Raw genomic sequence first — 115,343 nt, 5'->3', positions numbered from 1 at the left:
CAGATGCCATCACGCCATTTTTCGTCGCACCAAAAGACACAATATCCACGCCCGCTTTCCATGTCATTTCGGCTGGCGAACAACCCAAGGCGAGCAAAGCATTGGCAAAACGCGCACCATCCATATGAACAGGCAAGCCTGCCGATTTCGCCACACTCGTAATGGCGTAAATTTCTTCTAACGAATACACACTACCCACTTCTGTAACCTGAGAAAAGCTAATAATCGACGGCTGACAAGAATGCACATCACCGATTTTCTGATTGACCAATTTTTGCAACTGAACAGGATCCATCTTCGCATCCGCGCCACCAATACCGACAAAACGCGCGCCACTGGTATAAAACTCCGGCGCAGTACATTCATCATTTAATAAGTGGCTTTCTGTGTGACACAGCACACTGCCCCAAGGCGGCGTAAAGGCACTCACTCCTAACGAATTCGCAGCCGTTCCGGTAGACACCAAAAAGACATCCACATCGCACTCAAACAATTCCGACAACATACGCGTGACTTGCGCCGTGCCATCATCATTGCCATATGGCATAGCATCACCTTGCGCGGCCTCCATCATGGCCTTAAAAACAGACTCTGACGCACCGGCAATATTGTCACTAGTAAACGCAACCTTCATTGAATACTCCTTAAATCAACTTATTTCATATCAATGAGTAACATCATGACAGCGTTTAAATACGAGCGCTTGGATTTTTGTGCAACATAGAAAAAACAAAAACGGCACCCTCCTCAAAACTAAATGGAGAAAGTGCCGTGAGTTGCTTGAAGAATTAACAGAGAAGAAAAGCTATTTACTGAGTTTTAAGCACGACCGTGGCTTGCAGACGACTCTGCCCAAAGCGTGACATTTTTTCAAACTCATCTCGAGCAATCGGCACAAATTGACAATCCAGCGGGCTTGGTGGATCGTCAGGTAATTTTTTATCATCGTCCAAATCCGGATCATGCACCAGAATACAATGTTCGTCGTAGCCCGACATCACTACCCAATGAGGGGATTTTTTTCCGTCCATACGAAAAGTACTGATTAAGATAATCGCCAAAGCGCCAGAGTCGAAAGCTTCGATCAATTGCTCTAACGGCATCGCTGTATAATGTAAGGGAACATCGGCTTCTTCGCATTGCTGAGCAAAGCTTTCATGCACGCGAGTTATAACGTTTTTCTTTAACTCGTTACGCACGCTATCAACAAATAAAGGCCCCTCTTCGCTCAACCAAACATCCGCAGACAAACCTCGCTTCTTCGCCGCCAAAGCCAATCCCATAGGATGACAACCGCCATGACCAGAGGTCATGAAAATCGTCGTCGCTTCACGCCAAATTTCTAACTCATCGTTCGGCGTTGCTTGATAATCTGGATGCATCGAAGACAACACCATTTGCAACGACGCAGGCCCGCACGTAAATGGCGTACCTTGTGCTAACCAAGGAATCGCGCGCGTGGTTTGTTCGTCACCCGCATGACGCAAACGTTTCTGCATACGAATCGCATCGGTTTGGTCTTCGTAATAAGCATCGTAATGCCCAAATTCCTTGTATCCCATTTTTTGATACAAGGCGATAGCATTATGATTCACATCACTGACTTCCAAACGCAGCAACATTTTGCCTTTTTTAAGCGCTTTTTTCTCACAGGCTTGGATCAACAATTTGCCGATACCAAGACCACGCGCCTCAGGCGATACCGCAAGCGAATACAGACGTGCCAAGTGAGTACCTTGGCGAAGATGCAACAAGGCATAACCAAACAGCTCGCCGCCTTCCTTCATTGCCACAAATAATGCCGAGCCAGAACTGGTAATCGCATTACGAAAGCTACGACGACTCAAACGATCACCGGTAAAAGCTTTGCCCTCCAAAACGAGCAAGGCTTTTAAATCGTCTATACTGGCTAAACGGATATCAATATTTGGGGAAGAGCTGGTGACCGAGCTTGTGATCATTACATCGCCTCTAAAGGGCAAAAGGTCGCTAGGATCGTCAAAATTATTACTTGTTTAGACACTACAAAACAGACTAAAAAAGCCACAATTTAACGATGAAAATTTTCGCGCATTCTAGAGCGAAACTTATTTAAAAGATAGCAAAAGATAGTCTATTTTTTCATCAAAAAAACATTTTATTTTTTATGCAAAAAACTTATTCACGATGTCACGAGCGAAGTTAAGACGAGGCAAAAATAGACGAGAAAGCGGAGTTTATGTTTTATAAATGAGCATTTTCGAGTCTATTTTTAACAAAGTATTAGCAAGCGCAGTAGTCGCGAAAAGTTTTTTTAGACTATTGTTAAATTTGTAAAACAAGCGCATTATCCGCACAAATCGAGGGCTCTTTTTACCCCCCCTTTTTAAAGCAACTTTTACAAACTCATAGTGTTTTTTTAAGCAAAAGGAAAAGCATACCCAATGTCACAGACTTACATTGTTGTTGATCAGGCCAAAGATTGGTCCGCGTTTTTACCGAGTGATCGAGTGATCACTTTTACTCAATATCTAAACTTGGCCACGACAAAAAACCAAGGACGCACACGAATCATCAACCTTTGTAAAAGCAGCAAGTATCTGTCTGACGGATATTACTGTTCGCTGTTGGCAGAAAGCCGTGGTCATCACGTTATGCCTTCCGTTCGCGTGCTTAACGACCTAAGTAAAAAAGACCTTTATGAGCTAGAAATCTCTCAGTGGTTGCCTTTGCTTGCGAAAAAACTCGCTAAACCAGAAGCCCCGATGGAAATGAAATTCCATTGTGTTTTCGGCAAAACCATTCATCCAGAGATGAAGGAATTTGCACGCAAACTATTCGAAAGCTTTCCAAGCCCTGTATTGGAAGTAACCTTGAAGTTCCGTAAAGAATGGCAAGTCACCGCCCTTTTCTCTACATCACAAAGTAAGTTAAACGACGCGGAAGAAACCCTATTTGCCGAATCATTAGAAGCTTTCAGCAACAAGGTATGGAGCAAAGGTCGCATTCAGCGCGCCGCGAAATTCGACATGGCGATTCTGGTCAACCCAGAAGAAGCCATGCCGCCAAGTGATGACCAAGCGATTAAAAAGTTTATCCAAGCCGGCAAACAACTTGGTATTCACGTTGATACCATTGGTCCAAAAGACATCATGCGTCTTCCGGAATACGATGGTTTGTTCATTCGTGAAACTACCAACATCGATCACCACACCTACCGATTCGCGAAAAAAGCCGAAGGCTTAGGCTTAGTTGTGATGGACGACCCACAATCTATCATGCGCTGTACCAACAAAGTTTACTTAGCAGATTTGTTCAACACCCACAAAGTACCTTGCCCAAAAACACGCATCGTACACAAAGGTGAAAGCAACGTAGAAGATGCACTAGAAGCCGTTATCAGCTACCCAATGGTAGTAAAAATTCCAGACGGCGCGTTTTCTAAAGGCGTGATCAAAGCAGAAAACCGCGAAGCCTTAACTGAAAGCTTAAACACCTTGTTTAAAAAATCGTCTTTGCTATTGGTTCAAGAGTATCTGTACACGGAATTTGACTGGCGTATCGGCGTCCTCAACAACAAACCGATCTTTGCTTGTCGTTACTACATGGTGAAAAACCACTGGCAGATTTACCAACACACAGGTAGCAAAAGCCAAAGCGGCGGATTTGATACTTTACCAACCTTCGAAGTGCCACGACGCGTGCTACAAGCCGCCATCGCCGCCACCAAACCGATTGGTGAAGGCCTATACGGCGTCGACGTAAAAGAAATCAACGGCCGTGGTTACGTTATCGAAGTTAACGACAACCCAAGTATCGACCGTGGCGTAGAAGACAAATACCTAGGCGATGAACTCTACATGCACATCATGTCGGAGTTCTTGCGTCGCATGCAAGTGAAACGTGGTGATATTAACGCTTGATAAGCAAACCCTCTAGAAATGCGAAAGGCGACTGATGAGTCGCCTTTTTTGTTTTTCGAGTATGCGAGTACGTTTGTTTCCTCTCAATCGCTTTGTATTCCTGACCTTTATTCCGTCCTGCTGGGCGTGTAACTTTTGCCAATCGATGCAAAAGTTACCAAAAAATCTTTTATCGGGCTTTCAGCCCAAACGTCTCATTTATTCTGTTTGAACTTAGTTTAGCAAGACGAATTAAATCGTAAGGCATAGATTGTTTTTGAAGTGACTAGAAAGGGGATTTTTAACTGACTCTGAAACTCCATAAGGTCTCGTAATCGATTCCCTAAAAAAAGCACGTCGAACTGATTTCTTAGGGGGTTCAGGGATGGAAAGACAAAGACCGCAGTCTACTGAAAGGTACGCCAGCTTTTCTGTAATTAATAGCGCCTTAGAAAGCGAAGCTTTCATTCTCACGTAAGTCGCGCCTTCAGGCCTATAAGGGACTTAAGTGCAATTACAGTACTTTGAATTCATGGATTTTGGTAAATAAACCCTATCCATATCACTTTAAAAGTACGAACATTGCAAAAACAGTCACTGAAACAATAAGCATACAAAGCACTCTTAACAAAAAACGTTTAAACAAGCTTTGTACATATTTCAGGAAAAACGTATCAACTAAAAAGAATCCTAAAGCGCTCAAGATGCCTGATGGAATACCAAAGTAGGCAGCAATAACTGGCCAGCCTGTATACCAATAAGCAATCGTCATTCCCAACATAATGCTAACAACTAACCACGTGAGATGCTGACTACTGATGGACAAATTCATTTTCAAAAGTATCACCTATCATAAGGGTTTATTTTATCGCGATTACTAGGTCTTATTTAACCTTTTTGCAGCAACATAAAACAACAGAGCCATGAAGCAAGACGATACGAAAAAAGCAGGCACTGTCACCTCAAACATGGCTATCGCACTTTCTACACGCTGCTCTTCATGAAGATAAGGGGTTGCTTGTGTGACAAAGGAATAATTGTAAATTAAGAAATTCACCACAAAATTCAATATCGCCAGAGAAGAATATATAACGTATTTTTTCATTTTATAGCCTCTACAGCTTGATATTAAGCCGTCCATTCTCGGTTTTGCAACACCACTCGATAGCCGTCTATGTCTTCAAAGGTTTTGCCGACGTCATCCCAGTAGTCGTTGTAGGCTTTTACATGCACAAAACCTGCGGCCAACATCTGTTCGCAGCATTCTTTCCATATTTTCGAATCGGTGAAATAGAAGATGAGTAAGTTATCTTGCGTTGGCGCTTTGCCGACAGTGGTGCCTTTGTGATGGGTAAACTCTAGATGATAGTTATGCTGTTCGTGACCGACAATTGAGCCATCAAAGCCATTGTGACCCTCAAAGCGACCCAGCAGTTTAAAACCAAGGCCGTTAACATACATGTCGGTGATTTTAGCTAGGTTGTCTGTTGGTCTAGCGACACGCATTTTAGCTGTCTTGGGGATCATGAGAAACTCCAGATTCTTGGTTGGTTTATAGTTTAACGCCAAGAAATTTCGGAGGAATACAACTCACTGTTTAGCCTGTCTTCCTTGACGGTTTATTAAACTAACGCTAAACAGCGATGAAAGCTCATTGTGCGGATCAATCGCAGCAATAAACTTTATTTATACAGCATTTCGCTACGCATTGGCGCGAGTACTTTAAGCACTTGGTTCTGCTGAGGGTAAGTTAAACCGGCTTTTTTCATGGCGCTTACCAACAAATCGACGGTTAAATTAAAGTCAGATTCATTGATGTTTTGCCCTTGGTGAACTCTCAACATGGTGTCACCCGTGTAAGTACAAGGGCCGCCCGTATTCACACAAATATGCTCGATGAATTTTTCACGAAATCGAGTGATATTGGTTTTTTCAAAATAGCGATAAATAGTTTCATTGAAACTAATTTCATTAATGAAGTTATCTGTAATCGCTTCAACGGTGGGCGCTCCACCAATTTCATCGTATAAGCTTTGTGGTGCTTTGTTTGGTGCTGCACATGCAACCAAGAATACACTAACCGAAAGAAACGCTGCTTTTACTAGGTTTACCATAAGTACCCCGTCATGGATAAATAAATCCCTTTTTGATCTTTCTTAGTCGCAATCGTACCTAAGTCTGCATAGGCTGCGGTGAAATTAACGTTTTTGTTCGGCATGTAGCTTACAAAGATATCTTTCCAATCATCTTCTTCCACACTCGATAGATTGCTTGGCTTTTGGCGATATTCCATGCCCACCACCCAGTTAGGCGATAGCAATAAGCCCACACTGCCTTCCATCATGACTTGGTAATCCTTGTTATCAGGTCCGCCAAAACCCAACAAGCCCATCTCATTGGCCTTAGTGGCGCGAGCGGTGATATTCCATACAAGGTTATAACCAGCAACCGCACCTAAATGCACCTTGGTCGCAGCAACATAAAAATCCGTACCACTGCCATCTTTTGCGCCTAGATACGACGCCACAAAATCACTGTCTAGTTGCTTATGCTGCAAACCAACACTGATTTGAGGATAAGAAGAATACACAGCATCGCCATATAAACGCACTTTTACACCGACAACATCTTGCTGAATTTGTTCAGAGCTTAGACTTAGCCCTGTGATCAAAGAAGCAGGCAAAACAAATGTCTGTTGGGCGTAACTAAGTTCAACTCTATCGTAAAAACTGGTTGCCACACCAATGGAACTCAAGCGATAGTCAGTGACGTTTACATCGGTAATAAAAAACGAAGCAGCGGTTTCGTCACGGCTATCGTAACCCGCTAAGGTTGCCCACGGCACCAGTCCCCCGCCACCACTTCCTTCAACCTGTGAAAGCCCGGCCGTCGCCAGAATTTTGCCATCGGCTGCCATACTAGAGGAAGCCCATAAGGCAAGACTGCCGACAGCCATTAATTTCAACGTATTTTTATTCATTACATTCCTGCCCAACATTTAATCTGGATCACTTTGACCACTTCTTCTTGCCAAACCCTTGGTGCATAGAGTGGTCCATTGTCTCAATAGGAGGCAAAAGCTCCAATGAAACACTTTGTTCTACATTACTTGAGATAGTGATCTGCTTAACTGCATTCACACCTTCAATAAATCGCTCACTCCACAAAGAAACACTATCACCACTTTTAGCTGGGATTCGTACTTTACCGTCTTTGTCTGTTTTCAGTGCAAAGGTATTATCAGCAACGATAATGTAACCAATCATGTCGTCATGTATGTTACATCCGAGCACCACGAGACCGGCTTTATCAAACAAGATCGGGGCAATTTCGGTGCCTTTATAAAGCTTAATTTCAAAGGTTTTTGGCTGAGAAAAGCTATAAACGTGATGACGAATATCATCACTATTAGGAAAACTAACGTATTGCCCTTTCTGCACAACTAATACTCGCGGCACAAAAGACTCATCGATCTGATCCATTACAGCAACCGCACTTGGCGTGCTGACCGCTTTGTTGGATACAATAACAACCGCATCAGATACAGGAAGATTATCTTGATCTAGAACCGTCAATGTCATCTCTGCCCATGCACTTGGCAGGGAAAATATAAACACTAGAGCAAACAAATAACGCATATTATTTCCTTTTAATTAATTGGCTTGTGATCTGGCCGCTTACTTTTAAATATACTGACATTGAATATAATTACAGCTAATTAAAGAGAGATCATTATACTTTCTGTAACTCAAATAAAGATTAGAGTAGGAAATAAGGAATCAAGCCCATGCGAGATCTCATAGAAGTCATTACCTATAAAGACACGGCAAATGCCCATTCGCATGGTCATACTCAAATCGTACTGCCGCTTTCTGGTCGGCTTGTGTTGGATGTCGAAAACCGCCAGCAAGCGGTTCAATTTGGACAAGCCTGCCTGATTTCTACAAACCAAGCACATACCCATCTCGCAAGAGAAGACAACCACTGCTTGATACTTAATTCACTTCCCGCATGGAATCACGAGATTGAAAGCGCCAACAACTTTGTCGAGCTAAACACGCAAGCCAAAGCTTACTTACCATTTCTATCCAGCTTAATTGGTGAGTCTCATAACCTGCTTAAAACTCAACAAGCATTAAATTTACTGGAACATTTATTACCCATTCCGCAAGAGAAAATACGGCAGGCAGACACTCGCTTAGCCAAAGCCAAACACCGGCTCGATAATAACTTTCAGGAATCTTGGGGATTAGCAGAACTTGCCGCCGACGTGCATTTAAGTCCGAGTCAGTTAACCGTTTTATTCAAGCGACATCTAAAAATGACACCGAAACAATACTTACAACAGCGTCGTTTAGAAGAAGCCAAACTCTGGTTAAGGTCGACGAATAAAAGCCTAGATTACATCGCCCATAAAGTAGGAATAAGCGATGCCAGTGCTCTTGTTCGATTATTCACCAAACACTATCAGATGACACCGGGAAGCTATCGAACTAATCCTCTTCACTAATTTCCAACGCCATTTCCCAGTTACGTATAAAACGTTTCTGCTTTGCATAATCACGCCCTACCAATAACTGCTGATCCAATTCAATAATCCCCGTTGGCCCCGGCGCGTTCACCACATAAGGGTCATTTGGGTTGTTCCTATCGGGTTGTATAGGAAACAGCAAACCTTGAGTTTGCATCATTTTCTGCGCCTGATCAGACAACAAAAAATCCAAAAACATTCCGGCATCTTCTACGTTTGGCGCGCCTCTAGGAATCAAAGCAGCACGCATTAACATAAGCGTATAATCTTTCGGCAGGATCATTTTCAATCTGTCATCTTCTTGAGCTCGCTGTGATGCGTAAGAGCCTAGCAAGTTATAACCCAACACCAATTTTCCTGACGCAACATCGTCAATAATATCGTGCGTACAACAATAAGTTTGCACATCATGACTACCAAAGGCTTCTAGCAAGCGCCCCCAGGTCACATCTGCTTGACGCGCATCTTGGCTTGCCAATAAATAACCGACACCACTTTGACGAATGTCATAAGTACCAATACGCTTCGTCATGGCTTTTTCATTTTGTCGAATGGTTTGCAACAATGACTGACGGTCTTCAGGCAAATCACCGGGGAATTCTTTTTTATTTACCAACATCACAATCGGTTCAAGGGAAAACGCAAACAGCTGATTTCGCCATTTAAAGTTACTCGATAAGCGATCAGTAAAACTCGATTGATACGTTTGCGCATACCCATCGTTCACCAATTTAAGGTGCAAATCCATAGCACTACTGATGACCAAGCTGGCTTCTGGCTTTTTTTGCTCCTTAATGGTGAGGTAATACAACTCGAGCGTATTAACATCTCGATAGGCCACTCGAACATCCGGATGAAGAGTGACAAATTCTTTTAAAATCGGTTCAAACGAAGCCAAGTCCATCGCTGAATGAATAAACAAAACTCGCTGAGCATTCTCATTACCAAACCAAACAGGCTCTGTCGCCCACAACCTTGTTGCATTAAAAGTGACAAGAACTAGCCAGAAGAAAACCCGTTTCATACCGTATCCTCAAATCTAAGCTTGGCAAAATCCACTTGAAAAGTCGTGCCTTTCGGCTCCGTATCCAATATTTGAATTCTTGCTGCGTGATGATCCACAATGTCTTTCACCATGGCCAAACCAACGCCACTTCCAGCAATATCATAACGGCCTCGATAAAAACGTTCGAACACACGCTCTTTTTCTAAATCAGGAATGCCATCACCATAATCAATCACCTTAATTCGATAGAAACGTTCAAACTCTTCCACCTGCACAATCACCTCTGTGGCATGAGCAACATCTACTCTGCTATATCGCACCGCGTTTTCAATAAGGTTTTGCATCATTTGCTGAATTGAAAATGCATCACCTAAGATCATGCTCTCTTTCAACTCGCAATCTAGAGAAAGCTGAACCCTTTGATGAAGCGCAGTCACAGCCTGCTCCCGACAAGACGCCGCAATCGGAGCCAACAAATCGATCGGCTCTAATCTGTGCGTTTGCAAACGATGGGAAACGACAGCCTGATTTAGCAATAAAGTGACGGTTTGGCTCAAGGTATCACACTGCTTAACAATGTTTTCCAATGCCTGATATTGCCTTTCTGGTGATGTGTTATCTCGCGCATTTTCAGCCAACGCCCTGAGACTGGCTAATGGAGTGCGTAATTGATGAGCCGCATCCGCGGTGTAATTTTCCAATTGTTCAAGGTTAGTCTGTAGACGTTCCATAAAATGGTTAATGGCAACTTTTAAGTGATGAGTTTCCTTGGGCGTATTAATATCAATGGGTGTAAGGTCTCCCATGGCACGATCTTCTAAAGCTCGCTCGATGCGATGCAATGGCCTTAAAACAAGATGACTACCAATGATAATTAACGTGATAGCAACCAAGGCAATAAACACCACCACCTCGACGGCTTTTTGAGTCACCGCGGAAGCCATTTGCTCTCTTGATAATCGAGTTTGACCTAAAATAATACGCACAGTTTGCGCTGTTTCAGGGTCGGTAATATGGCGCTGGACCCATGCAAAGCGAACCATTTCACCAGAGTATTCCTGATTATAAAATTGTATTTTGTCTAAAACCGGAGGTTGAGGTGGTTGAGTATCTAGATCTTGATAGCCGGTAATAAAACCCTGCTCCAAGCTCTCAACCTTATAGAAAACACGATCTTCTTCCGCTTGCGCCAAAGTAGCAAACGCCGACCATGGAATATCGATGCTGACTTCATTGCGTATCAAGCCAACGTTTTCGTCCATTTGCAGCAAGGCACTGCGCAATAAACGGTCATAAGATAAATCGGCAAGCTTCTGGCTATAATCAAAAATTAAATTAATCGCCAAGCCAGCAATGATCCCGATAACCAAAACACCCGCAAGAATAAAACGAAAACGTAGCGAAGGCGCGTTTGCTAAGGCTTTTTTTTCCTCCGCTTCACTAAGAGTTTGATGGTTTGGCGATTTCTGCCACATAACCAATTCCTCTTAGGGTGCTAATGACCAAATCACCTTGCCCCATTTTCTTTCTTAGACGTCCCACATAGAGCTCAATCGCGTTAGGCCCAGGCGTTTCATTAAAGTTAAATAGATGGTCGGTCAGTTCGTCTTTGCTTAATACACGACCTAAGTGGCCAAGGAATATTTCCAATAAGCGAAACTCACGGTTAGTAATGGCGGTTAGCTCACCATCAATAAAAACCTGACGACTGTCTCGGTTAACAAGGATGTTGCCGTGTTCAGTGACATTGGCGGCATAACCTTGCTTGCGACGCAATAACGCCCGACAACGCGCTTCCAGCTCACCAAAATCAAATGGCTTAGTAAGGTAATCATCCGCTCCGGCATCGAGCAAGCGTATACGATCTTCTATCTGATCCCGAGCCGTTAAAATTAATACTGGCGTGTCATCATCACGTTGACGCAGTTTTTGCAATAATTGCAGTCCAGACAAGCCGGGCAAGTTAAGATCAAGAAGTATTAAATCGACAGGCTGATACTTTAATAACTCGTCAGCTCGCTTACCATCTCCGATTAAATCAACGCCATGTCCTAGGCTTGTTAATCGCTCACAGATCGCTTGCCCTAAGACCTGAGTATCTTCTACCACCAGAATTCGCATAACCTTTAGCCATCACGTTTTTTATTTTTCGGTATAAAAACAACAAAATTCGAGCAACCTAAGTTGCTCGAATTTTTTGTCACAATGCCTCTAGTATTGCAGGGCTTACACGTCTTTAACAGCGTCTTTTGATTTCTTCATTTTAGCGCGAACAATCGGGCCCACAACAATAGGTAGAACCAAACCAAGTATCGCAACAGTCCACAAACCAATACTCAAACCACTGTTGAAAAGTACAGACCAATCACCATCAGATAACACCAATGCATGACGAAGACTTTTCTCCATTTCAGGCCCAAGCAACATACCCAAAATGATAGGAACTAGTGGAATGTCAACCTTACGGAAAATATAACCTAAAACACCAAAACCAATCATGAAGTACAAATCAAGTGCACTATGGCTCACAGAATAAATACCCACAGATGCAATCAAGGTAACAATCGGCATCAAGTATTTAGGTGGAATGCTCAGCAACTTAACAAAGATACCAACCATTGGAATGTTTAGCAGTAGCAACACAAGGTTACCCACAAACATCGCCGCGATTACACCCCAAACAAGATCGGCGTTTTGTTGGAACAACATAGGACCAGGAGAGATGTTCAAAGAAATCAACATCGCTAACAGAACCGCTGTCGTACCACTACCCGGAACACCCAAAGTCAACATTGGAACAAGCGCACCAGATGCCGCGCCATTATTACCTGCTTCAGGAGCCGCAACACCACGCGGATCACCTTTACCAAATTCGCCTTTATCGGATACACGTTTTTCCAAAGTGTAACTAATAAAGCTACCCAAAGAAGCACCCGCGCCAGGCAATACACCCGCAACGAAACCAAGCACTGCACCGCGGAAAGAAGCAGGAAGCACCTTAATGATGTCTTTTGGCGATAATTTAAGCTTATTGATTGCCACTTGTTTTAGACCATCACCAGCGTGACGTTCTAAGAAAAACAACAACTCACTGATCGCAAACAAACCAACAATCGCAATAATGAAATCAACACCTTCAAACAACTCAAGCGTATTAAACGTAAAGCGTTGTACGCCCGTTGAGATATCAATGCCGACTGTGGCGATCATCAAACCAATCGCCGCCGCCATTAGGGTTTTGAATTGGTTTTTACCCGTAATACCGCCCAAAGTTGCAAAAGCCAGTGCAAACAAAGCAAAGTATTCAGATGGACCAAATTTCAATGCAAATTTTGCTAAAATTGGTGCAAGAATAACCAGACCAATAGTGGCAATAAAGCTACCAATAAAAGAGGCAATCGCAGAAATAGCCAAGGCTTCTGCCGCTTTGCCTTTTAGTGCCATTGGATAACCATCTAGACAAGTCATCATCGCTGGCTCGTCACCTGGAATATTCAACAGGATAGACGAAATACGACCGCCATACATGGCACCCGCATAAACAGACGTTAGCAAGATAAGAGATGAGGTTGGCGACAAACCTAAGCTGAACGCCAAAGGAATCAAAATGGCCACACCATTTGCAGGGCCAAGACCCGGCAATGCGCCAATCAAAGTACCTAAAATGGCACCGATAATGGCAAACATAATGCTTTCTGGCGTAAGCGCAACCGCAAAGCCTTGCATTAATAAGCTCATAGTATCCATATTAAAACTCCAATAGACCTAGAGGCAGTGCTAATTCAAGCACATTATTGAAAAGGAAAAAGATAACTAAAGAGCTACTCACACCGGTGATAAGACTCTTAGCAATGCTAGCTCCCATACGCCAACTTAAAAAGCTCACCACCAACGCAGCAGCAGGTATAAAACCAATTGGCTCAATGGCCCATGCAAACGCCAGCATAGAAAGAACAACAACACTAAGTTCGATCAACATGGCAACTGGCGCCCACTTCTCGTCTGGGTCAGGACGAACAATCATATAAATTGAACTAATACCTAAAATGATAGCCAGCATAATAGGAAAAGTTTCAGGACCGACACTTTCCTGTCCGCCAAAAGGAATGGGGAATTGCGTTGCTTCCCAGCCGTACGCTACGGCAAGAATAAGCATTAGCATGCCAAACACACGATCGTTAATACGCATGTCTCTGCTCCATGTTAATAAATCAAAGGGTGAAAAATAGTCGAAAACAGGAGGGGCACTGTGTCAGAACAGATGACCCCTCCAAAAAGCGGTCTGAGGTTATTTAATTAGACCGATGTCTTGCGATAAAATTTTGATATCTAAAGTTTGGTTTTTTACGAATTGAGTAAAGTCAGCACCAGACTTATGGAATGGCATCAAACCATTTTTAGTCATGATGTCTTTCCATTCTTTAGTTTCGTACAACTCGTCGATGGTTTTTACCCACCAATCGTAAGAGTCTGCACTTGCATTACCTGGTACGTAAAAACCACGCCAGTTAGGTGCAACAGAATCAATACCCTGCTCCATTGCAGTTGGGATGGAATCAAACGGTGCTGGTAAACGTTCTTCTGAAAGAACCGCTAGCACGCGTAAATCACCAGAATCCATGAAGCCTTTCACTTCAGAAATATCACCAGTGAACGCATCGATATGACCACCAACAACTTGAACTAAGGCTTCAGAACCACCGCTGAATGCTAGGTAACGAACTTTTGGTAAATTCTCAACGTTCGCTTTTTGCGCGGTCATCAAGACTTTCAAATGATCCCAACCACCAGAAGCACTACCACCAGCGAATTTCACTGCGCCTGGATCTTTCTTAAGTGCATCAAGAATTTGTGTAAGGGAAGTGTATTTTGAATCTTTACCTACCGCGATAATGCCGTAGTCTGCGCCTAATGTACCAACCCATTTAACTTGGTCAGCATTCATGCCTGGGAATTGGCCTTGAGCAAGGCGAGTTGTTGTTGCTGTACTAGCGGCAACAATTAGGTTTTCATCTGTATCACGTTTACTGATCGTATGAGCGAAAGCTACACCGCCACCAGCACCAGTCATGTTAACTGTCTGAACGTTACCTTTAAAGTAACCCTCATCAACTAATACTTTACCAACGCTACGACAAGTAAAGTCCCACCCACCACCTGGGTTCGCTGGGGCAATACACTCGCCACTACGAGCTGGTTCGAAGGCGTAAGCCTGTCCAGCCATAGTTAGTGCTACTGCACTGGAAATTAAAACAGACTTCAAAGAAATGGTATTAAGCATGGTTATCTCCTGCTTGTTATTTTTTTTGTTGTTAGCTAATCAAGCTCTTAAAATAGACTTTTCAATTAACTTGAGTAGACAGACCTTACCTCTCAAACCTGTCACCACCCTGTCATAGGTCAATATTTCTTACTTAATTGCCGTAAAACACGCATTTTCGACAAGACAAGTCACGCATTTCTGACAATGTTATTCCCCCTTAATCAAGATAACATCTTACGTAATCAGACTAGATCAGGATTCAGGAAACAACAAGATGACAACGCATTCACCACAAGCCACCCTAATTGGTAGCATCGCCATTTTACTTTGGAGTAGCCTTGCGCTTTTTACTACACAAGCCAATTTAGTACCGCCATTACTCTTGCTCACCCTCACCTTTGGAGTAGCAAGCCTATTATTTTTTATCGTTTATTTAGTGAAAGGCGAACTAAAGTCATCTTGGGAAAAAACGCCCAAAAGCGCTATTGTCATGGGTGGGCTAGGTTTTTACTTTTATCACTTTTGCTATTTTTACGCCTTCCAACATGCGCCACCGGTGGAAGCGGGCTTAATCGCGTACCTTTGGCCTTTGCTCATTGTATTAATGGCCGGCCTGACAAAAGGCAATTCCCTATCGTGGACGCATTTGGTGGGCGCTGTGATTGCCTTTATCGGCACTGGCATCATGCTGCAATCAAAAGGACAAGCATTAGAAGTGGAAAGTAACACGGCCTACCATTGGACGGGCTACGCCGCCGCATTCGCCTGCGCATTCATTTGGTCCAGCTATTCCGTGGCCAATCGACGTTTTCAAAGCGTTCCATCTAGCGCGGTACTTTGGTATTGCCTAATCACAACACTCCTAGCGGGCGCTTCACACCTTATGATCGAAGCGCAAAGTTGGCAGACCACTATAGATTTCCCTACAAGCACTTGGATTGCCGTTTTAGGATTAGGATTTGGTCCCGTTGGCATCGCTTTTTTCTGTTGGGATTTTGGCGTTAAAAAAGGCAATTTGTCGCTGCTTGGCGTGTTGTCCTATACCGCACCCGCACTATCGACAGCGTGGCTTGGACTTTTCACCGAAGCACAATTAACCACAGGTCAAATCATCGCTTGCCTCTTAATTACAGCGGGTGCCTTATTCGCCAGCTTAATGCCAAACAAAAAAATACCCTTGGCGGTTGAAACCAAGGGTATTGGGTAGATCACAAAAATTAAAACATTAAGCCACTTGGTAAAGCGTACGAGGCACACTTTGCAAGTAGGCTTCCATTTCTGCCATGCCGTTTGGTTGGTCTACTTTGACACCCAAGTCGCGCATGGTGCTGCCAAGAGCATGCAAAGTGCGGAACAAGTTATGTTCTCGGCATTGCTCACCCATCTGACCAATACGCACAATTGGCTGACCAAATGACCCAGCGATTTCAACGCGGTACATTTCTGAAATATGTCGGCAAATTTGACCTGCTGTTAAACCCTCTGGAATGTTAATCCCTACCACAGAATTCAAACGAGATTCGGAAGGAATAAACAATGACAGCCCCATTCCTTCAATACCCGATTGCAAGGCTTTTGAACAACGCAAATGACGAGCAAAACGATGTTCAAGAGTTTCCTCACATACCAACTTCAATGCTTCATGCAATGCCATAATGCCAGAAACCGGCGCGGTATAATGATAGCCATCGTTATGCCAGAAATTTTCCGCTAGCTGCGCATCAAAACACCATTGAACGGTTGGCTTGGAACGGTTCTTCACCGCCGCCCACGCTTCATCAGAAAACACCAGCAGTGAAACACCCGGAATAGAAGACAAACCTTTTTGCCCACCCGTAATTACCACATCCACCTGCCATTCATCCATTTTCAACGGCATGGTGCTGAGCGTACAAACCGCATCCACCACCACTAAACAACCGTAAGACTTAGCGATCTTAGTGATTTCTTCCAATGAATGGTTAAACACGGTATTCGATGTTTCACCTTGAACCAGTGTTAACACTTTAGGACGAGTTTCTTCGATTGCTTTACGAACTCGCTCTGGGTCTGCCGCTTCATGAACACCAACGTGCAACTCATGAACATCGGCACCAACCCGCGTCGCCAATTCCGCCATTCGATGGCTAAAAAAGCCATTATTGATGCATAAAATACGCTCGCCCGGCTCCAATAGATTAGCCACCGCCATTTCCATCGCAGCGGACGCTGGCCCTGCTACGCCAAGCACCCATTTAGACTCTGTTTGAAATACATAACGCGCCATGGCTTTAACCTGCCCAATAACCTGAGCCATGACACTGCCAAGATGATTAATCACCACAGAGTTGGCCTTGGCAACACGCTCAGGAATAGGAACAGGACCCGCGCCCATCATTAACAAAGGTTCGTGAGGAAGAATTTCGTCTAAAGATTTCACCTGGGGACGAGGAACACCCATTGGCGATGAAGCAGTCATTTTATGCAGCCCTATTTTAGTTAAAATTAAAAAAAACAGTAAGTGTTGAAAAAATATTTTTATAGTAAAAAGCCATTATTTACGTTTTTACAGTAGAAAATATCGCGTTTTGCATTTTTACAAAATAATATTTGGCAATACTACAATATCCCTAAGAATAATAAGAGACAGCAAACTGAAAAGAGTGTAATAAACTGGTTGCTTTGATTTTCGCCTTAGATCTGACTGGTTTCCATTTCAACAAGCAGTATTTTTTACTCTGCGAAATCCCCATCAACTGTGCGATAATGCGCGAAATTCCCTATTCAGGATCTCGTTATGATTACTTGTGGTATCGAAATTAAAGGCAGCGAAGTCATTCTTTGCCTTCTGTCTAAGCAAGACGGACTATTCCAAATCGCAGATTGTCGCCAAACTCGACACACACTTAGCAACCCAAACGACAGCGAAAGCGTTCGTAAATTTCAGTTCATGCTGAAAAAACTCTTTGAAGATTACAAAGTGAAAAGAGCCGTTATTCGTGAACGCCCTACAAAAGGCAAATTCGCTGGCGGCGCGGTAGGTTTTAAAATTGAAGCGGCGATCCAATTGATCGATACGGTTGAAGTCGACTTGTTCAGCGGCGCAAAAGTAAAAGACATCATCCAGCACAATCCAATGCCGATTCCATTCAAAGCAACTGGCTTACGTGCATTCCAAGAAGGCGCCTTCACCGTGGCGTATGCTGCGCTGTCAGAATACATTCCTGAAGCGTAAGTAGTAAGATTTCCAATAAAAAACGGACACCATTGGATGGGGTCCGTTTTTTTGTGTCTGAATTATTTTTCACTTTAATCGGCCTTAGTGAAAAGCACTTTAAACAACGCCTCTGATTTCGCCAGCCCTTCCTCGGTTAATGTCACCGATTTCGACTTGCCAACGGGATTATGAATATAACCTTTCTCATGCAATCTATTGGTTATACTCCAATCAACCTGCTTCCAAGCATGCCCCAAATCATCATGCAAAGTCAGGTGAAAAAGAGCGAGCGCTGCGTCATCGATTTTGTCTTCATCTATATCCACAGTGTTCTCCTTATTAAATAGAGTGCTAAAACACTATGCTAACTGAACACGTCCTTCAAGCACCTTATTTGAGCAATAACTCATCATTTAATAATACGATTAGTAGCTTCATGTTGAATGATTAGCGGTGAGTGCAAAGCAATACATTGATATAACTGATTTTCAGACGTGGGTGGATTGGTAAATGGTCATTATTGTTAATTTAGTGTTAATTTAGGGTCAGATGAAAAAATACAATTTTTCATCTGACCCTAAATTCTACAAACGCACTGCCACTCGCTTTTCGACACAGTGAGCAGTGACAATAAATAGGATCTGTAATTCCACCATGTAGCTCAAACTGGATAGAGCCACACAAACAACTGCCTTTGTACATTTCACCTCCGTGGGGAAAAATAGATATTTGCTTAATGCTTGTTGGTTGAGGAAAGGTCACGTAATTTATAATTTAGAGTCTTATGGGGTCAGGTGAAAATTAAGACTATTTTTCATCTGACCCCAATTATTATGAGGGCGCGATTTGTATGCTTTTTCATACTCGAAATATTTATCCATGCCAGTTCCTTATGCATAACAATTAAGGGTTATACGGCAGCGTAGCTGCGGCTATAACCCACTGTTGAACGGCTGGGTTGTCTATATAGGGGATTTGCTTTTTTTATGGTAGGACTTCCCTGTTATATAACTCGCTTAATACCAACGTCTGTTTGGACTATGCCGCTTCAGATCGTCTCTGATCGCCGCTATGTTGGTTCTTCATTTGCTCTTTTGTAGCGCGATTTGGCCCGCAAGGCAAGCGCTTCCCTCAGACTTTATGATCTGATCCGTTTTATTCACTGATCTCACTGTGTGCTAACGCTAACTGCCATTGTTCCATGGCAGCATGATGCGAAGCCGTTCCGTCACTTTACTCTCAGAAATATCACGGGCTTATCAGGACCCCACACCAATACTGCTTTTTTGGCTTAGCTAAAAGTGACCAGGGAGTCTCTTTTATAATAGGTGCCTTGTTAAATATTATGTTGCTGGGTGATGTGGTTTAAAACAGCTTTGCATTTACCTTACGTTTTAAACACTACTTTTGAGAATGTACGTTTGCTACAATTTGCTTGAATGATTTTAAGCTTTTAAAAGGACGAAAATGTGAATGCTCTAAACCGCTTACAACAGCAACAAGAGGAGAAAGAGTTATTTGAATCAGCTATACGCTCTTTACAGGCCGAAATAGCAAATATTGGTGTTTATATAACCATCGATGCAGAAGCTCGACGGGCCTATTCTAGGCAAATACTTGCGATGGCATCGGAGTTAAGATTCCAAGCCACATCAGGTGTCATTAGCTGGGGAGAAGCAGCTACGCAAGCCCAAGAAACTAGAAATGCTATAATGAGTGTAATTCGATCTAGAAGCACACCGGTTGGCCTAGCCTTGGCAGAGAGGTTGAAAAGAGAGGGAAAGACTCTTAATGAATTGATTGCAAGAAAAATAATGCAGCTACACGGAGAGGGAATCAGGTTTGATGATCTATCCCCGCAACAGCAGAACAACATATATGCCCAAATAGTAGAGTCAGCTGGAAAATCTAATCCTAAAGTGTCGTCTACAATGAAAAAGCTCTCTTATGCAGGGCGCTCTCTTGTTTTTATTTCTATTGCTTTATCCGTTTACACTGTCGCTACAGCGGAAAACAAAGTTGAGGCTGCAGGAAGAGAACTAGCCGTAACTGGAGCAGGTATTACAGGCGGGATGGCTGGTGGAGCCTTAGCAGGACTGGCTTGTGGACCTGGCGCCCCAGTCTGCGTAACAGTGGGGGCATTTGTTGGCGGTGCTTTGGCTGCATTCGGTGTCAGTCTAGCGTGGTAATAACACTATGAAATTAATTCCTAAATCTAAATTCGACCTAGTTCCCATCGATGATGAGAAGAGCGCTATTGTCGATCACAACCGACGTACACAGTTTAAAATAACTGGCACAGTACTTGAGCTTTGTGCACGCTATAAAGATTGGTTTTTAGTCTTCACCACCGACGATACTCCTTTTGAAGATATGCTACATGTGTATCTGCTAGATAATAGCTTCAATGTGCTGGACTCCCTAACAATTGGTGCTATGTACAGCACCGGCTCATTCTCTGAACCTCAATTAATTTCCTCCAACAAAATAATGTTCCGCTTTATAGGTGACACAGATTGGTCTATTACCATATTGGACCAAGCCAAGTTTGGGCTACCTTATTTTTCATCTATAAAAGGTGTTCGTAAAACTTGGCAATGCCGACATTATTTACACGTGGAAGGGCAACCTAATCCTGAAGTTTATGAATAGAAAGGAATATGGCTGCCTGCACTGAAAAAGGTATCGACCTTGATCGTCGTTGCGAATATTTGAAGTACCTGCAACAGAATCGAAAAATAGATCTTATTAATGCACGCACATCAATACTGTACAAATAAACAATTAACTTCTATATATAAGCATTTCCAAACTCATGGATCGACGATTATCGCATGCCTAAAGCTCGAAGCCAGCAAATCAGTTTAAAAACCACATTTTGAGCATTTGAATATTTTTTTCTTATATTGCTCATTCTAAATCTATTTCCTTAGTATGAATCAACGCTCATAGGTTATAACGCTTTGCTAAGGGGCAATTAGCAGTAGGCTATACTTGCGCGAAGCGCCAAGCCAACTGTTAATTGTCCCAGTGAGTTTACGAACGAACTTGAGCAACTTATTATGTGGGATATACATCATTGCTTAAATCGCCTTGAATATCTTCTACTGCCTCTAACTTACCACCACTACCATGGTATGTTTCAGCGTGTAGGTTGAATATTTGGTTGCAGGATGAACATGAAAAATAGTTATTTACGAAGTCACTCCAACCTTTGCCTGAAGCAATACGTTTAAAAGGATCGCCGTAACAACCAGCCCCTAGATATTTTAGAGTTCCGTCTTCGATTTTAAGTTTAGCCAGTAAGATTGCTTCTGTAAGGTCCCTAGGAACTTTAATAACCTTTTTTATACTCTGGCACTTATAGCAACTCATACCCTTCCTTGACCACATAACAATTAAGGGTTATACGGCAGCGTAGCTGCGGCTATAACCCACTGTTGAACGGCTGCGTTGTCTATATAGGGGATTTGCTTTTTTCATGGTAGGACTTCCCTGTTATATAACTCGCTAAATACCAACGTCTGTCTGGACTATGCCGCTTCAGATCGTCTTTGATCGCCGCTATGTTGGTTCTTTATTTGCCCTTTTGTAGCGCGATTTGATCCGCGAGGAAAATAACTCCCTCATACTTTATAATCTGTTCCACTTTCAAGGCAATGTATTTAAATGCTATTTTTCATCCGACCCTAAATTCGAAATGCTATTTTTCATCCGACCCTAAATTCGCGTTTGTTAGCTTTCTAAGGGCCAACCACGGGTGTCACTATAGCCCGACTCTTTTTGTAACTTAAAGATTAACTTTTCCACGTAATCAAAATCAGTTGGAAAAGTAATTTTATTCTCGCCATTGAATTGGTCAAATGCGTTTTCCGTGAGAGGTGCGCTATACCTTGCAGCCCATATTATGAAAGACGAAAAACGCGCCAACAAACGAGTCTCTTCGGGAGTAAGTGTAAACCCCAAGCGTATAGCTAGGTCAACTAAATCATGTGCTTTTTTATGGAAGTGCTTAGGGTCTAATTTATTACGGGACAAATCCGGCTTTGATAAATAAACAAAAGCCCCCTTAAAAGCATTTTCTAAAGATAGAGCTAGGCAAAGTTTTGAGGTTTGCATTAGACCATTTTGACGATGTAATTCTCTTTCTGTTGTAACAGCTTTAAGGTCTTTAAATGCCTCAAAATTCGCCATTGAAGCTTCGTACATTTGCCAAGCTTTTCTAAACCAAGCTTCAGGAGTTCCAACTACTTCTTCAAAAGTTTGCATCAACCTATCTCGAGAAAGCTAACGCCTGCCAGCAGGGGCGCAGAATGCGTCCCAACTGGCTGGCTTTGTTATGAGGTTATTCAACAAACTTGTCGTTAGCCCGCTCTTCGCAAAGATCATCCCATACTCTCTTAGGAATAAGTTTACTCGCCCATCCATAATAGCCCCATGTTTTAGCAAGGTCTTCCTGCCAACAATCATCACACATCAACGAATGAAAATGAACGCTACCGTTCATTATATCTTCGTAAACCTCATGCAAGCTTTTTGGATAATTACAATAACATTTATATTTTGGATCTCTTTTCCGCTCATATAAAGGACCGACTAAACGTTGATATATTTTAGGATGGACTTTTTTCAATCGCTGATGCACTGCATCTAAAACATCAACTCGATTTTTTTCTAAGGCATTTTTCCTTAAATTTAGAAGACTCTTTTCAGAGTCATATCGTCCTTGATGAATTCTGGAAACTATTCCAGCCATGGTTTAGTTTTCCTATGCCTCATAACATCTATGGACACCCCGATTTTTGCAAGCAAAATCAAGCTTTAACAAGAGTAGTTTTGCAGCCATCTATTCGGATTTTTAGTAAAGCTTTTTTAGCTTTTATCCCTGATGCTATTCCTGCGGAAAACAGCGCTGACTTGGTTCTAATCATTTTGGCGTTTTCAACGAAACGATGTTAGTCCCAGAATTTCCAAGTCACGGTCCTACCTATCTTGTCATCACTCTTTTTTACTAAGCAAAACTTGGTGTATCACTCTTTTAAATTTAGATCGTTTGAGCCTGATATTTTTGATCTCGTGCCAATATCAGCCAAGCAATCCATACTAATTAATCCATTACAATATCCTGACAATACAATGAAAGCCTAGGTAAAACCATAAGAGTTTTAGGGAATTGAAGGCACTCAAGACTAATAACCCCATCTTCCGTCTTCCCCTTGAAGAAAGGGGAAGAGACTTGGCAGCAGTATTAATATGTTATGCGTTTACTAACAACGGCAGATCACGCTGCGCTCATACTGCCCTACGAGTAAAAGTGTTTATGTTCAGCAGCAAGGAGCAAAGCGAACACCAAGAGCGAGGTCAAACGATAGTGTCGAGCGGTGGTGTTTGCTTTGCTCGCATCTCCAGCGGAGGTCAGGGTCAAAGCCCCGAAGTGATAACCCCTCCCTCGCCCTCCCCTTGGAAGACATAAGGGGAGGGAATAAATACAGTGTCGGGCTAAAGCCGCGACCAACCCTATATATTGGACAAAACAGCGATCAATTTTCAATCAATAAACCAGTCAATTATGGCGCATCAAGATAAAAACGCACCAAAACTAGGCGTTTTTAGGTGTTCGTTTTCTCGCGATTATGACAAGCAATACGCCACCTAGGACGCTTAACGTTGCGATAACGAGGTGTAAGGTGATGGATTCGTTGGCAAAAACTACGCCGCCGATGGTGGCAATAATAGGAACCAGTAGCTGCAACACAGCAGCAATGGAAGCACTAAGATAAGGCAGGACGGCGTACCAGATGGCGTAACCAAGTCCAGACATGATAGCGCCAGAGGTGACAGCGAGAATAAGACCTTCAAGTTGTGCGCTCTGTGCTTGTTCGCCGTTAAAAGAAATGACAATCAGCGCGACCAGTAACATGGGAATGGTTCGAACGAAGTTAGATGTTGTTGCAAATAAAGGCTTATCCGAAATTTTGCCTCGCCATGTGTACAAGCCCCATGCCACGCCTGCTAACGTCATTAAGACAAAGCCCAATAAAGAAGGCGATGACAAGGTCGGAAGTACTAAGTAAACAAAGCCGGCAAAGGCTATCGCTAGACCCAAGCATTCCAGCCAAACCAGCTTTTGCCCTGTCCACACGGCGAATAAGATCAAAGTAAGCTGTACCGCGCCAAACAGCATCAAGGCGCCTATTCCTGTTTCTAATGTGACGTAGGCATAAGAAAAGCCCAAGGCGTAAATAAACAGTGCAAAGGCCGACAACCAACTCCCTTCCAACCACACTATTTTCAGGTCATTACGCTGATTTTTTAGACATTGAAAAACACTAAGCAGCACCAAAGTCGCTGCGCCGCTGAGCAAACGCCACGTGGTGAATTGAGCGGGATCGATAAGACCATCGTTCAGCGCTAAACGACACAAAACAGAATTTGCCGCGAACGCCAATAAAGCCAAAATCACAAAAACACATAAACGTAGCAAACTTGTCATAAAGTTGTTCAACAGCCTCGTTAATCTTAGGCATGTACCGTGAAGGAAAACGCTACTTTTACGCACTGGCACCAGATTTGCAAGTCTCATACTAACGTCCATCAGCGGTATTTTGATGGACCCAAAAAGGAATCGACATGACAACACTTTTAATTTTTACCGATTTGGATGGCACATTACTCGATCATCATACCTACAGTTTCAAACCGGCACTGGCGACTTTACAGTCGTTGAAGACTTTTTCTATTCCTTGCATCATCAACACCAGCAAGACATTTGTTGAGCTTATGTCTCTTAGACAGGAGCTGAATCATCAAGATGCTTTCATCGTTGAAAATGGCTCTGCCGTTTATATCCCTAAGCATTTGCGCCTTTTTGTAGACGAAACGCTCGAAGACTGTGGCGATTATTGGCGTAAATCATTTGGCCCGAAACGAGACGAGCTGATCGAGCTAACCAATGACAAGCAAGAAGAATACACTTTTAAACGCTTCAGCGAGATGACTTGGCAGGAGCTGGTTTCCATCACTGGCTTGACTGAAGAAAACGCCAAGCAAGCCATGCAGAGAGAGTTTACTGAACCCATGGTATGGACAGATTCCAACCTTGCTCTGAATACATTGCGTGAGGATCTTGCGCCATTTGGTGTGCAAATTCAGAAAGGCGGCCGCTTCGCACATTTGATGGGAGAGCACTGTGATAAGGCAAACGCCATGCTATGGCTTAAAGAATTGTACGAACAACAAAGCGAAGAAGACATTACCACCATGGCACTGGGCGATGGCGAGAACGACGTAGGCATGTTGAGTAAAGCGGACATTCCTGTCGTCATTCGCTCACCCGTCCACGCGCCACCAGAAATCCCCAACCGTTGCGACGCTTGGCTAACCGATGCATATGGTCCAGAAGGCTGGGCTCAGGCAGTTAATTTGCAACTCACCAAACAAGGTATTTTGTAATCAACGGACAGAACAATAAACACACCATTATTACGATTTTAGGAGAATTACTATGGGCGATTTTCATCAAAACGGCATCATCACCACACTTCACAATTTGGCACACCGTCCGTTAGAAGAAATGGAGCAAGAGCTGTGTGAGTTCGCGAAAACACGCCCTATGTCTCTCATCCTACCTTGTCTGTATTCCGAGCTGGAAACAGACGCCATGCCAAATATTTTGAAGCATTTGCAGCAAGTTCCCTACTTGTCTGAAATTATCATCGGCTTAGACCGAGCAACCGAAGACCAATATCGCCACGCATTAGAATTTTTCAGTGTCTTACCGCAAAACGTTAAAGTACTTTGGAACGACGGCCCTCGACTAAGAGAAATTGATGGCGTATTAAAAGGCGAACACCTTTCGCCATCCGATCCGGGAAAAGGTCGCAATGTTTGGTTCTGTATGGGTTACAACCTCGCCGCGGGTAAAGCCGAATCCATTGCCATGCACGACTGTGATATCGTCACTTATGACCGTGAATTGTTGGCTCGTCTTATTTACCCTGTGGCGAACCCAAAATTTAACTACGAATTCTGTAAAGGCTTTTACGCCCGCGCTGCGAATGGAAAAATGAATGGTCGCGTCAGCCGTTTACTGGTGACGCCTTTATTGTGCTCGCTGAAAAAAGTCTTTGGCCATTTAGACTACGTGGAATACTTAGACAGCTACCGCTACCCGCTCGCTGGCGAGTTTTCATTCCGTCGCGATGTGATGACGGATTTGCGCATTCCAAGTGACTGGGGCTTAGAAATTGGCGTACTGAGTGAGATGTACCGCAACTACTCGACCAACCGCTTGTGTCAGGTAGATATCGCCGATATCTACGATCACAAACACCAAGACTTATCAGCGGATAATGACGATGGCGGCTTATCAAAAATGTCCATCGACATTACCAAAGCGATTTTCAGAAAGCTGGCAACAAACGGGACGATTTTCAATCAAGAAACCTTCCGAACGATTAAAGCCACCTATTACCGCGTTGCTTTAGACTTCATTGAGACGTACCGAAACGATGCAGAAATTAATGGTCTAAAATTAGACGTGCATACCGAGGAGCAAGCAGTAGAACTGTTCGCCAGCAATATTATGAAAGCGGGTAACCAGTATTTAGAAAATCCAATGGAGACGCCTTTTATTCCTAGCTGGAACCGTGTTGTGAGTGCCTTTCCGGGCGTCATGAATCAGCTTGCTCAAGCCGTCGAATTGGATATGGCCCAATATGGTCCTAAAAAATAGCTGGCCCTAAAAGTAATCTTTTTGCTAAGTTGAACGTTACTACGTTGCTTTTCAATCACTAAAAAGACAGGTAGGTAAACATGGAAAATGCTCCTTTGTCGCATCTAGAACAGCGCCTAATCGCTCATTTGCAAGTCATTTACCCAAGCTTAGACAATAAGGATTTGGCTTCAAAGTGCTTAGCCACATTTAATCTAGATCCGTCAACGGAGTCTCCTCGTCCTCATCGTAATCTATGGGACCAATCTGACATCATGCTGATTACCTATGCAGACACCTTGCGTAGAAAAGAAGAAGCGCCGTTGGAAACCTTGCATAAATTTGTCAAAAGTAAGTTGTCAGATTGCATCTCTGCCGTTCACCTACTGCCATTTTTCCCGTATAGCTCAGACGATGGCTTTAGTGTTATGGATTACACCACCGTCAATCCATCCTGCGGCCGCTGGGCTGACGTGGTGAACCTTTCCAAAGACTTTAAAGTCATGGGCGACCTAGTCATCAACCATTGCTCAAGCCGAAGCATGTGGTTCGAAAATTACAAAGCAGGAGTTGAACCTGGGGCAAGCTTCTTTTACGAAGCGGACCCAAACGCAGATCTAAGCGCGGTGGTTCGCCCTAGAACCTCGCCGCTGTTACGAGAAGTACAAACGAAAAACGGTGAGAAACACGTTTGGTGTACTTTCAGTCATGATCAGGTGGATTTGAACTTCGAGAACCCTGCCGTTCTTTTAGAATTTTTGCGCATTATTCGTTTGTACCTCGAAAAAGGCATTCGTTGGTTTCGCTTAGACGCGGTAGCGTTTCTCTGGAAGATTCCTGGCACCTCTTGCATCAACTTGCCACAGACTCATGAAATGATTCGCTTGTTGCGATTGATGATTGAACATTACGCTCCAGAATCTGTGATCATCACCGAAACCAACATACCGAATCAGGAAAACCTAACCTATTTCGGTAATGCCAACGAAGCCCACTTGATTTACAACTTTTCCTTGCCGCCTCTGCTTATTAACAGTTTGGTAACGGGAAACAGCAATCACTTAAAACAATGGTTAATGAGCATGACACCGGCTCAGCAAGGGACGACCTACCTAAACTTTATCGCCTCACATGATGGCATTGGATTACGTCCGACAGAAGGCTTGCTGTCTGAATGGGAGCTGGAAACACTGATTAACACCATGAAACGCTTTGGCGGCAAAATAAGCTCACGCACCACGCCACAAGGTGAAGCCAAACCGTATGAAATTAATATCAGTCTATGGAATGCCTTATCTGGCTCAGCACAACATGGTCCAGACAAATGGCAGTTTGCTCGCTTTTTATGTGCTGCTGGCGTCATGATGGCACTAGAAGGTGTGCCCGCTTTTTATATACATAGCTTATTTGGCACAGAAAACGATTTAGAAAGAGTGGACAACACTGGTCACTTCCGCTCAATTAACCGTCATATTTGGGACATGGAAGATTTAGAGCATGTGTTAAACACACCGACTCATCATCAAAAAGTCTTCCAAAGCGTTACTAAACTGACGCAAATTCGTCGTGCTCAACCCGCTTTCCACCCAAATGCCACGCAGTACGTTTTGCACATGGGCGAAAACCTGTTTGCCTTCTGGCGCCAAAGCTTAGACAGACGCCAAAGCCTATTTGCGGTCTACAACATGACAGATCAACCACAAAGCTTTAACTTGTCCGAACTGAACCTAATCGCCACGGATGACTGGACCGATTTAGTTTCAGAACAAGTGTACGAAGACCATTTAGGCAAGATCACCCTAATGCCCTATCAATTTGTGTGGCTGGCAAATAAAAGAGGGAAAATTAAAAACAGTTAAGGAAGGTCCGAATAAGTCTACTAGGACTCAGTCTTTCAGAGAAATCGTCAAATAAGGAGCGACTCTGAAGGAATGTAGGTACCTTTCAAAGAGTCGCAACGATATGTGGCGTTTTCTCTGAAAGACCCGCAGGGCATGCTCTAAAAGCCTGTATTCTTTGTTGAGCACCTCGAAAATAGAACCACTATTCACATTCGGCACTCGTCTCGAATAACAGGCTTTTATCCACATGCTGAGGCAAGAGGACTTGTTCGCACCTTCCTTAAAACCTGTTTCAGGTTTAGCAACGTATCGTATCTCGTTTTAGTGCCAACACTTACCGACAAAAGTGAGAGAATGGTAACCATTATCAATAATTGGTAATGGTTATTTTATTTTTAGACTCATAAATAGGTAATTGTGAAGATGACAAAGTTAAAACAAATATTAGCCATAGGAACTTTGGTGGCATTTAGCCAACTATCAACGGCTGAAACAAGGTTACCCACCGCTGCCATCTTTGACCTAGGCAGCTTAGACACCATGACAGAGCTGGGGCTAGAAAACCAAGTCGCAGGCGTTCCTAAACAAGTCATCCCTGAATATTTACAGCAGTTTAACGATGCACGCTATGCCGACATTGGTGGTTTAAAGTCACCAGACTTAACGACTCTAAATACAGTCAACCCAGACCTTATTATCATTACCGGCCGCCAAGCAGGCCAAAAAGATAAGCTGGCAGCCATTAGTGCCGTAAAACAAGTGAACATTTCTGGTGACAATTATTGGCATGATCTTAGTGACAACGTCACCTCCATTGCCACTCTATTTCATGTGCAAGACAAAGCAAAAAACGCCCTTGCTGATTTAAAAAGCAATATAGAATCCACAAAGAAAAGACTAAATAAAGATGCAACCGTTTTGGTCGTGACTCATAACAATGGCTCTTTAGGCTTAAGAGAAGACGCCATTAGCAGCCAGCTATTGGGGTTGAAAACAGCAAACATCCCAGCTCATGTAAAATCCCATACACGCGGCACCCGAACGTTCACACCGCTTACCGTTAGTGATATTGCTGAAACAAACCCAACTGCCCTATTTATCGTTGACCGCAGTGAAGCAATTGGCAATACAAACGAAGCGCTCGACATAAATACATTAAAAGCAGACCTTGCCGCTCAAGGTGCGGGGTCTATTAAAGTCACTTATTTATCACCTCAACTTTGGTACTTGTCCGGTAATGGTTTGCAAAGTGTGCGCATGCAAGTGAAAGAAATCGCTGAAGGGCTGTAATAATTAGCCTAACTGACAATTCCAAATACAAAAAAATCCCTCGCTGTGAAGTGACATCATCAACGAGGGATTTATATACTTTCCGTTTTCCGCTATTGCGTTTTTATTCAATGGCTCACGGTTTTAGAAAAAACATTAATCACCACCACACCAGCGATAATCAAAGACATACCAATACACGCCGCTAGATCGAGTTTTTCGTTAGCAAAGAGATAACCAAATACCGAGATCAACACTATCCCTAACCCAGACCAAATGGCGTATGTCACCCCTGTCGGCATAGATCGCATAACAATGGTTAACAAGTAAAAAGACACACCATAACCTATCACCAGCACAACACTTGGGACCAATTTAGTGAAAGACTCAGACGCTTTTAACGCAGTGGTTGCAATCACTTCCGCCAAAATAGCGAGAAACAGAATAAAATACGTCATAAGCCCTTCCCCAGATTGTCGCCCCAAAACGGAACCGTTTTTTACTTAGCGCCTGTCAGCTCAACATCTTCAATATCAATGTCTTCTAAGTCAATGTCCTCAGCTAAGAAGCCACCTGTCTGGTGCGCCCATAGCGAAGCGTAGATGCCTTTGTGTTGGATCAACTCTTCATGGCTGCCCTGCTCTACAATGTTACCTTTATCCAAGACAATCAGGCGATCCATTGCCGCAATGGTAGACAAGCGGTGAGCAATGGCGATAACCGTTTTACCTTGCATCAGTTTGTACAAGCTTTCCTGTATCGCTGCTTCTACTTCAGAATCCAATGCAGATGTCGCTTCGTCTAAAATCAGCAAAGGCGCATCTTTCAATAAAACTCGGGCAATCGCGATACGCTGACGCTGACCACCAGACAGTTTGATACCACGCTCACCCACCATGGCATCATAGCCAGCATTGCCGAATGGATCGGTTAGGTCTTGAATGAAATCATGGGCTTCGGCTTGTTTCGCTGCGGCAATCATTTCTTCTTCTGTCGCATCAGGTCGACCGTAAAGCAAGTTTTCACGAACCGTTCTATGCAGCAAAGACGTATCTTGTGTCACCATGCCGATTTGCCCACGTAGCGAATCTTGCTTAACACCACTGATGTCTTGACCATCAATGCGGATTTGACCCGATTCGATATCATGGAAACGCATTAGCAAATTCACAATGGTGGATTTACCCGCGCCAGAACGACCAACCAGACCCACTTTTTCGCCGGCTTTAATCGACAAGACTAGGTTTTCAATCACCTTGCTGTCTTGCTTGCCATAATGGAAATTCACTGCGTCGTATTCAATAAAGCCATTAGGAACAGAAAGCACTGGCGCATTTGGCTCGTCCTCTATTTCTATAGGACGAGAAAGGGTTTTCATGCCGTCATTCACCATGCCAATATTTTCAAATAAAGCACTGATTTCCCACATGATCCACTGAGACATACCATTAAGTCTCAGCGCTAAACTCACCGCAATTGCGATCGCACCAACACTAATAATACTGCCAGTCCATAACCAAATAGATAATGCCGCCACCGAAAATGCCAAAATGTAATTACAGGTTTGCACTCCGACGTTAAGCATAGTGACCAAGCGCATTTGCTTATAAACCGTCTGCAAGAAGCCATCCATGCCGTCTTTGGCGTAATCGGCTTCTCTTTGATGGTGAGAAAAAAGCTTCACCGTCGAAATATTACTGTAGCTGTCGACCACCCGACCAGTCATGGTTGAGCGCGCATCGGCTTGATCAGCAGAGACCTTTTTCAGCTTAGGAACAAAATACATTTGCAGTAAAACATAGCAAACCAACCAGCCAAGCATTGGAATCATTAGGCGATAATCAGCTTTGGCAATCAGTACCACCATAGAGATGAAATACACGCCGATATAAACCAACACATCAAGCAATTTCATTACAGTTTCACGCACTGCAAGAGAGGTTTGCATCACCTTAGTCGAAATACGACCGGCAAATTCATCCTGAAAGAAAGACATACTTTGGCGTAAAATATAATGGTGCGACAACCAACGAATACGCATCGGGTAATTACCCAAAAGCGTTTGATGAATAATAGCCGAATGTAAAAATGTCACTAATGGCATGAGCACTAGAATCATTAAAGACATCAATAATAAATGCTTACTTTCTTCTGCAAAAAAAGTCTCTGGATTCTTGTTAATCAGCCAATCAACCAATTGGCCCATGAAACTGAACAAGGTGACTTCCAAAATCGCAATGGCCGCGGTTAACACAGACATTATTAAAAGTGGTATCTCAACTCCTTTCGAGTAATAACGACAAAATGCATACAGCGTTTTTGGCGCTTGTGCAGCTTCTGTATCTGGGTACGCAGGCACCCATTTTTCAAAAAAACGTAACATAATTTACCTTTATTCAACCTTTTAACTGCGACGCCACTGGAAAACAAAACCACAATGGGTGCAAGACAGGACAAAAACAGAGTGTCTTTGCCGTATAGAAATGATTTTGAAATTGAACCACGTTCCATAAATGAAAACCAGAAAATATACTCCTTTCAAATTATGGGCCATTCGGTTTTACTTAGTGTTTGCACAATTAAACAAAAAGACTCTGTGTAAACCGATTATAATCTATTAAGCTTTTTTTTGGGTTTGTAACATTGATCCGATAAAACCGACTAACCGAATCGACCTAAGTTGTTATATGAAACTCACACTCCCTATTGTTATCGTCCTCGGGCTTTTAGCCGGACTCACGCCGTTAGCGATCGATGCCTATTTACCAAGTATTCCCAGTATTTCTGAAAGTCTAGATACTGACATTGGCCTTATTCAGATGACTCTGAGTATTTATTTGCTGGTATTTGCCTTTCTACAAATTCTTTTTGGCCCGATTTCAGATGCCATTGGTCGCCGCAAAGTTATCGTTGGCGGTTTGATCATTTTTGCGATTGGCAGTTTTATTTGCGCATTAACTCAAAGTTACGAGATGTTGCTGGTTGGGCGTGCAACTCAAGCCATAGGCGGTGCCGCTGTTGCTGTGTGCGTTCCAGCGTTAGTCAAAGATGGCATGTCGATTAACCAATTTGCCAAAGCCATGTCGATGATCATGTTAGTCATGGCCTTGGCACCTTTAGCAGCACCTATTATAGGTGGTGCTATCCTCACAATACTAAATTGGCACTATATTTTTGTCATGCTGGGTATTTTAGCCATTATTTCTATCGCGTTATTTCTACGCACTATTCCAGAGACATTACCAAGGGAAAAACGCACGCCCTTCTCGTTTGGTAACGCCATTCGCAACTATATTATTTTGATTAAAAACCGCTCAGTAATGGGTTATATCGTGGCTTCTGCCTTTTATTTTGCTGGCATGATGAGTTTTATTACTGGCTGCTCTTTTGTATATATTGAAATATATGGGGTTGATCCTGCTAATTTTGGTTTCTTAGTGGGCTTGAACGTTATCTCAATGATGTTGGCCTCCACTATTAATGGCCGCTATGTGGAAAAACTTGGCACTGAAGTACTCTCAAAATACGCCATTTACATTCCCCTGGCGTCTTCTGCTTTCATGATTATTCTTAGCTTTTTTGATCGCCCACCGCTTTGGATGATTATCATTGCGAGCATGTCATTTATGGGGCCAATGGGGATTTTAGGTGGTGGATTCATGGCGGGCGCATTGAAGCACGCTGGCAACAATAACGGCAGTGTCACAGCACTGGCTGGAACCTCTCGCTTTGCTTTTGGAGCCCTAGGCGGTGCTGTTATCAGTGTTCTTCACAACGGTACGTTTGTTCCAATGCTTGGCACCATTGCTGCTTGTGGCATAATTGCGTTTGTTTGCCTAAAGGTAACGGTTCGATATGCCGAATCGACCAATGAACAATAATACTTTTTTACGATTCAATATTTTCAAAAAATACATTTTATATATCAAACGGAGTCCCAATGCTAAGTACTCAAACGCTCATAGAAAAAATCAAAAGCACTCCTGAGCAAGTACAGTTTAAAGAAGTGATTGATGTGATTGAACGCGAATACGAGTTCACACCTGCCGAGTTTACTAATGGCAAACAGGCAAATGGCATTAATGAAAACAATGGCTCTTGTAAGATTTTTTCTTTCGGATCTATTCACCAATTGACAGAAGTCGAAACGCTAAATTTATTTGGTGATTTTTATCGCGTTGATGTTTTGGAGAACCCTGAAGCCACAGATCATCAAAACATTCGTCAATTCATCGAAAATGGTTGGAGTGGTATTCATTTCACCTCAACAGCTCTCGTTCAAAAGAGCTAGCCTAAAAAACGCCGCAGCCCAATATGTATTGTAAGTTGTGGCGTTTACTGACAAACCTAAAACCGCCTAATATTTGTCTTAATTGTTGAAATTCCCTCTTAGAAAATGCGATAGTGCTACACACTGCATACTATGAGGTGGTTATGGAATTAGTGGCATTTGATCTAGACGGAACCCTACTGAACAAGCATCAGCGTCTATCTGATTACACACTCGATACTCTTGAACGCTTAAAAGCCGCAGGGGTTTTCTACACGGTCGCGACAGGCCGCACACATTTTGCTGCGATGCCTTGTATTGAAGGCCATGAATTTCCCAACTGGCAAATATTCAAAAATGGCGTTGAATGGTGGGACCCTCAACAAAATCTTTATCGCCACAGAAACCTTCTGTCACAAAGTCATATATCTGAACTTCTTAGCTCCTTTGAAGAACACCAAGTGACGCCTTTTATATTCTGCCTAGAAGATGATGGTTCACACAGAGTCTATCACTCTCCCCTGACAGGGCATTTGAGCGACCACATCGCCAATGAGTTGGGGAATCATAAAAACATGAGCCTTCACCCTATAACGGAGCTATCGCATAGCGCAAAAATCACCAATATTAGTGCCATGGGACGACCTGAGTTTATTGAAAAAATCATCTTAGATAGTCAACAACATAGCCATTTAACCGCCTATTCAGGTGGTGGAATTTATAACCCTGACGCTTTCTGGTTAGACATCCACCACAGCAATGTTTGTAAAGGTTCTGCATTGATGGAACTAAAAGAAGAAATTGGTGCCGAAAGCTTGGTAGTATTTGGTGACGGGGACAATGATCTGTCTATGTTCTCTGCTTCAGATGAGGCATTTGCAACGGACAACGCATTAGTTCACATAAAAGATGCTGCTACCGATGTCATTGGTCATCATGATGAAGATGGCGTCGCTAGGTATCTAAGAAAAAGGTATAACTTGTGATCTTATGTTTAGGGGTTGATTTACAAAAATCCTCCTCCATTAACTAAAAGACAACACATTAAGCCTTTACCCAACGATCATTTTGAACCATGATTGTTAAAAGAATAATTAGTTTGGAGAAATGCCATGTTTGAATTTTTGTTATTCATCGCTGCCTGCGCAGCAATTGCTTTCTTGGTAGCCAATATCCAGAAATCTGCACAACCGAAAACAAAGCTACAACCAATTAAGATTGAACGCGAAGAAGTACGCCGTCCAGTTCCACGACATAGACGCCCATACTAAATAGCCCTTTCTCCATTCTATCTAAATGCCAGATTGATTTTTTAATCTGGCATTTATGTATTTATGCCGTATTCTTTTAGTTTATTTGCTATCGCGCTATGGCTCATATTTACTGCTTTCGCCAATTTCCTTGTACTAGGAAAGTTTGGATAGAGTCGTTTCAAAAGCGCTGCCTCCCATTGTTTTACGGTCACCTCCAACGAATCATCAATCAGCGCGATATCTGTCATAGAATCATTCTCTGGCAATAAAACATCGTTCGTTTGCCATTCTTCACCTTTCGTCGTTAGTAAAGTTTGTAGGCAGATGTTTTGTAACTCTTTCAAATTGCCAGGCCAAGCATACAAAGCCAGTTTCGTTAACGCCCCCTTTGAAACAGCAGGAACGGATAAACGGTAACGCTCAGCTTGAGCTGAAATGACTTGCTGAACCAAGCCTTCTATGTCTTCTTTTCTCTCTCGCAATGCTGGCATAGACAACACTAATGTTGCCAAAGAAAAATACAGACCTTTATTTAACGCCTCGCTATTACTCAGTGCCGCTTGATTTAACGAAGACAGACTGACTAAACGAACATTGTTATCAAGACTGGTGTTTTCACCAGGCTGACGCGCCAACCAAGCGGCCAAATCTAACTGTACTGGTTCATCAAGGCATTCAATATCTTCAATCACAAACCAACCTGACATCCTATCGAGCTGAGTAATATCATCTTTGGTCAGCTCGCGCGCATTGCGAATCAGCAACTGAGCGTCTCTGTCGCCCTGGCGTCTTTGCCAATGCTGAAACAAGGCGTCAATCAAATCTCGCTTACCAGTCCCTGCTTCCCCTTGAACCAATAAAGGCATAGGCACTTCAACGAACGCTTTGGCTTGAAGCAACGTCCGACTCATTGCCTCGCTTTTCATGACCGCTGATTGGAAATAGGTTTCTAAATAGTTTTCTGCATCAGGCGCTTGCTTTAAGCTCTCTGTTTGTCGGTCTAAGCGCGTTTTAGATTTCAAATAAATAACCGTGCCCGCAGGGTTAGCGATGCCGTCATCATCACTCACAAAAATCGGCTTCATTTCTAGCAATAATGTTTTGTTACGAATACGAATGCGCTTACTCATGCCATCACGCGGGTTCGCCCACGCATCCTTGGGGACATTAATTCCTTTAATGAACTGCTGAACGGGTTTATGCAGCAGATTCAACACTGGCACATTCAAATCTTCTGCAGCAAGCTCAGTTACCATGGTGATGTTGCCTTTCAGGTCAACCGAAATCACACCGTCCGGTAAGGCTTCTAATAGAGTATAAAGAGCGTTGTGCTCTCTTTCAGAGGGCGTAAACATCACGGTTTTGACATCTTCAACACTGTCTAAACGACGAATATCCGCCAATAAATGCTGTAACTTTGAAAAAGGAATATCGGAAAAGCCGCAATAAATACAACGTCGTTTGGTATCTACCTCCACTAAGCGCATATCGATACCATGGGGAATAAATAGATCGAGGGCTTCTCGCACCATACCTATTCTGTCTTCACATTGTATTTCTAATCTCATTACTTCTCTCTTAGCTTTCTTTTTGGTTCTCTTTTTAAGAGACGGAAACGGCGGATTTAGAACTTAGCAATAATAGATTCTTCTGCGGAGCAAAGCTTCCATAAAGCGGCAATACCGCAGCCCCTAAGACGCCCGCTGTATGACCTGTTTGAGCAATGCGTATTGCCGGCAGAGGCAGCATACTGTGGGCCGTTAACGCATTTTCAATACAAGCAATTAACGCAACCAATACTGGTGACGGCAAACGACCACCGATCAAGATGGCCTCTGGATCGTATAAAGCCACCACCGACGCCAAAGCGGGTGTCACTTCAAACGCCACTTCACTTGCCCACTGCTGGATAAGTTTAGCGTACTCGGAATCAAGCCACAGATCATCCTTAGTCGGCCACTGAGCTTGCTTATCGGCAAGAAAACGACGCAGCGAAGACAAAGACAAGGCCTCAAGAATCCATTTACCATGCTTGCCTGTTGTCGTTGGAATTAAACCAAAACTGCCTGCTTTTCCATGAGCGCCAGAGTAACACTCGCCATTGGCAACAAAGCTGCCGCCACAAGCCGTACTCACAAAGAGATAAAAAAAGTCCCGCTGAGGAGCAACCGACGCCAGCAACAATTCACTAGTCGCCGCTGCAACGGCATCATTTTCACAGAAACATGGCACGCCAGTTAAATCCGTTAACCAAGTCTCAAAAGCGTCTGACTGCCAATAAGCCAAAGCGGCTTTTAGGCTATTTAAGTCTGCCCTTTGGTCTGAATCGGTGACTAAGGTTTCTAACCAAGAATCCATATAGTCAGGCCTTGCTAAACCGATTCCTTGAACTTTATTCCAGTCTTCCCCTAACGTTGCCTTCACTTCTTCAATTAAATCGTGAGCGATTTTCTTTGCTAAGTTTTCTGTGGGGAAAGACACCGTTCGCTCTAACAACAGCACACAAGCACCACTAAAATCTAACAAAGCGGCACTGATATGATCGCGATCCACATTAATACCCAATCCATAAGCGCCTTGTTTATTGATACTAAGCTTTATAGAGGGCTGACCACGACGGCCCTTTACTTTGCCATCCACTTGCAGCAATTGCCTTTCAAGCAAAGAGGACGTGATCACAGAAATCGTCTGGGCACTCAACCCTGTTTGCTCAGCTATCTTCACTCGGGAGATTTCAGGATGCTGCCGTACCAAATGCAGAATAATACGTTCATTGTAAATGCGACTTTGTTCAGAAGTACTACCAGATGACGTCATATAGCTCCCGCTATTTAATAAATCTAATTGATTTAATAATATAACCTATTAAGATGGAATAACGTTCTAAGAGATTGCCCACTTAATGGCAAAGTATCTTTTCAAAAATAACAAGCTCGTATTATAGCGCAGAGCAAAAGCAAAGGACGATATCATGCATTCTTTTCCAGAGTTTACCTCTACCCTTTTTTTAAAAGACCACATCCAATCAACCATGCAATTCTATCACCCAAACTGCATTGATCCTGCGGGAGGCTTCTTTCAATTTTTCAAAGACAACGGCGATATTTACGACACAGATACTCGTCATCTGGTCAGCAGTACTCGTTTCGTTTTTAATTACGCAAAAGCGTATCAAGCAGAAGGAAAAGCCGAGTATTTGGACGCCACTCGCCACGGCCTAAACTATTTGAGAAATCGTCATCACCGAGAAAATGGTGGTTACGTGTGGCTGCTCAATCAACAACAAAATATTGATGAAACCAACCACTGCTATGGCTTTGCCTTTGTCATGCTCGCTTATGCAACCGCTTATAAAGCCGGTGTGGAAAATGCTAAACCATGGATTCAAGAAACCTTTGACACCATGGAGAAACATTTTTGGGACGCGGAGTTTGGCCTATACAAAGATGAAATATCCAGTGATTGGCAAACTGTGTCACCCTACCGTGGGCAGAATGCCAACATGCATAGCTGTGAAGCACTGCTTGCCGCTTACGACGCGACCAACGAAAAACGCTACCTAGAACGAGCCATCACACTGGCGAGCAATATATGCTTACGCCAAGCCGCTCTCGCTGGTGGGGAAATCTGGGAACATTACACAACCGACTGGCAAGTTGACTGGGACTATAACAAAGCAGATCCTAAACATTTATTTCGCCCTTGGGGATTTCAACCTGGCCACCAAACAGAATGGGCCAAATTGCTACTATTGATCCACCAACGTTCGCCGCTAGATTGGCTAATTCCAACGGCTCAAAAACTGTTTAATTCTGCCTGGGAAAAATCCTGGGACGCCACCAACGGCGGCCTTTGTTATGGCTACGATCCGCAAGGCAATGTTTGTGACGGTGACAAATACTTTTGGGTTCAAGCCGAATCTTTTGCCGCTGCTGCTATGTTAGCCATCATGACCAAAGAAGAACATTATTGGGATAAATATCAGCAGCTTTGGCAATACAGTTGGTCTCATATGATCGACCATGAATATGGAGCTTGGTTTCGTATTCTGACTCAAGACAATAAAGCCTTCGATGACTGCAAAAGCCCTGCAGGCAAAACCGACTACCACACCATGGGTGCTTGCTATGAAGTCATAGAACAACTCACCAAGTAATCCCGTAACTAACGTAAGGGCTATCATTCTATTCATAGCTAAAATGGAGTATGATGCAGCCCCTACGTTAGTGGACACGGGCCCCTTCCTTTATGCAGTTAGACAAAATAGATCTCAATTTACTTCGTTACTTAGATTCCTTATTACGGGAGCAAAATGTAACCCACGCCGCGAATCAGCTAGGCATTACTCAGCCAGCGATGAGCAATGGACTAAGACGTTTAAGAGATCTATTCCACGATCCGTTGTTGGTTAGAACCAGCGATGGCATGATGCCAACCGCATTAGCGATTCAGTTACAGCCGCGAGTCCAAAGCATCTTACAATCGGTTGACGAGGTTCTACACTTAGGGCAAAGCTTTGAAGCCGAATCCAGTTCACGTGTGTTCCGCATTATGGCGAGCGATTACGCCGAAGCGACATTAATTCCACCATTAATGAAAAAGCTCCAGGCCGAAGCACCAAACGTCATTCTTGATGTCATGAATCCAAGTGATGTGAGCTTTCACGATGTTGAAAAAGGCAAAGTCGATTTGGTCATCAACCGCTTCGATGTCTTACCACAATCCTTCCACCAAAAATCCGTTTGGGTCGACCATTTCTCTTGTTTGGTTCCGGCTGATTCAGAAATCGCCAGAAACTTTTCTTTGGAAACCTACCTTGCCTCACCACACGTTTGGGTAAGCAAAACAGGGTTTGGTGTGGGCGTGGGCATTCAACCAGAAGAAGTTCAAAAGCTTGGCTGGGTAGACGGCTCACTGGCAGACTTGGGATTCAAACGTAATATCCGTTTGTTCACTCGAAACTACAATGTTGCCATGCGTGCGACAGAGCAACTTGGTCTAATCGCGACCTTGCCATCATTGGCAACTCGCTTGATGCAAGATAACAGCAGCGTCGTCGTGCTTCCGCCACCCTTTGATATTCCACCAGTGGAATTGAAAATGCTTTGGAGCCCATTGCTGCAACACGATCCAGGTCATATTTGGCTACGCTCCACTATCGCAGGATGCGCTCGCACAATTGCCGAAAACAATAATCTATAAAAATTACTCAAATAAAAAAACCGCTGCTCTCATGTCTTTTAATGTGACATTAGAACTGCGGTTTTTGTATGTCTGAGCTACTTTTAAAAGCACCTCAAAGTCTGTTAAGTTGTAAAACTAAGAAGAAATGCTTAAAGAGCCAAAGTAAAGGTTCCTTCTGGCGTTACAGGAAGGTATTTTTTATAAAAGTCTAAATAAGCTTTTTCAGGATTCAAATCAGCGAACAAATCTGGATACATAGCTTTTGCATAGAATTCAATCATAGCGGCATCAAAAATAGTACGGCATGCGCCATGATAAGCCGCATACAAACGATTATTTTTAACCGCATTAATAGACGACCAACCTAAGCGATTTTTATAGCCTTCTAAACGCTTGCGGGCTTCCGCTCTATCAACACCTTGACCCATGATCATTGAATCAGAGCCTTTGCCTGTTTCATAACCTGTGATAACGATGACGTCAGGGTTTGAAGCAATCACTTGCTCAGGGTTCAACTTCCCCCACCACTCAACAAACGGCGCAGAAATATTGTCGCCACCTGCCATAGTAGAAATCGCACCCCACATGTTTTTACCAAAGGTAAAACCAAGCTCTTGTACACCAGAAGCACCGAACTCTGTATACACTTTTGGAGTTGGCAGATTAGCATCAGCAAGGCGCTTACTTATGCTTTCAACCGTTTTTTTGTAGTCAGCCGCAATAGTCGCTGCGCGTTTTTCTTGCCCTGTAATCACACCAATTAACTCGGTGCTCTTAATATGGCGTTCTAAGGTTTGTGCGTTGTAATCAACAACAATTACTTTTACACCAGCATTTTCAAGACGCTCAATGTCGGTACCTAATCCCTTGTATTGCCAGTCAGCTAACATCAAAACATCTGGTTTCAAGCTAATGACTTTTTCAATAGAGAAAGTTTGCGTATCAACTCGACCAATACCCGGAATATCATCTAATGACGGACGATGCTTAACGTACATTTCCCAGTTAGCTTGACGTGCCTGCCAAATGTATTTCGACATACCCACAACCTTGTCGTAAGCGGCTTCAGTTCCAATAGCCATATAATCTTCAGGGTAAAATCCAACAATTACACGCTGTGCTGGAGCATTAAATGTCACATTACGACCAAGAACATCTTTCACCGTAACTTGATCTGCCCAGGAAGCACTCATAAAGAGAGTGAACAAAAGCACTACAAACGATTTAATCATCTTACACCTTTATTAGTAAATTTAGACAAGTATGATAATCGTTATCACTTGTTTTTTAAAACCAAATATTGAAATTTTTAACTTTAAATTTCAACTCACTCAGTAAACATAAATGCTAATCACGGAAAAGCTCGAACCCAAAGTAAAAAGACCACTGTTAAGTGGCCTTTGTGTACTCAATACTAGCAAAAACGTCGCTTATTCGGTTCGGAATCTAACAACCATCGAATGTAGCTCTTTGCTTAACTGATCTTGCTGCTTACATAGCTCAGCAACGTCACCAGAAATACCTGAAACTCGATGCGCTGATTCACTAATAGAATTAATATTTCCATTAACATCTTCAGTGACTGCACGCTGTTCTTCAGCAGACGCGGCCGTTTGCATAGTCATATCGCGCATTTGCTTAACCACTTCTTCAATTTGCTCAAAAGATTCAAGCGCTTGGTTTGATAAACCAATTGCATTTTCCGACTCGGCTAAGCTTGTCACCATTGAATCCGACGCTTGCTTGGTTCGATTAGCAAGAAGCCCTAAAATGTTACTAATTTGCTCCGTCGATTCTTGTGTACGCCCTGCAAGCGTTCTCACCTCATCTGCAACAACAGCAAAACCTCGACCTTGCTCTCCAGCACGAGCCGCTTCAATAGCAGCATTTAGTGCTAACAAATTAGTTTGCTCGGCAATCGCTTGTATAGTCGATAAAATCTGATTGATATTGGTCGTTTCTTTTTGCAGCTCTGTAATGATTAGATTCGAATCTTTCAAACGATCGCCCAAACGGTTAACGCCTTCTGCACTATTTTTAAGAAGTTTTTTACCTGCTATCGTCGTTTCTAGGCCCTTCTCAGAAAATTGAGCAGAATTAGCGCAACTTTCTGCTGCTTCATTCGATGCTATTAGCATTTGCTGACCCGCTTCAGAAATTAACTCGATAGACTGCAACTGGCCTGCTGTCGCTTTAGCCACATCACTTGCTTTCGCCGATGTTTCAGCTGCAATCTTATCAATCTGCATACCTGATCTTTTAATACCAACTATAAGCAACCTTGTAGATTCAATGAATTGATTGAACCAATTAGACAATGTTCCTGTTTCATCTTTAGTCTTGATTTCAATCTGAGAAGTTAAATCCCCCTCACCTTCTGCCAAGATGCGCAAGTGATTAGAAACTGATTCAATAGGCGTGATTAGCTTTTTCGACATAATATACGCAACAAAGCCAAAAACAATCAGCAACAATATACATACGATAATAGTTGTTTTAATTAGTTTTGATGTACCGGAGTAGATTTCAGAGGCTGGCATAAAACCGACGAACTTCCACTTTAAATTAGGGGAGGTATAAACATTAGCGTAATACTCTTCGCCATTAAGTTGAAAACCAACAACACCCGAAGAGGTTTGAGCTATTTTTTTATAAGCTTCACCAGCAAGATCGCCAATTTTCTTGAAATTATTTTCAGGGTGTTCTGCATCAACTAAAATAGTACCTGTATTTTCGACAACCATAACACTGCCAGCATTACCAAGTTTGGATTTGTTTGCCATATCAATTAAGGTTTTTATAGACACATCGACGTTAATCACCCCACCAACAGCATTTCCTTTGTTGTAAGTACTCACGGCAGAGATATAAATGGAATCGTCTGCTTCCCAGTAATAAGCATCCCGCATCACCACTTTACCTGGATTCTCCATTGCTTTTGTATACCAAGAGCGTTGCTTAGGATGATAGTCCGCATATTCATATGTACCCGGCCACTCAAGGTAGCCGTCAGATTCGTCACCTAAATACAAATAGGCAAAGTTTGGATTGTTCTTCGCAATGGCCGCAAACATATTATACAACTGCGCTTCACGCCCACCGTTTTGTTTAGCCACTTCACGGGGAGCTTTTCCTTTTTGCTCATGGTAAGTAGTAAGAGCTTCAGCATCAGGGGAAATAACCAGATCGCTATCGGAAATATAGCCAACAATATAATTCACATCGGTTAAGAACTGATTAAATGACTTTTCAATCGCACTTAACGTCTGACCACTATTTTTAGAGAAGCTCTCAAGCGCTTGATTTGAGGCTAAATAAGCCGTTATAGAGCTAACAAACAGCACAGGTAGAACAGTCGCAATTGAAAAAGCTATTAATAACTTAGTTTTAATTCTCATAATATCTACACAACTCGTTAAATAAAGTAACCAAAATCCATTTTAAGCATCTTCCATTTCTAAAAAAATGCTAGCGTTAAATTTTTATTCCTGAATAAAATTTAGCACAAGCCAAAGACTAGCTATAGATGTATGGATTGTGAAAAATTAAAAATACAGAAAGTGAGAATTTATAGACTTTTTTATGATAAGTAAAATTTATATTTAATAAATAAATAAATAAAAAAAAAAAAGCAACCAATTAAATATTAATTAGTTGCTTTTTTTAAAAGGATAACTGAAGAATTAAACTATTAATAAGTGAGTTCTAACTGAAGGCTGCCAATACGCTCGACACTTCAGGTAAAACAGTTGTCGTATCCTTTTGCATTTCAGTACAAAGGTCTTTTACGAAGGGAGTTTGTTCAGGATACGCTTGTAGCCACGACAACACAGCCGACTGCACTTCTGCTAAGCTTTGCTCTTGAGTCACTGGCGCTCCAAGAGCGATGAGTCTTTCTTTAAAGTCGACTTCGTCGACCAAATCTACAATCATCATATTGCATACCTATAAACAAACAATCTGTTCAATCAATAACCAACGGGGACTATAGCTTATACCTAAACGCACACTTAGCGAACCACTTTCTCTTCTAATAAGAGATCAAATATCGCTTGTGCTTTTTCAGCCGCCGTTTCGTCCTTCATTACCTTACCACCACCGCCGACTGGTTTTGCTGTCGCTGCCTTCATTCGATCTGCGGCCGTTTTTGCCTTAACTACTTTAATCCGCTTAGGGCGAGGTTTCGCGGTACTAATCTGCCATTGACTGGCAGCCTCATCGGTTACAGCATTCACGTTTAAAACGTTTAGCTCCGCTCTCAACCCTGGACCAAATGCGGTTTGGCGTGCTTCTTGCGCCGCGTTATCAACACTGGCGATAAAAGGCAGTTTAACAGTCACAGCTCGACGCTGCCCACGCGGCAATGCCAAAAGCACTTCGGCTTCACCATCTTTCACGTTCAAAATCTCAGCCACACGAGGAACTAACGGCCAACCCAGTTGCTCTGCTAACAGATATGGTAACATGCCAGATGACTCTCCGCCTTCAGCACGAACACCAGTCAGCACCACATCGATATGTTTATCTTGTAAAAACGAAACAAGAATAGGCAACGCATCACAATGACGCTCTTGCTCCAATACCGTTAACGACGACAACCCCATACCTGCGTATTGTCGAAGCACTGACTCTTGCGCATTCCCAGCGTGCACTACAGTTAATGCTTTGCCTGCAAGTTTTAAACCCAGTTCTACTGCGCGTCCATCTTGTTCAGCACGACGAGCACGACCAGATTGTGGATGGCGCCCTACAGACACTAAAGAAACCACATTGATATTAGGCTGCATCGCTTTTCTCCCCTTGGTCTTTAGATGATGCATACTGTTGAGCAAGTTTAGTAAGCTCTTCTAAAATTTCTTCACTATCTGCGATAACAGCCAGATCCGCACGTTTTACCATGTCACAGCCCGCGTCTGTATTAATGGCAATTACCTTGTCACACTGACCAATACCCTGCATATGTTGAATCGCACCAGAGATACCAACAGCAAGGTAAACTCGAGCAGTAACCCAAGTACCAGAGGCACCAACTTGGCGTGCACGAGGCATAAAGCCATCGTCCACCGCAACGCGACTTGCTCCTTCTGTTGCGCGCAAAGCAGCGGCAGCACCATGGAACTGATCCCAGTTATGAATACCATTACCAGCAGACAAAATGAATTCGGCTTCTGCTAACGGCACCGCATTTGAATCGACAGCGATTAAGCCTTTATCAACAACTGCTGGAGATGCTTGTTCAACACCATCAACAGAAATTGGCAATACCTGATGACGAGTTTCGTCTATCGCATCACCACATTCTTCCAGTAAAGTTAGAATACGTGGTGTCTCACGCAAAATATCTTGGCTAGCAGACGCTCCACGGCAAACCGTTTGTTCAGCATTTACTTGCCATGCCTGAGTAGCAAGACGTTCATCCAATCGAGCAGATAAGCGACAAGCTAAATCCATTCCGCCATGAACACTATCAGGAAACAACCAATGAACAGGTTTATATTGTGTTTCTATTTGCTGCAATACAGCTAGCCTAGCTTCTGGTGCAAAACCGTCATACTGCTCACCTTCTAAGTGAATCAAACGGTCAACACCTGCTAGATCGCATTGAGTTTCTTTATTTTCGCCAAAGCACACCAGTGTCACAGCACCATTGCGTTTGGCGACCAACTGATGCGCCAAACCAAGAATATCTTTATCGTGACCTGTCAAACGACCGCCGACCATATCTGCCACAACCATGATATAAAAATCTGGGTTCTCGACAGTATGCAAAGGCAACTGTACTTCTTTTGCTTCGCCTGAGCGTTTTTTACCGCCAGCGCCAGCAGACGACACGTTTGCCCTATCGATTCGCTTAATGCCGTTTGGACCAATAAACCCAATGACATGTGGATTCTTACGCAGTAAACCAGATGGTCCGCGCACTTCTCCACTTCCAGCTTGCATCATTTCGCTATGCAAAGGATGCAAGCGGTTACGTGCAATCCATTCAGCTCTAGGATCTCGTCGAAACAGGTTATCTAAAGAGCTATCTTTTGATGATAAATCGCTCATCAGTGTGCCTCCTCAATTAGCTGCCCAGCAAGAATTTCAGCAATATCTTTTACCACTGGACGTGGCTCTACGACACCTTCAAGCATAGCAGTACATTGCTGACAACCGACCGCGACCATGTCTGCGCCAGTGCTAGTAACATCTTCCATACGCATATCAGCAATACGACGTTCACCAGGGATATCAGTAATAGGGGCACCACCACCACCGCCACAACAGCGTGAACGGAAACGAGAACGTTCCATTTCAGCGATTTCAATACCTAAGCTTGCAAGTAATTCTCGCGGCGCTTCATACTCTCCGTTGTAACGACCTAGATAACAAGGATCGTGGTAGGTCACTTTACTGCCTTGAAGAGGGTTCAAGTTAAAGCGATCTTCTTTGATCAAGCGATTCAAAAATGTCGTATGGTGCAGCACTTCCACGTCTTTCAACGCATCAGAACCAAAATCACCGTATTCATTTTTCAAACAATGAAACGCATGTGGGTCTGTCGTAACAATGGTTTTAAAGCGATATTTCGACAAAGTGGCCAAATTGCGTTTCGCCAAACTTTGGAAAGCCGCATCATCACCCAAACGACGGGCAACATCACCACTATCAAGCTCTTCATCACCTAAAATTGCTACATCAACATTCGCGGCTTTTAACAGCTTCACAAAAGAACGTAAAATTCGCTGGCTACGCATGTCAAAAGCACCATCAGATACCCAAAACAGCACATCAGCCTGTTTTACATCTTTCATTACTTTAAGGTTCTGATCGGCAGCCCAGTGAGTACGACTTGCTGGAGAGTAACCATTTGGGTTATCGGTAGCGATAATATTTTCTAATACTTGAGCGCCTTTATTAGGAGTATCGCCCTTTTCTAGTGTCAAGAAGCGACGCATATCAACAATGGCATCCACGTGCTCAATCATCATAGGACATTCTTCAACACAAGCTCGGCACGTTGTACAAGACCAAAGTGTATCTGGGTTTACCAAACCATCAGTAATAATCTGATTCGGCGCACCTTTAGCATTACCAACCTCAACACCTGGGTATGCACTACCAGCGTACTTTTCATCTGTACCACCAGCAAAACCCACCACCATATCTTGAATAAGTTTTTTGGGATTCAATGGCTGACCTGCTGCAAACGCAGGGCAAACGGCTTCACAGCGACCACATTGTACGCAAGCATCAAAACCTAACAATTGGTTCCATTTGAAGTCTGTTGGCTTCGCCACACCATGTACCGCTTTCACGGTCACGCCATCGCCAAAATCAACAGGTTTTAAGCCGGTAGAACGACCGCCACCAAAACGCTCTGAACGTCGGTGGAAAGCAAGATGCAAAGCCCCAGCAAAAGCATGCTTCATTGGCCCGCCCCATGTCATGCCAAATAGCATTTCACTCAAGCTCATTAGGATCAACGCAGACAATACTAAAGTCAGCGCCCAACCACCAAACCCCTCAGGTAATATCCCAGCAGCAGGTAAGGTCAATACGAAAAAGGTAATAGAAAACGTCAGCAAGCTTTTTGGCAAACGCATCCACGGCCCTTTAGAAAGGCGAGATGGTGGATTTAAACGACGTTTTGCTACGAACAGAGCACCACAAAACATCAACACCAAAGCACCCAATAAGGCCCAAGCGAGAATCTCACTTTTCACGCCAAACAGGTGAACAAACACGACCAACACCATCGCTAAGACAAAACCGCCGCCTGTCGCTACGTGGGTACGAGACATATATTTATCGCGTTCTACTACATGGTGAAGATCATGCAAATAGCGCTTTGGCATCGCGAACAAACCAGCCAGAAAGTCAACTTTTTCAGCTTGACCTGCACGCCATAGATTCATACGACGGATCGCACCAATCCCCGCTAGCACAAGAAGAACACCAATTAAAGTTGGAGGTAACCAATCAAGAATCATCTTAAACCCTCATTCATCGGGCATATTGAAAACAAAAAAACCATGAAAAGATGGAATGAGCGATTTAAAAGCAAAGCAAAAATGAACAAAAAATGATGACCTAAATTGGTCTTTGCTCTAAGTAATCAAAATACTAATTCGTATTTGTATTACCTAGACATGCATTTCAAGTTCATTTTTAACTTTGTTTTTACTAACTCAACTATCGCTTCTTATAGGTCTTTGCAAAGGCGAAGTGCATCATACATAGCAGCGTGAACATTACGCTGGGACACACAGTCTCCTAAACGCCACAAGATCATGCCTTCATCTGAACTACCGTCTAGTACAGGCTGCGGTTTGATATCAAATAAAGCTTCGTTATCAATTTGTCCTTTATTACGTGAGCTTTCTTTCAGCGCGTAATACAAGCCTTCATTTGGACGAATACCGTTTTCAATGACTACCTGATCAACGACACGCTCTTCTTTCTGTGCTGTATACTCATTTTCAAGCACTGCGACTAAGCTATTACCTTCACGATACACTTTATCTAGCAGCATATCGGATGTCATGATCACTTCTCGCTCGTACAAAGAACGATAGTAAGTTGGGAAAGTAGTACCACCCACCCCGACACCAGGTTTAATATCATCTGTGACCAATTCTACCAAAGAGCCTTTTGATGCAAGGTAATCCGCTGCAGACATACCAGAGAACTCACAAATAGTGTCGTATACCAAGACATTTTTACCTGGCTCAACAGCACCACTCAGAATATCCCAAGAAGAAACAACCAAGCCTTCTTCAGCGCCCCACTCTTCATTCTGATCGATAAATGGACGACCACCTGTTGCTAAAATACACACATCAGGATTCAATTCTTTAACCATTGCCTCATCCGCTGATGTATTCAAACGTACATCAACACCTAAGCGCTCTAATTCCATAACCAACCAACGAGTAATACCCGCAATTTGATCACGTTGAGGCGCTTTAGCAGCAAATACTAACTGCCCACCTAGCTCATCAGCTTTCTCAAGCAAGGTCACTTTATGGCCTCGTTCTGCTGCAACACGAGCCGCCTCTAATCCACCAGGACCACCACCTACAACTAGCACGTTACGAATAACGCCTGTGGTTTTCTCAATAATATGTGGCAAGCCCATGTATTCACGTGATGTTGCCGCATTCTGGATACACAAAACATCCAAACCTTGGTACTGACGATCGATACAATAGTTCGCGCCAACACATTGACGGATCTGATCAACCTGATCCATTTTGATTTTGGCAATGAAATGTGGATCGGCAATATGAGCACGAGTCATACCAACAAAGTCTACGTAACCCGCTTCGATAATACGCTTAGCTTGGTTCGGATCTTTGATATTTTGTGCGTGAATAACCGGCACTTTAACCACTTCTTTGATACCAGCTGCCAAGTACAAGAAAGGCTCAGGCGGGTAGCTCATGTTTGGAATAACGTTAGCTAAGGTATTGTGAGTATCACAACCAGAACCAACCACACCAAAGTAATCCACCATGCCAGTCGCATCGTAGTATTGAGCAATTTTTTTCATTTCTTCATGGCCCAAGCCATCAGGATGGAACTCATCACCCGTGATACGCATACCCACAACAAAATCTGGTCCTACTTCGGCACGAACAGCTTTTAGCACTTCCATACCAAACTTCATGCGCCCCTCAAACGTTCCGCCCCATTCGTCGGTACGTTTGTTTACGCGTGGAGACCAGAACTGGTCGATCATATGTTGATGAACAGCAGACAGTTCTACACCATCTAAGCCGCCATCTTTGGCACGACGTGCTGCTTGAGCAAAGTCACCAATGATGCGCCACATTTCTTCAACTTCAATGGTTTTACAGGTCGCACGGTGAACCGGCTCACGAATACCAGAAGGAGACATTAGGTTAGGCCAGTTTTCACCATCCCAACGAGAACGACGTCCCATGTGAGAAATCTGAATCATTATTTTCCCGCCGTGCTTATGAACTGCATCAGCAAGATTTTGAAAATGTGGAATAATTCGATCAGTGGACAAATTCACTGAACTCCACCAGCTTTGTGGGCTGTCTATAGAAACAACACTTGAACCACCACAAATACACAAGCCACAGCCACCTTTGGCTTTTTCTTCGTAATACTTCACATAGCGATCAGTTGTCATGCCGCCATCAGTGGCGTACACCTCAGCGTGTGCCGTACTGACAATACGATTGCGGATGGTTAATTTATTAATATTGAGGGGCTCGAACAACGCATCATACTGGGACATAACATCCTGCCTTCTTGGAAACGACGTTTAACTTTTACTGTGTTGGTTGCCACCTGCCCGTGGCAACCTCATACATTTAAGTTTTGATTAAAAGATCTAAAGTGGAGAAACTTGGAAATAACCTACATCACAACCTTCTTCGGCTGCGCTCTGGGTTTGAACTGCTTTAGTACGAGTGGCCAAACCTTTACTTTCTAAGATTTGATCCAACGCACCAGCAAACCAACCGGTAAACATGTAGTCTATTTTTCGGTTCACTTTTTTACCGTGAATTTTTTCGTAGTGGTAAACAAAAGCGGAGTTTTCTAAACGTACTTTTGCTGTACCTTTTTCAATGTCTAGCTCTTCTGTAATAAAGAAGCCCCAGCCACGTTGTGAAAGACGTTTTAAATAATGGTGCCAAATTTCTTCACCATAAATACCATGGCACTCAGATTCTTGTTCACACCAAAAGTAAGCAGACTTATAACCTGCTTTATAAAGAATCTCGGCATAACGCTCAGCACCGATTTCATCTTCAATACCCATGTGATTATTCACGAAGAAGTGACGAGGCACATACAACATAGGTAGTGCATCTGTCGTCCAAACACCGGTTTCATCATCAACAACAATTGGCATTTCTGGAGCATGTGTAGACATGTTTAATTCCTTAAATTCTTTTCGTTAAGATCAAATCCTGTAAAGCAGTCGCTTTACTCACCCCAAACTTCGTGTAAAAGATTTACCCAGTTTTCACCCATAATCTTCACTACTTGACGCTCGCTAAAGCCACTTTTCAATAAGGCTTCTGTCAAGTTCGGGAAATCACCCACAGTACGCATGCCTAGTGGATTAATGATTTCACCAAAGCGCGTTAAACGGCGGGCATAGCCTTTATCGTGTGTAAGGTATTCAAAGAAATCTTGTCCATGACCTTGAGTAAAGTCAGTACCAATACCGATCGCATCTTCACCAACGATGTTATAAATGTATTGAATTGCTTCTACATAATCATCAATCGTTGCGTTAATACCGGCTTTTAAGAAAGGAGCGAACATAGTCACACCAACAAAACCGCCGTTATCGGCAATAAACTTAAGCTCTTCGTCTGTACGATTACGAGGATGTTCTTTCAAACCCGATGGCAAGCAATGAGAGTATGCGACAGGTTTTTTCGATTCGATAATGACTTCTTTCGCCGTATTTGCTCCAACGTGAGACAAATCACACAACATACCGACACGGTTCATTTCCGCCACGATCTCGCGACCATAGCCTGACAAGCCACCGTCACGTTCGTAACAGCCTGTACCCACCAAGTTTTGTGTGTTGTAGCACATTTGCACAATACCAACGCCAAGGTCTTTAAATACTTGTACGTAACCAATTTGATCTTCAAACGCATGAGCATTTTGAAAGCCCATCATCACACCAGTTTTGCCTTCGGCTTTAGCACGGTGAATGTCTTTCGTCGTATAAACTTTTGTAAGCAAATCACTATTTGCTTCGATCAGCTGGTTCATTTCAACAATGTTGCGAACCGTCCCTTCAAAGTTTTCCCAAAATGACACAGTGCAATTTGCTGCGGTCAATTTACCCTTAGACATATCTTCGAATAACTCGCGATTCCACTTAGCACAAATCAAACCGTCAATAATAATGGACTTATCGTGTAGCTCTGCTGCGTTCATTGTTCTTCCTTACCTATCAAATTGGTAAAATATCAATGAACTCAGTGTAATTTTTCGGTACAGGGGGGAGGTGGCTGGAAACGACTAGAGGTAGACTAAAAGCGACTTTCTATCTTTTACTTCGTCGTAGAATGCGACAAGCTAACCGCCTTAGGCACTTAGCTAGTTATTCCTTCCTTTAATTCAGCGCAAGCTAATCGGATAACGTTTACCCGCCATAAAAAAGCACAGTACAGAATGGGCCATCCCCTTTCTCAAGGGAATGGCAGAGGATGGGGTTATTTCTTAACTATTAAATCTTCGAGTTTTAATCCAGTGGCTTTTTGGATGCTACGCCACAGGTAATAAAATATCGCCATTAGCATGATCATCGATGGAATGGCGATCATTGGGTAGCTGTATAAAGTCATTTGACCTAGTTCTTCATTAAACGCTTCCGTACCCGCTGGGCTGGTGACGATCCACTTCGCCAAGACATAATTCATCGTTGCAGAGAAGGCAAAAGAACATGCGATAAAGTATGTGGCTTTCATTAAGCGCTTTTCGAACATTGCGGTACTGTTGTTCTCTTCTAGCTTTTGCTTGATGGTATCGACATCCATGATCGCAGCATTGAAGAACATTGCTCGCACCAAGGGATAAGGCGTAAAGGTCGAGATCAAAACGGCAATACCAATGACAGCAGGAATCGCCGCTTCTTTAATTGCTAACCATTTATTGTCCAACTCAAACAAGCCAATACTGCCGGTTAGCAATACGCTCACCAAACCCAACAAAGCGATAAAGTTAAACTTGCGGTACTTAATTAACTCGTAAATCCCCCAACCTAGGGGAAACGCCAGCGCGGCAATCAAACCACCGGTCGTACCTAACTTATCTTCACCACTCAACTTCATTAAAATGACCGATGGCAAGATGACACTCACAATAAGGTCAATCATTGGACGTGGTTTGTGTTCGGGAGTGTTGCTCATAATGTCTGGTTCCAAGTTTAATTCAAATTCTAATGGCGACTATCATAAAGGAAAAATACGCTCGGTAGTGAATAGACAGTGATTTTTGAAAGAAGTGCCAGAGGTTTTGTGGATTTCATCCAGTACCTATCCACTCTTATCTTCCAAGAGAAAGATGCATCTTTGGGTAATCAAGTATATTTGTTTCTTCTCAATAGCTTTGAGCTGCAAGTCTATTCCGCCCTGCTGGGCGTGTAACTTTTGCCCAGATCCGCAAAAGTAACCAAAAGGTCTCTTTATCTGGCTTTCGCCCAAACGTCTCACTCATTTTATTTAATGACATGTTTAGCAAGACGATTTATACCGTAAGGCATAGATTGTTTTTGCTGTTTTAGGAAGGATATTTTTAACTGACTCTGAAACTCCATAAGGTCGCGCAACGCTGTTGCGTCGAACTGACTTCTTCGTAGCTAATCAATGGTGTAATGAGAACCTATTTTTGATTGGCCCCCCAACACTCCAAGTAACACCTAAAATTCGCCATCCATTTCTTTCATCAATTCATCATAGCTATACTCAACTTCACCACTATCGATGCCCTCTTGAATAAGACTTTGAAGTGTTTTCAGTTTCGTATCCTTGTCGGTATTTGGTTGCTTGCCATTGTCGGTGCTGGTTTTTGTGTTTTTATCCATTTGTATTTTTATCCATTTGTCTTTCTCTTGCGTTTACGCATGTTCATCATTTTTTAACAAAGTCTAAGCTTAGTATGTAACTACAACAAACACTGCGATATTCTTTCAACGTTTAACCAACCCAATAAGAAAAAGGCCGCCAATTGCTTGGCGGCCTATCTGGTTTCGCTGGTCATAATTTGCTCCTTTTATCTTAAATTTTGTTTGGCTTTAAGGAAGGAAATCAGTTCTTCCTTGTTGATCATTTCAATGTGTTTGCCTCTGCGGATTGTGAGTTTTCCCGCTTGGGCTTCTTGCTCTCCTATTATGATAATGTTGGGGATTTTCAGTTCGAAACTGCGTTTAATTTTACGCCCAACCGAGTGATCACCAAATTCACATGAGACATTGATGCCTTGTTGCTCTAGCTCTGCTCTTAGCTGATTGGCGTAATCTAAAACAGAATCGTTAACTGAAACTAATGCCACGGGTTGCGGGTGAATCCATTCAGGTAGTACACCTTGTGAGACTTCGAGCAATATACCAATCCAGCGTTCAATCGAGCCATAAACAGCTTGATGTAGAATAATAGGTTGCTCCGCTTTGCCCTGTTCATTGTCGAACTCTAATTCGAAACGATCTGGTAAGTTGAAGTCCAGTTGTATTGTTCCACATTGCCAAATTCGTCCCACGGCATCTTGTAATGCCAGCTCAATTTTTGGCCCGTAAAACGCGCCCTCTCCAACTTGAATGTCGAAGGGAACATTTTCTGCCTGACAGGCTTCTTTAAGTATGTCTTCCGCACGTCGCCACGATGCATCGTCACCTAATGCTTTCTCTGGTTGAGTAGAAATTTTGACTTCTAGCGCCTGATAGCCGTAGTCGTTATAAATTTGTTTTGCCCGTTGAAGAAACTGGCCAACTTCCTGCTTCACCTGTGACCAAGCACAAAAAACATGAGCATCATCTTGAGTAAACTGACGAAGCCTTAGACAACCATTTAATGAACCGGATGATTCGTTACGATGCACTAGACCAAATTCAAATAGCTTCAGTGGTAAGTCTCGATAGCTGTGTACGCCGCGTTTATACATCAATATATGAGCAGGACAAGACATAGGTTTTAAAGCGTATTCTTGCTCGCCATTTTGCTCGCTACCAAAGAACATATCTTGAGCGTACATATCCATATGACCAGATATGTGCCATAGCTCTTTTTTCATTAACTGAGGTGTACGCACTTCTTTAAAGCCATATTGACGATAACAGCGTCGCATGTGCTCTTGTATATTTTGAAACAAATGCCAGCCATTGGGATGCCAAAATAGCATTCCTGGGGCTTGTTGCTCTGAATGGAATAAATCGAGTTGTTCCGCAAGTTCGCGATGAGTTTTCATACCTTTCTCCTAACGAAAGATTTTTAGTGAAATACTCTGAGCGAACAACAAGGTATAGACATAAAAAAGCCCTCTGGCGATTCGCTCAGAGGGCTTTTTTATCAAATAGCAGCTACCCTCCAAACAACCTTGCGGTCGTGGTGGTAGAGGCGCTGTATTGAAAAAAACTTAATAAAGGATTCATGGGAATATTTTTATCATTTAAATCTCGTTCTTACAATGACTAGGTTTGGAAAAGCCCCCATTTGCTTCTTGTGAAAGCCCTTCTCTATAATGGCGGTCAAGCTCAACAGTCTAGGCAGTTTTTTTAAAGGCGGTTTTATCATGGTGTTTATGAAGGTTTCTTTTAAAGCAGTTCTGGCGGCGACGTTGGTTGTAATGGTGGGTTGTAGCTCTTCACCGACGGGCCGTAAACAGTTTGCGGTGTTGCCTGATAGCCAGATGAATGAAATGGGTGTTCAGTCTTTTACGGAAATGAAGAAAGAAACACCAGCATCATCAGATGCAAAGTTGCGTGAGCAAGTACAATGTGTGGCGGACTCATTGATTGCAGTGTTACCAGATAAATACCGCAAGCAAGACTGGGAAGTGGTGTTGTTTAACGATGATCAGGTCAATGCGTTTGCTCTGCCAGGTTACAAAGTAGGCGTTTATACTGGTTTATTAAAAGTGGCAGAAAATCAATCTCAGTTGGCCGCGGTGGTTGGTCATGAGTTAGCCCATGTAATCGCAAGGCACGGCAATGAACGAGTCTCAACTCAGTTAGCGACCAGCCAAGCCTTAGCGCTGGGTTACCAATTAAGCGGTGAAGAGTCACCAGAAAAAATCGCGATATTCCAAGCACTGGGTCTTGGAGCACAAATCGGTATTATTTTGCCTTTTAGCCGATCCCATGAGTCTGAGGCCGATTTGCTTGGTTTAGAATACATGGCAAAAGCAGGCTTTGACCCTCGCGAAAGCGTTCAGTTGTGGCGCAATATGAGTGCTGGCGGAGAAAGCAAAACGCCTGAGTTGCTATCTACCCATCCCTCAAATGCTAACCGCATTAAAAACTTACAAGCTAATTTACCTCAAAATATGCCAATTTATGAATCCTTGATTCAACAAAACAAAGGCGCTAAATGTTACTAATTCTTTAATCCGAATAGTAAAGATGGGTGATCATTAAAACTCGTCTTTACTGTTATTTATTAAAAGATAACTACAATATTTTCCCTTTATTGCAAGCACTACCCATAAGCAGAATTTATAGCTCCCTCTAAAATACCAAAAACAACACAAAACACAGTCGATAATTAGACTTAACCCCTTAGTTTTAAGGCATTATCGTCTCTCAGTAACATTTGGAAACATTTCAGTAAAACGCTTTATGATAGTATCCAGCCAATTTACTAAAGTTTGTTATTACCCATTATGAACATTCATTTCATAGTAAAACTAGCAAAGTAAAACTATGAATGCGCCCCCTATTAAAAAATATATTTCAATAATGGGCACAAGCAAACTTGATGTTACTAATTTTTATAAGTATGAGGGAAAAATGACGCTTATCCATTCGTCAAAAGTGATAATGGGAATTCTGATGATCTGCGCGGTTCATTTAGCTCATGCTAACTCTTCTATTCCACTTTCTGATTATTTCAAAGATGTTTGGTCAACCCACGAAGGACTTCCGCACAATAGTATCAATGCCATAGCGCAAACATCCGACGGTTATTTATGGTTTGCAACTTGGGAAGGCGTTGCACGCTATAACGGCCGTGATTTTCGTTTTTATGAACGCTCAAAAGAAAAAGGTATTCTTGATTCCGGAACTCGTGCCTTGGTTTCTGATACCAATAATGGCTTGTGGGTTGCTGGCGTCAAAGGCGGAATTACCTATCGAAAAGACAATACTTGGCAGCCACATTTTGCCGCTCCGAGTATGATCAACCATTTAATAAAAGACCGCTCAGGTGACCTTTGGGTAGCCGTTGAAGGCTTGGGAGTATTTCATCGAGCCAAGCCGAGTACTGAAAATGCTGTGAGCGAGGAAGCTTGGATATTACAAAACATTAGTGCTAATAAATTATTGGAAGACAGTAAAGGCCGAATTTGGGCAGCCACAAACAAAGGTTTATTTCAGGTAAATGGGCAAAGTAAATTAGAAGTGTTAGCGCAATATAATTTACCAACCCTACACGTTTATTCCATGCTGGAAACACATAATGGTCAACTATTAGTGGCCACAGAAAGAGGTGCCTACTTCATTAGCGATAAAAGCGCCACGCTATTGCACCCAAGTCTAGCTGGAGAAGCTATTACTACTTTAGTGGAAGACGATGAAAACAACCTCTGGTTAGGTACGATAAAAAACGGCTTAATCAGACTAACGAATAATCATTTAGAAAGGCTCAATACGCGATCTGGCTTACCAAATAATCGTGTCCTATCAATCTTGCAGGATTTTGAAGGCAGCATTTGGATTGGTACTAATAACGGCTTGATGCGTTTACGTAAAGCGCCTTTTAGCACTTGGACCAAGAAACATAGACTCATAGGCGATTATGTCCGTAGCGTTATCGACATTGATGATAAGTCCGTTTTGGTGGGTTCAAGTGAAGGACTGAGTATTATCAGTAATAATATAGCCCGGAATGCCTTACCTAATAACAGCAACCCTATTTCAGTTCTTAGTTTTGCCAAGCGCCGCGACGGCGGAATTTGGGTTGGCACCTATCTCAATGGTCTCATGCTTTGGAAAGACCACGGGCTATTACCTCAGTTGGATCATAAAAATGGCTTACCCAGTGATGAAGTCAGATCTATTTTAGAAGACTCTCAGGGGAATCTATGGATCGGCACTACCAATGGACTGATTAAACAAGACGCTTCCGGACAACAACAAGTACTTACTCGATATAATGGCTTGCCTGACAATTATATTATGGCATTGGCGGAAGATGACCGTGGCCAGATCTGGGTTGGAACGGGCGTTGGTGTGGCTAAATTGACCAAAAATGGCTTTAAAAGTGTGCCAATTCATACTCTCGAGGACGCTGAATATGCGTTTGGCTTCTGGGTGGAAAAAGGCTACGTCTGGATTGCCACAGATCGCGGATTAATACGTTATAACCAACAAAATGAACAACTAGGTTTGGTAGGACGACGCTCGGGGTTGCCTATCGATAAATTATTCCAAGTCATTTACGACGGTACAAACGGTCTCTGGCTTACTAGTAATCGCGGCATTTGGAGAATCGATTACTATGCAGCACATGCCGTCGCTGAAGGAAGACAAAAAGAGATATCTTTTGAGCATTTCTCTGAAAGCGATGGGCTAGCCAGCGCACAAGCAAATGGAGGATCTAACCCTGCGGCTGTGGCGATGGAAAATGGCAAACTATGGTTTGCCACAGCTAAGGGCGTTGCCATGATAGATAGCTCAAGTGTATCGCAAAAAAATACCACTCGTTTACCCATCGCCATAGAATCCATAACAGCTGATGGCGTCGAGCTAACGGCCAATCAAGAAAACATCTTACCTGCGGGCACAAATCGGGTGTCATTTAACTATGCAGGCTTAGGATATATTCTGTCGTCCCGCATTGAATATCGAACAAAGTTAGCTGGTTTTGAAGAAAAATGGGCTTCTAGAGGCAAGAACACGATTGCCGAATACACCAATTTAGCACCAGGTAAATACCAGTTTTTTGTCAGTGCGCGTTACCCTTACAGTGATTGGAATAATGCAGATGAGGTATATGAATTCACCATTTCACCTCATTTTTGGCAGCGTTTAGAAGTACAAATAGGCTTAGTAATTTTGGTTTTAATACTGTTGGCTAGTGGCATAAAATGGCGCTTACACCGACTACAACAAAGCGAGCTAAAACTAAAAGCGCTGGTTGAGAAACAAACTTATGCTTTGCGCCAACAATCAGAAGACTTTCAACGCCAGGCCAATGAAGACCAATTAACAGGATTACCGAATCGTCGAGCTTTTGATCAATGGCTGAGCGAGAAATTCATTCGAGCAAAGTCAAAAGATATCACACTTGCCTTGATTATTATGGACATCGATCACTTCAAAAGAATAAATGACCATTACTCTCACTTGATCGGAGACAAAGCGATAAAAGCACTCGCCGAGCAACTAAAGCGTCTTGCTGATGATCAAAAAGTACACGCTGCTCGTTGGGGCGGTGAAGAATTTACGCTGATGGTCAAAGGCATGAGCTACGACGATGTGGCAGCTTATTGTGAAAATCTACGTCAGTGTATTGAAACCTACGACTATAGTGGTATAGCGGCTGATCTCACAATGACAGTCAGCATGGGCGTAGCATTTTCACATCAGGTAGAAAACTATTCAGACTTGCTTCGACTGGCAGACCAGGCGCTATATCGCGCCAAAGACAAAGGCCGCAATCGAGTGGAGATTTGGCAATAAGCCAACACAAAACATAGCTACCCAAAAAACACTTTTTTTGGGTAGCTAACATTACAAACTACAACCCTTATGAAATCACGATCACTTGGTCTCTTTCAACGCACGAGCGCCCTGCTCACTAACCACATGCAAGGTTCGCTGAGGGAACGGAATCGTCAAGCCAGCGGCTTCTATCGACTCTTTTACTCGCTTGTTTAAATCCCAGTACGTCGGCCAATAATCATCATTATTTGCCCAAGCTCTAAGCTGAATATTCACCGAGCTGTCCAACATGGAAACCACCATTGTCTGAGGAACAGGCTCCGCCAAGAGTCGCGACTCAGTTTCGATAATTTTTTGCAACACAGACAAACCGACATCAATCGAATCCGAATAAGATATACCGACAACAATATCCATTCGTCTCTTACCATTGCGCGTGAAGTTCTTAATATTGTTCCCCCACAAGACACTATTTGGAGAAGCAATGTATAAACCATCAACGGTTTCAAAAACGCAGGTGAATAAATTAATTTCTTTCACCACGCCTTGTGTCGAGCCGAATTCAATAAAATCGCCAGCTTTGAAAGGTCGTAATATAAGCAACATAATCCCGGCAGCAATATTGCTTAATGTATCCTTCAGAGCTAAACCGATAGCCAAACCAGCCGCACCAACCAAAGCAATAAGACTGGCAGTATTAACCCCAAAGATATCTAAAATAAACACACCACCAATCACATAAACCGCATAACTGACAACGGTTGAAAATATCGGCGTCAGAGTGGCATCCAGCTTATGCAGCTTAGAGTTTGTATTTAGTATTGCCTTGCGAACTGCTTTTGCAATAACTGAACTGGCGATAAATATAACAATGGCCAATACAATTCGATAACCCAGCGTAATAATAGTACTGGAATGATTTTGCCAAAATTGAGCGAATAACTCTTCCATAAAAATCTCTTCTACGTGTAATACTTAACCAATGATATTTGACAATACCTAGAACGGTCAGGGGCTTCCATGTTTAAGCCCGTTAACAAAATCTGGCCGCTAAAAATTACATTAGAAGGCCTAAATCAGTTACCTCAAACATAACGGAAAGGCCGATACAGTAAGGTTTGTAGGGATCATAGTCCTATTTATATTGCTAAACAATACATACACAACAACCAAAACAACACCTAGACTCTCTTTTCCCTTTCCCTACAAATTCAGTGTTTCAAACGGTTATTAAGGTTTTCCCCAAGCCTGTCTTCGATGCTGTTACAATCAACGGTGTTACCCTCTACCAAAAACCAGTAAAATCCCGACCTTTAGTACCTGTGTGCTGTTAAGTGACATGATATCCATAAAAGAGACTGTAGAATGACCGAACAAGTTCAAGTAATCGCGACGCACAATGGCAACTTTCACGCAGACGACGTATTTGCCGTAGCGGCGCTTAAACACCTTTTTCCGTCTGCAAAAATAATACGCACACGTAACCTAGACGTCATGGCCGAAGCCGACATAGTGCTTGACGTAGGTGGTATTTACGACGCAGAACAAGGCCGTTTTGACCACCACCAAAAAGGCGGTGCAGGCGCACGAGAAAACGGTATTCCATTCTCATCTTTTGGTTTAATTTGGCAAAAGTACGGTCTAGAAATATGCGCAGGTGACAAAGAAGTTACGAATTCATTAGATAAAAATCTTGTCTCCACCATCGACGCCATCGATTGTGGACACGTAGAAGGCGTGCAAACAGGTATTAGCCTCAGTCAAACCATTTCCATGTTTAACCCGACTTGGCAAGAAGAAGGCGATTTCGACGCCTGTTTTGATGAAGCCGTTACCTTTGCATCACGCATCTTGACTCGCTTTATAGCAGCAGCTAGCGGTGGCGTAAACGCAAAAACCATCGTCGCCAACGCCATTGAAAAAGCCGAAGACCCAAGAGTCATCGTGTTAGAAAAATACACACCTTGGAAAACCACCGTACTTAGATTATCGCAAGACGCTCTTTTCATGGTTTACCCATCGCAAACAGGGCAATGGCGCATACAAACCGTCCCTGTTGAGCTTGGTTCCTTTGAAGACCGCAAAAAACTTCCTGCGCCATGGGCCGGATTGTCCGACAAAGAACTACAAGACGTCACTGGGTTAGACGACGCCATGTTCTGTCATAACGGCTTATTTATCGCTGGCTGCGCGTCATTTGAAAACACCATGAAAATGGCTAAAATGGCGTTAGAATATTAGAGATTTGACATAAAAAGCCCCCCCGATATTGGTTGTCCAACTATTGGGGGTCACTTCAATATGGTTTTCATTTCGGTCGTTTGTTATCTTGTGAAAATTGGGGCTGATAAAAAAACAATCTATTTTTAGTCAATCCTACAGAACCTAGGCCAAATGCTTATCAACCTCTAAGCTTGTGCTGTTGGACGAACAACAATATCACCCACGTCAACATCGTCTGGTTGATCAATGGCAGTCGCTCTCGCAATAGCATCAGGCGACATTCCCATCGTATCCATAGCGGCTTTGACTTTTTCTTGCGTAGCATGATCTGTCATGGAATCCGCAAACTGTGTTTTTACAAAACCAGGGGAAACACCAGTTACTCTCAAGTTTGCTCCCGCTTCTATGCGCAATGCTTCGTTAATGGTTCTAACCGTATTTTTTGTCCCTGCATACACCCCTTGACCAGCAACAATCCGCAGCCCCGCTGTAGAAATGACACTGACAAAATGCCCGGTTTCTTGTTTTCTAAAAACTGGCAAGGCCGCCGCAACACCATAAAGATAACCTTTAAGGTTTATGTCTATCATCGCCTCCCAATCTTCGACCAGCAGTTTATCCATCGAAGAAATTGGCCCCCCTGCATTAGCAATTAACACATCCAGTCGGCCAAACGTCGAACAGGCCAAATTAACCAAACTCTCCATATCCTCTTTCTTACTCACGTCGGTCACCATGTAAGTCACTTCTGGAAAATAAGCAGAAATTTCACTAACCAGTGCTTTAAGGGGCTCTTCTCTTCTTGCTCTCAACACCAACTTTGCACCTTGCTTTGCCAACATAATTGCGGTTGCCCTACCAATACCACTGCTCGCTCCAGTAATAACAACGACTTTATTTGCAATGCTCATCAAATAGCTCCTAGATATGCTTTATGGAAGTCATTGACTATATTGGTAAACAAGAAATACCATATAACGTATAAATCCATTTATTCTTCTAAATCGTCCAAACCATGCTTGATATACTGACAGACATTTTTCAGTTGTGGATTTGAAGTCCACTCGTTGTACTCGACTTGAAGCCTTTGGTGACTGGTCTTTCCGGCTCCCCAAAGAGACATTATAAAATTAGTAACTGTTTTATCTGGGGGCTGTTGGATGGTTCAGGTTGATGAATCACCGGTTTGGATGTCGGCTGGCGACACTTTTTTACTTTGCCACTCTCCATCCTAAACACTTACAAGTGACCGAAAACTTACTCCGCTGGAGTCGGCAAGTGTGTTTGATTGGAAGCATAACAATATTGGACATTACAATGGCTGTGAGACAGTATTGCTTGCCGCCGACTTCGAACTGGATATTGAGAATGCGAGTCTCTTAATTGATGCTTTACCCGATTTTTTTCTCGTTGCCACGAGTAACCCTACCGCACAAAACTTGAAAAATACGATTGAGACTCTTGATCAAGAACTGCAAACACCTGAGTTTGGTTTTGATTTAATCCGCCAACATTTGGCTGAAATATTGCTTATACAATTTCTGAGGGCTTATTCATTGCTTAATAGACAAAATGATAACCCCGTTAATTGGCTGGGAGCATTAGGGGATTCAAAGATAGCGGCGGCATTGCATTTAATGCACAACCAAATAGACCATAAATGTACAGTAGACAGTCTTGTTCAAGCAATAGGCATGTCTCGGTCAGCATTTTCAGCACACTTTAAAACATGTGTTGGAATCCCACAACTTCAATATTTACGTAGGTGGCGTATGCAAATTGCTCGTAAAAAACTTATTGCGGGAAAGAGAGTTGCAGAGGTTGCAGAATCAGTAGGTTACGCATCCGAAAGCGCATTTGGTTATGCTTTTAAAAAGGTATTTAACCAGTCACCAACAGGAAAAATAAAAATGGCAGATCCCCATCATTGAGACAAAAGAAAGGGAACAACGCTGCTCCCAAACACGATGAAACGATAATTACCGCTGCATTAAAGGCAGCACGCTCCACTCATTCCATATGAGCTAATTATTACAAAGTGCACACAAAACGCGCCTGTCGACTAGGCTCCTGTGAAAACTGAAAGACGACACCGGTTTGGACGATGCCATGTTCAGTCAAAATGGATTGTATATCACAGGCTGCGCCTCTTTTGAAAACACAAAAAAAATAGCAGAGATGGCGTTAGATTATTAGAGATTTGATATAAAAAAGACCAATGTATTTTTCATGACATCAGTATTTTTAAACTAGATGAATTCTAAGTATCAGGTTTATGAACCTTAGCCTTTCAATATAAGTTATTTAGTCGCCCCTGAATAATGGCGTTTCAAGCAAGAAACGCCATGCTATTTTTGGGTCTTTCCAGTATAAAAGTTATTTTCAGCCATAATCGCCTTAAAAAGGCTCCAAAATATGGGGCGCAATAAAGCCACTTCAGTAGCTTACGTAAGTTCTGGCCACAGGCACTTAAGATCACGTTGATCGCATCGCCTAGTACACCTTTTAAAAAGCATCGTCTGAGTTTTCCATCCGATTTGAGATGCCCTATGATGGGCTCTACGCTGTTTCGTCTTCCCATCCATGGCTTCTCTTTCTTGGGTACACCACGTTTTTGACCTGCAACCAAGACTTTAATATCTTCCACGCCCGACCCTTTATATCCTCGGTCAACAAAACAGGTTTCCGGTTTTTTTCCTGTCAGGGTTTCAACTTGCTGAAGTTGATCTTTCAACGTATGTCCATCATACGGATTACCAGGATAGCTTCTTGCACCCACGATGAAGGACTCTTTTGCTGTCACGGTTATGCTTGCTTTCACGCCAAATTCGTAGCGTTTATGCGCTTTGCCTTTGGATATGCAGTCCACATTAGGTTCATGCAAGCTATACAGTTTGTTTTTGCTCTGGTGAGTTTGTTTTAGTAATCGATAGGCTTGGTTAAGTGTGTCTTCCTGTTTTTGGGTGAGTGTTAACCCCTGTCGTTTTACTTGTCTATCAATATCTCGCAACACTCTCCCTAAAAAGCCTTTGACTTGCTTAATCGCTTTTCTCATCCGCTTATATTGTTTGGCATGCCCATAGCGTCCAATTTTTGGCATTAGCTCATGACAGGCTTTGTCGTAGGTTTGTCTTAACGTGATGTTTTGTTCTTTGGCTACCTGAGTGAGCTGCTGTCGAGCCTTGTTGTAGAGCTTGGCATCGGTTGGGAAGGTGATGTTTTTTTCTTGTACCGTGGTGTCTACCACGACTCGTTTTAGGCTCGCTGGTTTGATGACTTTTAGTTTCAATCCTGCTTGTATCGTCTGGGTAAGCAGCCATTCACAGCCTTCTTCTCCTAACCGTTTTCGCCATTTAACAAGACTGGTTGGATGGCACGGGAAGTCGTGCTGGAAAAAGGTTTCGCCGCAAAAATATTGATAATAAGGCGATTCAAGCCATTGCTCTAGCACCAGCTCATCAGACAAATTATGCAAGTGCTGCAAATACAGCAATCCCGCCATAAGACGTGTTGGCAACGCGGCTGCACCAACCGTTGAGAAGTGTGCCCCCAATTCGTTATCCAACAGGTTCCAATCAATGATCTTAGCCAGTCAAACTAAAGGATGATTGGGGTTAATGATGTCTACGAGCTGAGGTTGGAACAAATCTTTTTGCGGGACGATCTTTGTCTGACGAGGTTTCATAAAACTCACCCATTCTGCAACTTTTTAGGTCTAAAGGCGTATTTATCGTAAGATTTAGGTATTAACTACCTTATAAAAACACATTAGATTCAATAGGTTGAGAGTTTTTCAGGGGCGACTATTTAAACTATTCACTTCTGATACGATACTTTAGCGCCCTCCTGAAGAAATGATTGTATGCTACTTTCTGATTCTCTTTTAATCGCAATAGTCATTAATCAAATCAATAAAACATCCATATTAGCGTAATTTAGCTAATATGGATGTATATATATGATCATTTAGAATCAGATAATATTTCAACTAACTCAACTCGTCGATTCAGCTCTCGGCCTAATTCGTTTTTGTTAGTTGCTGCAGGAGAATAAGGACCAACTCCTTGAGCTATTAACCTTGTTTTAGAGATGCCATAATCAGCAATTAACGCTTTAACAACTGCATCGGCTCGGCGTTTAGATAGGTCTAAATTATACTCAGCTGAACCTTTATCATCTGTGTGGCCAACCACGTACAAACTCAATGCCTTATTTTTCTCCAGAACTTGCGCAATAACATCCAGCGATTGCTTAGATTCAGGTTTTATGACCGCTTTATCATAGTCAAATAGCACACCATAGATTGAGGCTTTACCTTTTTGCTCCAATTGCTCTAACACTTTATCGCTATTTGTCTCTATCAATCCAGTTAATAATGGCTCTGTACGCATTACGACAAGCTGAATACGAGAGTCACCTTGATAGTTTCCTATAAAAAAAGCTACATAAGTAGTCTGCCCTTCAACAGTACTTTTCATAACTTGGTATCGAGGCTGACGCCAGTAATTATAAGCTTGTTGTACTGCCAGTTTATCACCTAATTTCTGAATATCCTCTCTGATTCTGTTATTGCGAGTATTATTACTGCATGAATCCCTTTGACAAGAGAATACTGTTTCAAATCCTTCTTTTACTAAAGCACTTAGATAATTATTATAAATTTTTAGCGTCGACACCCTATTTACTACATAAGTAATTTGGGTTAAATCCCCGGTAACGTCAAGCGTTGGAATCGTCTTCGTTTTTGTATCAACAATACCAACAGGAATGCTAAATTCTTCATAATCAACCTGCTTGTAATCTTCAATATAACTGCCAGGATAGCGACTAATCAACGGATGATCTGACGACCCCCCTTTATCTTTTCGTGGAGGTTTTGTTACTTTGATATCGTTGTTTTTTTTAAATGCATCAAAGTCAGCAGTGACTAGTCCTGTTTCAATGTCTTTGATATCCACTGTAGTTAGTAAAATTCTTGAGCTATTTTTATATTGTCCGACAAATAATGAAATTGCGGCTTCAAGCTGTTCACTTCCTTTTGTAGCGAAAATATAGTGCGGTTGTCGGAACTGATTGCTTGCTTCAAAATAACTCGATTTCTTAGCTATTAATCGACTTCCATCATATGAATCTCCTGAATAGCAATCACTTAAAGAGCATGTATAAATCACCTTAAAACCGGCATCACTTAACGCACTTTCATAATTTTTTGTTACTTTTAACGAAGCAACATTTTTTATCGTATAAGAGTAATGAGCTGTATCTCCAATGAATTTTTTATACTCAAATTGTTGCGACTTTTCTGCAGTAGGATCAAACTTTGTTAAAAGGCGAGTCTCTTCACCCGCTAAAGTAACTGATTTCTGAAGTTCTGCATTGGGATAAGGTGACAGTAGAGGCTCTGCATACACATCAAATGTAAATATCAGGTAGGTTATACAAGATATAAGTATCTTTATTACTTTGTTACTCATTGAAATTCCTTTTATTAACTAAGCCTGTAGGTTAATTCGATTAAAATCATCAATTCGGTATAGAGAAGACTATGAGGTAAGCACTTCTCAACTTTCTGAAATTTAATTAATTTCAAAAAGACTTCACACTGACTAATGGGAAAATATTGTACTAAGGAACATACGATCAAGTCGAGCCAACACTCTAACTCCCTTATAAATCACAGCAGACAACTCACAACATGTTTTGAGCATAGTTCGTTTCTAAATATTATCGCTGAACCATTAGAAGGTTGGACTCAGCTATCGCCTAACTGACTATTGACCGCAGAAAAAATGCGCAAACTTGGCTTAGACAGAAAGATCAAAGCCAATTTTTATTAAAACAATACACACCGTGGAAAACCACCGTACTTAGACTATCACAAGATGCATTGTTTATGGTTTACCCTTCGCAAACAGGGCAATGGCGCATACAAACCGTCCCTGTTGAGCTTAGTTCCTTTGAAGACCGCAAAAAACTTCCTGCGCCATGGGGCCGGATTGTCCGACAAAGAACTACAAGACGTCACTGGGTTAGACGACGCCATGTTCTGTCATAACGGCTTATTTATCGCTGGCTGCGCATCATTTGAAAACACCATGAAAATGGCTGAAATGGCTGAAATGGCGTTAGAATACTAAAGTTTCATTATGAAAAAGGCCGATGTTATTTTCATAACATCGGCCTTTTTTATCTGCTAAAACCTTAGAGTCAACTGAAAACCATTAGGCTTTTCGAATCGGACGTTCGCACACGTAAACAGAGTTGGTAGCGAAGCCACCCTGAAAAGGGTTTTCAAACTTCACTAAGTGAGATTCCACTGTTTCAAACACAGTCGCCAATAAAGCGATAAAATCGTCTTCCGGTGGATTCTGTGACCACATCGCAAAGACGCCTCCATCAACTAACTGCTGCGCCATTAAAGACAAGTTCGCCGTGCTATAAAACCCAGCATTAGAAGGGTTCAGATATTCGGTTGGCGAATGGTCAATGTCTAACAAAATCGCATCAAACTTCTTACCCGCATGCTGCGGATCAAAACCGGTATCAGGCGCTGTAGCCAAGTCAAAAAAGCTGCCTAATACATAACGATTACGAGCGTCAGCGTTTAACACTTTCCCCAATGGCACCATTTCTTGTTGATGCCAATGAATCACCGTCTCTAACGCATCCACCACCAATAGCTCGGCAATACGCTCATCTGCCAATGCTGCAACCGCAGTATAACCCAGACCCAAACCACCCACGACGACGTTAAGCTGCTCGCCTTGCACCTTCGCCAAGCCCAGTGTAGACAAAGCCTCTTCCGCTGCGACAAACATACTCGACATCAAAAACTCATCGCCGAGTTTTACTTCATAAATATCACGATCGCCCAAGGCTGGAATGCGGCGTTTACGAAGGGAAATCTCACCCAATGGTGATTCTTGGCTGTCCAGCTCTTCAAACAGAAGTGACATATATGATCCTAAACCGGTAAATGAGCCGCTAGTATACGCATAAAAACTTTTGAGGCAGATGAAAATGGTTATAGTTTTTGAAAAAGCGCATTAAACATAGCGTCTAATATGTGGAAAATGGCTGTAAGTGAGATAAGAAGTCACTTGTTATGTGAAGCTTTCACGCCCCGAGAAGTGGCAAATGTTTACGTTGGTGATAGGTTAAAGCCAGCTCTAAACAGTGCTTAATAGTGGCTTCTGGTAGAGGCGAAAATAACGATAACACTATGGCTCTATTGCCTTGAAACTCAAGCACGTCACCATACAACTCTCTAAAGGTATCAACCAACTTAGTTTGGCAATGAAAGAACAAATAATAATGGTCCGGTGAGTTTGACTTCCAGTCCATTCTCAGCGGGCTGCCGATTTTGACGCTATAACTTGGCTCTCCCCATTTGAGAGACTCTTGAACATCGCCCAACTCCAGCTCAGCAGCAATTCGAAAAACAAGGCTTCGCAATTCTTCAAGGCGAATACGAGCATTTTCTGGATATTCATCGAAGCGGATTTGGACAGCCTTGTTCATTAGATTCCCTTAGTTAGCATTATTAGCATCGACCTTACTGGCTGCTTTGGATTTAGATGAAAAACCACCCTATTCTTCATCTGATCCTAACCATCAAACCCGAGCGTATTTCTAGCCCTTGTTCATACTGCCTTTATTTGATCTTTCATTTCGCTTCTGTTTCTTACGATTATTTTTCTCAGTAACAATTTTGATGGCTTCATCCTTGGTTAAATGGGGATGCTTAGCGATCAACTCTTCCACTTTGGTATCAAATGCGGTCATTTATAAATCTCTTGTATTGAAGTATGAATTAGGCCGCTATTTTAGCTCAGGAAGGATATAGAAGATAATAATTCTTAGCAGTGGCTGATGTGTATTTTAGGCAGTAATTCTCGCCACACTGAAAAATCATAAATCTCGTTTGTATCGAGCAATCATATCTTCTTGTGCTTCGGGATCATCCTTTATGGATAGCTGATCATTAATCATCGTCCCCATAGTAGGAAAATCCACCCTATCTATTTGCGTCTTTAAAGACCAAAGTTCAGAACGCATTAACGCTTTAGCGCAATGCAAAAACACTTCTTTGATGGTGATCTCAATACAGGTTTTGGGTGGGTTTCTGTCGTCAGAAAACAAGCTTAAATATTCTGGCGAGGTTGAAATACGAGCAAGCCCGTTAATTCGAAGCGTTTCATCAACACCAGGAATCAAAAACAAACACCCGATTTGACCCGTTTCAATGATATTAACAAGGCTATCAAGCCGATTGTTCCCTTTCCCATCGGGCAAAATAATGCAGTTGTCATTGATGATTTTCACGAAACCCGGATTTCCTCCACGAGGAGAACAATCAACAGAACCGGATCTAGCGTAGGTAGAAATTGTCACAAACGGAGAATGCGCGAGAAAGTTACTGGAGTGACGCTCTAAGGAAGTTAATTGCTTATCTTTAGCGCGCCCTTTTGGATAACCATAGAGTTCTCTAAGCTGCTCTTCGGATTCAAGATACATAAAACCTCCTTATACTTAGCGCTTAACTTCCGGAAAGAAATCAGAGTATAACGAAAAAATGGTTCTATTCTTACTCAGTATTTTTTGCAGCGTTGTTTGGCGGTAGTGTGTTTCTTTGGTTTAATTTTATTCTGGACTTGATTATCAAATTTAGGGGCAGATAAAAATACCAAATATCTTAATTTTTCATCTGACCCTAATATCCTCTCTTATCCTCTCTTATCCTCTCTTAGTATTCTGCGCTCGGCCGTTGGCGAAACTTCTTGTACCAGACGTCAAGGCGCGGATGAGCGGAGCCGAAGGGTTGGTCGAACTTTTCCCGGCATGTTTGAAAAATTGAAAATACAGTGCAATCCGCGATCGTAGGCTTATCTCCTGCTAGGAACTCGTTATCTCCGATCGTCGCCTCCAGAACATCTAGTATTTCGGTGACGTACCCAAAGAGCTTGGTAGCAACGTCCAGTGATGGCGATAGCTCCTTGGCAGGAAAGGATGGGGTAACGTTCCACAGCCAAAGCTGAGAGCGGACCACTAGATCAGTACCCAAGCGCTCAAGCGATCGTATTTTCGCTCGAGAAATGGCATCCGTCCCCATCATTGGCGTGTCGGGATACAACTCCTCCAGATACTCGACAATGGCGGCCGAGTCTGTGATCGGCACCCCCTCATCTGTAACGAGTGTCGGGGCTCGTCCGCTGGGATTGATTTCGAGGTATTCGTGCGACCTGTGCTCTCCTCCTGTGTAATCAAGTTCGTATCGCGGAATGTCGATTCCTTTTTCGTTCAGGTAGATGATAACGCGTCGCGGGTTCGTCCCTTTTTGAAACTGGTAGAGTAACATGGCATTCAACCTTTCTATTTTGGTATTTTGGTATTTTGTTCACTAGTCATGCTCCAGATGTTACGCACAATTTATTATGTTACAATGGGGCTTTTATACTATTACTAAAGTGATGGTTTGCGAGGTGAAAAGTGGAGTCTGATCGTTTAACCCGCGTGCCGGCCAGACAGGCGCTGTCGGACTTCATCCGCCAATGTCGCGAGCGCACTTCTCCAGAATCGCTGGGCTTGCCGCAGGGGCGCCGCCGTCGAACCAGAGGCCTCCGTCGTGAGGAAGTCTCTGCGTTGGCTGGTGTCGGCTTGACGTGGTACACCTGGTTCGAGCAGGGGCGGGACATAGCGGTATCGGATGATTTCCTCCATCGATTGGCTCGAGGACTGCGGCTCGACCGAGCCGAAAGGGAGCACCTTTTTGCACTGGCTGGCCGTGAGACATTTGCGGATGGAACTGAAAGTGCCGAGCTTCCACAGTCACTCGTAAGGATGATCAATGCTCTCGATCAAGTTGCCTACATAATGAACAGCTCTTGGGATGTTCTGGCCTATAACGAGGCGGCCAGTATCCTGTTTGAAGACTTCGCATTGCCGCGACCGAATATGCTCCGCATCGTCTTCTTTTCTGACCACTACCGGCAGAAGATTCAAGATTGGCAGTTCGCCGCGAGGCTTGTCCTGCTCAAGGCACGCCATGACTATCTGACAGGCGGTAAGAGCTCGATTCTAGAGTCTGTCCTCAACGAGGTTCTCCAAACTATTCCAGAAGCTATGGAATGGTGGGATGATTCCGAAGTCCTCCGGGTCGGGGACATGGACATCACGCTTCGCGATACACAGGGCAGGTGGCGAAGCTATCGCCTTAATATCCTCTTCTCCGAAGACAGGCCCGGGCTTCGCATAGCCTTTTACGATGAGCAAGTAGCAGCTGAATGAACAGCCTTGAGGCTCAATCACAAAGCCATGAATTGCAGCTATCGGCCAAAAGCGGTCTTTAAGGTATTACTGATATAGCGCTTTAACACCTGGAATACCAGGCAATTTGAAGCGCAGCGGAAAATTGCTCCGAATGTTTGCGCTTATTAAGGATGACTTAAATAAGGCCACTCACGTTGATCTGCTTTGTATTTTCCCGCGTATTGAGGCCTGTACCATAGCGCTAAGGATGTAAAAATGACTGATGACTATCTAAAAAATTCTGGAGCACTGAATTTAGTGAATTTAGGGTCAGATGAAAATAAAGCTATTTTTCATCTGACCCTAATATCCACAAGTACCGCCCTTCTAGGTGTTTTCTAAAATGCGCGGCATTCAGTGTTTCACCTGTCGCCCTCTTCACTAATTCATCCGTGGTATGAAGTGAGGCTTGTGACCAGATGTTGTCGCTTAGCCATTGGAAGATTGGGCTTAGGTCGCCACTTTGAATAGCGGCGTCGAAGTCGACGTTTAGTGTCATGGTGGCTTTTTATTGGGCGGCGTACATAGCACCTAATATGTAGCTTGGAAAATAGCCGAAAGCACCATCTCTCTCGTGCTAAAAGTAACTTACAGGATTAACGCAATGACACTCGGTATTTGTAACCTATATCTAGCCTACTAATATTTAGTAAACCCCAAAGAGTCTAGGTCAAATGCTTATTAACTTCTAAGCTTGCGCTGTTGGACGAACAACAATATCACCCACATCAACATCATCTGGTTGATCGATAGCAAAGATAATTGCTCTAGCAATAGCATCAGGCGATATACCCATTATATCCATAGCAGCTTTGACTTTCTCTTTCATGACTGGATCTGTCATTGAATCCGTAAACTGTGTTTTCACGAACCCAGGTGAAACACCAGTCACTCTCAAGTTTGCACCTGCCTCTATGCGCAACGCTTCATTAATCGTTCGAACAGCATTTTTTGTTCCAGCATACACTGCTTGGCCAGCCACAACCCTAAGCCCTGATGTAGAAATAATACTGACAAAATGACCTGTTTCTTGTTTTCTAAAAATAGGTAAGGCGGCCGCTATTCCATAAAGGTAGCCTTTAAGATTGATATCTATCATCGCTTCCCAATCCTCAACTCGCAATTCATCTATCGGAGATATTGGACCAATACCTGCGTTAGCAATTAACACATCAAGCCGACCAAACCTCGAACAGGCCAAATTAACCAAGCACTGCATATCCTTTCTATTCCTCACATCGGTTAACACATAAGTCACATCTGAAGAGTAAGCGGAAATTTCATTAACCAGTTCCTTAAGAGGCGCTTCTCTTCTTGCTCCTAATACCAACTTAGCACCTTGTTTCGCCAGCATAATGGCGGTTGCTCTACCGATACCACTGCTTGCCCCAGTAATAACTACAACTTTATTTTCAATGCTCATTAGATAGCCTCTCAACATATTTTACGGAAGTGATTGACTATATAGACAGATAGAAAATACTATATAGTTTATAAATCCATTTATTCATCTAAATCATCCAAATTATGCTCGATATACTGACAGACATTTTTGCAGTCGTAGATTTGAAATCCACTCGCTGCACTCGACTTGAAGCCGGTGGGGATTGGTCTTTTCGGCTGCCTCAAAGAGACATTATAAAATTGGTCACGGTTTTATCTGGGGGCTGCTGGATGATTCAGGCCGATAAAGCGCCTGTCTGGATGTCGGTTGGTGATACTTTTTTACTGTGCCATTCTCCATCCTACACACTTGCAAGCGACCCTATACTTCCTCCGCTGGAGTCAGCCAGTGTATTTGATTGGCAACATACCAATGTTGGGCATTACAACGGTTCTGATACTGTATTGCTTGCTGCTAGTTTCGAACTAGATAAAGCGAATGCAGATCTCTTGATTGACGCTTTACCTCACTTTTTCTTAATCCCCACAAGCCAGACAACGGCACTGACCTTAAAAAGATCAATCGAAACTCTTGACCAAGAACTACAAACGTCGGAGTTTGGTTTTGATTTAATGCGTCAATATTTAGCCGAAATATTGCTTATACAATTTCTGAGGGCTTATTCATCACATAATTCGCATAGAGACAATCAAGTTGGTTGGCTTGGTGCGTTGGGAGATTCTAAAATAGCCGCTACATTACACTTAATGCATAACCAAATAGATCGTAAATGGACGGTCGAAAGTCTTGCTCAAGAAGTAGGAATGTCACGGTCAGCATTTTCAGAACACTTTAAAACCAGTGTTGGTATTCCACCACTTCAATATTTAATTAGGTGGCGCATGCAAGTTGCTCGTAAAAAACTTATTGCAGGAGAAAGAGTAGCAACTGTTGCAGAATCATTAGGGTACGCATCCGAAAGTGCATTTGGTTATGCCTTTAAAAAAGTTTTTGGCCAGTCGCCAACGGGGAAAGCTAAAATGACAAATCTCCCTCTTTAACCCTAATTAAGCTACAAATACCGCCCTTCTAGGTGTTTTCTAAAATGTGCGGCGTTTAGGGTTTCGCCTGTGGCGCGTTTGACGAGTTCATCTGTGGTGTGGAGCGAGGCTTGTGACCAGATGTTGTCGCTTAGCCATTGGAAGATTGGGTTTAGGTCGCCACTTTGAATAGCAGCGTCGAAGTCGACATTTTGTATCATGGTGGCTTTGTATTGGGCGGCGTACATGGCACCGAGTGTGTAGCTTGGGAAATAGCCGAAGGCGCCGTCTGTCCAGTGGATGTCTTGCATGCAGCCGTTTTTGTAGTTGTCTTTGGTGGAGATACCAAGGGCGGCTTTCATTTTCTCATCCCACAATGCCGGTACGTCTGTGTGTTCTATTACGCCGTTGATCAGGTCGCGTTCGATTTCGTAACGCAAGATGACGTGCGCTGGGTAGGTTAGCTCATCGGCGTCCACACGAATAAAGCCTTTTTCCACTTGAGTGTAGATTTTGTAGAGGTTGTCTTCGGCAAAGACTGGGTCGCTGTGTGCGTTGAAGGCTTCGGCAGAGAGTCGTGATAAGTGGGAGATAAACGGCTTGCTGCGCCCTATTTGCATTTCAAAGAAGAGCGACTGAGATTCATGAATGCCCATGGAGCGAGCTTCGCCAACTGGTAATCCAGCAAAGGCTTTGGGTAAACCTTGTTCATAACGCGCGTGCCCTGTTTCGTGTACGATGCCCATTAAGGCTTGTACAAAGTCTTTTTCATCGTAGCGTGTGGTAATGCGTACATCGCTTGGTACACCGCCACAAAATGGATGCACACTCTGGTCAAGTCGACCACGATCAAAGTCGAATTGCAGCAGCTTCATCACTTCTAAGCCAAGGGCTTTTTGCGTGGCGGTAGAGAAAGTACCTGATGGCAATAGGATGGATTCAGATTTCTGCTTTTCCAAAACCTTTTCAATCAGTTCTGGTAACCACGTTTTCACATCGGTAAATAAGGTATCAAGAGATGCGGTTGTGGTGCCCGGTTCGTATTTATCGAGCATTGCATCATAAGGTGTAAGACCAAGTGCTTCGCCACGAATTTGTGCTTCTTCACGAGACAAGGCCACAACGTCTTTCCAGTTTTTTTCGAAGCCTGTCCAATCGTTTTCTTGGCGTTGCGAGCGCCACGCATGTTCGCATTTGGAACCCGCGATAGATTGGGCTTGTACTAAGTCCTCTGGAACCATGGTCGCTTGTTGCCATTGGCGTTTCATTTCACGAAGGCTGGCTCTTTGTTCTGTGGCTATTTGTTCCGTATTGAAGGATTCTTGCTCGGCGTTAGCGAACCATTCTTCAAGCTGAGGTTGTGTCGATAAACGATGAATGTGAACCGATAATTCCGCCATGGCATTGGAACGCGCTTCGCTACCGCCAGATGGCATGTTCGCCGCAGCATCCCAGCCAAGCATGGCTTGAGCGTGGTTAAAATGGCTGAGTGTTTGGTAGTGTGACGTTAACTTGTCGTAGTTGGACATGGTCGTTTTCATCCTATGTGGTGTTGGCTAACCAGAACGGTATCCATTTTAGTCATCTTATTACATTGGTATAAATGGGAATAGACAAAAAACTATCTCATAACCCTCTTCATAAGCGAATCTAACAAGTTCAGGCTTTTAAAATATACTCTTGACAGTATATACGTTAAAGCGTATTTTTTTGATCATAAAGACAGCAAGGATTGCTTATGATTTGGGAGATATTAATAACCGACGAATACGAACAATGGTTTCTTGGCTTGACGGACAAAGAGCAAGAAGACGTGCTATCAATGGTTGATGTATTAGAGATTAAAGGTCCTCAATTAGCACGACCCTATGCAGACTCTATAAAAGGAACAAATAAGGTAAAGAATCTTAAAGAATTGAGAGTTCAGCATGCAGGAAAACCTTATCGTGTCTTTTATGCCTTTGACCCAACAAGAAAAGCCATATTGTTATGTGGTGGCCGCAAAGATGGGAAAAAAGATAAGACCTTTTATGATAGATATATTCCGTTAGCTGAAAAAGAATTCTTAAATTACTTGAAAAATAGTGATTCAGAAAACACAAGATAGGAGGTTTAGTTATGGCTAAGTCGATCAACGAATTACGGAAGAAAATTAAACCAGAGGTTCAAGCCGCAGCTAGAGCTAAAGCTGTTGCCATCATTACAGAGATGTCTCTTGCAGAAGTTAGAAAAAAAAGAGGCATAAATCAGGCAGATTTAGCAGGTCTTATGAATATCGCTCAGCCAAACATCTCTCAAATTGAAAATCGTCCCGATGCCCTTATCAGTACATTGAATCAATATATTGAAGCATTGGGAGGTAAGCTAGAAATACACGCAAAGTTCCCTGACGGACAAGATATAGAAATCTCTCAATTCTCAATGGTTAAGTAAAGAAGCAATAAAGCCGAGATATCTTTAAAAGAAACGTCTCGGCTTTTTAAGTTTTGCGATTAAGCTCTAAGAAAGCTTATTTATGGCAACCACAGCCTGTGTGTTCGTCGCTCAGTTCTTGCCAGTTTTTCAATTTACTGGTGCCGCCGATGCCAGAATTGAAGCTGTTGGTTGGATCAGATTTTTGGTAAAAATCTCGCAATGCAGGTTTCGCCACGTATTCATGACCAACGTTATGCTCAGCTGGGTATTCTGCACCGCGAGCGTCGTAGCTGGATAGAATTTGCTTCTTCACCGCTTTGGCGTCGACGCCTTTTTTCATGATGTAGTTTTGATGCATGACGTGACAGAAGAAGTGCCCGTAGTACATTTTCACCGCGACTTTTTCTTCGATGTCTTGTGGTAACTCTTCAAACCAATCGCGCTCATTACGTGGGAACGCCACGTCGATGGTCATGATAGAACCCAGTTTTTTCTTATTCATAATGTGAAGACGAGTCAATGCTCCACCAGTCACAAAGCGATGCAAGATGGCTTGGTCAGCTTCACGTTTGGTACAAGCAAAGAAATCGCCTTCGTTGTCTTTGAAGAATTTATCTAGGTAAGCTTGCGCTTCCGCTACGCCGTCGTTGCTGGTTTCCACTATCCAGTGATGCTCGTATTTTTCACGAAAATCTTCCATACGTTTCGGTAGATGATTCGGGAAAAGCTGACTCGCATATTGCATCATGATGTCAGAGAATTTAGACGGCATGAATTTCAGTTTGCCAGCCCAACGATCGACCGTGCGCTTCAGGGCAAACATTTTCGGGATGTATTTTGTACCAAGCTTATCGATTACCAAGTAGCTGTCTTTGCCGTATTTTTTACTGATGTCATAGCTGCTGCTGTGCATGTATTCACCAGACACTGGCAGGTTTTTAAAGGTAGACAACATATCGCGGCGCATCTGCTCCATTACCGCGGGATCATTAGTGCCAATGTAGAAAACTTGGTACTTTTCTGGAATCGGGAAGGTATCAATACGCACGGCAAAGACCGCCAATTTACCCGCACAACCAGATGCTTCGTACAAGCGACGAGGATCGTTATTGAAACGTGATGGGGTGTCTGCGTCTACGTCACGAATACGCTCGTGGTATTCGTTGTCAGAACCGCGTTTTTCGGGGAACTGTACGTCTTTTTCTTGGTAGGTTTTGTTTTGCAGGTTGGTCAGAATTTCTTCTGGATCCGTTCCCAACTCAATGCCTAAATTGTTCACCAATTGCAGTTCGCCATCTTGTGTAACTTGGGCAAACAAGGACATTTCTGTGTACGCAGGGCCACGTTGCACCAAGGCACCACCAGAGTTGTTACAAACACCACCTACGATAGAGGCACCAATACAAGAAGAACCAATAACCGAATGAGGCTCACGACCGTATGGTTTTAGGGTGTCCTCTAAACCAAATAAGGTACTCCCCGCAAAACCAACAATCTGTTTACCTTGGTCAAGCAACTGAATGTCGTCAATACGCATGGTGCTGATGATCACGATAGGACGATCATAGTCCGCGCCATTAGGTGTTGAACCACCCGTTAAGCCAGTATTAGCCGCTTGCATAATAACGATAACGTCCGCTTTTACGCAGGCTTGCAGACATTTCCAGATTTCAACCAAGCTACCAGGACGAACAACCGCATACGCCTTACCACCACCAAGGCGAAAACCTTGGCTGTAAGGTTTGGTCTTGTCTTCGTCCGTTAAAGTATATTGATTTCCTACAATGGCCTTTAACTCAGTGGCCAAATCTAAGCTGGAATTGGTGTCCGTCATACTGCTTGCTGTCATTGCGGCTACTTCACATCGTGTCGGGAAAAGAGGCCAGTATACTAAACTTAACGACGAGTAAAAAACACTCCAGCAAAAGAATTAGGAATCATGTTCATAAGAATTGCTTATGCAAGACAATAGCTACATAAGCATTATAGAGAGTTTTTTCTTAGCGTTTCACTGCGCTTCAGCCCGTTTTATCTCATCTCTGATATCCAGCAATAGAGACAAAGCACGCTCACCATTCATGTTATATGGGTCGAAGTTGATACTTTTTGTATGCTGGTAAAATAGCTCACGAAGGCTTTCTGTATTTTGTAGATAGCCCATATTCCAGCTATCGAACTCCCTGTGTGAAATTTCTTGATAACCGATTATTTCAGGCTTCTTATGGCGGGAATCCGTCGCGATTTTATGATAAATCTGATTCACGTCTTGGCGTGTCCCTTCTAAACATTGAAGAAAGAACTGCCTGTTAAAAGACAACAAGCCTGTCACATTGAGCGCTTTGTTATTGATCCGTGCAGACTTAAGAATGCGGGCAATGTCTTCCACCTCAAATTGCTCGGTAATGGTGCTAGTATAAATAAGTCGAACTAAATCCACATTAAGCCCTTTTTATATCGAATAAATTTATAAACCATTTAAATTGAGGTTATCGCTTTGCTATAAAAAAGTAATGTGGATTTAAGTAATTTTTGTATGCGTTTTTTATCTAATTTAATTCCACCTGCTTCTCTATTTTTTAAGGCTTAACAGCAATATACACGTCGACGCTTTTTTCACTGGTATAAGATTCAAAATCTGCCGTGTAAGCGCGGTAATGTACACAATCGGAACTGCTAAAATAACGCCAAATTTCTCCCCACACATCAATCACCACTTGCGGCATTTCCCCTTCGCCAGAAAAAACCAGATACTCGCCGGCAGGAAGGTCAACATGTTCTAACTCTGCCATTGATGAAACATGATCCGGTTCCGCGCCGACTAAGACGTTGAAGTCACCTGTGTAGTCAGACTCATACTGATAATATACGCCATATAAACAAGCGCCCTTTTCGTAATTCACTGTGGCTTGCTGTGCAAAGGTTTGATGTAAGGCGCCTATCTTTGCGGTTTCTGGTTGCATTTCGCTAACATTATTGGTTCGTACGCTTAAACCCGCTATGCGTTTTTCATCCAATGTTATTTGCTTCATTTTAATCTCCATAAAATCGACTTGTTTAGAATAGATTCACTATATCGACATATATGACACTTTATGTCACATTAAAATCATGAATAGAGCCAACGCCAAAGATCGCCTAGATAGATTAGAGCAATTAACCGCCATTCTAAAATCAGAAGACGCCCTCACGACCAAAATCATCGCGGCAGAACTGAATATTAGCGAGCGTACCTTATTTCGTGACATTGGAATTTTACGGGAACGAGGATTGCCAATTGAAGCGGACAAGGGTCGTGGCGGTGGTATCAAGCTTCACCGTAATTGGGGCGTTGGGCGACTATCGCTAGAAAACCAAGAAATGATCGATTTACTAATCAGCCTTGCCATTGCAGAAAGCATGGGACCGACCTTGTTTATGGGGAATATTAATATCGTTCGTCATAAGCTGATGGCTTCTTTTTCGTCTAAGCAAAAAGAAAAAATCCACCAGCTACGCCAGAGAATTCACATTGGCGAACAAGCATCACCAGACGTTTTACAGTCTTTCAGTATGAAAAAGCATGAAACAAACGCGACCATTGAAACCCTGCATACAGCCTTTCTATTTAATCAACGCCTGTCTATTGTTTATCAAGACTTTCATGACCAAGAAACGCAGCGCGAGATTGAAGCCCATTATTTGTACCTTGGGTTTCCCGTATGGTATCTGTTGGCATGGGATCACCTTCGTAACGACGTACGTATTTTTCGCTATGATCGCATAAAGAAAGCAGACATTTTGCCACAAGAGTTTACGCTAAGACCGTTAAAGGATTTCAACGCTATCCTGACCAAGCAAAATGTCAGTACACTTTAATCTTGTACTTTTTCCGCATTAGCACCGTGGCGCTGAAAGAAATCCGTCACGTCATCTAAAATTGGTGCTTTGCTTTTCAAAAACCACACAAGACTAGAGACCATATCGGCATGGCCAACACCTTGGTAGATTTTACTTTCCACGCTGCCCTGCTCAGCATGAATTTTTGCGATTAACTTATCCATATTGCTTTTGCCTACGATAGTATCGTCAGCACCCCAAAGCAGTAACATTGGCGGCTCTTTGCCATCAATAAACGTGGTTACTTGCATGTTTGGGTAGTTTGCAGGTGGGCCAAACATGTCCTTATAGTCGTCTTCGTAAGGCACAAAATCATAGGGGCCAGATAAGCCCGCAAAGGCATTAATAATGGACGACGTTAAGCCTTCGGCTTGCAAATATTGCTTATCCGCCGTCACCATGGCACCAATATGCGCGCCAGCGGAATGTCCCGCTACAAACAAGCGTTTAGGGTCGCCCTGATATTCGGCGATATGACGATAGGTCCAAGCAACCGCTTTGGCACCATCCTCAACAAAGGTCGGAAATTTCACCTGTGGATATTTGCTGTAATCGGCAATGACCGTGATATAACCCTGTTTTGCAAAGGCTTCGCCGACAAAGGGATACATGTCTTTTGAACCATCCTTCCAGCTGCCACCATAGAAGAAGACAACAACAGGAAGAGATTGACCCGAAGAATGAGGCGGGACATAAACATCTAATTTTTGCCAAGGCTCAGCGCCATAAGCAATATCTTTTGTCGTTTCGGTATCACTGAATGCATTAGGTAAATTGGCAACGCCTAACCCAACCTTAGTACAGGCAACGAGTAATAAAGAACTCAGTGCCACACACACTTTTGCTACCCTCAAAATTGACCTCTTGTGTCTATTAAATTGAACTCAATTAAAATGATACGCAGCGGATAGGAAAATAGACCAGTTTTTTTGATGGGCCGTTACTTAAAAATAAAAATGGGGAGACCATCTATGATCTCCCCATTGTCTGTTTTCTTATGTGTATAACAGCTTAACTAGCCACCAAACACAACAGTGCGCTTACCATTCAAGAAAACACGTTTTTCAACGTGGCATTTCACAGCGTTAAACAAGGTAACACGTTCGATATCTTGGCCTTTGGCAATGAGATCTTCCGCGTAGTGAGCATGGTTAACAACTTGAATACCTTGAGAGATAATCGGACCTTCATCGAGGTCATTGTTCACATAATGCGCCGTCGCACCGACCATTTTCACGCCTTTCTCCCATGCTTGGTGATAAGGACGAGCACCTTTAAAGCCTGGCAATAAGGAGTGATGAATATTGATTGCACGGCCATCTAAGTATTCACACATGCTTGGGGAAAGCACTTGCATGTAACGAGCTAAAACCACTAATTCGGTATCATATTGTTCGATTAAGTCACGAACTTGCGCTTCTTGTTCTAGCTTCGTCTCTGCGGTAATTGGCAAATGGTAATATGGAATACCGTGCCATTTCGCCAAATCTTCTAAATCAGGATGATTGGAGATAATCACAGTAACGTCGATATTTAGTTGTCCAGTACGAAAGCGATACAATAAATCATTCAAACAATGATCGTACTTGGACACCATGATCGCCACTTTTGGCTTGTGGTTTGGTGCGGTTAAAGACCATTCCATCGAAAATTCAGCAGCACGCTCTGCAAAATCTGCTTTAAATACGTCTTCACTGAAATCAGCATGTTGCGGCAAAAATTCAATACGGATAAAAAATCGACCAGATTCTCTGTCATCAAAGGAATGAATTTCATCTACATAGTTACCAGCTTCCGCCATGTATCGAGTAACAACATCAACGGTTCCGATTATACTTGGGCAGTTTGCGGTAAAAATCCAAGGAGCGGTTTTTGATTTCATAAAATAGTCTCTTATTGTCTTAAGCTTTTACTTCAAACAAGGTTGGCCACAAAGAGTGGCCAACCGAAGTATTGAAATAAAACAAGTGGATGAAAAAAGTTACGCTTTAACAACTAGGCCGTATTCTCGACTCGCATCTTGAATCCATAACCACAAGTAATCAGCAAAACTACGACGAACCACTAATTCGAATTCACTTTCACCACTACGGCGAATAATAGCGCCACTCTTAGCAAACGTTGTTGTGACAACTTTACCGACAGGGAACTTACTAGGATGCACGTCTACAATAGTTGATTTTTTCAACACATCGACAACATTCTCGCCAGATAGCTTATAGATTGTCCAGCCACCGCTAATATTGACTACTTGGTAGTGGCCGCTGAGTTCTGCATGCAGAGCGGTTTCTACTTCAAACGCCTTTAGACCAGGTACAACAACCAACCACTCATCAGGTGAAATCCAACGAACAGACACATCACCTTCAACGACAGACGTTAGCGGTTGAGTTGGTAGTGCCACACCCAAAGCTTTTTCTGCTGCGCTTAATTGATCCGCATTTTCAGCATTTAAGCGTAGCGTAATCTGCCCCATCAAGGCTTCTTCTTTGAACGTAACACCACCCGTTTTTGGCCCCTTTTTAGCAACACTTGCTAAGTCGGCGTGAAATAGTGGTGACTCGCCTTGAATTGAAGCATCAGGTAACTGATTCATTACTGATACCGTTACCGCTTCGTTATTTACTTCAGACATTTTGACGTTCCCCTTTTGGATCTAGGAAAATTGGGCTGCAAATTTCAGCTTCAACTATACGGCCATCAGCAAGTGGGTAATACACTTTCTCACCCATCTTATCTAAACCACCTTTCACAAAGCCTAGAGCAACAGATCGACCTAAGCACGCACTCCAGTAGCTGGATGATACGTGACCAACCATTGGCATTGGGATTGGCGCAGTTGGGTCAAAAACACCCTGAGCACCTTCTGGTAATACTACGTTTGGATCGATTGTTTTAATGCCAACCATTTGCTTACGTTCTACACGTACACAGTCTTCACGCTGCATACCGCGCTTTCCGATAAAGCTAAACGGTTTATTCATAGAAACAGCCCAGCCCATACCTAGATCATATGGATGTACAGAACCATCTGTATCCTGACCCGCGATAATAAAGCCTTTTTCAGCACGTAGAATGTGCATTGTTTCAGTGCCGTATGGTGTTAGATTGTACTTTTCACCATGTTCAAATAGCTTCTTCCATACATGCATACCGTAGTTGGCTTGTACGTTGATCTCGAAAGACAACTCACCAGTGAACGAGATACGGAACACACGTGCTGGAACACCAGCAACCGTCATTGGTTTCCAATCCATGAACTTGAAGCTATCTTTAGAAACATCAACATCGCTGTCGATCAATTCTTCAAGCAGCTTACGGCTGTTTGGACCAGAGATAGTCATGGTTGCCCAATGGTCAGTAACAGAAGTGAAGTAAACTTCTAATTCAGGCCATTCTGTTTGATGGTACAACTCAAGCCAATTAAGCACTGTCGCCGCACCACCTGATGTTGTTGTCATCAAGAAATGATTTTCTGCTAGGCAAGATGTTACACCGTCGTCGAATACCATGCCGTCTTCTTTCAGCATCAAGCCATAACGACACTTGCCGACAGGCAATTTTGCCCAAGCATTAGAGTAAATACGACCTAAGAATTCACGGGCATCTTTACCTTGGATGTCAATTTTACCAAGTGTAGACGCATCAAGAATACCAATAGACTCACGAGTTGCTAAACACTCACGGTCAAGTGACTGCTGCATTGACTCGCCCGCTTTAGGGAAGTACCAAGGACGTTTCCACTGGCCCACATCCTCAAACTTCGCACCGTGCTCTAGATGCCATTTATGCATTGCACTGTAGCGTTCTGGGTCGAACAACGCACCACAATCACGACCAGCAATGGCACCAAAAGTAATTGGTGTATAGTTTGGACGGAAAATAGTCGTACCCGTTTCAGGAATAGACTTATTCAGGATTTTCGCAGCAACCGCCATACCGTTGATGTTACCCAATTTACCTTGGTCAGTACCAAAGCCCATTGCGGTATAACGTTTAACGTGCTCAATCGACTCAAAACCTTCACGACAAGCAAGCTCAATACCCGCAGCCGTTACGTCGTTTTGATAGTCAACGAATTGCTTAGGCGCTTGAGACGTTGGTTTTGTATGAGGCACATGGAACAACGCCATTGCTTTAGATTCTTTCACGTCCGTTGTAGCCGGAATAGCCACTTCAACCGCGTTAAGATCTAGATTAGACAATGCCTCAAGACCTGCCTTCTTACCTTCTTCAAAAGCACCAGCAGTATTAAAAGTACCGTTGATCGCACCTGCAGTAAGTTGCTTCTGTACCGTTTTACCAGGTAGGAAGCCAAGCACATCTTCGTTCCAGACAGGTTTAGAACCAGTATGACACGATAGGTGAATAACTGGACTCCAACCACCAGAAGAAGCAACAGTATCCGCACTCAGTTTCTTAACAGAACCTGTGATTTTAGAACCGTCTTCGTTGATGGATGCAACAGAAACACCGTTAACGCGCTTGCCGCCATGAACATCAATAACCGCAGAGCCAGCGATCACTGTAATGCCGCGATCACGCGCTGCTTTAACTAGCTCACCTTCTGGGTTTTGACGAGTATCAACAATGGCTTGCACTTTACGTCCAGCATCATGCCAATCGATAGCAGTATGATAAGCGTTGTCATTGGTTGTCATTAGAACAAGTTCTTTACCTGGCACAACACCGTAGCGATTAATGTAGGTAGAGATAGCATTCGCTACCATACAACCAGGAACATCATTATTACCAAATACTAGAGGACGTTCATGCGCTCCTGTTGCCAGAATAACCCATTTAGTACGTACACGATGGTAACGCTGACGTACTTGGCCATTTGGTGCACGATCAGCAATATGATCCGTCAAACGTTCATGAATCGTTAGGAAGTTATGATCGTGGTAACCATTAACAGTAGAGCGAGGAAGCACCATGACATTGTCGTTCGCTTCAAGCTCTTTAACAACATCAGCAATCCAAGCATGTGCAGCCTTGCCGTCAATGCTTTCTTTGCTACTTAAAAGGCTTCCACCGAATTCATTTTGCTCATCAGCGATAATGACACGAGCACCACCACGCGCAGCAGTCAATGCAGCGATCAGACCTGAAGGTCCGGCACCAACGACAACCACATCAGCATGTTGATTCACTTTATCATAAATATCTGGATCGTATTCATTAGGTGAACGACCTAGACCCGCGGCTTTACGGATAACTTTTTCATATGTTTCCCACATTGATTGAGGGTACATAAAGGTTTTGTAGTAAAAACCTGGAGGCATCATTTTGCCGCCAAATTTACCAACTAAGCCCATCACATCGTTATCAACACTTGGCCAGCCATTTGTTGATCCTGATACAAGACCAGAGAACAACTCTTGCTGTGTCGCTCTTACGTTTGGAACTTGTGTCGCTTCAGTTGCACCAAGCTGCATGATGGCATTTGGCTCTTCTGCGCCTGCTGCAACGATACCGCGAGGACGGCTGTATTTAAAACTACGGCCAATAATATCAACACCGTTAGCTAACAAAGCTGACGCCAGAGTATCACCGGCGAAACCTTCGAATTTCTTACCATTATAGGTAAAAGTAAGTGGCTGAGAACGGTCAATACGGCCACCGTTTTGTAGACGATTTTTCTGAGACATGATCCGCTCCCTTACTCTGCAACTACTTTAGGTTGCTCACCCATTTTGTAAACTTCTTTAATTTCATACGTTACTGTGTGTCGAGTAACGTTGAAGAACTTACGACAGCCTGCCGCGTGAACCCAAATTTCATGATGTAAACCACGAGGATTCTTACGGAAGAACATGTAGTTCCCCCACTCTTCATCCGAGCAAGAATCAGGATCTGCTGGGCGCTCAATATGAGCTTGGCCTTGGTTATGGAACTCTTCTTCTTCGCGGTGTTCACCACAGTAAGGGCAATAAATATAAAACATGAACTGAATCTCCCGTTAGTGTGCTACACCAGCTGCGCCGTGCTCATCGATAAGCGCGCCGTTGTGGAATCGGAACATTGAGAATGGCGCCGCCATCTCATGCATTTCACCTTTTGCCAAAGAAGCAGCAAATACGTGACCAGAACCAGGTGTTGCTTTAAAGCCACCCGTACCCCAACCACAGTTGAAAAATAAATTCTTCACTGGTGTTTTAGAGATAATAGGACATGCATCAGGACATGTATCAACGATACCACCCCATTGACGGTTCATACGTACACGGCTGAAGATCGGGAACATTTCCACAATCGCCTGTATAGTATGCTCAATAGTTGGGTAAGAACCACGCTGACCATAGCCAACATAGCTGTCGATGCCTGCACCGATTACCAAATCACCTTTATCAGACTGTGATGCGTAACCATGTACATGGTTAGACATTACTACTGTATCTAAGATTGGCTTGATCGGTTCAGATACTAATGCCTGTAGAGGATGTGACTCAAGCGGTAATGCAAAACCTGCTTTTGCAGCCATATAGCCTGAATGTCCTGCGACAACACAACCTACTTTATCTGCCATAATATCGCCGTAACGATCCGTTTTTACGCCAGTTACTGTGCCGTCTTCAATGATAAAATCAACGACTTCAGTTTGTTGAATTAGATCAACACCGTGCATGTCCGCACCACGAGCAAAACCCCAAGCTACAGCATCGTGACGAGCAACACCCGCACGCGGCTGCCAAGAAGCACCCATAACAGGGTAACGAGCATTACCAGAGCAATCTAGAATTGGAACGATTTCGTTCACTTGCTTCGCATCCAGTACTTCGCCATCAATACCGTTTAAACGGTTAGCATTTACACGACGCTCAATGTCACGCATATCTTGTAATGTGTGACCTAGGTTTAAACAGCCGCGTTGAGAGAACATGACATTGTAGTTAAGATCTTGAGATAGACCTTCCCATAATTTCATCGCATGCTCATACAAATGCGCAGACTCGTCCCATAGATAGTTAGATCGAACGATCGTCGTATTACGTGCCGTATTACCGCCACCTAGAAAGCCTTTCTCAATGACTGCTACATTCGTAACACCAAACTGCTTTGCTAAATAGTAAGCTGTTGCTAAACCGTGTCCGCCGCCACCTACGATGATCACATCGTATTTCTTTTTAGGGGTTGGATTACGCCACACCCGCTGCCAATTTTCGTGATGGCTAAAACTGTGCTTTAACAACCCAAAGCCTGAATAATGCTGCATCAGATCAGCTCCTTACATAAATAATCGCTTCAACGATTATCGTGGTGTGGTTAAAAAAATATTGCAGCGCCTCAGCCAACTGAGGCGCATTCAACGTGATAATAGAGATAAAGATTTCCAGCCTAATGCTTGGAAGCGTCCACCGAATGACAATTTACGACAGGGGCGCTGGCGGCTTTAGATAAGCCTACAAACACGGCCGTTTTTTTGATCGAACTGCATACCAAAACACCGTCTTTTTGGTCTCAATATTACAGCCCAAATACGTGCGCCATGTAGATTAGAGCACGCTTTATGTATAGACCACTTTACCCAAAAAGTCTTATAACCGCTTCAATCCGACATGCGGCTACGATACAGAGCCGCATGTTCAAGCAAATATTCTCCGGCTAGCTCTTGCATAACTTTCGCGCCATTTAACATTTCTGGCGGCTTGCCATAGACTAAGACGTTTATTTCATCACCTGATTCAAGACAAACCACAGAGATACTCACTTTACGATAACCGTCTGTCGCCGTGATTCTTTCCAGTGTATCCATTTGCGCCAAGATGTCGTCTGACACATCAAACACTTGCCCTTTCACCGGGCTCCCTTTGCCTGCTTGCAATATTAGCCAAGGCGAAAATCGCTCACCAACTAGGTATAACGGATAACCCTGTTTGGTTTCAAAATCGCCTCGATAACGAACGCCTTTATTTGTTTTGAAGTTAGGAAAGCCTTCTTTCAATGTTCCAAATACAAAAATCTTGTGCACGCAGAATACTCCTTATAAAACGACAGTCATCGATACTCTGTCGATAAAATATACATCAAGGCTTAGATTCGCTCTAGCGAGTAACTTGCTCTAGCAACCAATTAGAAAATGCCGCGATTCTGGGATCTGAGTTTAGTTCGTCAAGGGTTAATAAAGCGTAATCACACCCTGTCGGCTGCATGCCTAATGGCGCAATAAGACGCTGTATTTTTAGATCATCAGAAACCAAAGGCGCAGAGCCGATAGCGATGCCGAGTTGATCTTGCGCCGCCTGTAAGGTGTAAAAGAAATGATCAAAGTGTTGCTCATTGTTTGGAATCATTTTCTCCATACCATAAGCACTTTTCCATTCATCCCAAGCATTTGGCCGAGTCCGACTATGTAACCAGCTGGCTTTATTTAAGTCTTGCTGCACACTTTCCCAATAGGCTTTAGAACAAACAGGGCCTGCCAATTCAGAACAGAGCCTTGTAACTTGATAATCAGCCTTAACTTTGAAATCCATGCGGCGAATAGCGATATCACAATTCTCCGACAGCAAATCAATCGAACCACCCGCCATCCTTAAGTCGATATTTAGGCCAGGACACAGCTCTCTAAACGCACCTAGTCGTGGCATTAGCCAGCGCATTGCCAGACTGGGCTCACAAGATACGGTCAAGAATGGCGACGCACTATTATGCCGATGAATTTCTTCCACGGTATGACTGAGTGCATCTAGGCTTTCCGACGTTGTTTTTAACAATCGCTGCCCTGCGGTGGTGAGATAAACCCGACGATTACGACGCACAAATAACTCAACGCCTATGCGCTCTTCTATTTGCGCTACCGCTCGACTAATTGCTCCGTGGGTTAAATGAAGTTCCTGTGCCGCGCGAGAGAAGCTTTGATGTCTTGCTGCCGCTTCGAACGCTGTCAAAGCCCCCAAAGGAGGCAGTCGCCTTTTTGCGTGATTATTACTCACAATATTCACCAGTAATTATCGATTTTATTTAATCCTAGACCAAATCATACTCTTATTTTTCACAGATAAGAGCACCATACCATGTTAAACATCGATCAATTTGAGTTGTATTCTGTTGCTGTCATCACCCTATTGGCCGTCATAAGCCCAGGGCCAGATTTTGCCATGGTGTCAAAAACCTCATTACTAAAAGGACGACAAGAGGGAATTTTATGCGCGTTCGGAATAAGTGCCGCTATTAGCGTACATTTGGCTTATACGCTCTTAGGGCTGGGTGTGGTCTTTGCCAACAATATATGGGTTATAAATACGCTGCGTTACCTTGGCGCCATGTACCTTATTTGGCTAGGCATTTCTGCCCTATGGCCCGATATAAAAGCAATCGTTTTTGACTCACAATCTAGAAAGACATCAGAACTATCAAAAAATAAAGTCTCACTTCAAAACAAAGTAACTAGACACAACTCTGCATTTTGGTCTGGTTTTGCCTGTAACGCACTCAACCCAAAAACCATGTTGTTCATCGTATCCTTGTTTAGCCAAGTTATTTCTGCTGATACCTCTTTATTGATGGAGCTTGGCTATGGCGCTTATATCGCTTTAGCGCATTTTCTCTGGTTTGCACTGGTCGCATGCTTACTCACGTCAGCAAGCATCCAACAAAAAGTAATGATTTTTAAGATATGGATCGAACGGGTGACAGGTTTACTAATGGCATCACTCGGATTGCGGCTATTAATAGACTTACCTTTAAACACTAATACCCAATGAATAAAAAAGCACCCTGACTATTAACAATATAATCAGGGTGCTTTAATCATTAGCCTAATGATTTTTATAGATAGACGATGTTTAAATCAAATGTTTTTTGCGACTGGCGAGGGCTTAGTTCTCAAGCCGATTGAGACAAACAAGGAAGCCGCCAGAAGTATCAAAGCAGCGATACTAAAGACACCCAACGCACCACTTGTATCAAACACTAATCCGCCCGCGGCAGCACCGGTTGCAATCCCAACCTGAATAGCCGCAACTAAAAGCCCACCACCGCTTTCGGCTTCGTCCGGCACACTACGTGTAATCCAAGTTGACCAACCAACAGGCACGCCACCAAACGCCATCCCCCAAATCGCTACCAATACAGCGGTTGGAGCGATAGCGCCCTGAATGCTAACCATCCCTATTCCAGCTAAGCCAATGATCAATGGTGCAAGGGTTAAAGTAAGACGCAGAGATCGCGCAATTAACGCACCGGCTAGGTGAGTCCCAATGAAGTTCGCCACGCCAAAGCCCAACAAAATGCCAGAAATACCCGCCGTAGCCACACCTGTTACGTTTTCAAGGAAGGGTCGTACGTATGTGAATAAAGCGAAATGTCCCGTAAAAATCAGCACCAACATTATTAGGCCAAACTTCATTCGAGGTCGATTCATCACTGCTATCAATGTACCCAATGTCGCTCGCCCACGTGGAGGCATTTTCGGTAAGGTCGCAAGCTGGACGAAAAGAACCAGAACACCTAGTAAAGCAACAAGCCAAAAGACATTACGCCAGCCAATAGTACCACCGAGGTAACTGCCAAGCGGTGCCGCAAAAATCGTCGCCGCCGACACCCCACTAAACATAATAGCCAGCGCACGAGGAATGTCTTTATCGGGAACCAAGCGCATGACAACAGCGGCCGCCATAGTCCAGAAACCACCAAGCGCGATACCAAGTAATACCCGACCAGCCAGCAGCAAGAAGAAGTTCGGAGCAAGCGCAACCAAAGCGCTTGAGATAATTAATAACACAGAGAAGCCCAGCAATACGTATCGACGATCTATTCTGCGGGTCACGGTAGCCGTTAAAAGGCTGGCAACAACCGCCAAAATAGCAGTAGCCGAAACCGCTTGGCCAGCCATGCCTTCGGTAATGGAAAGGTCTGACGCCATCGGAGTAAGAAGGCTAGCAGGCAAAAACTCTGCCGTGACCAACCCAAAAACCCCTAACGTCATGGCTATCACAGCCCACCAGGCAGGTGTTTCTTTTGTCTGCATGGATGGTTCATTTACGGTATTCGTCATTGAAAATCCTCTAGATATAAATGTTTGTACATTGCCTATCGAACAATATGCAAAGAAGAATAATATGGACAGGCCAGACGATATATACCAATATATCTTAAATTCATACCATTTCGTCCGGAGCATTATGCAACCTTCTTTACCCACTAGCCAATTCAATGAAAGCCGACACGACATGGTGAACGAGCTTCTGTCCGGTGTTCGTCTTAAAGGCCTTGAATATCGGCGTGTCGAAATTTCAGCGCCATTTGGCCTGAAATATGGTGAAGGAGCCGATACAAAATTGGCGTACTTTCATTTTATTGGCCAAGGTTCAGTATTACTTCGAACCAAGAGTGGTGCAGTACACAAACTTGCCTGTGGTGATGCTGTATTGCTGCCTTGTGCTGGAGCGCACGATATTTATAGCGAAGACGGCGTGCCATTAGTCAGTATCGATGCCTTTGAAAAAGTATCACTGTGTGATGCCTCCTCTGAAATCCGTGCTTGTGATACCGAAATCTGTAGATCAAAAGACAACTATATTTTCAGTTGTGCGATGGAGTTCAACTTAGGCTGGCTTCATCCACTAGCCCATTTGAAGCCCGAAGTCATGCATATTGAAACCGTGCCCGATTACGACCCTCAAATCCCGGCTATTCTAGATGTCATGACCAAAGAACTAAAGGCCAAACGACCTGGATATAGCGTCATTTTAACAAGGCTTGCCGATGTCGTGGCCGCTGCGATTTTACGTCGTTGGGTAGAAGTTGGATGCGATGTGTGTGGCTGGGTTGAAGCCATGCGCGACCCCAAATTGGCACAGGTTTTATCCGCCCTACACCATGACCCAGGTCGACAATGGTCGGTAGCAGATATGGCTTCCGAAATGGGCGTTTCACGGTCTGTCTTTGCTGAGCGCTTTACCGAATTAACCCACTCCACACCACAGCAATACCTAGGCAATCTGCGCATGCGACTCGCAAGCCAATGGATCAGCCAAGACAACCTGAATCTTGACGAAATCGCAGATCGCCTTGGCTATAGCTCAACAGCATCTTTTAGTAGGGCCTTCAAACGAATGACAGGCATCTCCCCCGGTGCGGTTAGAAATGGCCTTCTTCCAGAGCTTTGAAAACAAAAGTAGAACAACAAAATGCACATAAGTGTGGATGATAAGCTGGTTAATAGAGTTGATCATAATCCACTGGTAAACTTACTGAATTTACTTTTCATAAGGCTTAAATCACATGTCTACTTCGATAAAATCTGGTTTTAACGTAACCAAGGTTGCAGGCTTTAGTACTATTCTAATGACAACGTTTTTAGTGGGTTGCAGTGAGCCACCAAAACTGGAAACGGTTGAAGGTTATGCCCAAGGCACAACTTACCAAATCAGTTTTTGGTCTGAAGACGCCGTTCCTGTCACAGAGGTTCAAACCGCATTTAACGATACCCTTGCTCAAATAGACAAAGAGCTTTCTACCTATCGTCCAGATTCTTTTATTTCCAAATTTAACCGCAGCCCTTCTGTGGCTTGGCAACCCGTCTCTCAGGATTTTGTAGAGCTTGTTCAAATCGCCCAAGACATACACGCCAAATCAGAAGGTTGTTACGATCCAACTATAGGGCCTTTGTTCGATTTATGGGGCTTTAAAACCGACAAACTTCACGTACCAACACCAGAGGAATTAACCGCCCTAAAATCTGAACTTGGGATAGAAAAGATAGAAGTCGACGAAGAAAATATGCGCGTACGCAAAACTCGCCCTTTTTTGCAGCTTGATTTTTCTTCTATGGGCGAAGGCTACACCATTGGCAAGTTAAGTCATGAATTAGAATCCAAAGGCTACGATAATTACATGGTGCAATTTGGTGGCGATATGAAAATCAAAGGACACAAGCCAAATGGCGACAAATGGCGAGTCGCAATCCAAAGCCCTATTCCTTCTGCTGACGGCGCACCAAAAGTCTATAAAGTCATCACAGTGAAAAACGAAGAAGGCGTCACGCTTGATACGTCAGGCACTTATAACCGTCACTTCGACGATAATGGCGTGGAGTATTCGCACATAATCAACCCAAGCACAGGCAAGCCAATCACTCATGACCTTGTTTCGGCGTCGGTATTCGGTACTGATCCTAGAATAAGCGATGCATGGGCAACCACCATGTTGTGCCTTGGTCCAGTTGAAGGTGCAAAAATCGCCAAAGAGGAAAACTTAGACGTTTTCTTTATCGAAAGAAAGAACGACAAGTTGGTGAACTCCAGTAGTGCCGCTTTGCTAAAAACAGACAAAGTAAAATTTGATTAAAAAGCGAGCCGCTGTAATGCTTGTTACTACTGCTCGCCTTATGCGAGACTATTTTAATCCCATTTAGAACTAACAAGATCGTAAGGAAAAAAACGCTATGGAAAAGCTTGTATTGTTAAGCCTAGTTTCGGCACTAATGGCTGGCTGCGTAGGTAATGAAAGCTATACTAAAATTGGAAATTATTTCAAAGGCAGCGATAAAAACCCTGTTACAGAAATCGAGGATACCGAGAGCGAAGGTACCGATACAGAAAACAATGCTGACGACACCGAAAAAGTATATAACGCCACCGTGACGACCAGTGACCTTGAAGGCTCTTGGAGAAAACCATGCGGGCATGTAGAAGGTGAAGCGCACTATGATATCGTGATCGTATCCTTCAGTCGTAGTGAATTCACCACAGATATCAAAAACTACATTGATGCTGGCTGCACTAGCCCCTTACCAGGGGCCCCGAACCCTACATCACTTAGCAAATTTACATTGGGGAACGGCGTTATCCTGAGTGATGGCACAATCGTCACCGAATTCGATAGTCGCACTATGCGATATGATGGCGCCCACTTCTACCCTGAAGAACACAGTATCGTTTATATCAAGAACGACACTCTCTACACTGGAGCCGACGATCAAGATACGTTACAGAGACCAACCAGACTCGACTATAACCGTCCTTTCCATAAAATAAACTAGCGTACAGATAGCCATTCTGGTTACTTGCCATTCATTAACTCGTGAATACTTGGGTAAAACAAAAAGACCAAGTGAGATTTTTCATCACTTGGTCTTTTTAATCCATTATTTTGATTAACGCTGTAAACTCTATTTTAGGACTATCTGTTACAGCCTCTTAACTTCTATTTTCATCTGCGCCAAAATAACTAATTAACCCTTGTCCAAAAGGTCATATTGACTGATTCTTTATCAAGATGTTCTAAATATTGTAGCGCCACTTTGTTGCTCAGCCACTGCTGGCAATACTCCTCCGCTTTTTCTTGCGAACTGGCAATTGCCACATCGGCATAGATGCCATCGGCTCCACGTACCAAAAAATGAAGAATGAGCTCCTCTTGCTGACTAAGAAATTCGGCTTCTACTTGATGTGATAGCTCTACTAATCTGGTTTCTGTTACGCCTTCTTTAAGCCTAAAGGTCGCAAACTCCATACCGCCAATATTATCAATGTTGTTATTATTTATCATGTCAGTGCCTCAGTTATGGGTTAAGCACCCACTCTAAGGCTTCACTACTGACAGCATTGTGTCAGTCAATTTTCGCACTTTTAAATTCAATGTATGCAGACAAAGAAACATCTTCTGGCAAAGCACTCGCATGTTCACAATGATTTAATTTAGTTATGCGGTCCAATCTAAAATCTCTGTAGTCACCACGCAGCTGGCACCAACCGCCTAATGTCCATCGCCCCCCCCAGTAAAATAACCCTAAAGGAAATACAACTCTCGATGTCGCGATTTCTGAAAGTGAGTTATAACCAATATTCAGCCAGCACCCTGATTCTATCGCTGAATGAATATCCCCCCATACCTTATAGACTTCAGATTCTCTGTGCCTTAAAGGCATCCTAATCACTCGATCTTCACTAGAAATCATCTTTGATTTTTTAGGCAATGCTGCCTCAATTTTTGACAATAAAGAATGTGCTGAAGCTGCAAATTTCTTTCCAGTCAAAGACGCCGTGAAACTCACGCCAGCAATCAACGCCTCCAGTTCACTCGGCGTCAATTGTAAGGGGGGTAGCTCGAACCCCTCTAGCAAACGATACCCAACACCAGGCTCGCCATAAACGGGTATTCCAGATAAAGACAAATCATCCACATAGCGATAGATAGTTCTTTCTGACACCATCAACTTTTCGGCTAACTGCTTCGCTGTAATTGGTTGATGCTTACGCAGAATATTCGTTAACTGAAACAGCCTGTCTGATTTTCGCACATTACTCCCCTTTCCAACCGGCACAATGTCTATCAAGAGGGACTAGCCAGTTTCAAACTCTGTCAATAAACGTATAAGCAATGCTGAAACCCGCTAGATAATCGGTGATATTACTAACCTGTGTTGATACGTGATTAGACATTTTCACCCGAAGAAGCAAGCGTGTTCATCCTCGCTTACCATTTGCAAAAAAACCTCTATTCTACTGACTTCGTGGTTTACATCGTATCTGTGCCATTTCAGATCTTGGCGCATCCAAAACACCTTCCAATAACCTTTCGTTTTTACAAACGTAGCTTTAGCAACCGGCGTTTCAATTTTTAAATCCGCTATCTTCCAATGCGGTCGAATTTCAAATAACTCTACGCTTTGTCCAGATATACGGTATCCAATATCTAATTGATGTCTAATGTGGGCAGGAGGACGATGCTTAGCAAGATACTTCTCTAGCTCAGATTCGGTACGTTTTATCTCAAATTCACTGATAGCCATATTTTTTCAGCTCCAATTTACCAATAACACACTGTTAAATGGTGTAACTACTCTCAGTAAAAGGTCTACGACATAAACGCTTATCTATTGATACTAAAGTTCTTTTTCATTTTTCACCAGAAAAAAATGCCTTCTGTCCCATGTCGGTACAGAAGGCATTTTTGCATTTAAGTTTGGTAATTTGCTAGCTTACAACGTACTTTTAAGGCCCAACTCTAAACCACGAACTTCCGCCAAGCCTTTCATTCGGCCTAGTTTCGAGTAACCCGGTTTCGAGTTTTTATCTAGGTCATTCAGGATTTGATGACCGTGGTCTGGTCGCATTGGGATCAGGCTCGGTGCGTTGTTGTCGTTACGCTTTTTCTCTTCAACAAGCAATGCGCGAACTACGCCAACCATGTCTACATCACCACCAAGGTGGGACGCTTCATGAAAGCTGCCTGCCACTTCTTCACGTTTGGTGGATCTTAAATGTGTGAAGAAGATATTGGAACCAAAACGTTGCACCATGTCGACCAAGTCGTTGTCTGCACGCACACCGTAAGAACCAGTACAAAGAGTAATACCGTTCACAGGACTTGGCACTGCACCAAGCAACCATTCGATGTCGTCTTTGACAGAGACAACGCGTGGTAAACCAAGAATTGGACGTGGTGGATCATCTGGGTGAATCGCTAGTCGCAAACCGCCCTGCTCTGCTGCTGGTACAATTTCTTCTAAGAACAACTTCAGGTGTTCACGAAGTGTGTCTTTGTCGATGCCAGCGTATTCGTCTAATTTAGAACGGAACTGCTCAATCGTGTAGCTCTCTTCTGAGCCAGGAAGACCGGCAATGATGTTCGCTACCAAGCGGTTTTTATCGTCTTCTTTTAAGTTTTCCATGAAAACTTTCGCTTGCGCTTTTTCTTCATCACTGTAGTCAGATTCTGCACCTTTGCGCTCTAGAATATAGAGTTCAAATGCAGCAAACGCCGTTTGATCAAAACGCAATGCACGAGAACCATCTGGAAGTTCATAATCCAAATCCGTACGCGTCCAATCCAATACTGGCATGAAGTTGTAGCACACCGTATCGATACCACATTCCGCTAAGTTCAGAAGGGTTTGCTTGTAGTTTTGAATGTACTCTTGATAATTACCAGTACGCTTTTTGATGTCTTCGTGCACTGGCACACTTTCAACCACAGACCAGCGCAGTGAATGCGATTCGATCATGGCTTTACGTGCTTTAATCACTTCTACTGGCCAAACGTCGCCATTAGGGATTTCATGCAACGCGGTCACAACCCCCGTCGCGCCTGTTTGACGAATGTCCGTCAACGTCGTTTCATCATTTGGTCCAAACCAACGCCAAGTATGTTCCATTCTATCCTCCGAAATTCGCTGTGTTGTTATTTAATAGTCTGCTATTGAATGACAAACATTCCGCAACACCGCTTGAAATAATTGTTTGATATGCGCTCAGCACAGCATTAGAAAAAATCTCGCTTTGGCTGATTTCTGTTGAAAAAATATCGTTGAGTTTTAGGGCTTCGCTAACCAAGCTTTCTGGGTCAGAACAACGAGCATGGAGTTCGCTTAGTGTTTGCGCCATTGGGTCATCAACCTTGTGCTGATTACCTTCTAGATCAGCACCGCGAACATAAAATAGCCATGCCGCTACACCTAACGCTGTCGCATTAAGGTCGTCCTGTTTCGCCCCTTTCGCTAAACGTTCTTCCGCGCCATTTAACCAGCGCTGAGGAATTTTCTGTGAGCCATCCATCGCAATTTGTGACAACTGATGCTGCAGACTGTCATTAGCAAAGCGGCTCACCAGACTTTCAATGTAGGTTTGCACTTGCACTTCTTCAGGCAAGTCCAACGTTGGCGAAGCTTCACAGCTCATATAGTGACGAATCAAGTTAGCGAATTTTTCATCCGCAACGGCTTGTGCCACGGTTTTATGCTTAGCGGCTAAGCCAACATACGCCAACAAAGAATGACTGCCGTTTAATAAACGAAGTTTCATGGTTTCAAATGGATGAACGTCTTCCACCATTTGTACACCATCGTTTTCCCAATCTGGACGACCTTGTGGGAAGTTGTCTTCTACTACCCATTGGCTAAAGGCTTCACACATCACGGCATTTTGATCGTCGCATTGCAGCTCTTTCTGTAAACGTTCACGAGAATCATCCGACATGGCTGGTACGATTCTGTCGACCATAGAGCTAGGAAAAGCCACATTATCTTGAATCCATTGCGCCAGTTCAGCCGAACGCAGAGCGGCTAGATCACAAACCACTTGGCGAGTTAAACGACCATTCTCTGGCATGTTGTCACATGACAAGATAGTGAATGGTTCTAAACCAGATTCTTTTCGGCGGTACAAGGCTTCAACCAAGATTCCCGGTGCGGTTTTTGGCGCGGTTGGGTTCTGTATATCGTGCTGAATACTTGGATCATCTTGGCGCAGTGTTTTATCCGCTGGTGCCAAGTAATAGCCTTTTTCAGTGACAGTTAAGGTCACGATCTTGGTTTTTGGCGAAACGAGCTTGGCAAACAACGGCTCTTTATCAGTACCAGCAAATAGTGCATCACGAATCGCGTTGATCTCGCGCAACTCGACGTTCTGGCTGTCTTGGTATTCGGCAATATGATAGCGGCAACCATTGTCTTTCAGCTCATCGACCAATTGGCTATTCGAGCGAATATTTACCGCACAAATCCCCCAATCGCCACCTTGATGTCGATTAAGGTTTTTCTCTATATAAACCGCTTGATGTGCACGATGAAAGGCGCCCAAGCCGATGTGAATAATGCCAACATCCACCTTGTCAGGTGCGTATAAGGTCTTTGTTGTTTTTATGGTAATCATATGATTCCTTGTCTATTTAGAAGCCGAAGTATTTTTTAGCATTTTCTGAACAAATATCTTCCACCATTTTACCCAATAACACCATGTCAGCTGGCGCTTCACCGCGCTCAACCCATCCACCAATCATCTCGCACAATAGGCGACGGAAATATTCATGTCGAGTATAAGACAAGAAGCTACGGGAGTCGGTCAGCATGCCGACAAACTGGCTAAGCAAGCCCATTTGCGCCACACTCGTAAGTTGACGCTGCATACCATCTAGTTGGTCGTTAAACCACCAGCCTGAGCCGAATTGCACCTTACCAGCTACGCCGCCACCTTGGAAATTGCCCGCCATCGTCGCTAACATTTCGTTATGAATTGGATTTAAGCAATACAAAATGGTTTTAGGCAGTTCATCAGTTTGGTCTAACGCATCTAAGAACCCCGACAATGGCTCGGCAAACGCACCATCGTCCATGGAATCAAAACCAGAATCGCCGCCAATCAGCTTAAACATTCGAGATGAGTTATTGCGGCGGGCACCAATGTGCAGCTGCATGACCCAACCTCTTTTCGCGTATTGCTTGCCTAGCCAAACTTGCACAGCGCTGGAGAATTGCGCGATTTCAAGCTCGGTTAACGGCTGTTCATTAATGCGTTTGGACAGAATGGCATCCAGCTCTACTTCGCTTGGCTCGTTGGCGAAGCGCATGATTTCAATCCCGTGATCAGCACTGCGGCAGCCATGAGCATCAAATACTTCAAGACGTTGCGCTAAGGCATCAATCAAATCACTAAAGCGTGCAATGTTGATGTCTGCCGCTTTGCCTAGCTTGTTTAGATAATCTTTGAAGCCAACATGATCGACTTTAAAGGCACGATCAGGACGCCAGCTTGGTGTGACCGCAATATCAAAACTACTGTCATTGGCAATGAATTTATGATGCTCTAGGTTGTCCGCAGGATCATCTGTAGTGCCGACCATTTTCACGTTCATTTGCTGCATGATGCCGCGCGCTGAAAACTCAGGTTGCTGCAGCATGTCATTGCATTGGTCCCAAATAGCATCGGCCGTTTTCGGTGAAAACAACACATCAGTGACACCAAAAGGACGACGCAATTCTAAGTGCGTCCAGTGATAAATTGGGTTGCCAATACACTGAGGTACGGTTTTCGACCAAGCTTGGTATTTCTCTTTAAAGCTAGCGTCACCAGTAATTAAGCGTTCTTCAATGCCTGCGGCACGCATCGCTCGCCACTTGTAATGATCGCCTTCTAGCCAGATTTCACCAAGGTCACTAAAACGTCGATTTTCGGCGATTTCTTGAGGGCTCAAATGGCAATGGTAGTCGTAGATTGGTTGCTCGGCCGCATACTCGTGGTAAAGGCGCTTAGCGGTTTCTGTGGTCAGCAAAAAATCTTCTGTCATAAAGTTTTTCATGTCATTTCCTCGGCTTAGGCCATTTCGCTTAGGGCAACAGCTTGAGACGCATCGACTCGCTTGCCGTTGACATAGAAAGGACGCAGCTCATTTTCTGGCAAGGCAAAACGTACTTCGTTGTAAGCCGGTTGCCATTCACCTTCACGGGATACTGTTAGGTCGATACGTTCAAGATCGGATTTCAACGTCATATTCAGCTGTAAGTATTTGCCGTCTAAATAACCCGTTGATAGTCCGTCGTCATCAAACACGGATAAATCACGTTGTCCTGCTCCTTTGAATGGAAAAACCAGGAACTGTCGTTGTGTGTCTTTTTCTGCATCCACATGAGCAATACGACGACTAGTAGGAATCACACTACCAGCACGAGCAAGCAGAGGAATCTCTTCTAGTGCCGCTGACAAAGTGATGTTTTGTCCACCCGCGTACCAAGTTTTGCGGTGAAAGTCGTACCAACCTTCGCCATTATCAGGCAAATATACAGGACGAGTTCGCTGTCCTTGCTCTACGACAGACGCAACCAATAGATCTTTACCTAGCATGAAGTCATCGCTTTCTTCATAAGTACGAGCATCGTCTTCGTGGTCTAAGAAGGTTGCACGTAGCATAGGCTCGTGATGTTTATGTGCCTGCCAAAGCAGGTCATACAAATAAGGCATCAAACGGTAACGAAGCGTCATAGCTTCTCGAATAATCGGCGTTACTTCTGGGTACATCCAAGGTTCGTTAACCGTTTTATCATCGTTCCAAGAGTGAATAGTGAAACGAGGATGCATGACACCGTTTTGCACCCAACGTACGAACAATTCTGGATCTGGACGATCACCAGAGAATCCACCAACGTCATGACCCATGTTGTACAAGCCAGAAAGGTTCATACCAACACCCATGCGTGTGTTGTAACGCAAGGTTTGCCAGTTAGTGCGATTATCACCGCTCCATGTTTGCACATAGCGCTGCATGCCTGGGCAACCAGAACGAGAGATCAAATACGGACGCAAGGTCGGTGCAAATTCCGTTTGTGCTTCAAAAGACGCACGCATCATAAGCAATGGCTGCAATGGACGAATCAGCTTGATTGGCGTTTGTTTGCCAAAGCCAACACAACGAGCGTTGCTGTCCCACACTTCGTATTCGTTGTTATCATTCCAAGTGGAATCAATGCCCTTTTCAAGCAATTGCTCGGTGACATTCGTTTTCCACCATTGGATGGTTTTTGGGTTAGTGAAATCTAGGTGCGAGCCGGAGTCATCCCAAAACTGGGAAGATTCAGGTGAATCGAATTCAGAATCTTGAATGAATAAATTCTCTGACGCCACTTCATCAAAACGTGGATGATCTTGCAGTAAACAAGGCTTGATGTTGGCTGCTAGTTTAAGACCCGCTTGATGAAAGTCTTCACTCAATTTAAGTGGGTTTGGCACCTTACTGGTGTTCCAGTTAAAGACGTAGCGCTTATTGCCAATCGAGGTATAGCCAGACGAAAGCTGGAAAGAATCACAAGGCATACTGTGATTGTCACAATGCTTAATAAAGTCGCCTAATTGCTCTTGAGCGTTTTCCGCATCCGTATAAAGCATGGTGGAACCGCTGTAACCAAGGCTCCACTTAGGACCAAAAATAGTACGGCCTGTTAGGTTCACATAGGTTTTGGTTACATCAACGACTTTTTCACCGTACATGAAGTAGAAATCTAGATCACCTTCGTCTGCGTGGTAACTACGGTAATAACCGTGGTAGTTATCAAGCTCATTACCTAAATCAAACCAACTGGTTGACAAGTTATCGTAGAAAATACCGAAGCTCGCTTGCTCGGTTTTCGTGATGTAAAAAGGAATATGCTTGTACAATGGATCGGTGTTTTTCGCATCGTAACCCATGGCATCGATATTACGCATTTGGTAGCGAGAACCGTGACGATTCAGGTCACCGGTTTTCTCGCCCAATCCGTAGTATTTTTCCGACAGGTCTCGCGCCATATAATGATGAATGTCGTTGCTTTGTACGCCCAACATATAGGCGCCGCTTTGACGGTCTGCCGCAAGATACTGCCATTCACCGGACGCGTCGACGTATTCCCATGTGAGTTTCAATGGTTTCGACAGAGTCACTCGAAGTGATGCAGAAGCAATACTTAGCTGATCATCCTGCTCTGACACGTTAAATTCTGGACAAGTAAAGCCTTCCGTACTCATACGGTCGCGCCCTTCCCAGCCAGTTTCACTGTCATTAGGGGAAACACACCAGCTATTTTCAAGCTGTAATGTGTCGTTCTTTTTCAGTAAGACACGAATCACGTTGGATTCTAAAACAAAAAAATGTAATACGTGGCGATCGTCACACTGAACATCTACACGGTTGCCTTCAACACCTAGAAGCTTCCAATTATTAATCGGCTTCATAAATATATATCTCCAAATATCGTTAAAATTTGCAAGCTTCTAAACTAGTACCCAAGCAAAAGAGAAGGTAAAAACAGAGTAATTTCTGGAATAAAAGTCACCGCCATTAGCGCTACTAGAAGCAAAGCAAAAATAGGTAATAATGGCTTAATCACTTGGTCGATTTTCACACCACTTACAGAGCAGCCAACAAACAAGGCACTGCCAACAGGCGGAGTACAAATACCAATACATAAGTTAAACGTAATGATGATGCCGAAGTGAACTGGATCGATTCCTAGCTCTTGCGCAATAGGTAAGAAAATAGGCGTGAAAATTAACAAGGCTGGTGTCATATCCATGAAAATACCGACAACAAGCAAAATTAAGTTAATAATCAACAAAATGATAATTGGATTATCAGACAGGGCCAGTAATGCATCACTCACGGCGTAAGGAATGTCTCCATTGGCCATCGCCCAAGCCATCGCCATAGATGCCCCAATCAATAGCATGATCATAGAAGCCGTCATGATGGAACCCAGAATAATGCTCGGCATATCCTTAATGGTTACTTCACGATAAATTAGCGCTAGTAGCAAAGAATACACAACCGCGATCGCAGAGGCTTCCGTGGCCGTAAAGACACCACCAATAATCCCCCCCATGATGACCACAATCAACCCCAAACTAGGCAAGGCTCTTAAGGTGACAATGCCAGCTTCGCCTAAAGAAACTTTTTCGGATACTGGGTAGTTTTTCTTTTTAGCCACCACAGCAACAGCTAACATGACGCAAGCGCCCATCAACAACCCTGGTAGATAACCCCCAAGAAACAGTGCACTAATAGACGTGCCGCCCGAAATAAGGGAGTAAACAATCAAGGCATTACTAGGTGGAATTAATAGACCTGCAGGACTGGAGGTAATATTGACGGCTGTTGAAAAAACAGGATCGTAACCACTCTTTTTCTGTAATGGGGCCATGGTGCCGCCAACGGCTGCGGCCGCCGCCACCGCTGAACCAGAAATCGATCCAAAAAGCATATTTGCAATCACATTTACATGTCCCAAAGAACCCGGTAAACGCCCAGCTAACAATTTAGAAAATTCAATCAACCTTAATGCCAAGCCACCTCGGTTCATTATATTGCCAGCTAGAATAAAGAACGGAATGGCCAATAAGGTGAAACTGTCCATCCCTGAGGCAAGCTTTTGTGAAACAACAGAAAGTGAAGCATCAAAAGGCAGCGACACCATAATAGACAATAACGAGGCAATCGCGATGGAAAAGGATATTGGTACACCAAGTACCAACATAGTGAAAAAACTACCGAATAAAACGAGTGCAATTAACCATTCCACGTTTTTTTATCCTTATTATTAGAATTTTAAACCACTAAATAAGGTAACGAACAAACGCTACCGTCTAGCATGTAGAGATTTTTAATTTTGTGTTGGAGCAAAAAGATCTCGTAATAGATAAAGAATCATGCAGGCACCACTGATCGGTATTGCCGCATAGACCCAGCCCATTTCCAAACCTAACACAGGAGAAAGCTGCCCATTACTGAGTGTTTTCAGCACCAGAGAACCACCGCCAAACACCATAATTACAACGGCAAAAAACAAACCGATTAAGGTAATTGCCATTTGCAGCATGACCTTTTTTCGGCCCTCTAATGCCAGCAGCATAAAGTCCATCGCCAAATGTTTTTTCTTTCCTAAAGTAAATGCTGCGCCTAACAAACCCACCCAAATAAATAGAAATCGAGCCATTTCATCTGTTGACGTACTGGGCGCATTCAAAACATAACGAGAAAAAACCTGCCAAACCACACAAGCCACTAGAGTCACCATCAGGGCCACGCAAATAGTCGATAGAATGCGGTCTACCACTTGAATAAATTTCGTCATTTTCCACCTCCAGAAGGGATAAAAAGCCCACAATAGCTTCCACCAATCGACGACATATTGAACCAAACATAGATTTTGGTCAACTAAATGAACTCAATTGGTTGACCAAAAACAACCCACATGCAATTATGCCAATTCGCACACACACACTTTGATAATCTAAAGCATTATAAAAATACCAAAACGGAGATTTACAAAATGTTAAACTTCAAAAAAACTAAGCTAAATTTAGCTTCTGCACTTTTGCTAGGCGGATTAATGGGCACTTCATCCATGACCTTCGCTGAAACAATTAAGCTTAGTCATAATGGCGATACAAAATCCCCTGTTCATAAAGCACTAAAATTCTTTGCTGATGAAGTAAAAGAAAAGTCCGATGGGGATTTAAAAGTACGCGTCTACCCAAATGGACAATTAGGCACTCAGCGCGAATCTTTAGAATTATTACAAAGTGGCGCGCTCGACATGGCGAAATCAAACGCTAGTGAGCTTGAATCATTCGATCCAGCTTATGGCGCATTCAATATTCCTTATATTTTTAGAGACCGTGAGCACTTCTATCGCGCATTAGAAAGCGAAGACGTTGGTCAGAAAATTTTACGCTCTTCTGCAAAATACGGCTTTGTTGGTGTTGCTTATTTTGATGCAGGATCTCGTAACTTTTATACGTCCAAGCCTGTACACTCTCCTGCCGATTTGAAAGGCATGAAGATTCGTGTTCAACCAAGCCCAAGCGCAATAAAAATGATGGAGCTGATGGGTGCATCTCCTACACCACTTCCATTCGGTGAATTGTATACAGCTCTTCAACAACGCGTTGTTGATGGTGCAGAAAACAACATTGGCGCTGTTACCACTTATCGTCATGGTGAAGTGGCTAAATACTACACTCGTGATGGTCACGCGATGATTCCTGATGTGCTAGTTATTAGCACTAAAACATGGGAAAAACTGTCTGATAAAAACAAAGCAGCAGTATTAGCCGCTGGTAAAGATGCCACCGCTTATATGAAAAAGATTTGGGGCGAATACACGGATGAAGAGTTGAAAAAAGCAACTAAAATGGGTGTAGAGATCATTGATGTTGATAAAGACCCCTTCATTAAAGCAGTTGCTCCAATGTTTAAGGAAGCCGAGCAAAACCCTGTTATTGCTCCTTACGTAAAAGCTATAAAAGCACTCGACAAATAAGCAAAATCAAGCGACTCTTATATTATTGCTACAGTAGTTAATGCCACTGTAGCTGGAATAAGAGTCGCTCATTATTTGAACATTTTCTTGTAACACATCTATCTCTATTCTTTTCATCGAATTGGCTCAATAAAGTAGAAAGCTATGATAAATACTCTTGTAAAACCAAAGCGCCTATACCAAGAGGTGGGACTTAAGTTATACGAGGAACTTAGACAAGGCGAATATAAGGTTGGAGATCGCTTACCTCCAGAGCGCGACATTGCCGAGCAATTAGGTGTCAGCAGGACACTACTTCGTGAAGCATTAATTATGCTTGAACTAATGGAGATCGTTGAAGTCCGTAAGGGCAGTGGTATTTATCTTTTAAAGCAGCCAACCAGCATTAAGTCATCAGATAAATTTGAAGAATCTCTAGACAAAGATGATGTTGGCCCTTTTGAAATGATGCAAGCAAGACAACTGCTTGAAAGCCACGTAGCAGAATTTGCCGCTACCCAAGCGACTAAAAAAGACATTATCAAAATGCGCGATGCCTTGGAGCTAGAAAAACAAAACATTGATTCAACAGATCAAGATCATGCTGCCGACAAACTGTTTCATTTAGCCATTGCTGAAGCGACACAAAACAGCGTACTCGTCGATCTAGTTGAAAACCTATGGGAACGACGTGAAAACAGCCCAATGTGGAAACAACTTCATTCCCACATCAAAGATCAAGCTTATCGCAAACAATGGTTAGTCGATCATGAAAACATTCTACTTGCTATTCAACAAAAGAAACCGGATATAGCACGTATGGCGATGTGGCGTCATTTAGAAAACGTAAAAGATACCTTAATGTTGCTGTCTGAACATAAAGACCCAAATTTTGATGGCTACCTTTTTAGCACCAATCCGGTGCAGCTTCCCTGTAGCTAAGAGGGTAAAAATAAGCCCTCTTGAGTTCATCACGACTCCTTCCTTGACCTGCTAAATTACTAAAATGTAATCTCCCCTAGGCTGATAAATAGACAACCTAGATCGTTATTTTTTGTTCTTAACACTCACTCACGCCATCATATTGTAATAGATACTTTTTTTAACAAATCTAATCACCTGTTCAATTGCCGTTCTGACATTCATAGTCTATCTATAAATAGAGTCTTTCTTACTATTGGAATATATGATGGATCATAGTGAAGTCGCTGAAAGCAACAATAACTTAGAAAACAAAAAGTTAGTTAATAATACCTTTTTTCAACAATTAGTCAGTTGCTTACCCATGGCGGCTATGGTGGTGAGTACTGACGCAAGAATTCTTTTTATCAATGGTACTCTTTCTGAAGTGCTCGGTTATTCACCTGAGGAGCTATTAGGCCAAGGTATTGATTTTTTACTCCCTACCGAATTTCAAGCAAATCACAAAAAGCTAATGATGCAGTTTTTTAGTGCACCTCGTAAACGTCAAATGGGGGCAGGCCAAGCTCTTTATGCTCGAAGAAAAAATGGTAAACACATTCCTATCGAAATTGGCTTAAACCCCATAGAGCAAGAAGGACTAACTTTTGTCTTAGCTACCTTGATCGACCTCACAACGAGGCAACGAGCAAGTAACATGTTCCAACGCTCAATTCAGAATGCCCCCCACGGCGTCTTGGTGATTGATGCTAAAGGCATTATTCGTTTGACTAACAACGCACTCTGCCAGTCTTTTGGTTATAGCTCTGATGAACTCATCAATCAGCCGATGGGAATGCTTCTTCCGCAACGTTATCGCAAGCATCACGATCATTTACGTCACAGCTTTCACCAAAGCCCCACCCCCAGAATGATGGGCGTGGGTCGAGACCTTACCGCCTTACATAAAGATGGACGCGAGTTTCCTGTTGAAATAGGGCTCAGCCCATTTGAAGACGAAGAAAACAATGAAATGGTGCTGGTTTCTTTATTAGACATTACCAAGCGCAAACGCTTGGAACAGGAGCTGCGTGAAACCAATACCAATTTAGAAGAATTTACCTACGTCGCATCTCACGATTTACGCTCTCCTCTACGTGGTATTGCAGATTTATTAGAATGGGTGAAGGAAGACCTTGGGACAGACACATTGCCAGATGTAACAAAGAATTTAGACAGAATTAATGTCCGTATTCAACGCATGGAGCAACTCATTGACAATCTGCTGACTTACGCCCGCGCTGGGAAAGCCGAATCCATCACACAAGACATTAACGTCGATAGCCTATTCGATAATATTTTTGAGTTACTAGAAGTGCCTGACGGCATCACGATTACTCGTAACATTAATATAGAACATTTCACTTCAACATGGACACCACTTGAAACCGTGATGCGTAATCTCATTAGTAATGCCATAAAACATCATGATCAAGATACCGGTTCTATTGCCATTGGCTGTGTCGCTGAAAACAACCTTTGTCATTTTACTATTTGCGATGATGGACCAGGTATTCCAGAAGCCGCGTTCTCTCGTATTTTTCGCTTATTTCAAACCGTTACATCGAATGAGCGCAGTGGAACAGGAATTGGTCTATCCGTTAGCCGTCGTTTAGTAGAAACCCACGGGGGACGTATCAGTGTTGAAGCCAATAAACATCAGCGAGGCGTCACTTTTCATGTATGGTGGCCACGATTCTTAAGGAGGGATACTCATGATTAACGAATTAAGCGTACTCGTTGTTGAAGACGACGATGTTGCGTCAGAATCAATTACACGTAGCCTAAAGAAGGTATCGCCAAACATAAACCTAGTCTATGCAGAGCACGGCAAAGTAGCCATTGAAATTCTTAAAAACGAGCATCCAAGTCGATTTTTAACCACGCCCTATGTGGTTTTGCTAGATTTAAATATGCCCGTCATGAATGGTTTCGAGTTTCTGGAGTATGTTCGTGAGGATCCATCCCTTCAAGATACCATTGTTTTTATCCTGACCACCTCGAATGATGACAATGATCGCACAAGAGCTTATGACAATAATGTTGCAGGCTACATGGTCAAATCAGCCGTCGGACCTCAGTTTGCAAAACTCGCGGCCTTAATGGATGCCTATCGAAATGCTGTCGAGCCAAACCGTTAAATCTGGAGGTATCATGGAAGTACTAGAAGCCATTGAAGGTCACGCCCTTAAATTGTTAATTGTCGACGACGATGATGTTGATCGCGAACGTTTACGCAGAATGTTATCTAAATCCGATATAGAAACCACTATATCGGAAGCCTCTTCGGTAGAAGACTCCATGGACTTTCTCCGTAGCGACGAATATGACTGTGTCATTGTTGACTATCGATTGGGGTTAAGCTCTGGACTAACATTACTGAATAACATCCGAACCACGATGGCCAACCATTGCGCTGTGATTATGGTAACAGGCTTAGGAGACGAAGAAGTAGCTGCCGAAGCTATGCGACTAGGCGCAAGTGATTACCTACTAAAAAGCCAGTTACAAAGCCCACAACTTATTCGCGCCATCATTAGCTCTATTCATCGAGCAGAGTTGGAAAAAAAGCTCCATGATATGGCACATTATGACAACTTAACAGGCTTAGCCAGCAGGCCCTTGTTACTCGAAAATTTACAACAAGTCATCATCAATCAGGACGCTGCAGCCGTCGCCTTTCTGGATTTAGACAATTTTAAACCCGTGAATGACAATTACGGCCATGGTACAGGCGATTATGTTTTGGTGACTATTGCGAACCGGCTAAAGCAGATAATGCGTAAAAGCGATACGCTTTCTCGTATTGGTGGTGACGAGTTTGTTTTATTACTGCGAGATGTATCTTGTAGAGAAGAATGCAATGGCTTCCTGAATCGCCTTATTGACCTAATCAATACGCCAATTGAGCTGGATGAATTTGACTGCCATGTTCAAGTTTCGGCGAGTATTGGCGTGGCTCTGGTGTCAGATGATGCCTTAGATGCCGATACGATTCTTCGTCGCGCCGATCAAACCATGTACCAAGCTAAAAACTTAGGATGCAACAACATTCTGTTTTTTGACCCAGATGAGGAACGTCGCCAATATGCACGAAGAACAATGTTACAAGCTGCGGAAAAAGGCATTACAAATTGTGAGTTCGAGCTTTATTATCAACCTCAAGTAGATATGCTAAATCATCAATTAGTCGGCGTAGAAGCGCTAATTCGGTGGAATCATCCTATTATGGGCTTCCTACATCCGGGAGACTTTTCAGAAGTATTAGAACACCCAAGTACGGGAATTCTTATTGGTGAATGGGTGATTCAAGAGGCACTACGCCAACACGCACTATGGCAGAAGAACGACCTAGTGATTAGCGTAAACATTGCCCCTGCCCACTTACTCAGTAAAGGGTTCGTTCCACGCTTAAATCAGCTATTAAAAAGTATTCCCGACATCAATCCGAATTTATTGGAACTTGAAGTCTTAGAAACCGTGTCAATTCAAGATATTAACAACGCTGTAGAGGTCGTAAGAGCATGCTGTGAATTAGGCGTTCATATAGCACTCGATGATTTCGGGACTGGTTATGCATCGCTCAGCTATTTAAAGCAATTGCCATTGAATACGCTAAAAATCGATAAGAGCTTTGTGCAAAATATTTTATCCAATCAAGAGGATCGCTCTATTGTCATGTGCATTGTCGCGTTAAGCAAAGCGTTTAACTACCACCTGATCGCGGAAGGCGTTGAATCTTTGGAACACGAACAAGCTCTTATTGAAATGGGCTGCCTACGAGGACAAGGATACTTCATAGCTAGACCCATGCCTGCTGACAACATGACACAGTGGATTGAATCATATAACGAAAAAAACAACCTCCACTAATCCACTTTTTACTGCATACGTTTCAATACATAACGCCGTCTTGTTAATAAATTAACAGCGGCGTTTTAATGGCCCACAGCAAGCAGCATCATGACAGAACACACCCAATATTGTGCAAAACCCCACAAAAACGCCTCTTACTAAAGTTTCAAAACTGCTTTTTAGTTTCATTAAAGGAAAAGTAACTTCCGCTTAGATCGAAGGTTGGTAGACTGCGCCACATAATCAAAACAAGCAAAAAAAGAGAGTCTACAATGATCACTAATGATGTAATGACGGTGCAGGATCAACGCACTAGTAAAATCATATTAGCTATTGCTGCTATCACTATTTTATTAGCCACCTTTGCAGGCATGATGCCAGGCGGAATGATAGGAGCCATAGGGATTATGGTTATTGTTGGCTTCATCCTTAACTACATTGGTGATAGAACACCGATTATCAATCAGTTTTTTGGTGGCGGTGCCATTGTCGTTATTTTCGGCTCGGCCTACTTATTCCACAGCGGCCTATTCCCTTCTAGCGCTGAAAGCAATGTCACGACCTTCATGAAAAGCGGTGGCTTCTTAGCTTTTTATGTAGCAAGCCTTGTGACTGGCTCTATATTCGGAATGGATACTCAAACCCTTAAAAAAGCCGCCTTAAAATACATTCCTGTTATTTTAGGATCCGCTTTCTTTGCGTGTATCTTAACGGGTCTAGTAGGCATGTTAGTAAGTAAAGATTTTTACGATTCGGTTATGTTGATTGCACTCCCTATTATGGGTGGTGGCATGGGCGCTGGTGCCGTTCCTTTGGTTGAGATCATGTCTGGAAAGACTGGCATGAACTCTGAAACCTTGATGTCTCAAATGGTACCAGCACTGGCTATAGGTAACGCCATTGCCATTGTTATGGCGGGCTTACTTCACAAACTGGGTCAAATAGCACCAAGCCTAACAGGTAACGGTCAACTTATTCGTGGTCAAAAGACTACTGAGGAAGAAGAGCAAAAAACATCATCGCTGAATGTCACAACTTTAGGGGTTGGTGCATTACTAGCTGTTAGTATGTATTTCATTGGCACCCTACTATCAAATTACATCAGCATGCACACTTATGCACTAATGATCCTATCTATTGCGATCATCAAAGTATCTGGCATCATGCCAAAAGCATTAGAGCAAGCTGCCTTCTCTTGGTATAAGTTTGTCGTAGGAAACCTAACCCCTGCTTTATTAGTAGGTATCGGTGTGGCTTATACTGATTTAAACCAGATCTTAAACGCATTGTCTCCTATGTACTTCTTACTGGTATTAATCACAGTACTGGGTGCGGTAATTGGCGCAGGTTTGATTGGTTGGCTAATGGGCTTCTACCCTATCGAAGCCGCTATCACAGGTGGTCTTTGCATGGCTAACATGGGTGGTACAGGCGACGTAGCGGTTCTTGCGGCGAGTAAGCGTATGGAACTGATGCCTTTCGCACAGATATCTTCTCGAATTGGCGGCGCCTTCATGCTGATTCTTGCGACTCTAGTGGTTCAAGCTATCGCGTAAAGTACATTACATTGAAGTCAGGGTCATCAGAACCTTGACTTCAATCCATCACTCCTTGAATAAATCTACCGCCTCTCCCTTCTCTAAAACAATTACAGTTCAAGCTTACAACTAAACAGGTCGAACCAAAAAACGCTCCAATAAAGTCACTAACTCCGTTGTTAGGGCTGCTTCACCGAGCATATGAGGTCGACTGGATATCACTTCATTTATCACCGCATCAATAGATACACCAATAATATAAATCGACAATTTCGGGTCTGGCACATTCACCATGTGAGGTTCTAAGATAAATAACAGCTGATCACGTAATTCGGTTGCTTCATCTAAAACGGACCTCACTGTAAACGGAATCTCTGTATTAAGAACTTTGTGAACCTCGGGCTCCATTTGGTGCTTTTTAACAAGCACGCCAATAATCTCCGTAAGTACTTCTCTAAAAGTAAGCCCAGCTGGCAAATTACTAAGGGTATCAAACAAGTCTGCACGCATGTCATCAGAATGCCGTTTTTGCAATTCTGCAACGATCGATTCTTTATTGGGAAAGAATTGGTACAACGAACTAATGTTCACACCCGCGCGCTCTGCAATAGCGTTTGTCGTAAAACCGCCCCATCCTGACTTCATCAAAATGTAAGTAGATGCTTGAATAATAGCATCCACTGTTGCCTTAGAACGCTTCTGTACAGGCATTTTACGCGACTTTGAGGGCTCTTTCTTGTTGTTCAAAACATGCTCCTGAATGCAAGTTTTCAAAATTAAAGTAATAACTTACTATTTATTCATGGGAATGAACAATAAAACAGATACTCAATTAACCAAAAAACTAAACTTACATAAAAGAGAAACAAAATGAATAGCATAACTAACGAACTAAATTGGGACACTTTCCAATCAATAAATCATCAACGCAGGGCCATTAGAGACTTTTGTGACAAAGCAATCTCCGAGGACGAGATCTACGCGATATTAACCGAAGCACAATTCGCTCCATCCAGCGTTAACCTTCAGCCCTATCAATTCCACTGGATCAGAGATTCAGCCAAAAAAGCCAAAATAGCAGAGTTTTGTAACGGTCAAAAAGCCGCCCAAACCGCTGCTGAAATTATTGTCATTGTTGCCAATACAGACTTTGCACGTGACACGATTGTTGAGCAGCTTGCCAATATTGACCGCTCTACAACCATGCCTGATAAGTCAAAAGACTATCATCGAAAAAATTTAACCAAGTTTGACAAAATATTAAAGATTGGCGGCTTGCCGATCTGGACACCCATCGTTTCACTTCTATCGATGTTGCGCCCTTGCCTTTCTTTACTGCCAATTGGGCATTTAGGTAGTCGTCATTGGGCTGCCAGAAACGCAACCTTTGCGGCACAAACGTTAATGCTTTCCGCGTCTGCAAAAGGTATTGATTCTTGCCCAATGGAAGGTTTTTCTTCAGCGAAATTAAGCAAACTTCTCAACCTCCCTCGTGGTGCTGTTATCCCTGTCGTGATTGCTCTGGGTTATCGATCAGAAACTGCCAGAGTGGAAGAACAATCCCGCCGCAGTTTAAAAACCATCACCATCGAACACTAAAGCAAATACCTGTAAGTGTTGGGTAATAGTTGACGAATTAACCTAAGCCTTTAATTAGCCACTATTACCTAACAACTGCACAGAGGAATAACCGTAATGAGTATCACCAACCGATGGGGGACAACAAAAATTTCAACACACAAAAACGTACTGCTTATCGCTCTAGTGGCAAGCAGTAGTCTAGTTGCAGCACTGTATTTTTCGTCGCCAGTTCAAGCATCTGACAACATCATAAAAGCAGAAGCGGCACTCACTGTGACGACGTCCAAAATACGCTCACTAGAATGGCACAGCAGTCTTCAAGCATCGGGAGACATCGTCGCTTGGCAGGAAGCTATCATTGGCGCTCAGCTTACTGGATTACGGTTAGTGGACGTATTGGTCGATGTGGGTGACTCAGTAACAAAGGGACAAATCATTGCTCGCTTTGATAGCGCTAGCCTTATTAATGAAAGAACCCTATTAAAAGCGAATCTTGATGAAGCATCCGCTTTAGTGACACAAGCTTATGTAGATTACAAAAGAGCATTTGCCCTTAGCCAAACAGGCGGCATCAGCAGACAAAGTTTGTTACAAGCCGAGACCCAGAAACAGACCACAGCCGCTGCAGTAGCGGCGGTTAAAGCTCAGCTCGCATCGAATACGCTGCAATTAAGTTATATCAATGTCGTTGCTCCTGACGATGGTGTTATTAGCTCGCGCTCCGCGACGCTTGGCGCTATAGGCTCAGTGGGACAAGAACTGTTCCGCCTCATTCGAGACAACCGCATTGAATGGCATGGTCAACTGACCGCAATGCAAGCAACGCAACTAGCAATAGGTCAAAAAGTGACACTTGATCTTGCTAATAATAGTACGGCGACAGCTTACGTACGCCAGATTG

Annotated in this window: 107 protein-coding genes and 2 pseudogenes (2 of these 109 running past the window's edge); 38 read left to right on the top strand and 71 right to left on the bottom strand. The window is 43.2% G+C overall.

The features are described 5' to 3' along the window. Window positions 1–634, bottom strand: the 5' portion of a protein-coding gene (locus tag KDW99_RS08015) for a threonine aldolase family protein (protein WP_255828773.1). The gene continues 434 nt to the left of window position 1, outside the view; 634 of the gene's 1,068 nt are visible here — the first part of the coding sequence; it begins with the start codon at window positions 632–634; its stop codon lies beyond the left edge, outside the window. A 175-nt stretch (window positions 635–809) separates the two neighbouring features. Continuing rightward, on the bottom strand, window positions 810–1,961 hold the full coding sequence (locus KDW99_RS08010) for a GNAT family N-acetyltransferase/peptidase C39 family protein (protein WP_255828772.1): 1,152 nt from the start codon (window positions 1,959–1,961) through the stop codon (window positions 810–812). Between the two features lie 462 nt (window positions 1,962–2,423). On the opposite strand from KDW99_RS08010, the gene KDW99_RS08005 reads away from it, so the two are divergent. Next, window positions 2,424–3,902, top strand: a complete 1,479-nt coding sequence (locus KDW99_RS08005) for a RimK family protein (protein ID WP_255828771.1) — start codon at window positions 2,424–2,426, stop codon at window positions 3,900–3,902. A 541-nt stretch (window positions 3,903–4,443) separates the two neighbouring features. On the opposite strand, the gene KDW99_RS08000 is transcribed toward KDW99_RS08005, so the two are convergent. The 6 genes from KDW99_RS08000 to KDW99_RS07975 all read right to left on the bottom strand — a co-directional run bounded on the left by KDW99_RS08000 (window position 4,444) and on the right by KDW99_RS07975 (window position 7,519). Further along, window positions 4,444–4,719 carry a hypothetical protein gene (locus KDW99_RS08000; protein WP_255828770.1) on the bottom strand — a complete coding sequence of 92 codons (276 nt, stop codon included), beginning with the start codon at window positions 4,717–4,719 and terminating at the stop codon, window positions 4,444–4,446. A 39-nt stretch (window positions 4,720–4,758) separates the two neighbouring features. Beyond that, window positions 4,759–4,986 carry a hypothetical protein gene (locus tag KDW99_RS07995; protein WP_255828769.1) on the bottom strand — a complete coding sequence of 76 codons (228 nt, stop codon included), beginning with the start codon at window positions 4,984–4,986 and terminating at the stop codon, window positions 4,759–4,761. A gap of 23 nt (window positions 4,987–5,009) precedes the next feature. Beyond that, a complete protein-coding gene (locus KDW99_RS07990) occupies window positions 5,010–5,408 on the bottom strand; it encodes a VOC family protein (RefSeq protein WP_255828768.1) in 399 nt (132 codons plus the stop codon). A gap of 155 nt (window positions 5,409–5,563) precedes the next feature. Beyond that, window positions 5,564–5,995 carry a group I truncated hemoglobin gene (locus tag KDW99_RS07985; RefSeq protein WP_255828767.1) on the bottom strand — a complete coding sequence of 144 codons (432 nt, stop codon included), beginning with the start codon at window positions 5,993–5,995 and terminating at the stop codon, window positions 5,564–5,566. Continuing rightward, window positions 5,989–6,861, bottom strand: a complete 873-nt coding sequence (locus KDW99_RS07980) for a DUF3034 family protein (protein ID WP_255828766.1) — start codon at window positions 6,859–6,861, stop codon at window positions 5,989–5,991. Before KDW99_RS07980 ends, KDW99_RS07985 begins: the two co-directional genes overlap by 7 nt. Window positions 6,862–6,889: 28 nt before the next feature. Further along, window positions 6,890–7,519 (bottom strand): methylamine utilization protein, encoded by a 630-nt coding sequence (locus KDW99_RS07975; protein WP_255828765.1) that lies wholly within the window; start codon window positions 7,517–7,519, stop codon window positions 6,890–6,892. 149 nt (window positions 7,520–7,668) lie between these two features. Between KDW99_RS07975 and KDW99_RS07970 the strand changes: the two genes are divergently transcribed. Continuing rightward, on the top strand, window positions 7,669–8,391 hold the full coding sequence (locus KDW99_RS07970) for an AraC family transcriptional regulator (RefSeq protein WP_255828764.1): 723 nt from the start codon (window positions 7,669–7,671) through the stop codon (window positions 8,389–8,391). Here the strand turns inward: KDW99_RS07970 and KDW99_RS07965 are convergent. The 6 genes from KDW99_RS07965 to KDW99_RS07940 form a co-directional block, all read right to left on the bottom strand. Beyond that, a complete protein-coding gene (locus KDW99_RS07965) occupies window positions 8,375–9,436 on the bottom strand; it encodes an ABC transporter substrate-binding protein (protein WP_255828763.1) in 1,062 nt (353 codons plus the stop codon). The two genes, KDW99_RS07970 and KDW99_RS07965, sit on opposite strands and share 17 nt — an antisense overlap. Then, on the bottom strand, window positions 9,433–10,893 hold the full coding sequence (locus KDW99_RS07960; RefSeq protein ID WP_255828762.1) for a sensor histidine kinase: 1,461 nt from the start codon (window positions 10,891–10,893) through the stop codon (window positions 9,433–9,435). The genes KDW99_RS07965 and KDW99_RS07960 overlap by 4 nt, the downstream gene beginning before the upstream one ends. Then, window positions 10,859–11,539 (bottom strand): response regulator transcription factor, encoded by a 681-nt coding sequence (locus KDW99_RS07955; RefSeq protein WP_255828761.1) that lies wholly within the window; start codon window positions 11,537–11,539, stop codon window positions 10,859–10,861. The genes KDW99_RS07960 and KDW99_RS07955 overlap by 35 nt, the downstream gene beginning before the upstream one ends. A 105-nt stretch (window positions 11,540–11,644) precedes the next feature. Beyond that, on the bottom strand, window positions 11,645–13,165 hold the full coding sequence (locus tag KDW99_RS07950) for a tripartite tricarboxylate transporter permease (RefSeq protein WP_255828760.1): 1,521 nt from the start codon (window positions 13,163–13,165) through the stop codon (window positions 11,645–11,647). 1 nt (window position 13,166) lies between these two features. Continuing rightward, window positions 13,167–13,607, bottom strand: coding sequence for a tripartite tricarboxylate transporter TctB family protein (locus KDW99_RS07945; RefSeq protein WP_255828759.1), 441 nt, complete (start codon window positions 13,605–13,607; stop codon window positions 13,167–13,169). Window positions 13,608–13,706: 99 nt separating this feature from the next. After that, window positions 13,707–14,699 (bottom strand): Bug family tripartite tricarboxylate transporter substrate binding protein, encoded by a 993-nt coding sequence (locus tag KDW99_RS07940; protein ID WP_255828758.1) that lies wholly within the window; start codon window positions 14,697–14,699, stop codon window positions 13,707–13,709. A gap of 256 nt (window positions 14,700–14,955) precedes the next feature. On the opposite strand from KDW99_RS07940, the gene yddG reads away from it, so the two are divergent. After that, the gene (yddG, locus tag KDW99_RS07935; protein WP_255828757.1) at window positions 14,956–15,888 is read left to right on the top strand and encodes an aromatic amino acid exporter YddG; all 933 of its coding nucleotides are present in this window, start codon (window positions 14,956–14,958) and stop codon (window positions 15,886–15,888) included. 18 nt (window positions 15,889–15,906) lie between these two features. On the opposite strand, the gene KDW99_RS07930 is transcribed toward yddG, so the two are convergent. After that, window positions 15,907–17,139 (bottom strand): pyridoxal-phosphate-dependent aminotransferase family protein, encoded by a 1,233-nt coding sequence (locus tag KDW99_RS07930; protein ID WP_255828756.1) that lies wholly within the window; start codon window positions 17,137–17,139, stop codon window positions 15,907–15,909. A 318-nt stretch (window positions 17,140–17,457) separates the two neighbouring features. Between KDW99_RS07930 and KDW99_RS07925 the strand changes: the two genes are divergently transcribed. Beyond that, a complete protein-coding gene (locus tag KDW99_RS07925) occupies window positions 17,458–17,895 on the top strand; it encodes a DUF3010 family protein (RefSeq protein WP_255828755.1) in 438 nt (145 codons plus the stop codon). 74 nt (window positions 17,896–17,969) lie between these two features. Here the strand turns inward: KDW99_RS07925 and KDW99_RS07920 are convergent, their stop codons facing one another. Next, the gene (locus tag KDW99_RS07920; RefSeq protein WP_255828754.1) at window positions 17,970–18,203 is read right to left on the bottom strand and encodes a DUF6429 family protein; all 234 of its coding nucleotides are present in this window, start codon (window positions 18,201–18,203) and stop codon (window positions 17,970–17,972) included. Between the two features lie 241 nt (window positions 18,204–18,444). Continuing rightward, window positions 18,445–18,579, bottom strand: coding sequence for a GFA family protein (locus KDW99_RS20535; RefSeq protein WP_441902121.1), 135 nt, complete (start codon window positions 18,577–18,579; stop codon window positions 18,445–18,447). A gap of 767 nt (window positions 18,580–19,346) precedes the next feature. Here KDW99_RS20535 and KDW99_RS07915 point away from each other — a divergent pair. Next, window positions 19,347–20,066: a hypothetical protein gene (locus KDW99_RS07915; protein ID WP_255828753.1), complete on the top strand. Its 720-nt coding sequence runs from the start codon at window positions 19,347–19,349 to the stop codon at window positions 20,064–20,066. 7 nt (window positions 20,067–20,073) lie between these two features. Then, window positions 20,074–20,529, top strand: coding sequence for a hypothetical protein (locus KDW99_RS07910; RefSeq protein WP_255828752.1), 456 nt, complete (start codon window positions 20,074–20,076; stop codon window positions 20,527–20,529). Between the two features lie 408 nt (window positions 20,530–20,937). On the opposite strand, the gene KDW99_RS07905 is transcribed toward KDW99_RS07910, so the two are convergent. The 4 genes from KDW99_RS07905 to KDW99_RS07890 form a co-directional block, all read right to left on the bottom strand. Continuing rightward, on the bottom strand, window positions 20,938–21,252 hold the full coding sequence (locus KDW99_RS07905) for a hypothetical protein (RefSeq protein WP_255828751.1): 315 nt from the start codon (window positions 21,250–21,252) through the stop codon (window positions 20,938–20,940). Window positions 21,253–21,612: 360 nt separating this feature from the next. After that, window positions 21,613–22,146: a hypothetical protein gene (locus KDW99_RS07900; protein WP_255828750.1), complete on the bottom strand. Its 534-nt coding sequence runs from the start codon at window positions 22,144–22,146 to the stop codon at window positions 21,613–21,615. 76 nt (window positions 22,147–22,222) lie between these two features. Continuing rightward, window positions 22,223–22,633 (bottom strand): hypothetical protein, encoded by a 411-nt coding sequence (locus tag KDW99_RS07895; RefSeq protein WP_255828749.1) that lies wholly within the window; start codon window positions 22,631–22,633, stop codon window positions 22,223–22,225. Between the two features lie 843 nt (window positions 22,634–23,476). Beyond that, on the bottom strand, window positions 23,477–24,370 hold the full coding sequence (locus KDW99_RS07890) for a DMT family transporter (protein ID WP_255828748.1): 894 nt from the start codon (window positions 24,368–24,370) through the stop codon (window positions 23,477–23,479). Between the two features lie 137 nt (window positions 24,371–24,507). On the opposite strand from KDW99_RS07890, the gene KDW99_RS07885 reads away from it, so the two are divergent. The 4 genes from KDW99_RS07885 (at window position 24,508) to KDW99_RS07870 (ending at window position 29,721) form a co-directional block, all read left to right on the top strand. Beyond that, window positions 24,508–25,329 carry an HAD-IIB family hydrolase gene (locus KDW99_RS07885; RefSeq protein ID WP_255828747.1) on the top strand — a complete coding sequence of 274 codons (822 nt, stop codon included), beginning with the start codon at window positions 24,508–24,510 and terminating at the stop codon, window positions 25,327–25,329. A 52-nt stretch (window positions 25,330–25,381) separates the two neighbouring features. Beyond that, window positions 25,382–26,611 (top strand): glycosyl transferase, encoded by a 1,230-nt coding sequence (locus KDW99_RS07880; RefSeq protein WP_255828746.1) that lies wholly within the window; start codon window positions 25,382–25,384, stop codon window positions 26,609–26,611. Between the two features lie 80 nt (window positions 26,612–26,691). Further along, window positions 26,692–28,449 (top strand): alpha-amylase family glycosyl hydrolase, encoded by a 1,758-nt coding sequence (locus KDW99_RS07875; RefSeq protein ID WP_255828745.1) that lies wholly within the window; start codon window positions 26,692–26,694, stop codon window positions 28,447–28,449. Window positions 28,450–28,854: 405 nt separating this feature from the next. Continuing rightward, on the top strand, window positions 28,855–29,721 hold the full coding sequence (locus KDW99_RS07870) for an ABC transporter substrate-binding protein (RefSeq protein ID WP_255828744.1): 867 nt from the start codon (window positions 28,855–28,857) through the stop codon (window positions 29,719–29,721). Window positions 29,722–29,828: 107 nt separating this feature from the next. Here the strand turns inward: KDW99_RS07870 and KDW99_RS07865 are convergent, their stop codons facing one another. Next, complete coding sequence (locus tag KDW99_RS07865) at window positions 29,829–30,158, bottom strand: DMT family transporter (protein ID WP_255828743.1); 330 nt, start codon at window positions 30,156–30,158, stop codon at window positions 29,829–29,831. Window positions 30,159–30,199: 41 nt separating this feature from the next. Next, complete coding sequence (locus KDW99_RS07860) at window positions 30,200–32,083, bottom strand: ABC transporter ATP-binding protein (RefSeq protein WP_255828742.1); 1,884 nt, start codon at window positions 32,081–32,083, stop codon at window positions 30,200–30,202. 304 nt (window positions 32,084–32,387) lie between these two features. On the opposite strand from KDW99_RS07860, the gene KDW99_RS07855 reads away from it, so the two are divergent. The 3 genes from KDW99_RS07855 to KDW99_RS07845 all read left to right on the top strand — a co-directional run bounded on the left by KDW99_RS07855 (window position 32,388) and on the right by KDW99_RS07845 (window position 34,956). After that, a complete protein-coding gene (locus tag KDW99_RS07855; RefSeq protein ID WP_255828741.1) occupies window positions 32,388–33,581 on the top strand; it encodes a Bcr/CflA family multidrug efflux MFS transporter in 1,194 nt (397 codons plus the stop codon). Window positions 33,582–33,640: 59 nt separating this feature from the next. Next, window positions 33,641–33,991: a HopJ type III effector protein gene (locus KDW99_RS07850; RefSeq protein ID WP_255828740.1), complete on the top strand. Its 351-nt coding sequence runs from the start codon at window positions 33,641–33,643 to the stop codon at window positions 33,989–33,991. Window positions 33,992–34,134: 143 nt separating this feature from the next. Further along, on the top strand, window positions 34,135–34,956 hold the full coding sequence (locus KDW99_RS07845; protein ID WP_255828739.1) for an HAD-IIB family hydrolase: 822 nt from the start codon (window positions 34,135–34,137) through the stop codon (window positions 34,954–34,956). Window positions 34,957–35,294: 338 nt separating this feature from the next. Here KDW99_RS07845 and KDW99_RS07840 read toward each other — a convergent pair whose 3' ends face one another. Both KDW99_RS07840 and KDW99_RS07835 read right to left on the bottom strand, forming a co-directional pair. Continuing rightward, window positions 35,295–36,791 carry a TyrR/PhhR family helix-turn-helix DNA-binding protein gene (locus tag KDW99_RS07840; RefSeq protein WP_255828738.1) on the bottom strand — a complete coding sequence of 499 codons (1,497 nt, stop codon included), beginning with the start codon at window positions 36,789–36,791 and terminating at the stop codon, window positions 35,295–35,297. Between the two features lie 34 nt (window positions 36,792–36,825). Further along, complete coding sequence (locus KDW99_RS07835) at window positions 36,826–38,040, bottom strand: ROK family transcriptional regulator (RefSeq protein ID WP_255828737.1); 1,215 nt, start codon at window positions 38,038–38,040, stop codon at window positions 36,826–36,828. Window positions 38,041–38,194: 154 nt separating this feature from the next. Between KDW99_RS07835 and KDW99_RS07830 the strand changes: the two genes are divergently transcribed. Further along, the gene (locus tag KDW99_RS07830) at window positions 38,195–39,379 is read left to right on the top strand and encodes an AGE family epimerase/isomerase (protein ID WP_255828736.1); all 1,185 of its coding nucleotides are present in this window, start codon (window positions 38,195–38,197) and stop codon (window positions 39,377–39,379) included. A gap of 92 nt (window positions 39,380–39,471) precedes the next feature. Next, complete coding sequence (locus KDW99_RS07825; protein WP_255828735.1) at window positions 39,472–40,425, top strand: LysR family transcriptional regulator; 954 nt, start codon at window positions 39,472–39,474, stop codon at window positions 40,423–40,425. A 131-nt stretch (window positions 40,426–40,556) separates the two neighbouring features. Here KDW99_RS07825 and KDW99_RS07820 read toward each other — a convergent pair whose 3' ends face one another. From KDW99_RS07820 to thrS, 12 genes are all read right to left on the bottom strand, one after another. Further along, window positions 40,557–41,639 carry an ABC transporter substrate-binding protein gene (locus KDW99_RS07820; protein WP_255828734.1) on the bottom strand — a complete coding sequence of 361 codons (1,083 nt, stop codon included), beginning with the start codon at window positions 41,637–41,639 and terminating at the stop codon, window positions 40,557–40,559. A 198-nt stretch (window positions 41,640–41,837) separates the two neighbouring features. Next, entirely contained in the window at window positions 41,838–43,805 is a 1,968-nt protein-coding gene (locus tag KDW99_RS07815; protein WP_255828733.1) for a methyl-accepting chemotaxis protein, read from the bottom strand. Window positions 43,806–44,112: 307 nt separating this feature from the next. Further along, on the bottom strand, window positions 44,113–44,343 hold the full coding sequence (locus KDW99_RS07810; protein ID WP_255828732.1) for a hypothetical protein: 231 nt from the start codon (window positions 44,341–44,343) through the stop codon (window positions 44,113–44,115). Window positions 44,344–44,417: 74 nt separating this feature from the next. After that, window positions 44,418–45,194: an electron transfer flavoprotein subunit beta gene (gene etfB, locus KDW99_RS07805; RefSeq protein WP_255828731.1), complete on the bottom strand. Its 777-nt coding sequence runs from the start codon at window positions 45,192–45,194 to the stop codon at window positions 44,418–44,420. Then, window positions 45,184–46,458 (bottom strand): electron transfer flavoprotein subunit alpha, encoded by a 1,275-nt coding sequence (gene etfA / locus KDW99_RS07800; RefSeq protein ID WP_255828730.1) that lies wholly within the window; start codon window positions 46,456–46,458, stop codon window positions 45,184–45,186. The genes etfB and etfA overlap by 11 nt, the downstream gene beginning before the upstream one ends. Then, on the bottom strand, window positions 46,458–48,383 hold the full coding sequence (locus KDW99_RS07795) for a (Fe-S)-binding protein (protein WP_304941380.1): 1,926 nt from the start codon (window positions 48,381–48,383) through the stop codon (window positions 46,458–46,460). Before KDW99_RS07795 ends, etfA begins: the two co-directional genes overlap by 1 nt. A 212-nt stretch (window positions 48,384–48,595) precedes the next feature. After that, the gene (gene dgcA / locus KDW99_RS07790; protein ID WP_255828729.1) at window positions 48,596–50,662 is read right to left on the bottom strand and encodes a dimethylglycine demethylation protein DgcA; all 2,067 of its coding nucleotides are present in this window, start codon (window positions 50,660–50,662) and stop codon (window positions 48,596–48,598) included. Between the two features lie 96 nt (window positions 50,663–50,758). Beyond that, complete coding sequence (locus tag KDW99_RS07785; protein WP_255828728.1) at window positions 50,759–51,304, bottom strand: DUF5943 domain-containing protein; 546 nt, start codon at window positions 51,302–51,304, stop codon at window positions 50,759–50,761. A 53-nt stretch (window positions 51,305–51,357) separates the two neighbouring features. After that, window positions 51,358–52,335: a dipeptidase gene (locus KDW99_RS07780; RefSeq protein ID WP_255828727.1), complete on the bottom strand. Its 978-nt coding sequence runs from the start codon at window positions 52,333–52,335 to the stop codon at window positions 51,358–51,360. Between the two features lie 278 nt (window positions 52,336–52,613). Continuing rightward, window positions 52,614–53,309 carry a VC0807 family protein gene (locus tag KDW99_RS07775; protein ID WP_255828726.1) on the bottom strand — a complete coding sequence of 232 codons (696 nt, stop codon included), beginning with the start codon at window positions 53,307–53,309 and terminating at the stop codon, window positions 52,614–52,616. A 509-nt stretch (window positions 53,310–53,818) separates the two neighbouring features. Further along, window positions 53,819–53,983 carry a ribbon-helix-helix domain-containing protein gene (locus KDW99_RS07770; protein ID WP_255828725.1) on the bottom strand — a complete coding sequence of 55 codons (165 nt, stop codon included), beginning with the start codon at window positions 53,981–53,983 and terminating at the stop codon, window positions 53,819–53,821. Between the two features lie 188 nt (window positions 53,984–54,171). Further along, window positions 54,172–55,359, bottom strand: coding sequence for a threonine--tRNA ligase (thrS, locus tag KDW99_RS07765; protein ID WP_255828724.1), 1,188 nt, complete (start codon window positions 55,357–55,359; stop codon window positions 54,172–54,174). 324 nt (window positions 55,360–55,683) lie between these two features. Here thrS and KDW99_RS07760 point away from each other — a divergent pair, with 324 nt between their 5' ends. Next, entirely contained in the window at window positions 55,684–56,490 is an 807-nt protein-coding gene (locus KDW99_RS07760) for a M48 family metallopeptidase (protein ID WP_370646886.1), read from the top strand. A gap of 409 nt (window positions 56,491–56,899) precedes the next feature. Continuing rightward, window positions 56,900–59,791: a ligand-binding sensor domain-containing diguanylate cyclase gene (locus tag KDW99_RS07755; protein WP_255828723.1), complete on the top strand. Its 2,892-nt coding sequence runs from the start codon at window positions 56,900–56,902 to the stop codon at window positions 59,789–59,791. Window positions 59,792–59,872: 81 nt separating this feature from the next. On the opposite strand, the gene KDW99_RS07750 is transcribed toward KDW99_RS07755, so the two are convergent. Continuing rightward, window positions 59,873–60,724: a mechanosensitive ion channel family protein gene (locus tag KDW99_RS07750; protein ID WP_255828722.1), complete on the bottom strand. Its 852-nt coding sequence runs from the start codon at window positions 60,722–60,724 to the stop codon at window positions 59,873–59,875. Between the two features lie 414 nt (window positions 60,725–61,138). Between KDW99_RS07750 and KDW99_RS07745 the strand changes: the two genes are divergently transcribed. Further along, entirely contained in the window at window positions 61,139–62,014 is an 876-nt protein-coding gene (locus KDW99_RS07745) for an MYG1 family protein (protein WP_255828721.1), read from the top strand. Window positions 62,015–62,181: 167 nt separating this feature from the next. On the opposite strand, the gene KDW99_RS07740 is transcribed toward KDW99_RS07745, so the two are convergent. Continuing rightward, complete coding sequence (locus tag KDW99_RS07740) at window positions 62,182–62,907, bottom strand: SDR family oxidoreductase (protein WP_255828720.1); 726 nt, start codon at window positions 62,905–62,907, stop codon at window positions 62,182–62,184. 369 nt (window positions 62,908–63,276) lie between these two features. Between KDW99_RS07740 and KDW99_RS20530 the strand changes: the two genes are divergently transcribed. Further along, entirely contained in the window at window positions 63,277–63,927 is a 651-nt protein-coding gene (locus KDW99_RS20530) for an AraC family transcriptional regulator (RefSeq protein ID WP_255828719.1), read from the top strand. Between the two features lie 398 nt (window positions 63,928–64,325). Here the strand turns inward: KDW99_RS20530 and KDW99_RS07730 are convergent. Beyond that, window positions 64,326–65,681 (bottom strand): annotated as a pseudogene (locus KDW99_RS07730) (IS5 family transposase). 277 nt (window positions 65,682–65,958) lie between these two features. After that, a complete protein-coding gene (locus KDW99_RS07725; protein WP_255828718.1) occupies window positions 65,959–67,470 on the bottom strand; it encodes an OmpA family protein in 1,512 nt (503 codons plus the stop codon). A 293-nt stretch (window positions 67,471–67,763) separates the two neighbouring features. On the opposite strand from KDW99_RS07725, the gene KDW99_RS07720 reads away from it, so the two are divergent. Both KDW99_RS07720 and KDW99_RS07715 read left to right on the top strand, forming a co-directional pair. After that, window positions 67,764–68,051 carry an MYG1 family protein gene (locus tag KDW99_RS07720; protein ID WP_370646898.1) on the top strand — a complete coding sequence of 96 codons (288 nt, stop codon included), beginning with the start codon at window positions 67,764–67,766 and terminating at the stop codon, window positions 68,049–68,051. Continuing rightward, window positions 67,993–68,133, top strand: coding sequence for an MYG1 family protein (locus KDW99_RS07715; RefSeq protein WP_255828717.1), 141 nt, complete (start codon window positions 67,993–67,995; stop codon window positions 68,131–68,133). Before KDW99_RS07720 ends, KDW99_RS07715 begins: the two co-directional genes overlap by 59 nt. An 84-nt stretch (window positions 68,134–68,217) precedes the next feature. Here KDW99_RS07715 and KDW99_RS07710 read toward each other — a convergent pair whose 3' ends face one another. The 5 genes from KDW99_RS07710 to KDW99_RS07690 all read right to left on the bottom strand — a co-directional run bounded on the left by KDW99_RS07710 (window position 68,218) and on the right by KDW99_RS07690 (window position 71,354). After that, window positions 68,218–68,952: a spermidine synthase gene (locus tag KDW99_RS07710; RefSeq protein WP_255828716.1), complete on the bottom strand. Its 735-nt coding sequence runs from the start codon at window positions 68,950–68,952 to the stop codon at window positions 68,218–68,220. Between the two features lie 160 nt (window positions 68,953–69,112). Continuing rightward, window positions 69,113–69,517, bottom strand: a complete 405-nt coding sequence (locus KDW99_RS07705) for a DUF1801 domain-containing protein (RefSeq protein ID WP_255828715.1) — start codon at window positions 69,515–69,517, stop codon at window positions 69,113–69,115. Between the two features lie 111 nt (window positions 69,518–69,628). Next, window positions 69,629–69,781, bottom strand: coding sequence for a hypothetical protein (locus KDW99_RS07700; RefSeq protein ID WP_255828714.1), 153 nt, complete (start codon window positions 69,779–69,781; stop codon window positions 69,629–69,631). A gap of 126 nt (window positions 69,782–69,907) precedes the next feature. After that, entirely contained in the window at window positions 69,908–70,513 is a 606-nt protein-coding gene (locus tag KDW99_RS07695) for a pyridoxamine 5'-phosphate oxidase family protein (RefSeq protein ID WP_255828713.1), read from the bottom strand. Window positions 70,514–70,742: 229 nt separating this feature from the next. Continuing rightward, the gene (locus tag KDW99_RS07690; RefSeq protein ID WP_255828712.1) at window positions 70,743–71,354 is read right to left on the bottom strand and encodes a glutathione S-transferase family protein; all 612 of its coding nucleotides are present in this window, start codon (window positions 71,352–71,354) and stop codon (window positions 70,743–70,745) included. A 131-nt stretch (window positions 71,355–71,485) separates the two neighbouring features. On the opposite strand from KDW99_RS07690, the gene KDW99_RS07685 reads away from it, so the two are divergent. Further along, complete coding sequence (locus tag KDW99_RS07685; protein ID WP_255828711.1) at window positions 71,486–72,283, top strand: MmyB family transcriptional regulator; 798 nt, start codon at window positions 71,486–71,488, stop codon at window positions 72,281–72,283. Between the two features lie 307 nt (window positions 72,284–72,590). Here KDW99_RS07685 and KDW99_RS07680 read toward each other — a convergent pair. Next, window positions 72,591–72,863: pseudogene (locus KDW99_RS07680) on the bottom strand (carboxypeptidase M32); the annotation flags it as partial. 129 nt (window positions 72,864–72,992) lie between these two features. Further along, window positions 72,993–73,727 carry an SDR family oxidoreductase gene (locus KDW99_RS07675; RefSeq protein WP_205114962.1) on the bottom strand — a complete coding sequence of 245 codons (735 nt, stop codon included), beginning with the start codon at window positions 73,725–73,727 and terminating at the stop codon, window positions 72,993–72,995. Between the two features lie 104 nt (window positions 73,728–73,831). Here KDW99_RS07675 and KDW99_RS07670 point away from each other — a divergent pair, with 104 nt between their 5' ends. Next, window positions 73,832–74,749 (top strand): AraC family transcriptional regulator, encoded by a 918-nt coding sequence (locus KDW99_RS07670; protein ID WP_255828710.1) that lies wholly within the window; start codon window positions 73,832–73,834, stop codon window positions 74,747–74,749. Between the two features lie 11 nt (window positions 74,750–74,760). On the opposite strand, the gene KDW99_RS07665 is transcribed toward KDW99_RS07670, so the two are convergent. After that, entirely contained in the window at window positions 74,761–76,257 is a 1,497-nt protein-coding gene (locus KDW99_RS07665; RefSeq protein ID WP_255828709.1) for a carboxypeptidase M32, read from the bottom strand. 209 nt (window positions 76,258–76,466) lie between these two features. Between KDW99_RS07665 and KDW99_RS07660 the strand changes: the two genes are divergently transcribed. Next, the gene (locus tag KDW99_RS07660; RefSeq protein WP_212915685.1) at window positions 76,467–76,835 is read left to right on the top strand and encodes a type II toxin-antitoxin system RelE/ParE family toxin; all 369 of its coding nucleotides are present in this window, start codon (window positions 76,467–76,469) and stop codon (window positions 76,833–76,835) included. 11 nt (window positions 76,836–76,846) lie between these two features. Beyond that, window positions 76,847–77,161 (top strand): XRE family transcriptional regulator, encoded by a 315-nt coding sequence (locus KDW99_RS07655; RefSeq protein WP_212915686.1) that lies wholly within the window; start codon window positions 76,847–76,849, stop codon window positions 77,159–77,161. A 76-nt stretch (window positions 77,162–77,237) separates the two neighbouring features. Here KDW99_RS07655 and dld read toward each other — a convergent pair whose 3' ends face one another. From dld to KDW99_RS07640, 3 genes are all read right to left on the bottom strand, one after another. Then, window positions 77,238–78,977, bottom strand: a complete 1,740-nt coding sequence (gene dld / locus KDW99_RS07650) for a D-lactate dehydrogenase (RefSeq protein WP_370646897.1) — start codon at window positions 78,975–78,977, stop codon at window positions 77,238–77,240. A 174-nt stretch (window positions 78,978–79,151) separates the two neighbouring features. Next, window positions 79,152–79,580, bottom strand: coding sequence for a BLUF domain-containing protein (locus KDW99_RS07645; protein ID WP_255828707.1), 429 nt, complete (start codon window positions 79,578–79,580; stop codon window positions 79,152–79,154). Window positions 79,581–79,719: 139 nt separating this feature from the next. After that, window positions 79,720–80,172 carry a GyrI-like domain-containing protein gene (locus tag KDW99_RS07640; RefSeq protein WP_255828706.1) on the bottom strand — a complete coding sequence of 151 codons (453 nt, stop codon included), beginning with the start codon at window positions 80,170–80,172 and terminating at the stop codon, window positions 79,720–79,722. A 79-nt stretch (window positions 80,173–80,251) separates the two neighbouring features. On the opposite strand from KDW99_RS07640, the gene KDW99_RS07635 reads away from it, so the two are divergent. Next, a complete protein-coding gene (locus tag KDW99_RS07635) occupies window positions 80,252–80,998 on the top strand; it encodes a helix-turn-helix transcriptional regulator (protein WP_255828705.1) in 747 nt (248 codons plus the stop codon). On the opposite strand, the gene KDW99_RS07630 is transcribed toward KDW99_RS07635, so the two are convergent. The 8 genes from KDW99_RS07630 to KDW99_RS07595 form a co-directional block, all read right to left on the bottom strand. Beyond that, window positions 80,995–81,873: an alpha/beta hydrolase gene (locus KDW99_RS07630; RefSeq protein ID WP_255828704.1), complete on the bottom strand. Its 879-nt coding sequence runs from the start codon at window positions 81,871–81,873 to the stop codon at window positions 80,995–80,997. The two genes, KDW99_RS07635 and KDW99_RS07630, sit on opposite strands and share 4 nt — an antisense overlap. Before the next feature lie 161 nt (window positions 81,874–82,034). After that, the gene (gene purU, locus KDW99_RS07625) at window positions 82,035–82,901 is read right to left on the bottom strand and encodes a formyltetrahydrofolate deformylase (protein WP_255828703.1); all 867 of its coding nucleotides are present in this window, start codon (window positions 82,899–82,901) and stop codon (window positions 82,035–82,037) included. Between the two features lie 99 nt (window positions 82,902–83,000). Continuing rightward, window positions 83,001–83,654 carry a sarcosine oxidase subunit gamma gene (locus tag KDW99_RS07620; protein WP_255828702.1) on the bottom strand — a complete coding sequence of 218 codons (654 nt, stop codon included), beginning with the start codon at window positions 83,652–83,654 and terminating at the stop codon, window positions 83,001–83,003. Beyond that, window positions 83,647–86,670, bottom strand: a complete 3,024-nt coding sequence (locus KDW99_RS07615; RefSeq protein ID WP_255828701.1) for a sarcosine oxidase subunit alpha — start codon at window positions 86,668–86,670, stop codon at window positions 83,647–83,649. The genes KDW99_RS07620 and KDW99_RS07615 overlap by 8 nt, the downstream gene beginning before the upstream one ends. Window positions 86,671–86,681: 11 nt before the next feature. Further along, window positions 86,682–86,966 carry a sarcosine oxidase subunit delta gene (locus tag KDW99_RS07610; protein WP_114413271.1) on the bottom strand — a complete coding sequence of 95 codons (285 nt, stop codon included), beginning with the start codon at window positions 86,964–86,966 and terminating at the stop codon, window positions 86,682–86,684. 15 nt (window positions 86,967–86,981) lie between these two features. Further along, a complete protein-coding gene (locus KDW99_RS07605) occupies window positions 86,982–88,235 on the bottom strand; it encodes a sarcosine oxidase subunit beta family protein (RefSeq protein ID WP_255828700.1) in 1,254 nt (417 codons plus the stop codon). Between the two features lie 333 nt (window positions 88,236–88,568). Continuing rightward, entirely contained in the window at window positions 88,569–88,991 is a 423-nt protein-coding gene (locus KDW99_RS07600) for a gamma-glutamylcyclotransferase family protein (protein ID WP_255828699.1), read from the bottom strand. A gap of 73 nt (window positions 88,992–89,064) precedes the next feature. After that, a complete protein-coding gene (locus tag KDW99_RS07595) occupies window positions 89,065–89,955 on the bottom strand; it encodes a LysR substrate-binding domain-containing protein (RefSeq protein ID WP_255828698.1) in 891 nt (296 codons plus the stop codon). Between the two features lie 81 nt (window positions 89,956–90,036). Between KDW99_RS07595 and KDW99_RS07590 the strand changes: the two genes are divergently transcribed. Then, window positions 90,037–90,726, top strand: coding sequence for a LysE family translocator (locus KDW99_RS07590; protein WP_255828697.1), 690 nt, complete (start codon window positions 90,037–90,039; stop codon window positions 90,724–90,726). 86 nt (window positions 90,727–90,812) lie between these two features. Here the strand turns inward: KDW99_RS07590 and KDW99_RS07585 are convergent, their stop codons facing one another. Then, window positions 90,813–92,018, bottom strand: coding sequence for an MFS transporter (locus KDW99_RS07585; protein ID WP_370646885.1), 1,206 nt, complete (start codon window positions 92,016–92,018; stop codon window positions 90,813–90,815). 127 nt (window positions 92,019–92,145) lie between these two features. On the opposite strand from KDW99_RS07585, the gene KDW99_RS07580 reads away from it, so the two are divergent. The 3 genes from KDW99_RS07580 to KDW99_RS07570 all read left to right on the top strand — a co-directional run bounded on the left by KDW99_RS07580 (window position 92,146) and on the right by KDW99_RS07570 (window position 95,006). After that, on the top strand, window positions 92,146–93,132 hold the full coding sequence (locus KDW99_RS07580; protein WP_255828695.1) for an AraC family transcriptional regulator: 987 nt from the start codon (window positions 92,146–92,148) through the stop codon (window positions 93,130–93,132). 115 nt (window positions 93,133–93,247) lie between these two features. Next, the gene (locus KDW99_RS07575; RefSeq protein ID WP_255828694.1) at window positions 93,248–94,312 is read left to right on the top strand and encodes an FAD:protein FMN transferase; all 1,065 of its coding nucleotides are present in this window, start codon (window positions 93,248–93,250) and stop codon (window positions 94,310–94,312) included. Window positions 94,313–94,424: 112 nt separating this feature from the next. Then, complete coding sequence (locus KDW99_RS07570) at window positions 94,425–95,006, top strand: hypothetical protein (RefSeq protein ID WP_255828693.1); 582 nt, start codon at window positions 94,425–94,427, stop codon at window positions 95,004–95,006. 188 nt (window positions 95,007–95,194) lie between these two features. Here the strand turns inward: KDW99_RS07570 and KDW99_RS07565 are convergent, their stop codons facing one another. The 9 genes from KDW99_RS07565 to KDW99_RS07525 all read right to left on the bottom strand — a co-directional run bounded on the left by KDW99_RS07565 (window position 95,195) and on the right by KDW99_RS07525 (window position 105,338). Next, the gene (locus KDW99_RS07565) at window positions 95,195–95,515 is read right to left on the bottom strand and encodes a hypothetical protein (protein ID WP_255828692.1); all 321 of its coding nucleotides are present in this window, start codon (window positions 95,513–95,515) and stop codon (window positions 95,195–95,197) included. Between the two features lie 61 nt (window positions 95,516–95,576). Further along, the gene (locus KDW99_RS07560) at window positions 95,577–96,266 is read right to left on the bottom strand and encodes a helix-turn-helix transcriptional regulator (RefSeq protein WP_255828691.1); all 690 of its coding nucleotides are present in this window, start codon (window positions 96,264–96,266) and stop codon (window positions 95,577–95,579) included. A 144-nt stretch (window positions 96,267–96,410) separates the two neighbouring features. Further along, entirely contained in the window at window positions 96,411–96,758 is a 348-nt protein-coding gene (locus KDW99_RS07555; RefSeq protein ID WP_255828690.1) for a DUF3024 domain-containing protein, read from the bottom strand. Between the two features lie 189 nt (window positions 96,759–96,947). Further along, window positions 96,948–98,123, bottom strand: a complete 1,176-nt coding sequence (uxuA, locus tag KDW99_RS07550; RefSeq protein WP_255828689.1) for a mannonate dehydratase — start codon at window positions 98,121–98,123, stop codon at window positions 96,948–96,950. Between the two features lies 1 nt (window position 98,124). Next, window positions 98,125–99,618: a mannitol dehydrogenase family protein gene (locus KDW99_RS07545; RefSeq protein ID WP_255828688.1), complete on the bottom strand. Its 1,494-nt coding sequence runs from the start codon at window positions 99,616–99,618 to the stop codon at window positions 98,125–98,127. A gap of 16 nt (window positions 99,619–99,634) precedes the next feature. Further along, on the bottom strand, window positions 99,635–101,041 hold the full coding sequence (gene uxaC, locus KDW99_RS07540) for a glucuronate isomerase (RefSeq protein ID WP_255828687.1): 1,407 nt from the start codon (window positions 101,039–101,041) through the stop codon (window positions 99,635–99,637). 14 nt (window positions 101,042–101,055) lie between these two features. Beyond that, window positions 101,056–103,443, bottom strand: coding sequence for a glycoside hydrolase family 31 protein (locus KDW99_RS07535; RefSeq protein WP_255828686.1), 2,388 nt, complete (start codon window positions 103,441–103,443; stop codon window positions 101,056–101,058). A 44-nt stretch (window positions 103,444–103,487) separates the two neighbouring features. Then, window positions 103,488–104,786 (bottom strand): TRAP transporter large permease, encoded by a 1,299-nt coding sequence (locus tag KDW99_RS07530; RefSeq protein WP_255828685.1) that lies wholly within the window; start codon window positions 104,784–104,786, stop codon window positions 103,488–103,490. Window positions 104,787–104,867: 81 nt separating this feature from the next. Next, on the bottom strand, window positions 104,868–105,338 hold the full coding sequence (locus KDW99_RS07525; RefSeq protein ID WP_255828684.1) for a TRAP transporter small permease: 471 nt from the start codon (window positions 105,336–105,338) through the stop codon (window positions 104,868–104,870). Between the two features lie 198 nt (window positions 105,339–105,536). Between KDW99_RS07525 and KDW99_RS07520 the strand changes: the two genes are divergently transcribed. The 6 genes from KDW99_RS07520 to KDW99_RS07495 all read left to right on the top strand — a co-directional run bounded on the left by KDW99_RS07520 (window position 105,537) and on the right by KDW99_RS07495 (window position 112,879). Further along, window positions 105,537–106,529 (top strand): TRAP transporter substrate-binding protein, encoded by a 993-nt coding sequence (locus tag KDW99_RS07520; protein WP_255828683.1) that lies wholly within the window; start codon window positions 105,537–105,539, stop codon window positions 106,527–106,529. A 144-nt stretch (window positions 106,530–106,673) separates the two neighbouring features. After that, window positions 106,674–107,450: an FCD domain-containing protein gene (locus KDW99_RS07515; RefSeq protein ID WP_255828682.1), complete on the top strand. Its 777-nt coding sequence runs from the start codon at window positions 106,674–106,676 to the stop codon at window positions 107,448–107,450. A 247-nt stretch (window positions 107,451–107,697) separates the two neighbouring features. Then, a complete protein-coding gene (locus KDW99_RS07510) occupies window positions 107,698–109,191 on the top strand; it encodes a sensor histidine kinase (protein WP_255828681.1) in 1,494 nt (497 codons plus the stop codon). After that, the gene (locus tag KDW99_RS07505) at window positions 109,184–109,609 is read left to right on the top strand and encodes a response regulator (protein WP_255828680.1); all 426 of its coding nucleotides are present in this window, start codon (window positions 109,184–109,186) and stop codon (window positions 109,607–109,609) included. Before KDW99_RS07510 ends, KDW99_RS07505 begins: the two co-directional genes overlap by 8 nt. 13 nt (window positions 109,610–109,622) lie before the next feature. After that, window positions 109,623–111,341, top strand: coding sequence for a GGDEF domain-containing response regulator (locus tag KDW99_RS07500; RefSeq protein WP_255828679.1), 1,719 nt, complete (start codon window positions 109,623–109,625; stop codon window positions 111,339–111,341). 254 nt (window positions 111,342–111,595) lie between these two features. Beyond that, on the top strand, window positions 111,596–112,879 hold the full coding sequence (locus tag KDW99_RS07495; protein WP_255828678.1) for a 2-hydroxycarboxylate transporter family protein: 1,284 nt from the start codon (window positions 111,596–111,598) through the stop codon (window positions 112,877–112,879). A gap of 111 nt (window positions 112,880–112,990) precedes the next feature. Here KDW99_RS07495 and KDW99_RS07490 read toward each other — a convergent pair whose 3' ends face one another. Continuing rightward, on the bottom strand, window positions 112,991–113,608 hold the full coding sequence (locus tag KDW99_RS07490; protein ID WP_255828677.1) for a TetR/AcrR family transcriptional regulator: 618 nt from the start codon (window positions 113,606–113,608) through the stop codon (window positions 112,991–112,993). Between the two features lie 123 nt (window positions 113,609–113,731). On the opposite strand from KDW99_RS07490, the gene KDW99_RS07485 reads away from it, so the two are divergent. Further along, window positions 113,732–114,460, top strand: coding sequence for a nitroreductase family protein (locus tag KDW99_RS07485; protein WP_255828676.1), 729 nt, complete (start codon window positions 113,732–113,734; stop codon window positions 114,458–114,460). A 96-nt stretch (window positions 114,461–114,556) separates the two neighbouring features. Then, window positions 114,557–115,343 carry the 5' portion of an efflux RND transporter periplasmic adaptor subunit gene (locus tag KDW99_RS07480; protein WP_255828675.1) on the top strand. It continues 389 nt past the right edge of the window, so the window shows 787 of its 1,176 coding nt (coding positions 1–787); the start codon lies at window positions 114,557–114,559; the stop codon falls past the right edge of the window.

Origin of the sequence: Marinomonas rhizomae, from assembly GCF_024397855.1 — a bacterium.
GTDB lineage: Bacteria > Pseudomonadota > Gammaproteobacteria > Pseudomonadales > Marinomonadaceae > Marinomonas > Marinomonas rhizomae_A.
The sequence above is the reverse complement of the archived record's forward strand: the minus strand, read 5'-3'. Positions and strand labels throughout refer to the sequence as shown.

Bases quoted from the DNA above. Each gene is read 5' to 3' on its own strand.
- KDW99_RS07835 (WP_255828737.1), bottom strand. From the start codon at position 38,040: ATGACGTCATCTGGTAGTACTTCTGAACAAAGTCGCATTTACAATGAA.
- KDW99_RS07710 (WP_255828716.1), bottom strand. From the start codon at position 68,952: ATGTCACTTCTGTTTGAAGAGCTGGACAGCCAAGAATCACCATTGGGT.
- KDW99_RS07840 (WP_255828738.1), bottom strand. From the start codon at position 36,791: ATGAGATTAGAAATACAATGTGAAGACAGAATAGGTATGGTGCGAGAA.
- KDW99_RS07895 (WP_255828749.1), bottom strand. From the start codon at position 22,633: ATGGCTGGAATAGTTTCCAGAATTCATCAAGGACGATATGACTCTGAA.
- KDW99_RS08010 (WP_255828772.1), bottom strand. From the start codon at position 1,961: ATGATCACAAGCTCGGTCACCAGCTCTTCCCCAAATATTGATATCCGT.
- KDW99_RS07775 (WP_255828726.1), bottom strand. From the start codon at position 53,309: ATGAGCAACACTCCCGAACACAAACCACGTCCAATGATTGACCTTATT.
- KDW99_RS07975 (WP_255828765.1), bottom strand. From the start codon at position 7,519: ATGCGTTATTTGTTTGCTCTAGTGTTTATATTTTCCCTGCCAAGTGCA.
- KDW99_RS07700 (WP_255828714.1), bottom strand. From the start codon at position 69,781: ATGACCGCATTTGATACCAAAGTGGAAGAGTTGATCGCTAAGCATCCC.
- KDW99_RS07940 (WP_255828758.1), bottom strand. From the start codon at position 14,699: ATGCTTAATACCATTTCTTTGAAGTCTGTTTTAATTTCCAGTGCAGTA.
- KDW99_RS07985 (WP_255828767.1), bottom strand. From the start codon at position 5,995: ATGGTAAACCTAGTAAAAGCAGCGTTTCTTTCGGTTAGTGTATTCTTG.
- KDW99_RS07690 (WP_255828712.1), bottom strand. From the start codon at position 71,354: ATGTTACTCTACCAGTTTCAAAAAGGGACGAACCCGCGACGCGTTATC.
- KDW99_RS07770 (WP_255828725.1), bottom strand. From the start codon at position 53,983: ATGGATAAAAACACAAAAACCAGCACCGACAATGGCAAGCAACCAAAT.
- KDW99_RS07750 (WP_255828722.1), bottom strand. From the start codon at position 60,724: ATGGAAGAGTTATTCGCTCAATTTTGGCAAAATCATTCCAGTACTATT.
- KDW99_RS07745 (WP_255828721.1), top strand. From the start codon at position 61,139: ATGACCGAACAAGTTCAAGTAATCGCGACGCACAATGGCAACTTTCAC.
- KDW99_RS07890 (WP_255828748.1), bottom strand. From the start codon at position 24,370: ATGACAAGTTTGCTACGTTTATGTGTTTTTGTGATTTTGGCTTTATTG.
- KDW99_RS07670 (WP_255828710.1), top strand. From the start codon at position 73,832: ATGCTCGATATACTGACAGACATTTTTGCAGTCGTAGATTTGAAATCC.
- KDW99_RS07980 (WP_255828766.1), bottom strand. From the start codon at position 6,861: ATGAATAAAAATACGTTGAAATTAATGGCTGTCGGCAGTCTTGCCTTA.
- KDW99_RS07900 (WP_255828750.1), bottom strand. From the start codon at position 22,146: ATGCAAACTTTTGAAGAAGTAGTTGGAACTCCTGAAGCTTGGTTTAGA.
- KDW99_RS07665 (WP_255828709.1), bottom strand. From the start codon at position 76,257: ATGTCCAACTACGACAAGTTAACGTCACACTACCAAACACTCAGCCAT.
- KDW99_RS07825 (WP_255828735.1), top strand. From the start codon at position 39,472: ATGCAGTTAGACAAAATAGATCTCAATTTACTTCGTTACTTAGATTCC.
- yddG (WP_255828757.1), top strand. From the start codon at position 14,956: ATGACAACGCATTCACCACAAGCCACCCTAATTGGTAGCATCGCCATT.
- KDW99_RS07925 (WP_255828755.1), top strand. From the start codon at position 17,458: ATGATTACTTGTGGTATCGAAATTAAAGGCAGCGAAGTCATTCTTTGC.
- KDW99_RS07945 (WP_255828759.1), bottom strand. From the start codon at position 13,607: ATGCGTATTAACGATCGTGTGTTTGGCATGCTAATGCTTATTCTTGCC.
- KDW99_RS07545 (WP_255828688.1), bottom strand. From the start codon at position 99,618: ATGATTACCATAAAAACAACAAAGACCTTATACGCACCTGACAAGGTG.
- KDW99_RS07575 (WP_255828694.1), top strand. From the start codon at position 93,248: ATGTCTACTTCGATAAAATCTGGTTTTAACGTAACCAAGGTTGCAGGC.
- KDW99_RS07875 (WP_255828745.1), top strand. From the start codon at position 26,692: ATGGAAAATGCTCCTTTGTCGCATCTAGAACAGCGCCTAATCGCTCAT.
- KDW99_RS07960 (WP_255828762.1), bottom strand. From the start codon at position 10,893: ATGTGGCAGAAATCGCCAAACCATCAAACTCTTAGTGAAGCGGAGGAA.
- KDW99_RS07660 (WP_212915685.1), top strand. From the start codon at position 76,467: ATGATTTGGGAGATATTAATAACCGACGAATACGAACAATGGTTTCTT.
- KDW99_RS07555 (WP_255828690.1), bottom strand. From the start codon at position 96,758: ATGGCTATCAGTGAATTTGAGATAAAACGTACCGAATCTGAGCTAGAG.
- KDW99_RS07855 (WP_255828741.1), top strand. From the start codon at position 32,388: ATGAAACTCACACTCCCTATTGTTATCGTCCTCGGGCTTTTAGCCGGA.
- KDW99_RS07505 (WP_255828680.1), top strand. From the start codon at position 109,184: ATGATTAACGAATTAAGCGTACTCGTTGTTGAAGACGACGATGTTGCG.
- uxuA (WP_255828689.1), bottom strand. From the start codon at position 98,123: ATGGAACATACTTGGCGTTGGTTTGGACCAAATGATGAAACGACGTTG.
- KDW99_RS07870 (WP_255828744.1), top strand. From the start codon at position 28,855: ATGACAAAGTTAAAACAAATATTAGCCATAGGAACTTTGGTGGCATTT.
- KDW99_RS07695 (WP_255828713.1), bottom strand. From the start codon at position 70,513: ATGTATCTTGAATCCGAAGAGCAGCTTAGAGAACTCTATGGTTATCCA.
- KDW99_RS07760 (WP_370646886.1), top strand. From the start codon at position 55,684: ATGGTGTTTATGAAGGTTTCTTTTAAAGCAGTTCTGGCGGCGACGTTG.
- KDW99_RS07500 (WP_255828679.1), top strand. From the start codon at position 109,623: ATGGAAGTACTAGAAGCCATTGAAGGTCACGCCCTTAAATTGTTAATT.
- KDW99_RS07815 (WP_255828733.1), bottom strand. From the start codon at position 43,805: ATGAGAATTAAAACTAAGTTATTAATAGCTTTTTCAATTGCGACTGTT.
- KDW99_RS07525 (WP_255828684.1), bottom strand. From the start codon at position 105,338: ATGACGAAATTTATTCAAGTGGTAGACCGCATTCTATCGACTATTTGC.
- KDW99_RS07845 (WP_255828739.1), top strand. From the start codon at position 34,135: ATGGAATTAGTGGCATTTGATCTAGACGGAACCCTACTGAACAAGCAT.
- KDW99_RS07740 (WP_255828720.1), bottom strand. From the start codon at position 62,907: ATGAGCATTGCAAATAAAGTCGTTGTTATTACTGGAGCGAGCAGTGGT.
- KDW99_RS07850 (WP_255828740.1), top strand. From the start codon at position 33,641: ATGCTAAGTACTCAAACGCTCATAGAAAAAATCAAAAGCACTCCTGAG.
- etfB (WP_255828731.1), bottom strand. From the start codon at position 45,194: ATGCAGCCTAATATCAATGTGGTTTCTTTAGTGTCTGTAGGGCGCCAT.
- KDW99_RS07880 (WP_255828746.1), top strand. From the start codon at position 25,382: ATGGGCGATTTTCATCAAAACGGCATCATCACCACACTTCACAATTTG.
- KDW99_RS08005 (WP_255828771.1), top strand. From the start codon at position 2,424: ATGTCACAGACTTACATTGTTGTTGATCAGGCCAAAGATTGGTCCGCG.
- KDW99_RS07585 (WP_370646885.1), bottom strand. From the start codon at position 92,018: ATGACGAATACCGTAAATGAACCATCCATGCAGACAAAAGAAACACCT.
- KDW99_RS07865 (WP_255828743.1), bottom strand. From the start codon at position 30,158: ATGACGTATTTTATTCTGTTTCTCGCTATTTTGGCGGAAGTGATTGCA.
- KDW99_RS07590 (WP_255828697.1), top strand. From the start codon at position 90,037: ATGTTAAACATCGATCAATTTGAGTTGTATTCTGTTGCTGTCATCACC.
- KDW99_RS07970 (WP_255828764.1), top strand. From the start codon at position 7,669: ATGCGAGATCTCATAGAAGTCATTACCTATAAAGACACGGCAAATGCC.
- thrS (WP_255828724.1), bottom strand. From the start codon at position 55,359: ATGAAAACTCATCGCGAACTTGCGGAACAACTCGATTTATTCCATTCA.
- KDW99_RS07580 (WP_255828695.1), top strand. From the start codon at position 92,146: ATGCAACCTTCTTTACCCACTAGCCAATTCAATGAAAGCCGACACGAC.
- KDW99_RS07515 (WP_255828682.1), top strand. From the start codon at position 106,674: ATGATAAATACTCTTGTAAAACCAAAGCGCCTATACCAAGAGGTGGGA.
- KDW99_RS07810 (WP_255828732.1), bottom strand. From the start codon at position 44,343: ATGATGATTGTAGATTTGGTCGACGAAGTCGACTTTAAAGAAAGACTC.
- KDW99_RS07605 (WP_255828700.1), bottom strand. From the start codon at position 88,235: ATGCAGCATTATTCAGGCTTTGGGTTGTTAAAGCACAGTTTTAGCCAT.
- KDW99_RS07495 (WP_255828678.1), top strand. From the start codon at position 111,596: ATGATCACTAATGATGTAATGACGGTGCAGGATCAACGCACTAGTAAA.
- uxaC (WP_255828687.1), bottom strand. From the start codon at position 101,041: ATGAAAAACTTTATGACAGAAGATTTTTTGCTGACCACAGAAACCGCT.
- KDW99_RS07755 (WP_255828723.1), top strand. From the start codon at position 56,900: ATGACGCTTATCCATTCGTCAAAAGTGATAATGGGAATTCTGATGATC.
- KDW99_RS07520 (WP_255828683.1), top strand. From the start codon at position 105,537: ATGTTAAACTTCAAAAAAACTAAGCTAAATTTAGCTTCTGCACTTTTG.
- KDW99_RS07485 (WP_255828676.1), top strand. From the start codon at position 113,732: ATGAATAGCATAACTAACGAACTAAATTGGGACACTTTCCAATCAATA.
- KDW99_RS07510 (WP_255828681.1), top strand. From the start codon at position 107,698: ATGGATCATAGTGAAGTCGCTGAAAGCAACAATAACTTAGAAAACAAA.
- KDW99_RS07785 (WP_255828728.1), bottom strand. From the start codon at position 51,304: ATGTCTACACATGCTCCAGAAATGCCAATTGTTGTTGATGATGAAACC.
- KDW99_RS07885 (WP_255828747.1), top strand. From the start codon at position 24,508: ATGACAACACTTTTAATTTTTACCGATTTGGATGGCACATTACTCGAT.
- KDW99_RS07830 (WP_255828736.1), top strand. From the start codon at position 38,195: ATGCATTCTTTTCCAGAGTTTACCTCTACCCTTTTTTTAAAAGACCAC.
- etfA (WP_255828730.1), bottom strand. From the start codon at position 46,458: ATGAGCGATTTATCATCAAAAGATAGCTCTTTAGATAACCTGTTTCGA.
- KDW99_RS07820 (WP_255828734.1), bottom strand. From the start codon at position 41,639: ATGATTAAATCGTTTGTAGTGCTTTTGTTCACTCTCTTTATGAGTGCT.
- KDW99_RS07965 (WP_255828763.1), bottom strand. From the start codon at position 9,436: ATGAAACGGGTTTTCTTCTGGCTAGTTCTTGTCACTTTTAATGCAACA.
- KDW99_RS07565 (WP_255828692.1), bottom strand. From the start codon at position 95,515: ATGATAAATAATAACAACATTGATAATATTGGCGGTATGGAGTTTGCG.
- KDW99_RS07725 (WP_255828718.1), bottom strand. From the start codon at position 67,470: ATGAGTAACAAAGTAATAAAGATACTTATATCTTGTATAACCTACCTG.
- KDW99_RS07675 (WP_205114962.1), bottom strand. From the start codon at position 73,727: ATGAGCATTGAAAATAAAGTTGTAGTTATTACTGGGGCAAGCAGTGGT.
- purU (WP_255828703.1), bottom strand. From the start codon at position 82,901: ATGAAATCAAAAACCGCTCCTTGGATTTTTACCGCAAACTGCCCAAGT.
- KDW99_RS20535 (WP_441902121.1), bottom strand. From the start codon at position 18,579: ATGTACAAAGGCAGTTGTTTGTGTGGCTCTATCCAGTTTGAGCTACAT.
- KDW99_RS07535 (WP_255828686.1), bottom strand. From the start codon at position 103,443: ATGAAGCCGATTAATAATTGGAAGCTTCTAGGTGTTGAAGGCAACCGT.
- dld (WP_370646897.1), bottom strand. From the start codon at position 78,977: ATGACGGACACCAATTCCAGCTTAGATTTGGCCACTGAGTTAAAGGCC.
- KDW99_RS07705 (WP_255828715.1), bottom strand. From the start codon at position 69,517: ATGAACAAGGCTGTCCAAATCCGCTTCGATGAATATCCAGAAAATGCT.
- KDW99_RS07860 (WP_255828742.1), bottom strand. From the start codon at position 32,083: ATGTTACGTTTTTTTGAAAAATGGGTGCCTGCGTACCCAGATACAGAA.
- KDW99_RS07955 (WP_255828761.1), bottom strand. From the start codon at position 11,539: ATGCGAATTCTGGTGGTAGAAGATACTCAGGTCTTAGGGCAAGCGATC.
- KDW99_RS07640 (WP_255828706.1), bottom strand. From the start codon at position 80,172: ATGAAGCAAATAACATTGGATGAAAAACGCATAGCGGGTTTAAGCGTA.
- KDW99_RS07950 (WP_255828760.1), bottom strand. From the start codon at position 13,165: ATGGATACTATGAGCTTATTAATGCAAGGCTTTGCGGTTGCGCTTACG.
- KDW99_RS07635 (WP_255828705.1), top strand. From the start codon at position 80,252: ATGAATAGAGCCAACGCCAAAGATCGCCTAGATAGATTAGAGCAATTA.
- KDW99_RS07995 (WP_255828769.1), bottom strand. From the start codon at position 4,986: ATGAAAAAATACGTTATATATTCTTCTCTGGCGATATTGAATTTTGTG.
- KDW99_RS07620 (WP_255828702.1), bottom strand. From the start codon at position 83,654: ATGTCTGAAGTAAATAACGAAGCGGTAACGGTATCAGTAATGAATCAG.
- KDW99_RS07780 (WP_255828727.1), bottom strand. From the start codon at position 52,335: ATGAACGCAGCAGAGCTACACGATAAGTCCATTATTATTGACGGTTTG.
- KDW99_RS07990 (WP_255828768.1), bottom strand. From the start codon at position 5,408: ATGATCCCCAAGACAGCTAAAATGCGTGTCGCTAGACCAACAGACAAC.
- KDW99_RS07795 (WP_304941380.1), bottom strand. From the start codon at position 48,383: ATGATTCTTGATTGGTTACCTCCAACTTTAATTGGTGTTCTTCTTGTG.
- KDW99_RS07905 (WP_255828751.1), bottom strand. From the start codon at position 21,252: ATGAGTTGCTATAAGTGCCAGAGTATAAAAAAGGTTATTAAAGTTCCT.
- KDW99_RS07930 (WP_255828756.1), bottom strand. From the start codon at position 17,139: ATGACTGCTTCATCGCCAATGGGTGTTCCTCGTCCCCAGGTGAAATCT.
- KDW99_RS07610 (WP_114413271.1), bottom strand. From the start codon at position 86,966: ATGTTTTATATTTATTGCCCTTACTGTGGTGAACACCGCGAAGAAGAA.
- KDW99_RS07910 (WP_255828752.1), top strand. From the start codon at position 20,074: ATGAAATTAATTCCTAAATCTAAATTCGACCTAGTTCCCATCGATGAT.
- dgcA (WP_255828729.1), bottom strand. From the start codon at position 50,662: ATGTCCCAGTATGATGCGTTGTTCGAGCCCCTCAATATTAATAAATTA.
- KDW99_RS07655 (WP_212915686.1), top strand. From the start codon at position 76,847: ATGGCTAAGTCGATCAACGAATTACGGAAGAAAATTAAACCAGAGGTT.
- KDW99_RS07615 (WP_255828701.1), bottom strand. From the start codon at position 86,670: ATGTCTCAGAAAAATCGTCTACAAAACGGTGGCCGTATTGACCGTTCT.